Here is a 115,266-nt window from a genome sequence, read left to right on the forward strand (position 1 = left end):
CAGGATCAGGGCAGCGCTGTTCTGCTGCAAGTGAAGTCATGGATGCAGCTTAAATTCTGGCAAACGCTGTCTTGACGGATGGGTCCACTTTACCCCACTTTAGTACTCAACTAGTTCAGCGCACGGATTTGTCAGAAGAAATGCACAGAAGGCAAATCCTTGCGCTCTACCTGCATGAGTGCGCTCATCGTATTTGCGGTGGAGAGTTCGGCCATGGGGAGATCTTTTCAGCCATGGTCCTTATTCTCTACATCAGAGCAGGTTCATTCTGCGGCAGACCTCTATACCACTCTTTCGCGCTCTACGATATTGACGAAGGACACGATGACCTGCAGGGCGTCCCAAAGGCTATCACCTGGTCAATCAACCAAGCTAATGAGCTTGCGAAATCTTCGCTCTCTGCTGAGGAGTGCGCAGTAAGCCTGGTCATCCGGCATGCTGAATGGCTGGAGGAATTACGGCGAAGAGATAGTGAAAAGGCCGCCCTTGAATCTCGCCGAAAGCAAAATATGATGAGGTGGAATCAGCTTAAATCTGATGTTCGTCGCTGGAAATTTTTAGCTATCACTGCGGGGATCGCATTTCTCACGCTGTTCGTTACTGTGACGTCGCATGCAGACGAAATAGATCAGAAAACCCAAGCGGAATTTGAAGCATATAAACGATCAACGATGATATGGGTGTGCGAGTGTGTCGCAGGAAGGGAAGTATGGTCGTGGAAATCGGTAAAACAGTGGGAAGATGAAGGTTCAATTCGCCGAAAAGAGCTGGACATGTGGGTAGCGCAGAAACGGCCGGGCATATCCCTCTCAGAAGTAGCGCGCTACGCCCTTCAGTCAAGATGCAACTAGGCTAAGAAATTCAGCTCCACAACACAAAATTGAACCGCGCCCTAATCAGCCTTGCGGGCCACTAATTTCCTGAGCTGCGGAGTAAAAATCACGAGGAAGCAATTTTGGAAAAACATATCCAATAAAAAACCAGGCAAACGGGCTTTTTAGATACCGCCGACTCCCGAACCAAAAGCCTCCTGAGATTCGAGGCCACTAAAATCTAACGACGTCTGTTTTTGCTTTAAAGGGATGTCCTTGCTCTGGACGGTCAAGATGCCTAGCCGGGATGCTTCTAGGATCATATTCTCGTCATCGGTATAAATAGTCGAAACTTGATTTTGCCGAGCAATGGCCAATATCTGGCGGTCAATTTTAACTTGCTGCCAAGGGGCCTTTGCCGCTCCCTTTTTTTTCCCTATGGCCATAGCGCCCCGATGGATAAATGCAGCTTCAAATGCAGCAACTTCATCGAATGGGAGAATTCTAATTGCACTCTTTTTTCGCAATCCCATAACAACCGGAGACGTTGCTATATCTGTACCACATAGGAACTCCGCCCATGCAGGCGCTGGCACGCCAATTACGGTTTTACTCGCGATCAGATCCTGAAGAAGGCCCATCAAACGGTCATACGTAAGCTCGCTCTCCTCCATCGTCGCAAGGGAAATTAATATGTTCGCGTCGAAAATAATCATTCAAGACCTCGCAACTTACGCCACGTAGCGATCGGGTCATCAACTGACTTCCAGCCCCCTTTCGGCTGCACAAAAATAGTTTGAACTATCTCATCGAGCGGAGTGGTATCTAGCTCCTCCCACGACTGGATATGAAGCGTATCGATCTCCCAGGTACCAGCAGCATCACGGCACCACTTCCCAACCCCATGAACTCTAATAGGCGCTTCCAAATAGTGATGCGATAACGCTTTGGCGTTCGCCGCACCCCGTATCTGGCAGTTAATTATTTTCCCCTCTTGGTCACGAAGGGTAACGGGAATAGTGTCATCCCGTCCTCCAATTTTAATTACCGTTCCATCGACCGTGGTAGGCTGCATGACAACATAAGTCTCTACAACTGGTGCTTTTCGGCCGGGAAAATCCAATACTTTCCCCCCCCGCTCACGGCTTATTGACCCCACGGCGTTATCAGATCGCAGAAGCGTGTCCAATGCTTTATAGGCTTTCTGCGCTTCAGGATCTGGATCACCCGTTTTGACACTTTGGAGGCGACTATATACCTTGGCGAATGCAGGCTCTTCAACAAAGACCTGCACAATCGCACTACCTTTTTTTAGCTTATCGAAATGAACTCGCTCCTCACTGCCATATAACGCAGCGAGCTCCGCCAGATAACTAGCCAATCTAGCCATTGGCAAAGTCTCCGGAGTAAAGCTATCAATTCGAAATGTTAATTTTTCTCGAGTATCCAAAGCGATCCCAGGGCCAGTATGCTCATTCGCTTAAGTCCAACTTTTTGACACTATTCAGTGGATAGCGCTTTTAGATTCGGTATCCCAACGCAAATCTTTTAGACGAGCCCATGCTTTGTGTAAATGATCGCGCTTTAACGTCGATTTTTTTCTCGCATTCCATTTATGAACTGCTGCAATCGCTTCCTCAACTGAATCGCGCGCCAATGGATCCGCACACATTACCCAATGCATAGAACTAAGGAGCTCTAAACCGTACGGATCTTCAAAACCAGAAATCAGATCGCTAACTCGACTTATACGATCCAATGTCTGCGTGCTGTTCTCTATCCATTGCGATGCTTTTTCAACGGCATCATCAATCAATTCTAAAGGCTTTGTGGGATTATCCTGACCATCCCCGTAGCCTGAAATATAGTGCCCATCAAGCCTAATTAGGACTTGGCGTAAATTCTGAGCATAGGGACCATATGTCTTAGCTTCATACTTCAGGCGCAAGGGCTCTCCAGCCTCTTGAAGAAAATACATGAGCTTATGGACCTCCAACAAACTGACAAATGGATCCATCAAACCTTCGAGATAACGCTCCATCATTACGATCAACGCAGCGCGCCCATCGGTCATTGGAGGAGTCTCTGTATGGTTAGGCATACTTTTAGGTTCGGGGGCCCCGTTAGGCGGATAAAGCTTAACGGCGACCTCCGGCACATCATTGAAGGCTTCTTCAATCAATGGACGAACATCGTCCCAGCTTAGACCGCCATAGCCACAACCAAGAGGGGGCACTGCAATTGAATGAATTCCCAGTTTTTGAACTTGATAAACAAGATCTTGAAGACCGCTTTTTACATCGGCTAATTTACTACGGGATTTCCAGTGAGCCTTCGTTGGAAAATTAACGATCCAACGTGGTCCCCCGACAAGACCACCGAGATCGTAAATATGGACCCGGCCGAGTTGAACCTCACCAGCCCTGCAAGCTGCCTCGTATGCTTTAAACATATTGGGAAATGCCTGCTTGAACTGCAAAGCAATTCCCTTCCCCATCACACCTTCAGTGTTGACGGTGTTAACGAGCGCCTCAGCATCAGCGGTAAGTAAATTGCCGGTTGTGATCTCAATCATTTCAATAGTACCAATTGGGTTCGACTCGGACCCGAGGTTGATGCTGCGAACCCTGAAGAATCGCTTGGACCTTGTTCAGCGCAGCTTGGTTATAACAGCCGATTTTTACGAAAGATGTCCAGGGAAAAAAATCTGCAACTAAGAACTCGGACTGCTTCTTGTGCAACCGTTCGCCCCCCCAGCTATTGGATTCAATGATTTCCCAATCCAACGCCTCAAAGTGAGCAAGCGTATTTCCAAAAGATGCATATGCCGCACCCGCGTTACCATCACTAACAGCCCAAGGCCGTCCTAATTGAATTCCGCTGGCAACTGTGCTGACAAGATGCACGATGTCCTTCTGGCAGCCTTGCGGCCGCCCCGATCTTCCCCCGTTTACTACACAAAGCATTGGGGAACGAGGACATAGATAAAAGGGCACAAACTCCCCCACAAAACGATTTCCACAGCATGTAACGCGAATAGTATCTAAACGGCGCTGCTTAATGTGAGTATATCCAATAGCGGTGGTCGGAACATTCGCCCGAATCATCGCGGCATCCGAGTGCAGACCACGAGCGGCGATGATAGATGCCAGATTATTCACATCCGTTATGTGATAGATATCGATAGTTCGAGGATCAATTGGCATTGTTTCACCCGTGTTCTTGATCCCAACATGATATCAAAGTTTCCTTTTTTGCCACACCGGAATATTTTTGGATCAAAGCAGCTGAGCAGCATAATCGGCCACATGCGCCAATGGAAAATCACCATATCGACGCACTATTTCTGCGTATTTTCCTCATCCAATTATTGCAAATAAAACAATGCCATTCCCGACAGAAAACACCGGCTAGCCAGTGTATGACGGAAGTCATGAGACCTCCTCGGATTACATTGAGTAGCGGATTGTGGTTACACCAGTCGGCCATTTCGCTCAAACCACATAGCTTGGATCTTGGCCTGCCACTCCTCAGCTTGGCGGGCAGATGTGCAGCGTACCTTTACGAGCGGGCAATTAACGTTGTTCAGACGGAAATCAAGATCATTGTTTTCTCTCCTGCCCCCTTTTTCAAGCCAGGACCATCGAATCTCGGCCATCTCTGTAAAAAGGAATAGCTGCGCGCCTCGGCGTGACGCAAACGCAAGCTGTTGTGAATCTGTGTCAAATGCCACGTAATGAGAAGCCCCTATCAACATGTATTGGGGATTGAAGTTCTTGTCTTTGAGAGCCTCCAAGTGTGCTCGTCGGGCACGATCTTCTCGACGATAAAGTGCCCAAATTGCTAAAACACATGCTGAGGCCAAAATAATCATAGCTGTCTGCATAACCATGCTCCGATTTAGGCGCCATTTCTGGTATGTCGGTGCCCCAGAATCCATGGCAAAAGCCCGGCAATATTCTCAGCGTCATCCAGGCCTCGATGGTGCTGGCCGATTAATGGACGACCTACAAGTTCACAGGCCTTCGTCATCCCGACCTGCTTTCCAATCTTCTGAACCTTGGCAAAGGTCTTCTTGGCGTTCTCGTGCGGAAGAGCGATTGGATGCGCCACGTTATGAAATGAGGACTCGCGAATTAACTGCTTGAGGTCATAACTCCCCCAGCTCATCCAAATAGAACCGGGTGCACGGTTTGCTTCAACAAAATCCTTCAATCGCTCAGCTACGACAGAATAAAACGGCGCACCATCCACGTCTGTTTGGGTAATACCAGTAAGTGAAGTACAAAAAGGTGTCAGCAGCGGATTAACCAGCGGCTTAACAAAGTGCTGAAATCGATGAAGTACTTGGCCGGACGAGGTAGCCCAGCAAGCCCCAATTTCGATGATTTCCATGTCATCGGATGCGATTGATCCGTCATCCGAACAAGTTGCCTCTAAGTCGATAATTAGATATTTCACTGATAAATCCAAAGTGAGGTTATTTGGTGGCGCCTTGGCTCCTCATGGGAGTAGGAGCAGTCTGGACTGCTCCTACTCCCATGGGCGATTATTTCCGAATGGTGCGCCGTCAAGGAGCTTTCGCGGCATAAACGCGGTACCCGCATTTATTCCACGGTCTCCTTGACAGAGTTACATAACGGCGTCGTACATATGCCGGCAATGCAAAATTCCCGCGAGATAGCCACTTAGGATACCCAGCTGAGCTTCGGTCTCAGTCAGGCCAATTAGCGCTTGTAACCGATCAAGCGCCATGATGAACGGATCCTCATCCTCCAAAACAACCAAAATCTCATTCATTTTTTGGGAAACCGATTCCTGACTTTCATCAAATGCCGCTTCGATTAACGGCCGAAGAATACTGTCCAATTCGATCATAGAATTCATCATTATTAGCCCAGTTTTTTTGCAAGGTCGCTTGCTCTCAAGTGCGTATAGCGCTTCAACATTTGCAACGTTTTATGGCCCGTAACCGATGCCACTTCCATCAAGTCCAATCCCCGTTCAAAAAATCTACTGGTTGCCTCTCGACGGAGGTCATGGAATCGTAGTCCCGTGATATAGCCAGGGCTCGACGCAATTTCTTTCTCAGCGCATTCTTTTTCGTATTCCTTGCGAGCCCTTCGCTTTGCGGCTTCCCACGCGTCCCGCAGCTGTTTTTCATTCACAGCAAATACATTTTCAGAGGAGGGGTCGGGCAGCTCTTTAATGATTCCAACCGCTCTTCCGCTGAGCGGGATCACTCTGTCTTCACCATTTTTTGTGTCTCGTAGAACCGCAGTATGCGAGAGAATATTCACGTCTTTTCGACGGAGGTTAAGAATCTCTCCCCTACGCGCCCCCGTCTCCACTGCAAATTCAAACAGAGAGGCGACATAGGGATTTCGAGCCTGCTTCAGTTGCACGTAGATTCGCTCATATTCTCCGGCCTCCAGTCTGCGATCACGAGCCTTACCGTTGGCCGGAACCTGAACCGTTCGCACAGGATTTTCCAGACTCATACCCCAACGCCGAATTGCGGCTTGAAAGACGCTCGACAGCAGCATCAAATATTTGCGCAAATTATTTTCCGACCAACCTTCATTTCTGGCAGTGGCCATGAATCGAGAGACAGCGTCGCGACCGACCAAGGAAATCGGCAATCTAGAAATTGGATATCTCTTTAGCTTGCCAATCTTCGTTCGCTCGACTGCAGCCCCTTTCTTAGTAGGAGTTATCTCTCGCTCGTACCGATCAAGCAAGGCACCAAGCGTCATCTGAGCAGCCTCCTGCTTCCGCTGTTTCGCCTCAAGTACAAGTCTGTGCGTGGGATCGATCGTTGCATCCGATTTCATTCGATCCCTGTAGGCACGCGCATCTTGTAGAGAATCGAAGGTTTCATCAACGCGTAGACCTTGGATTGTCAGGCGTACACGGAAGGAATAGCCGTCGCATCTGACGGTAATGTTCTTATCGATGGTTCGTTCTGAGAGTTTTTTGGGAGGTGGCATACAGAGTTAGTTTTGACCAAATTTGACCTAGAAATACGATAAACCGCATCTCTCCCTCTGTCTAAGCCCGTGATATACTCGTTTTTACCGAATTAGTGTCGCTAGCCTCAAAATCCCGCGCCGCAAGGCGTGCCGGTTCGATTCCGGCTCCCGCACCACACAGTATGATTTGAAAATGCACCCTTAAGGGTGCATTTTTATTTTCTGGCTCCGGATCAAGTTCTCGCTCTTGAACAGCACCGAACACTACCTTGCAAGCGCCAGCCGGCATTGAGCAAACAGATCAGCATCACGCCGCTGCGGCCAAGCTCAACAATTGATACGCCCGATAGCTGTTTCCTTGCAGGCGACCGCCGGCCTCCTGCCCGCGTGCCAACATTCTCTCCGCCCCTGAGAACTTTCCGCCTGATTGCCTGTCCTTAAGGCGCTGGCGCCAACACGGCGCACAGCGATTGCAACATTTGTCCTGGCGCCGAGACTGCGCAAACCACCCATCGCCAGCCGATGAAGAAAATGACAACGACAATGGGGCCAAGCACATGATTTCCTCATCCCTCACCTTTCCGGGCCAAGGGCGGTTGCCATGAGCCTGCCCGTTTCCGATGCACTCCAGGGTCATCTCGACCGTGTTCGGCGCCGGTCTGTCACAGCACGCGCGCCTCATCACCCTGCACTCGGCGCAATCTGGCGATTTGCCGGAGTCGCTGGTAGTAGAACGCTTCCACGGCCAGGAAAGCATCAACGACAACTTCCATTTCGATATCGATGCCCTGTCCGTGTCCACTGACCTGGACCTGAAGCAATTCATCGGCAGCGAGATCACCCTGCGCCTGCTGCAAGCCGACGGCAGCAGCCGCGCATGGCACGGCTACTGCACCCAGGCGTGCTGGCTGGGAGCCGACGGCGGGCTGGCACGCTATCGCTTGCGCATGGAATCGTTCCTGTCCTTGCTCGACTTGCGCCGCGACAGCTACCTGTTCCAGGACATGACGGTGACCGAGATCGCCGCCGAACTGTTCAAGCAATACCCGCAAGCCAACTTCTCACTCGACGTGAGCCGCTCGCTGGCCAGGCGTGAGATCTGCACCCAATACCGCGAAAGCGACCTGGCCTTCCTGCGCCGCATCCTGGCTTCGGAAGGCCTGAGTTTTCGTTTCGAGCACGAACAGGATCAGCACGAACGCCCCCGCGATGAAGGACAGGCGCGGGCGCGCCACAAGTTGATCATCTTCGACCCCGATGCCGCGGCGCCTGCCATGCCGGGCGGCTATGACAGCATCCGCTTCCACCGCGTCGCCGCCATGGAGGACAGCGACGCCATCACGGACTTCAGCGCCGTGCGCAGCGTGCAGCCCAATGGCGTGGCCTTGGCGAGCTGGCATCCCGAAAAAATCTCCTCCCCGTCCGCCGAAGACAGCTCCGCACTGGAGGCCGGCGAGCTGCCCTCCTTGCCCGTCTATGACGGCACCGGGCAGCAGGACTTCGCCGACCAGGACGCTGCCTCGACCCACGCACGGCTGATGCTGCAGGCCCTGGAGATGCAGAACAAGCGCTTCGAAGGCGCAGGTTCGGTGCGTCAGCTGGCAGCTGGAGCCCAGTTCTCGCTGCTCCGGCACGAACGCTATCCGGATGGCCAAAACAGCTTCAAGGTCATCAGCGTCAGTCACGCCGCCCGCAACAATTTCGACAGCAATATTGCCCGCCTCCTCGACGACATGGCGGCCCCGGCCGCGAGCGGGTTGTCCGGCAGCGCCACCGCAGACGAACTCAAGTCCGGCACCTATCGCAACCGCTTCGTGGCCGTGCGCGCGGCGGTGCCGGTGGTCCCGCTGGCCATCACCCAGCGACTCAAGCCGACCGCACGCGGTACGCAAACTGCGCTGGTGACGGGCTTGCCCGACGCCGCCGTCACTACGGACCGCAATCACCGGGTCAAGGTGCAATTCCACTGGCAGCGCGGCCAGGTCCCCAATCCCGGCAGCCTGCGCGAGACCGGCAACCTGGAGGACCAGAACGGCAACGCCCCCGGCAATGACGCTTCCGGCACCTGGGTGCGCGTGGCCGAGGCGCAGTCCGGTCCCAACTGGGGCAGCCAGTTCGTCCCGCGTGTGGGTAGTGAAGTCCTGATCGATTTCATCGAGGGCGATATCGATCGTCCGGTCGTGGTCGCCGAGCTCTACAACGGCCAGGATGCACCACCCTTCCCGGCCGGTACCGATTCCGACGCCAATCATGCCGGCGCGATTTCCGGCTGGCACAGCACCGCGCACGACGGTAGCGGATTCAATCAATGGGTGGTCGATGATACGCAGTCACAACTGCGCATGCGGCTGGCCTCCAGTCATGCCAAATCACAGCTCAACCTGGGCCATCTGGTCGAGCAGGCCGATACGGGCGCCCAGCGCGGCAGCTACCGTGGCCAGGGTTTCGAGATGCGCAGCGATGCCTGGGGCGTGGTGCGCGGCGGCGAAGGCCTGCTGCTGTCGTCCACCGCACGGCCGGCCAGCGGGGCCAGCGTGAGCGGCACGCAGATGGACGCCAGGGAAGCAGTCGCGCAATTGAAGGGCGCACGCCAGTTGGTGCAGGCCATGAGCGAGGCCGCCGCCCGGCAGCAGGTACTGCACAGCGCCGCTGCCTTGCAGGCCAAATCCGATTTCATCTCGGTCATCGACCCGGCCGACCTGGGCAAGCATCCGGCCAGCGTCAACGGCCAGGACGCCCTTAAGAGCGATGGCAGTTCCCGCCAGACCGATCCATCGCAAGCGGTCGAAAAATTCGCCAAGCCGGCGGTACTGATGGAGTCCCCTTCCAACATCAACTGGGCCAGCAGCGCATCCACCGTGCTGTATGCAGGTGAAAACCTGCAGTGGACCAGCCAGGGCGACACGCATTGGACGGCCTCCGACACCATCAGCGCGGCCGCAGGCAAGGCCGCCAGTCTCTTCGCGCATGATGGCGGGATCCAGGCCTTCGCCGGCAACGGGCCGGTGTCGCTGCAGGCGCACACCGATGCGCTGGAGGTGCTGGCCGACAAGGATGTCGTGGTCACCAGCGTCAACGACAGCATCGAGATCAAGGCCCGCAACAAGATCGTGCTGCAGGCTGGCCAGTCCTCGGTGACCCTGGAGGGCGGCAACATCACCTTCGCCTGCCCGGGGACGTTTTCGGTCAAGGGGGCAAGCCATGCGTTTGCGGGCGGGGCCGCAGCGTCACCCGATCTGCCAGCCTTGCCAGACACCCGATACAAACTTTATGACGAAGCCTTTGTCGTCAGGGACCCCAATGGTGAACCTCTGCCTGACGTTCCCTATCGCATCAAGAGCTCAGCGGGTGAGCAGATTGCCGCTACGGGCGCTGATGGCATGAGCCAACGGCTGTCCACAGAAGCCAGCGAGAACGTGGAATTTGCCATGGAGTGGTTCAAGGTCATTCCGGCCAAGAACTGATTGTCAAATCGATCAATCAACAGGACATACCTGATGGGTTCGCCAGATACAGCACAGTCACAAACCAATACAACGCTGAAATCCTGCAAGGAACTGAAGTGTGACTGCAACCTGATGTGGTCGATGGTTCAGCAGATGAGCACCAAGCGGCTTTGTACCCTGCATGGACGCAATGAAGGCTCCATCATCCCTGTTTTCAGCGATCGCGCCCGTCGCATCTCGGCCACCTACGCGCGCTTTTATCTGGAGACCGAAGACTATGGCGACCCATCCAAAAAGGGTCGCTTCTACTGGATGGCGCTGGGGGCGTTCGCCAGCAAAACGGTAGCCTGCTCGCTGGACGATCTGCGTGTACCGATCATTGATCCCGTATTCAAGGGGCTGGCAAAGGGCAATTTATGGTTGTTCTATGACATCAGCGGATGGCACTGGTATTACACGCGCTTTCGCAACAGCTTCGACCAATGCGTATCGCGCCGGGATGCCTCTGCCTATATCAAGCCGGTCAGGGATCAGGTCGCCAACTATCCCTGGAAGGATGAAGCACTACCCAAGATCGCCAACATGCATCGGCATGACTACATCGTCGAGGCATTCGACCTGGTCGGGCAGATTGAATCGACCAGGCCCGGAGACGACCAGGAAAGACTCAAGGATCAGCATCTCATGGCCATCGCCAATCATGAGCAAGGTGTGATTCTGCAACCACTGATCTACGATGACGCCTGTTTTGCCGGCTGGGTGTGGGTGCAGCGCTTGCGGGGCATACGCATGCTATCGCCCAAGCTGCAGATGGCCTTCACCAGCGCCTGTGACATCGGCGACAAGAAATTGAAATCGGAGGCGCCCGCCGACACCGTACTGGAAGACTTCCAGAGCCGCATGCAATGGATTGCCAGCGTGGCAGATCTCTTCCACGACTTGATGCAAAGGCAGCGGCCGTACATGGAAAGCCAGTTGAAACCAATGGCCGGCTGGGTCAACATGGACCAGATGCAAAACTATCCTTCAGCCTACATGCTGGGCAGACCGCGCTGAAAGCCACCATTTCGATGATCGTGAACCACCTAACACGCCTTGGCGCAATCTTGTCTGCGGCACTGTTCGTCGCACTCGTGAGCGCCTGCTCCCCCGACCACCCAGACCACGGCCAGAAAATGCCTGAAGCCATCGAGATCACTCCCAACCAGCCCGGCAAGGCACTGCTTGCGCGCTACCCGCACCAGATCAAATCGCTCAACCGCCCGCCCAACGTCAACTTCTATTCGGTGGACTGGCCGCGCAATGCGCTGGGGACGGTTCAGATCAAGACCGGGGAACACGTCATCACAATCCACGACGTGCTCGGCATTTCGGGAAGTGATGATCCCAACTTTGCCAGCGAAGAGATTGTCGAGTGGCATCTGTATGCGGGCCTGGGGAGCGAAGAGGAGATTGCACACGACGTGGCGCGCCAGCGCTTCCTGTCGCTGTTGCAGGCCATCCGCAACGCTGGCTGGCAGCGTTATCAGGGACGTGGCCATCCGCGACTCAAGGGCAGTGCTGCCCTGCGCTACGCATTGAATTCCCGTGTCTATGCGTTGGATCCTGACTATCCGCTCTCGCTGCAAGAGTGGATGAGCATGCCGGACGACAGCCTGTGGCGTTTCCATCTGGAGAACGCCTATCTCACGTTGACCTTGACCCGCGACGCACGGCGCAAGGATGTCAGCAAGAAGGGAGCGTATTTCATCAAACTCTCCCTGGTCGACGCCAACGAGGAGGCCCGCAGGATCGTGGGCCCCGAAAGGCGAGCTGACTGGCAAGCCGCCTTGCCCGAAGAACTGAAGTTGCTCAAACAGGATCGGGAGCACACCGAGCAACTGCTGAAACAGCAAGGGGTGGCGATCGACGAGAGCTACCAGGACCCCAAGCTGCGATAACTGGCTCACTCTACCCGGCCGAACTGCGGTGACGACTCCCTGCAGCATTCGACCGGGCAGGCGGCTCTGCGCGAACCACCCGGGACGCCACCAGGACCTGCCCCTATGCCGTTCCCGCAGCTTCCCGATTCACAGGATCGTCAACGACTGTTTCACCTGCTCAAGAAACTCAGTTCCCTTACCGCCTGGCAGCGCATCTTCCACTTCTACCAGCAATGGGCCGACATGGCCGAGGCCAGCGTGAGGGATGCCGTGAACCAGGGCTGGGACAAACTGACGGGCCTGCCCGAGCGTGACCATGCCCTGATCCTCAAGGGTCTGGCGCATTGCGAGGAAGGCGTGAACCGGCTGCGCCAGGGCAACAAGCTCGTCTTCCGTTACGATGCCAACGGCGAATTCGTGATGGCACGTCGGCCGCTGACTTACTTCCATGAATTCGTCCATCGGGTGCAGACCGGAGACAGCGACATTGACCTGGCGCATACCCCGCGCTGGGATGCATTCTGCGCCATGACCTCCATGCTCGACAGCGCCTGGTCTGAATGCGCCGCCCTGATCCTGGAGAGTCAATACCTGGATCAACCCGCTCCGCTGGTTTTCAATCAAACCTGGCGTGACAAGCTCAACAAGCTGCCTTTTCCGGACAGCCTGTCCCCCGTGCCCGAGCCCTTGCGCAATACCGTAGTGGCCAGTGGCAAGGCACTGCCGTGCTCGGGAATATGGGAACCGGTCGAACTCCCCATGCGCAAATGCGCACCCAGTCTTTTTTCGCGGTCAGCCGAGGCGCCTGACGGCCCCCTGCCGCCAGCCGGGTGCATGAACTACCTGCACGGCGGCTCCGACGCTCCCACCATCGAAGTATTCGACGCCGACGATGAGATCGAGGAGGTTGCTACCCAATGGCGGCTGATCTGGAAGGATGATCGCTATCTCGACGGCTCCATTCCCGACGAAGAGTCTGCTTACACGTTCCCCTAGCCAACCAGAAATGCTGCAGCGCTTGCCGGTGAGCACGGACCGAAAATAATTTTCTGAAAACAAGCAGTATCATTTTTCCGCCGACGGCTATATAATCGCCCCCTCTTCGAAAAAAGACCCCGCAAAAGCACCCCTCAGCGCATGCCGTAAATGGTTTTTTGGACAAGATGCGAAGGCCGGCCAGAGCAACAAGTTGCCCCCGGACTGCAAAAAAATTCACAAAAAGGCCCTCGCAAGCGAGGGCCTTTTTTATGGCCAACGGATTTGCAAATAATTTGCGCAACCCCGTCCGAAACCGCGCCAGCACTGGAAACTTATCCCCGTTTTATGTGCATAAACCTGTGGATAATGCATGAGCGCCCCACGCAAAAGCCGTCCCCGCCTGCCCTCCCAATAAACCGCACAAAATTTAGGCAGCAAGCGTTGCAAGAAAATCATTTACGCGGCTTGCTGGCCATGGCCTCCCGCAGGGCTTGCGCCAGCGTCGCGGCAGCCGGTTTCAACACCCGTCCCTTCAAGGTGATCAAGCCCATGGCCCGGCTCAAGACGGGGCTCGTGACCGGCCGCGCCACAATGCCCTTGTAGGGGGCATTGCGAATGGCCAGCTCCGGCAGCAGCGCCACCCCCAGCCCGGCCGCGACCAGGCTGATGGCGCCGGCCACGTGATTGGTTTCATACTGGATCACCGGCCGCTGCGGCACCCGCGAGAAGGCATTGTCGATCAGGCTGCGGTTGCCGCTGCTGGAGGACACCGACACCAGCTTCTCCCCCGCCAATGATTTCCAGTGCAAGGTGCTCTGCGCGGCCAGCGGATGATGGGACGGCATCACGGCCAGGTAGCGCTCGCGCGTCAATTCCTCGAAATCGATCTCGGCTTCCTGCGCGCCGATGAAATTCACGCCGAAATCAGCCTCCCCCTTGCGCACGCTTTCCAGCACGTCCGCTGCACTCTCGTCGATGATGCGCACCCGCACATTGGCATGGGTGCGTGCATAGGGCTTCAACACCAGCGGCAGCAGGTTGTTGGCCACCGAGGGCACGCAGGCCACCGTCACATGTTCGCGCCGGTGCGCCATGCCCTGCTCGACACTCTTGACGGCCAGCTCCAGTTCCTCCATCACCGCCTGGGCATGCACCAGGAACAATTCGCCCGCCGGGGTGAGCGAGACGCGCCGGGTCGTGCGATCAAAGAGCCTTTCCTGCAAGGCCCGCTCCAGGTTCTCGATACGGCGGCTCAGCGCCGGGGCGGTAATGAACAGGCCTTCGGCGGCCGCACGAAAGCTCGACTGGCGTGCCACGGCGATGAAGGCCTGCAATTCGGCGGTCTCGATATTGATGCGCATTTTTTATCAATCCCCAGATTAATTGCAATTAACTTTTCAACCGATTCTACGCAAACTGCCGGGTCTCATCCCCAAAACATCGAAATAACACGCCAACAGGAGATCCGCATGATCCGTTCCGCTCCCACTGCGCGCACCCTGCGCACTTCCCTTTTCCAACGCAGCGTCCTGGCCCTGGCCCTGGGCGCAATGAGTTCCCTGGCCGCTGCCGCCGACCTCCATGTGGTCAGCTCGGGTGGCTTTGCTGCCGCCTACAAGGCATTGGCCCCTGTCTTCGAACAGAAGACCGGCCACAAACTCATCTCCGGCTGGGGCCCCTCGATGGGCGAAACGCCGCAAGCCATTCCCAACCGCATCAAGCGCGGTGAGCAGATCGACGTGGTCATCATGGTCGGCGACTCACTGGACAAGCTGGTGGCCGAAGGCAAGGTCTCCAAGTCCGAGCACAAGCTGCTGGCCCTCTCGCGCATCGGCCTGGCCGTCAAGGCGGGCGCACCCAAGCCGGACATCTCCACGATCGATGCCTTCAAACGCACCCTGCTGACGGCCCATTCGGTGGTCTACTCCGACAGCGCCAGCGGCGTCTTCCTCTCCACCAAACTGTTCAAGCGCCTGGGCATCGACCAGCAGATGGCCTACAAGGGCCGCATGATCCCGGCCGAGCCGGTGGGCGAAGTGATCGCCCGTGGCGAGGCCGAAGTGGGCCTGCAGCAGATCTCCGAATTGAAGCCGGTCAAGGGCATCGACATCATCGGCCCGATCCCCGAAAGTGCCCAGCAGCTCACGCCCTTCTCCGCCGGTGTGGTAGTCGGCACCCACGAGCCGGAAGCGGCCAAGCAATTGCTGGACTTCCTCTCTTCCCCGGAAGCTGAGGCGGCCATCAAGGCATCCGGCCTGGATCCGGCACGCCGCTGAACCATGTGAAGCAAGGCGCCGAAATACGGCGCCAAAGAGAGAACGAGAGAGACCGACATGAACACAACAACCACAACGAGCAGCACCGCCAAACACTCCAAGCTGTCCACCGTCCTGCGCGTGACCAGCGGCAACTTCCTGGAGATGTTCGACTTCTTCCTGTATGGCTTCTATGCCAGCTACATCTCCAGGACCTTCTTCCCGTCGGACAACGAGTTCGTTTCGCTGATCCTGACCTTCGGCACCTTCGGTGCGGGCTTCCTGATGCGCCCGCTCGGCGCCATCATCCTGGGCAGCTACATCGATCGCGTGGGCCGTCGCCAGGGACTCATCGTGACCCAGGCCATCATGGCCATCGGCACCCTGTTGATTGCCTTCGTGCCCGGCTATGCCACCATCGGCATGGCCGCACCGATCCTGGTGCTCACAGGGCGATTGCTGCAGGGGTTTTCGGCGGGGGTGGAACTGGGCGGCGTGTCGGTCTATCTGGCCGAGATGGCCACGCCCGGCAACAAGGGCTTTTACGTGAGCTGGCAGTCGGCCAGCCAGCAGGCGGCCATCATGGCGTCCGCCTTGATCGGCTACCTGGTCAGCCAGTGGCTCTCGCCGGTGCAGATCAGCGAATGGGGCTGGCGCATTCCCTTCTTCATCGGCTGCATGATCGTGCCGGCCATCTTCATCATCCGTCGCTCGCTGCAGGAAACGGAAGAATTCCTGGCCCGCAAGCGTCATCCTAGTTTTGGTGAAATCATGGGCTCCATCGCCCAGAACTGGAAGATCGTGGTGGCCGGCATGATGATGGTGGTGATGACGACCGTCTCGTTCTATCTCATCACGGTCTATACGCCGACCTTCGGCAAGAACGTGCTCAAGCTGTCGGCTTCCGACAGTCTCATCGTGACCTTCTGCGTGGGCTTGTCCAACTTCTGCTGGCTGCCCATCATGGGCGCATTGTCGGACCGCGTGGGACGCCGTCCGGTACTGGTGGCCTTCACGCTCTTGACCTTGCTGACGGCCTATCCGGTGATGTCATGGCTGGTGTCGGACATCAGCTTCAAGAACCTGCTGATCACCGAACTGTGGCTGTCCTTCCTCTACGCCAGCTACAACGGCGCCGCCGTGGTGGCGCTGACCGAAGTGATGCCGGCGCACGTGCGCACGGTGGGCTTCTCGCTGGCCTACAGCCTGGCCACTGCCATCTTCGGCGGCTTCACGCCGCTGGTCTCGACCTGGCTGATCGAAACCTCGGGTGACAAGGCCGCACCGGGTTACTGGATGAGCTTTGCAGCGGTGTGCGGGCTGGTAGCGACGCTGGTGCTGTATCGCGGCAAGAGCGTAGCGGCCACCGCCAGTTCGACTGCCTGAACCTCGCGCCGCCAGTCCTGTCAGTGCAGGCTGCGGCCCCGGTGCTCCAGCCGCGACAGCCAGCGCACCAAGGGCAGCAGCAGCACCAGATAGAGCAAGGCTGCCAGTACGATGGGCGAAGGGTTGTAGACCAGCGACTGCGCATCGCGTGCTACCCGCAGCAGTTCAGGCAAGGCCACCACGCTGGCAATGGTAGTCAGCTTGATGACCTCGATGCCATTGCCGACCAGGTCCGGCAAGGCGTTGCGCACGGCCTGCGGCACGATCACCCAGGCCAGCGCCTGGGTGCGCGACAGGCCGGTCGAACGCGCGGCTTCCATCTGGCCGCTGGGCACGCTTTCTATGCCGGCGCGCAGCACCTCGGCAAAATAGCTGGAGTTGTTGAACATGAAGCCCAGCGCCACGGCCAGCAGCTTGGGCAGCTCCAGCCCGAGGAAGGGTGCGCCGAAATAGATCAGGATCAACAGCACCAGCGGCGGAAAGGAGCGGAAGAAATCCACGTACACTGCCACCGCAATGCGCACCGTGCGCGAACGGCTCTGGGTGGCCAGCAAGGCCAGCAGCAAGCCCGATACCACGCCGATGGGGATCACCAGCAGCGACAGCCACACCGTGGTCCACAAGCCGCCCAGCAGGAAGGGCAGGACCTGGCGATAGACCTCCAGGTTGAAGAAATTCTGCAGCAAGGCGTCCATGACGGCGCTCTCCTATCGTTTCCAGCGCCAGCGGGTTTCCAGCCAGCGCGCCAACAAGACCACCGGAATGAAGATCACCAGGTAAGCCGCCGCCCCCAGCATCAGTGGCGTGGGATTGCCGGCATTGCTGCTGGCGGCCTGGGCGGTGTTGAGGATCTCCGACAAGGCCACCACCGATCCCAGTGCGGTGTTCTTGGTAATGGAGATGACCCGGTTGGTCAGCGGCGGCACCGCCATGCGCAAGGCCTGCGGCAGGATCACGGCGGCCATGGTCTGCCCCCATGACAGGCCGGTCGAACGCGCTGCCTCGCTCTGGCCGCGCGGCAAGGCGGCGATGCCGGCCCAGATGCTTTCCTCGGCGTAGGCGGCCAGCACCAGGGTCAGCGCCAGCCAGGTCGCGGTGAAGGACGACATGGCCAGGTCGATATACGGAAACGCAAAGAAAAGCACGATGATCAGGATCAGCGGCGGCAAGGCCCGCATGACATCGGCAAAGGCGACCACCAGCCACACCAGGCCGCGCTTGCCGGTGGCGCGCAGCACCGCCAGCAACAGCCCCAGCAGCAGGCCGGAGGCAATCACCGCCAGGCTCAGCAGGACGGTCACGCCCATGCCGCGCAGGATGTCCGGCCAGTAGCGCGCCGCGATCTCGGCATTGAAGAAGGTAAAAAGAAATTGCTCCATGGCTCAGCCGTGCTGTGCGAAGCGCGCCACGAAGGCCTTGGTGCGTGCCTGCTGCGGATCGCCGAAGATCTGTTCGGGCGGTCCCTCCTCGACGATCACGCCACCGTCCATGAAGACCACACGGTCAGCTGCCGCACGGGCAAAGGCCATTTCGTGCGTGACGACCAGCATGGTCATGCCGGCCTCGCGCAACTGCCGCATCACCTGCAGCACGCTGCCGACCAGTTCGGGGTCGAGGGCGCTGGTAGGTTCATCGAAGAGCATCACCTTGGGCTCCAGCGCGATGCCGCGTGCAATGCCCACGCGCTGCTGCTGGCCGCCGGAGAGCTGGCCGGGAAAGGCGCCTGCCTTCTCCAGCATGCCCACCTGTTCCAGGGCCCGGCGCGCGCGCCGTTCGGCCTCGGCATGCGGATGCTTCTGGACCTTCTTCAGGGCCAGCATCACGTTGCCCAGCACGCTCATGTGCGGATAGAGGTTGAACTGCTGGAACACCATGCCGATTTTCTGGCGCACGGCATTGAGGTCGGTGCGGGCATGCATGATGTCCTGCCCATCCACCACGATCTGGCCGGCGCTGGGTTCTTCGAGCCGGTTGCAGCAACGCAGCATGGTGCTCTTGCCCGAACCGGACGGGCCGATCACGCAGATCAGCTGGCCCGGCCGCACGCGCAGGTCGATCCCGCGCAGGACGGTATTGCCTTCATAGGACTTGTGCAGGCCGACGATTTCTAGGATGGGAGCGGCAAGGTTCATGGAGGCTTCTGTCTCGGTTCAGGCGGTCGGCATCAAGTTCTTCTCAGTGGGCTCAGTGCGCTCAGTTGCACTTGAGCGTCACCGGGGTCGGATCGTAACCATCCAGGCCCGGCACGCCCTGCCCCACCCCCACCTTGACCACGGTGGCATCCGGTGCCGGGGTATAGCCGAACCACTTCTGCGCGATCTTGCCCAGCGTGCCGTCTTGCTTCATGCACTTGAGCGCCATGCCGGCCGCGTCGCGCCCGGCCTTGTCATCCAGGCGGAAGGCCAGCGCCCAGACCAGGCCAGTCTTGACGGTGTAGGTGGTCTGCACGGCCGGATTCTGCTTGGCGGCCCAGGCGGCCACGGTGCTGCCGGCCAGGTTGGCATCGGCGCGGCCGGATTGCACTGCCTGCACCGCATCGGCATTGTTGCCATAGACGTCGTACTTGAAACCATACTTGGGGGCGTTGTCACGCGCCCAGAGTTCATAGGCCGAGCCCTTGTTGACCGAGATGGTCTTGCCCTTCAGGTCGTCCAGCGCATTGATGGGCGCAGCGCCCTTCTTGATGACGAAGGTGTAGTCGGTATCCAGGTAGCCTTCAGTGAAAAGCATGGCCTTGGCGCGCTCTGGGGTGGCCGTCACGGGCGCCAGCACGAAGTCATATTTCTTGGCGTTCAGGCCCGGCACCAGGCCGGAAAATTCGGTCCCTTCGATCTCGATCTTGCGCCCCAGGCGGCGGGCCAGTTCTTCGCCCAGGTCGATGTTGAAGCCTTGCAGACCGCCACCCAGCTTGACCATCGCATGCGGCGCAAAGGTGGCATCCACCCCGGTGCGCAGCGGGCCGCCCTGGGCCATGGCACCGGCCGACAGCAATGCACTGGCCGACAGCACGGCCAGCAGGGAGGACTTCAGGGAAGACTTGGAAGGCAGGACCAGGAACGGAAACATCGCAACACTCCTCGATTGGGTGGAAGGTGGACAGTGATTCAGGTAGACAGCTCGGACGGGGCCAGCGGCGCGCCGGCCCCGGTGCGCTCGACGATGAGACGGTAATGCTCCGGACGGCGGTGCTTGGCGAAATTGAAGACGTGCTGCAGGAAGGTTTCACCCAGTTGCAGGTCGCAACTGGCGAAGATCACCTCATCCTCCTCACCCTGCGCCTGCGCCACGATCTCGCCGGAAGGTGCCACGATGGCCGAACCGCCGATCATGTGGAAACCATCCTCGAAGCCGCACTTGGCGGCGGCCGCCACCCACAATCCGTTCTGGTAGGCGTTGGCCTGCAGCGACAGCAGGTGGTGGAACATGCGCAAATGGGGCGGTTCGTTCCAGTGGATGTTCCAGGACGGCGTGTTGTAGCCCAGCGTGACGATGCGTGCGCTCTGCAGGCTCATGACGCGATAGGTCTCGGGCCAGCGGCGGTCATTGCACAGGCACTGGCCGATGCGCGTGCCCAGCATGTCAGTGACACCAAAGCCGTCGTTGCCGACCTCGAAGTATTTCTTCTCCAGATGCTGGAAGGGTGCATCAGGTTTGTGGTCGCTGTGCCCGGGCAGGTGGATCTTGCGATAGCGCGCCACGATCCGGGCTGTTTCATCCACCAGGATGGCGGTGTTGTAGTGGTGGCCATCGGGCGTCAATTCACCATAGCCCAGGTAGAAGCCGATCCTGAGCCGCGCGGCCAGTTCGAACAAGGGCCGGGTCTGCGGGCCGGGCATCTCGGCCTCGAAGAAGCGCGCATCGACCTCGGCCTGGTCTTCCATCCAGTAACGCGGGAAGAAGGTCGTCAGTGCCAATTCCGGAAACACCACCATCTTCGCACCACGGGCGGCGGCCTCGCGCATCATCTCCAGCAGGCGGCGCACCACCGTGGTCCGGTCTTCGGCCAGTTGCACCGGCCCCATCTGGGCCACGGCCAGGCCGAAACGATTGTCCTTGTTGCTCATTGCGATTCCCATGCCTTTCCCTTGAGGCCGAGCAAGCCCGGCAGATGGCTGCGTGTCGGCCGCTGCGCAATGCTGGCTGGCGCCGGACACTGGCGTGCGATGAAGCGGCCCGAACCGCGCGCCACTTTCAGTTCACCCTCGCTGACCACCACGCGGCCGCGGCTGGCGACCACTTCCGGCCAGCCCCGGATCTGCCGCCCTTCATAGGGCGTATAGCCGACGTTGTCGTGCAGCAGTGCCGCCGTGATGGTGGTCTCGCGTTCCGGGTTCCAGATCACCAGATCGGCATCGAGCCCCTCGGCGATGTTGCCCTTGCAGTGCGACAGCCCATACATGTGGGCGTGATTGGTCGCCGTCAGGCGCACGAATTCGTGGATGTCGAGACGGCCCTTCAGCACGCCTTCGGAAAACAGCAGCGGCAGGCGCAGCTCGATGCCCGGCACGCCATTGGCCATTTCCTTGAAGGTGGTGTCTTCGCCGCGCGGCAGCTTGCCGCTCTCGTCGAAGCGATACGGGGCATGGTCGGAGGAGTACATGCCCAGCGTGCCGTCCTTGAGCCCGGCCCAGACCGCCTCCTGGGCGTTGGCATCGCGCGGCGGCGGGCTGCAGCAATACTTGGCCCCTTCCACGCCGGGCAGGTCGATATCCTCCGCCGTGAGGAACAGGTATTGCGGGCAGCTCTCGGCGTAGATCTGCGCACCCAGCAGCCTGGCATTGCGAATGGTCTGCACCGTCTCGGCCCCGGCCACGTGCACGATCAACACCGGCACGCCGATCAGGCGCGACAAGGCAATGGCGCGATGGCTGGCCTCAGCCTCGGCCAGCGGATCGTGCGCCACCGCGTGGAACTTGGGGGCGGTATGTCCCTGGTCCAGCAGGCGCGAGGCGAGCCAGCGGATCATGTCGTGGTTCTCCGCATGGATCATCACCAGCGCCCCTTCGCGGCCGGCCAGCGCCATCACGTCCAGCAGCTGGTAATCATCGAGCTTGAGGGCGTTGTAGGTCATGTAGACCTTCAGCGAGGTGATGCCTTCGCGGATGGCCTGCGGCAAGTCGTGCTGCAGGGCCTGCTCGTCGGGATCGGCCAGGATCAGGTGGAAGCCATAGTCGATCACCGCCTTCTCGCGGGCGCGTTGCGCATAATCGGCGATCACGTCGGGGATGCGATTGCCGCGATGCTGGGCCGCGAACGGGATGATGGTGGTGGTGCCGCCGAAAGCCGCCGAGACCGAACCCGAATAGAAATCATCGGCACACATCATGCCCATGCCGGAGAGCTGCTCGATGTGGCAATGGCTGTCGATGCCGCCAGGCAGGACCCAGCGTCCGGCGGCGTCGATGTCCTCGCGTCCCGGCGGCAGGCCCGGCGCGATGCGCGCGATCACGCCGTCCTTGACGCCGATATCGGCAAAGAAGGTCTCACGGTCGGTAGAGATGCGGCCGTTGCGGATGGTGAGGTCGAAGTCCATGCAGGAGTCTTGAGGTCAGAAGGTTCCGGGATAGGCGCCGCCATCCATGAGCAGGTTTTGTCCGGTGACAAAACCTGCCTGGGCGCTGCACAGCCAGGCACAGGCGTCGCCGAATTCGGCCGGCTGGCCGAAGCGGCGGGCCGGGTTGGCCGCACGGCGGGCAGCCAGCACGTCCTCTGCCGACTTGCCGCTGCCGCGTGCGCTGGCTGCAGCCGTCGCCAGCAGCCGCTCAGTCTCGAAAGGACCCGGCAGCAGGTTGTTGATGGTCACGTTGCGGGCCACGGTCGTCCTGGCCAGGCCGGCGACGAAGCCGGTCAGGCCGGAACGTGCGCCATTGGACAAACCGAGGATGTCGATGGGCGCCTTCACCGCACCGGAGGTGATGTTGACGATACGGCCGAAGCCGCGCTGCATCATGCCATCCACGGTGGCCTTGATCAGTGCTATGGGGGTGAGCATGTTGGCATCGATGGCGGCGATCCAGTCCTCGCGCGACCATTCGCGAAAATCGCCCGGCTTGGGGCCGCCGGCGTTGGTGACCAGGATGTCCGGCGCGGGACAGGCCGCCAGCGCCAGCGCGCGGCCCTCGGGCGTGGTGATGTCGCCCGCGACCGTCGTGACGGTGGCCCCGGTGGCTGCACGCACCTGCTGTGCTGCCGCTTCGAGGACTTCCGCCCCGCGTGCGGTCATGGTCACGGCCACCCCCTCGCGTGCCAGCGAGATGGCACAGGCCAGGCCCAGGCCTTTGCTGGAGGCGCATACCAGGGCGCGTCGCCCGCTGATTCCCAGATCCATCGGCGGCTCCTCAAGCGATGACCAGCGCGCCGCGCTGATCCAGGTCCAGGCCGACGCGGGCGATCACGGCTTCCAGTTCACGCTCGGTCTCGGGATCGATGCGCATGCCCGGCGAACGGATGGCATCGCTGCTGATGACGCCCCGCTTGCGATAGACATACTTGCGCAGCGACAGTCCGATCTTGGGCTGGAACTCATAACGGATCAGCGGGCAATACTTGTCGAAGGTGGCCGCCGCTCCCGCCAGGTCACCGGCGGCGAACTGGTCGTAGATGCGCACCAGGATCTCCGGGAAGGCAAAGCCGGTCATGGTGCCGACCGCACCACGCTGCAGCTCTTCGAGGAAATACACGCCGCCCAGGCCGCCGAAGATGCGCATCGATTCACCGGCCAGGTCGCGGATGCGGCTGATCTTCTGGCCCACCGGCGGCTCTTCCATCTTGATGAAATTGACGCCGCCTTCCTGTCCCAGGCGGGCAATCACCTCGGCCTTGATTTCGGTCCCGAAGGAATCGGGGAAATCATGGATCACCACGGGGATGGAAAGCGCTGCGGCCAGCGACTTGTAATAGTCGAATTGCACTGCATCGGACGCCATGTCCAGCGGTGCTGCAAAGACGGCAGCCGCGCCCGCCTCGGCCGCTTCCGTAGCTTGCTCGATGGCACCGGCCAGGCCCAGGGCGCGCACGCCGACCCAGACCGGCACCCGTCCTGCCGCACACTTGACGAAAGTTGACGTCACCGCGCGGCGCTCGGCGTTGGAGAGCTTGTGCGCTTCGCCCAGGAAACCGAGGATGGCCAGGCCCGATACGCCGGCTTCGATCTGGAACTCCACCAGGGTGGCGATGCTGCCCAGGTCCAGTGCGCCATCGGCGTGGAAAGGCGTGGGGCAGATGGTATAGACACCGCGCGCAGTGGCCAGCGCGGAAGCAGGGGCGAGAGTTGAAGACATGCGCGACGTTCCATGAAAAAAGAGTGGGCACGGCGGCCAACCTGGCGGCGGACCGGAGAAGTTGCAAACGATTGTCGTGGAGTCATCTGCGCTTGTCGCTTGCCTTTTTGTGTGCTTGCCTTAACGTCGTGTTAATCGCCGGTTCCAGCCGATATGTTCGTTTCTTCATCAGGCAGGCCATATCCCTGCGTGCGCACCAGCTGCTGCAGTTCGGCGATGAAGGCCTGGGTCAATTGCGAGAGCGGCTCGGTACGTACATGCACCAGGTTGGCCCGCAGGATGGGGGCACGGGCCACCGGCCGCACCACCATCTGGCTGGTACCGGCCCAGCTGCGCACCGAGAATTCATCGACCAGCGCCACCCCCGCCCCCATCTGCACCAGCGAACAAGCATTCTGGGGCGAGCCCACTTCCATGATGGGGCGCAAGGGCTCTTCCTCGGTCTGGTAGAAGCGCCCGACGATGCCGCCGAAGGGGGAATCGCGGTTGTAGGAGATCAGCGGGAAGGGCTGCAGGTCAGCCAGGGTCAGGGTGCCGCGGCGGGTCAGCTCATGGTTGTAGGGCAGCACGCACACCAGGCGGTTGCTGCACAAGGGGGTGACCTGCAGGCTGGGATGCTCCATCGGCAGGATGATGATGCCCAGGTCCGCCTGGCGCGACAGCAGGCGGTCCTTGAGATAACCATAGTTGAGGCAGTGGAAGGTCAGCTTGACCTCCGGATGGCGGTTGCGGAACAGCGCGATGGCCTGCGGGATCAGCATCTGCCCGATGCTCGGGCTGGAGACGATGTTGAGGATGCCGCTGCGGTTTTCCGACAGGTCGGTGGCCAGCTCGTTGACGCGCTGCACGGCCTGGTACACGTGCTCCACTTCATGGAACAGCTTCTTGGCCTCGGGTGTGGCATACAGCCTGCCCTTGATGCGTTCGAACAGGGCGAAGCCGACCCGTTGCTCGGTGTGGGACAGCAGGCGGCTCACCGCCGGCTGCGAAACGAACAGCAATTGCGAGGCGCCGCTGATGGAGCCGGTCGTCATGACCGCCCGAAACACCTCGATCTGGCGCAGGTTCAGTGCCATGGATCCTCATCGCGCATAACAGCATGTTAAGGGGAACCAACAAATGAGCAAGGAGCATGCCCGTCGGCCTGGGGTAGAGTCGTTGCCTGTGCTGACTCCTGTTTTGCGAGAAACCATCATGTCCCTTGTCCCGGCCGACGGCCCTGCCCTGTTCGTCATCAACCCCAATAGTACGGCCGTCGTCACGCGCGGCATCGATGCCGCGATGGCGCCGCTGCGCATGGCCGGAGGACCGGCCATCGAATGCCTGTCGCTGCCCTCGGGCCCGCCCGGCATCCAGACCCAGCAGGACGTGGACAGCGTGGCCCCTCAGCTGGTGGCGCTGGCGCGCTCCTTGCGTGCCCGCGCAGGGGCCTTCGTGATTGCCTGCTATTCCGATCCCGGATTGCATGCGGTGCGCGAGGCGGTGGATGTGCCGGTGCTGGGCATCATGGAAAGTGGCGTGCTCACGGCCCTGACACTGGGCCAGCGCTTCGGCGTCATCGCCATCCTGCCGGGTTCCATTCCGCGCCATCTGCGCGCCTATGGTGCGATGGGCGTGCAGTCCCGGCTGGCGGGCGAGCTGGCCATCGGCCTGAACGTGACCGAACTGGCCGACTACGACCGCACGCTGGCGCGCATGCGCGAGGTGGGCTTGCGCTTGCGCGATACGCAGGGAGCCGATGTCATCGTCATGGGCTGCGCCGGCATGGCAGTCTATCGGGACGCCTTGCAGGAAGCGCTGGGCATACCCGTGGTGGAACCCAGCCAGGCGGCAGCGGCGATGGCCATCGGCCGCATCAAGATGAACTGGCATGGCGCCTGAGGACCGATATGAATGAAAATACCCAGCAACTGATAGCGCAACTGCGCAGCATCGTGGGTGACGCGGGACTGGTCACGGCGGCCGAGGAGCAGGCTTCGTATGTGAAGGATTGGCTCAACAAGTGGCATGGCCGGGTCGCCGTCGTGGTGCGCCCCGCCGACACCGCACAAACCGCCGAGGTGGTGCGCCTGTGCCACCGGACCCACACCCCCATCGTCACCCAGGGCGGCAACACCGGCATGAGTGGGGGCGCTACGCCCGACGACAGCGGTGCCCAGGTGATTCTCTCGACCACGCGCATGAACCGCATCCGCGCGGTGGACCCCATCAACAACACCATGACGGTGGATGCCGGCGTGATCCTGGCCCATGCGCAGGACGCGGCGCGCGCCGCAGGGCGCTACTTTCCGCTCAGCCTGGGTGCCGAAGGCAGCTGCACGATCGGCGGCAACCTGGCCACCAATGCCGGCGGCATTGCGGTACTGCGCTTTGGCAACATGCGCGAGCTGGCGCTGGGGCTGGAGGTGGTCCTGCCCGATGGCCGCATCTGGAATGGCTTGCGCGGCCTGCGCAAGGACAACACCGGTTATGACCTGCGCGACCTGTTCATTGGCTCCGAAGGCAGCCTGGGCGTGATCACTGGTGCAGTGCTGAAACTGTTTTCGCAACCGCATGCGCGCGCTACCGCCTGGGTCGGCTGCGACAGCCTGGCGCAGCTGGCAGAGTTGCTCGCGCGCACGCGGGCACGCTGCGGCGACCGGCTGGTGGCTTTCGAGATGATGTCGGCCGCCTCCTTGGCGCTGGTGCTGCAGCACGTCACCGATACCCGCGCACCACTGGCCCAGCCGGCGCGCTACAACGCCCTCATCGAACTGGCCGATACCGAAGACCTGGGCTTGCAGGCCATGCTGGAAGAACTGCTCGGGCAAGCGATGGAAGATGTCCTGGTCAATGACGCCATGCTCTGCACCAACGGCACGCAGGCTGCCGCCCTGTGGAAAATCCGCGAGGGCATTTCGCAGGCCCAGGTGCGGGCGGGCAAGCTCATCAAGCACGACATCGCACTACCGATCTCGGCCATCGCCGAGTTCGTGGAGCAGGCCGAGCGCATGATTGCCGCTTGCGAGCTGCAGGCGGAGATCATCAATTTCGGCCACCTGGGCGATGGCAACCTGCATTTCAATGTGATGATTCCGTTGTCCTCCTCGTATGAAGAGGTCCAGCAGGCCACGTTGCAGTTGAACCGGCTGGTGCACGACCTGGTGACGGAGAAACAAGGCAGCATCAGTGCCGAACACGGCGTGGGCCAATTGCGACGCGATGAACTGCGACACTACAAATCGCCGCTGGAGATGGAACTGATGCTGCGCATCAAGCAGGCGTTTGATCCCAACCTGATCATGAATCCGGGCAAGTTGCTCTAGCCGACCAATCAAGCAGGCGTGAACCGTGAACCCATGAAAAAAATGGCGGACCCGAAGGTCCGCCATTTTTTTCATGCACGACGCTGCGCTTACTTCTTGCGCTGCGGCGGCAAGTCGGTGCAATGCCCTTCTGCCACTTCCGCCGCCATGCCCAGGGACTCGCCCAGGGTCGGGTGCGGGTGGATGGTCTTGCCGATATCGACGGCGTCCGCACCCATCTCGATGGCCAGCGCCACTTCGCCGATCATGTCGCCTGCGTGCGTGCCGACGATGCCGCCACCGATGATGCGATGGGTTTCAGCATCAAAGAGCAGCTTGGTGAAGCCTTCCGAACGGCCATTGGCCACGGCGCGGCCGGAAGCGGCCCACGGGAAGTGGCCCTTCTCGATCTTGATACCCTTGGCCTTGGCTTCGTCTTCGGTCACGCCGACCCATGCCACTTCCGGATCGGTATAAGCCACCGAAGGAATGACGCTGGCGTCGAAGAAGCTCTTCTCGCCGGCAATCGCTTCGGCGGCCACGTGGCCTTCGTGCACCGCCTTGTGCGCCAGCATGGGCTGGCCCACCAGGTCGCCGATGGCGAAGATGTGCGGCACGTTGGTACGCATCTGCTTGTCGACAGCGATGAAGCCGCGATCCGAGACGATCACGCCAGCCTTGTCAGCCGACAGCTTCTTGCCGTTCGGGCTGCGGCCCACGGCCACCAGCACCAGGTCGTACAGTTGCGGCTCGGGTGCGGTGGCACCGGCTTCAGCGGCTTCGAACGTGACCTTGATGCCCTCGGGCAGGGCTTCCACGGCCACGGTCTTGGTCTTGACCATGACGTTGTCGAAGCGCTTCTCGTTGAACTTCTGCCAGACCTTGACCATGTCGCGGTCCGCACCTTGCATCAGGCCGTCCATCATCTCGACCACATCGATGCGCGCGCCCAGGGTGGAATAGACGGTCGCCATTTCCAGGCCGATGATGCCGCCACCGATGACCAGCATGCGCTTGGGCACCTGGCGCAGTTCCAGCGCGCCGGTCGAGTCGACGATGCGCGGATCCTGCGGCACGAACGGCAGGTTCACCACCGAGGAACCGGCGGCGATGATGGCGTGCTTGAACTGCACCACCTTCTTGCTGCCGTCCGCTGCAGTGACTTCGATGTGGTTGGGCCCGGCGAACTGGCCGTCGCCATTGACCACCTGTACCTTGCGGGCCTTGGCCATGCCGGCCAGGCCACCGGTCATGGTGCCGATGACCTTGTCCTTGTAGGCGCGCAGCTTGTCGATGTCGATTTCGGGCTTGCCGAAGGTGATACCGTGCGAGGCCATGGCGGCAGTCTCGTCGATCACGGCGGCCACGTGCAGCAGCGCCTTGGACGGGATGCAACCGACGTTGAGGCAGACGCCACCGAGCGTGGCTTCGCGTTCGACGATGACGGTGTTCAGGCCCAGGTCGGCGGCGCGGAAGGCGGCCGAGTAACCACCAGGACCACCACCCAGCACCATCACGTCGCACTGCACATCAGCGCTGCCGCCGAAGCTGGCAGCGGCAGGCGCAGCAGCGGGAGCGGCTGCCGCAGCAGGCGCTGCAGCCGGTGCAGGCGCTGCAGCAGGAGCCGGTGCGGCCGCAGCTTCACCAGCGGCTTCCACCAGCAACAGCAGCGAGCCTTCGGCGACCTTGTCGCCGACCTTGACCTTCACTTCCTTGACCACGCCGGCCTGGCTGGACGGGATTTCCATGCTGGCCTTGTCGGATTCGACCGTGATCAGCGACTGGTCCACCTTGATGGTATCGCCGGCCTTGACCATCACCTCGATGACTTCGACTTCCTTGAAATCCCCGATATCGGGGACCTTGACTTCAGAGAGACTCATTGTCCTGACTCCGTAATGTTCGGTGGTGGCTTAGAGAAGCGACTTGCGCAGGTCGCCCAGCACGTCGGCCAGATAAGCCGAGAAGCGCGCGCCCATGGCGCCGTCGATGACGCGGTGGTCATAGGACAGCGAGGTCGGCAGCATCAGGCGCGGCACGAACTGCTTGCCATCCCACACCGGCTTGGTGATCGACTTGGACAGGCCCAGGATGGCCACTTCCGGCGCATTGATGATGGGCGTGAAGGCAGTACCGCCAATGCCACCCAGCGAGGAGATGGTGAAGGTCGCGCCTTGCATGTCGGCCGGCTTCAACTTGCCGTCGCGGGCTTGTGCGGACAGTTCGCCCATTTCGGTAGCGATCTGGCCGATGCTCTTCTGGTCGGCGTTCTTGATGACCGGAACCACCAGGCCATTCGGGGTATCGGCGGCGAAGCCGATGTTGTAGTACTTCTTCAGGATCAGGTTCTCGCCCTTCTCGTCCAGGGACGCATTGAAGGCCGGGAATTTCTTCAGGGCCGAGACGCTGGCCTTGATGACGAAGGCCAGCATGGTCAGCTTGACCGGCGACTTGGCCTTGGCGAAGGCGTCGTTGGAGGTCTTGCGGAATTCTTCCAGCTCGGTCACGTCGGCTTCGTCGAACTGCGTCACGTGGGGGATCATCACCCAGTTGCGATGCAGGTTGGGGCCGCTGATCTTCTTGATGCGCGACAGCGGTTGCAGTTCGGTTTCACCGAACTTGCTGAAATCCAGCGACGGCCACGGCAGCAGGTTCATGCCCGTGCCGCTGCCATTGGTCGCCGGTGCGGAAGCGGCCACCGAGGTGGAACCGGCCATGACGCCCTTGACGAAGTTCTGCACGTCCAATTGCAGGATGCGGCCCTTGGGACCGGTGGCCGGCACGCGCGAGAGGTCCACACCCAGTTCGCGGGCGAACTTGCGCACGGAAGGCGAAGCGTGGGCCTTGCCGCCGGTACTGGTGGCCGAAGCGGTAGCGATGGCAGGCACGGCGGCGGCAGCCGGTGCGGGGGCTGCGGCGGGAGCCGGTGCAGCAGCAGGGGCCGGAGCGGCTGCAGGCGCAGCAGCGGCGGCAGGAGCAGCTGCTGCCGGTGCACCACCTGCGGCTTCGATGGTGGCGATGATGCTGCCCTTGGCAACCTTGTCACCCAGCTTGATCTTCAATTCCTTGATGACGCCGGCGTGGCTGGACGGAATCTCCATGCTGGCCTTGTCGGATTCGACGGTCAACAGGGATTGCTCGGCCTTGACGGTGTCACCCACCTTGACCATGACTTCGATGACTTCCACTTCCTTGAAGTCGCCGATGTCGGGCACTTCGATCTCGACGGTGCCGCCGCCAGCGGCGGCAGGAGCCGCAGCCGGAGCGGGGGCCAGGGCCGAAGCCTGCGCAGCTGCCGGAGCAGCAGCGGCCGCTTGCGGTGCGGCCGCAGGAGCAGCTGCAGCGCCCTCGCCTTCGACGATCACCAGCAGCGAACCTTCGGCGACCTTGTCACCGACCTTGACCTTGATTTCCTTGACCACGCCCGCCTGGCTGGACGGGATTTCCATGCTGGCCTTGTCGGATTCAACCGTGATCAGCGACTGGTCGACCTTGATCGTGTCACCGACCTTGACCATCACCTCAATGACTTCGACTTCCTTGAAATCGCCGATGTCCGGGACTTTTACTTCGACTTGACTCATCTGATGCGCTCCGTTGTTCTGTTCCCCGGCATTGGGCCGGGAGAAGTATTCGCAGGTGGGAAGGTACTGGATGTGCCGCACGACGCTGGCTTCTTGAGCCATCACATCATCGGGTGGCAGACCTTCCCCTTGGGTGGCAGTTCCAGACACGACACATCCCCGCGATCAGCAGGCTGAGGCGGGGATGGTCGGTCAGGCAGTCCTTACAGGGTCACCGGGTTCGGCTTGTTCGGATCGATGCCGTACTTGGCGATGGCTTGCGCCACCACTTCCGGCTTGATCTTGCCTTCATCGGCCAGCGACTTCAGGGCGGCCACGGTCACGAAGTAGCGGTTCACTTCGAAGAACTCACGCAGCTTGGCGCGGGTATCCGAACGGCCATAGCCGTCGGTGCCCAGCACCTTGTACGAACGGCCCTTCGGCACGAAGGCACGGACCTGCTCGGCATAGGTGCGCATGTAGTCGGTGGAGACCACGATCGGGCCTTCGCTGCCTTCCAGCGATTGCTCGAAGTAGCTCTTCTTCGGGGCCTCGGCCGGGTGCAGCATGTTCCAGCGTTCCACGTCCTGGCCATCGCGCGCCAGCAAGGTGAAGGACGGAGCGGACCAGACGTCGGCGTCGACCTTCCAGTCATCACGCAGCAGGTCGGCCGCGGCGATGACTTCGCGCAGGATGGTGCCCGAACCCAGCAGCTGCACGCGCAGCTTGTTTTCCTTGCCGCCTTCGTTCAACAGGTACAGGCCCTTGATGATGCCCTCTTCCTGGCCCGGCTTGATGCCAGGGTGGCCGTAGTTCTCGTTCATCACGGTGATGTAGTAGAACACGTCTTCCTGGTTGGCCACCATGCGGCGCAGGCCGTCATGGATGATCACGGCGACTTCGTGGGCGAAGGTCGGGTCGTAGGGGATGCAGTTCGGGATGGCCGAAGCGAACACGTGGCTGTGGCCGTCTTCGTGCTGCAGGCCTTCACCGTTCAGGGTGGTACGGCCGGCGGTGCCGCCGATCAGGAAGCCGCGTGCGCGCATGTCACCCGCTGCCCAGGCCAGGTCGCCGATACGCTGCAGACCGAACATGGAGTAGTAGGTGTAGAACGGAATCATCACGCGGTTGTTGGTCGAGTACGAGGTCGCCGCAGCGATCCACGAGCTCATGCCGCCCGCTTCGTTGATGCCTTCCTGCAGGATCTGGCCGGCCTTGTCTTCGCGGTAGTACATCACCTGGTCCTTGTCGACCGGTTCGTACAGCTGGCCGACCTGGCTGAAGATGCCGATCTGGCGGAACAGGCCTTCCATACCGAAGGTACGGGACTCGTCGACCATGATGGGCACCACGCGCGGGCCCAGGTTGGGGTCGCGCAGCAGTGCGGTCAGCACGCGCGAGTAGGCGGCGGTGGTGGAGATCTCACGGCCTTCGGCGGTGGGCTCCAGCATGGCCTGGAAGGCCGACAGTTCCGGCACTGGCAGCTTTTCGTCAGCGTGGACGCGGCGCTGCGGCAGGTAGCCGCCCAGGGCCTTGCGGCGCTCGTGCAGGTACTGCATTTCCGGCGCGTCGTCAGACGGCTTGAAGAACGGGATGCTGGGCAGGTCCGCGTCCGAGATCGGCAGCTGGAAGCGGTCGCGCATGGCGCGGATGGCTTCGTCGTCCAGTTTCTTGGTGTTGTGCGCGGTGTTGCGCGCTTCGCCGGCCTTGCCGAAACCATAGCCCTTGATGGACTTGGCCAGGATCACGGTCGGCTGGTCCTTGGATTCCTGGGCGACCTTGAAGGCAGCGTAGATCTTGTGCGGGTCGTGGCCGCCACGGGTCAGGCGCCAGATGTCGTCGTCGGACATCTTGGAGACCATTTCCAGCAGCTTCGGATGCTTGCCGAAGAAGTGCTTGCGCACGAAGGCGCCGTCCTTGGCCTTGTAGTTCTGGTACTCGCCGTCGACGGTTTCCATCATGACCTTCTGCAGGATGCCGTCCTTGTCCTTGGCCAGCAGCTCGTCCCAGCCGCTGCCCCAGATGACCTTGACGACGTTCCAGCCGGCGCCGCGGAAGTCCGACTCCAGTTCCTGGATGATCTTGCCGTTGCCGCGCACCGGGCCGTCCAGGCGTTGCAGGTTGCAGTTGACCACGATGACCAGGTTGTTCAGCTTTTCACGGCCGGCCATGCCGATGGCGCCCATCGATTCCGGTTCGTCCATTTCGCCGTCGCCACAGAAGGCCCAGACCTTGCGGTTGTCGGTCTTGGCGATGCCACGGGCGTGCAGGTACTTCAGGAAACGCGCCTGGTAGATCGCCATCAAGGGACCCAGGCCCATCGAGACGGTCGGGAACTGCCAGAATTCCGGCATCAGCTTGGGGTGCGGGTAGGACGACAGGCCATGGCCATCGGCTTCGCGGCGGAAGTGGATCAGCTGGTCTTCGCTCAGGCGGCCTTCCAGGAAGGCGCGGGCGTAGATACCGGGCGAGGAGTGGCCCTGGATGTACAGCAGGTCGCCACCGTGGTCTTCGGTGGGGGCGTGCCAGAAGTGGTTGAAGCCGATGCCCAGCATGTTGGCAAGCGACGCGAAGGAGGACAGGTGGCCACCCAGGTCGCCATCGACGCGGTTGGCCTTGACCACCATGGCCATGGCGTTCCAGCGCATCCAGGAGCGCAGGCGCTCTTCATATTCCAGGTTGCCCGGGCAGTGCTCGCCCTGGTCGGCCGGAATGGTGTTGACGTAGGCAGTGTTGCTGGAGAAGGGGATGTGGGCACCACGGCGGCGCGCCAGATCGACCATGCGTTCCATCAGGTAGTGGGCGCGGTCCGGGCCTTCCTTTTCGATCACGGCTTCGAGGGCGTCAAGCCACTCCTGGGTTTCCATCACATCGGGATCGTTGGCGGCCTGCGCCAGAACTTGATCGATTTGGGCTGACATGTCATGTCTCCTGGTTGTTGAGAGATCCGTCCGGTCGGGTGGACCAGGCGGGTCGGTCGGTTCATTCGGTACGCAATGCCGCCGGCAGGTGTTGCAGGAAAAGCGCCATGTGTTGCCTGTGCTGCAATCCTTCCCGGCCCGTGGGGCAAGGCGTTGGAGGCGAAACAGGCTTAAATGTACGGTCTTCCAGCCGTGTGGACGACGAATTTTATCAGGGAATTTTTGATTTTCAAATTACGATAATCAATTTCATAATGTGAAAATATGCTGCAAAGCGGCATGAACAGGGGCTTCCAAGGCCTCGTATTTTTACTATATTCCCCTGTAAACAGGGGTTCCTTGCCCTGTTTGCAATGCCGCAATGGCTGCCGGGACTGCCTGAAAAGGCAGTTTTCGCACCATAAAAGTGAATGAAAAGAATTGCCAAGGCAGCAATGACCTGCCTTTCCGACCGACAAGCAAAAACGCCTCGTCGAGGGACGAGGCGTAGCGGTTTGGCTGATCTTCAGGAATTGCCCACTATAAATGAAGGGCAATGTCCTGAATCAGATGGCGATATTGCCCAGGGTACTGGCCCGATAGGCTGCCACGAAGGTATCGAAGTCGCCGACCTGGGTGCGCTCGATGTCGCGCTGGGCATCCAGCGAAGCCTGGGCGATGGCCACGAAGTCGGCCGTCCTGGAGGGCGACAGCGGCCGGGCAATCAGTTCATCGGCCTGGCGCTGGCTGTTGGCCAGGGTATAGGCCGGGAAGGAATTGCCGGCTTGGCGGATCTCACGCAGTACGCGCGCCGAGGGGGTGCTGTCGGGATCGGCCAGCTTGGCGCGTTGCACGGCCAGGCTGTCGCGGTGCTGGCTACCGCCGAGATGGCGATCCAGCAGTTCTGCGACGGGCTCCATGCGATCCAGCAGTTGCTGGCCCCAGTCGGTCAGCAGCAGGCTTTCGCCCTTGAACTGCAGCTGCAGGCCGGGGCGGCGCCCTTCCTTGACGGTGGCCAGGAAGTTGGCGCGGTTTTCCACGCCCTCCTCGTCCGAGGTCAGGCAGCTCGATTCCAGCGCCAGGAAGTGCAGGAAAACATCCAGGAAACGCGCCGCTTCCAGGCCAATGCCCAGCGGATTGAAGGGATCGATGTCCATGCAGCGCACTTCCACATACTGCACGCCGCGCGCCGACAGCGCCTGCACCGGGCGCTCGCCGCTGTTGATGACGCGCTTGGGGCGGATCGACGAGTAGAACTCGTTTTCGATCTGCAGGATGTTGGTATTGATCTGCACCCATTCACCATCCCGCTTGGTGCCGATGGCTTCATATGGCGGATACGGCTCACTGACCGCGTGCGCCAGGCTGCGGATGTAAGCCGGCAGGTTGTTGTAGTGCGGGGTGATGTTGGCCTGGGCGTGGTTCTGGTAGCCCAGATCGCTCATGCGCAGGCTGGTGCCGTAGGGCAGGAAAAGCGTATCGTCGGACAGCGTCTCCAGCTGGTGCGGCCGGCCGCGCAGGAAATTGGTCGCCACCGCTGGCGAAGCACCGAACAGGTACATCAGCAGCCAGCTGTAGCGGCGGAAGTTGCGGATCAGGGCAATGTAGCGCTCGGACTGGTAATCGCGGCGCGACAGGGAGGGATCGACGGTGTCGTCGCCGTCCCGCAGGACTTCCCACAGGTCTTCACTTAAAGAGAAGTTGTAGTGAATACCGGCGATGCACTGCATGGTACGGCCATAGCGCAGCGCCAAGCCGCGGCGGTAGACGTGCTTCAGCATGCCGATGTGCGAGCTGCCGTACCAGGCCAGGGGAATCTCGTCTTCCGGCGGCAGCACGCAGGGCATCGAGGCATTCCACAGGAATTCGCCATCCAGCTTGGCATAGGCAAAGCGGTGGATCTCGTCCAGGCGCTGCAGGGCATCGGCGATGTCGGGCATGGCCGGGGTGATGAATTCCAGCAGCGACTCGGAATAATCCGTGGTGATCAGGTCATTGGTCAGGGCCGAACCCAGCGCCGGCGGATGCGGCGTGCGGGCCAGATGGCCCTGGGCATCCACGCGCAGCGTCTCCCGTTCCACGCCGCGCAGGCCCTGCCCCAGCAGCGCAAGATGGTGCGGCTGGGAAAGCTGTTGCAGGCGGCGGGTGAGGAGATCGGTCATGCGGTAGTCCTTGGTTCTTGTCGCTATGTAGTAACTATTAGCAGCTGGGGCTTCAGGATGCGGGAGCATAACCGAAATTGCAAATCCCCGTCGTGCGCCACCCCAAATGCCAATATGAAGGAAATTGACGCAAAAGTATTTGCAATCCAGCAACATGCCGTCGTGCGCCAGCATTTCGTCCCGCTCACCGCCTGGCTTTATAATCACGGGTTCCGGTGCTTTGCGCCTTGAGTTCGAGTGGTCCCGGCCTGACCGGGCGCCTTCTTTCCAGCCCTGCCCTTCACTTTCTAAAGCCTTATCTGCCATGTCTGCCCAACTGATCGACGGAAACCTGCTCTCCCAACAACTGCGCGCCGAAGTGGCCAAGCGCGCCGCCGCCCTCACCGCCCAAGGCAAGCAACCCGGCCTGGCCGTGATCCTGGTGGGCGACAGCCCGGCTTCCCAGGTCTACGTGCGCAACAAGGTCAAGGCCTGCCAGGACAACGGCCTGCACTCCGTGCTGGAAAAATATGAAGCCTCGATGACGGAAGCCGAGCTCCTGGCCCGCATCGACGCCCTCAACGGCGATCCCAAGATCAACGGCATCCTGGTGCAGCTGCCGCTGCCGGCCCATATCGATGCCCACAAGGTGATCGAAGCCATCGCCCCGGAAAAGGACGTGGACGGCTTCCACGTCAGCAATGCCGGCCTGCTAATGACCGGCCAGCCGCTGTTCCGCCCCTGCACCCCCTATGGCGTCATGAAGATGCTGGAATCGATCGACTACCCGGTGCGTGGCGCCAATGCGGTGGTGGTCGGTGCATCGAACATCGTCGGCAAGCCGCAGGCCATGTTGCTCTTGCAAGCCGGTGCCACCGTCACTATCTGTAACTCCAAGACCCGTGACCTCGGCCACCACACCCGCCAGGCCGACATCCTGGTAGTGGCCACCGGCAAGCGCAACATCGTCACCGCCGACATGGTCAAGCCTGGCGCCGTCGTCATCGATGTCGGCATGAACCGCGACGACAACGGCAAGCTGTGCGGCGACGTCGATTTCGCCAATGCGAAGGAAGTTGCCGGCTGGATCACCCCGGTGCCGGGTGGCGTGGGTCCGATGACCATCACCATGCTGCTGGTCAACACCATCGAAGCGGCCGAACGCAGCTGATCGGCACACCCTTAGCGCATTACCCTCCGGCAGCCCGGCTGCCGGATGTTTTCAGAGAAACGAGAGCCCATGACCACCACTGACATCGCCGCCAATCCCCTGCTCGATTTCTCGGGCTATGCCCAGTTCGATGCCATCCAGCCCGAGCACGTCACGCCGGCCCTGGACAAGCTGCTGGCCGACGCCAGCCGCCTGGTCACCGAACTGGAAGCACCGATGGCCGAAGTCACCTGGGACAATTTCGTCGAACCGCTGGAGTCCGCCACCGAAAAGCTGGGCCGCGCCTGGAGCGTGGTTGGTCACCTGAATTCGGTGATGGACACCCCGGCCCTGCGCGCCACCTACAACGAGAACCAGCCGCGCCTGGTGGAATTCTGGACCTCGCTGGGCCAGAACCTGGCGCTGTTCGAGAAGTACAAGGCCCTGCAGGCCAGCCCGGCCTTCGCCTCCTTGTCGGCCGCGCGCCGCAAGGTGGTCGACAATGCCGTGCGCGATTTCCGCCTGTCCGGTGCCGAACTGGCCGACGACAAGAAGGAACGCTTCGCCGAGATCCAGGAAAAGCAGGCCATGCTGACCACCCGTTTCTCCGAAAACGTGCTGGATGCGACCAATGATTTCGCCCTCTTCGTGGAGGACGAGGCCGAATTGTCGGGGCTGCCGGCCGATGTGAAGCAAGCTGCACGTGCCGCCGCAGAGAAGGATGGCAAGCCCGGCTACAAGTTCACGCTGCACTTCCCCTCGTATTTCCCGGTACTGCAATATGCAGACAATCGCGCGCTGCGCGAGAAGATCTACCGCGCCAACGCCACCAAGGCGTCCGAGCTGGGCGTCAAGCCGGAATGGGACAACAGCGGCAACATCGACCAGATCCTGCAACTGCGCAAGGAAGAAGCGCAATTGCTGGGCTACGCCAACTTCGCCGAAGTGTCGCTGGTGGCCAAGATGGCCAAGTCGCCCAGCGAAGTGATCGCCTTCCTGGAAGACCTGGGCCAGCGCGCCCGCCCATTCGGCCAGAAGGATTATGAAGAACTGAAGACCTTCGCCCGTGAAAAGCTGGGCCTGGACGAACTGAAGGCCTGGGACAGCACCTACGCTTCCGAAAAGCTGCGCGAGCAGCGCTACGCCTTCTCGGAACAGGAAGTGAAGCAATACTTCCCCGAGCCCAAGGTGGTCGGCGGCCTGTTCCAGGTGGCGCAGCAGCTCTTCGGCGTGCAGATCAAGCCCGATAATGCCCCGGTCTGGCACAAGGATGTGAAGTTCTTCCGCATTGAACGTGACGGCCAGCTGGTCGGCCAGTTCTACCTGGACCTGTATGCCCGCGCCGGCAAGCGTGGCGGCGCCTGGATGGATGACGCCCGCGCCCGCCGCCTGACCGCGCAAGGCGTACAGACACCGATCGCTTACCTGGTCTGCAATTTCACCGAACCTGCGGTGGTCGATGGCGTGGCCAAGCCGGCCCTGTTCACGCATGATGAAGTGATCACCCTCTTCCACGAATTCGGCCATGGCCTGCATCACATGCTCACGCAAGTAGATGAGGTGGGCGTGTCCGGCATTTCCGGCGTGGAGTGGGATGCGGTGGAACTGCCCTCGCAGTTCATGGAAAACTTCTGCTGGGAATGGGATGTGCTGCAGCAGCTGACCGCACATGCCGAGACCGGCGAGCCGCTGCCGCGCGCGCTGTATGACAAGATGATCGCCGCCAAGAACTTCCAGTCCGGCCTGCAGATGCTGCGCCAGGTGGAGTTTTCGCTGTTCGACATGCTGATCCACCATGAATATGAAGTCGGTGGCCAGCAGACCGTACAGCAGTTGCTCGACAGCGTGCGCGACCGCATCGCCGTGATCCGCCCGCCGGAATTCAACCGCTTCCAGCATTCCTTCTCGCATATCTTCGCGGGCGGATATGCAGCGGGCTACTACAGCTACAAGTGGGCTGAAGTACTGTCGGCGGATGCGTACAGCGCGTTTGAGGAAGCGGCGGCCAGCAGCGGCAACGTGATTTCGCTGGAAACCGGTCGCCGCTTCCAGCAGGAAATCCTGGCCGTGGGCGGTTCACGTCCGGCCATCGAGTCCTTCAAGGCGTTCCGGGGACGGGAGCCGAGCATTGATGCCTTGCTGCGGCATAGCGGGATGGCGGCTTAAGCCTGCTTGCGCCCCGCAACACGGCTCTTGATGACGGCCCGCCTCCAAGGCGGGCCGTTTTTGTTTGCCCCATCCCGATGGCATGCAGCACCGCGACCCACTATACTGGCGGGATGACCCGAATCGACTTTCACAGCAACGTCCCGCAAAAGATCGCCTACGTGTGCCGTCTGGTGCGCAAAGCGCGCGCTTCCGGCGCCAACCTGGTGCTGCGCACCCCCGACCGCGCCGAGTTGCAGCAGCTCGACCAGGCGCTCTGGAGCTTCTCCGAGCAGGATTTCCTGCCCCACGTGATGGCCGGCGACCCGCTGGCCGCGCAGACGCCCATCATCCTGACTGCCGACGACAGCACCGACCTGCCGCACCACCAGATCCTCATCAACCTGGGCAGCGACACGCCCGCGCATTTCGCGCGCTTCGAACGCCTGCTGGAAATCATTTCCGCCGACGACGCCGACAAGGCGGCCGGCCGTGACCGCTACCGCTTCTACAAGGAACGCGGCTACCCCCTCTCGCACCATGTGGCCGCCTGAGCCCGCCCCGCCCGCTCACGCCATGAATCACGACGACAACAGCATTCCCCTGCTCACCGAGGTCATCCCGCTGGCCCCGGCCCCGGATTACGCCGCCCCCATGCAACCGGGCGCCTTCCACACCCAGCCCGCCAACACCCATTACCAGGCACCGGCAGCGGCCGCCCCGGTGATGACGCCCATGTCCCCGGTCACCCCGGTCACCCCGGCCGCCGAGCAATACCGCCAATGGGAACAGGAAATCCGCGAAAACGTCCTGCAAAGCCTGCTGGAGCGCGTCGATACCGTGCTGCACCAACACCTGCAAGACCAGATGGCGCTGGCGCTGGACCATCTTTCCGATATCGTGATGCAGCGCGTCAGGGAAGGCCTGCGCGACGCCCTCACCGAAACGGTCGAGCGCGCCGTGGCGGAAGAGATGGCCCGCTTCACATCTTCAAAAATGTAAATCTGGCTGGATTTTTCTTTTATTTTTGAATAAAAATATCGCAACAGCCTTTTTATTCATAAAAATTCAAGCCAGTATTGATCACATCGGAAATCACGCTTTTCTTACAATGCTTGCATTGTTCGCATGCGAGCTCATGCATGCGAACGTCCGAACAACCACAGCAAGTTCATGCAAAACCGGGAGAGTGAGATGAAAGTGATCGTATTGGGCGCAGGCATTATCGGAACCGCTTCCGCCTGGTTCCTGAAGAAGCAGGGCTACGACGTCACCGTCATCGACCGCCAGCCCGGCGCGGCGCAGGAAACCAGCTTCGCCAACGGCTGCCAGATCTCGGTCTCGCACGCAGAACCCTGGGCCAATCCGGCCGCCCCGATGAAGGTCCTGAAGTGGCTGGGCAAGGAAGACGCCCCGCTGCTCTATCGCTTCCGTCCCGAATGGCTGCAATGGAAGTGGGCCGTGGCCTTCCTGCGTGAGTGCACCGCCGCCCGCACCGACGAGAACATCCGCAACATCGTCGCCCTGTGCGAATACAGCCGCCAGACCTTGCAGGCCGTGCGTGCCGAAACCGGCATCCAGTACGACCACCTGACCCGCGGCATCCTGCACTTCTACACCGAGGAAAAGGAATTCGAGGACTCGCTGCCCGCCGCCAAGCTCATGCGCGACCTGGGCTGCCCGCGCGAATCCATCGGCGCCGATGAAGTGGTGCGCATCGAACCGGCCCTGGCCTCGATCCGCAACAAGATCGTCGGCGGCGACTTCACCGCCACCGATGAATCGGGCGACGTCTTCAAGCTCACCACGGGCCTGGCCAAGAAGAGCGAAGAAGCCGGCGTCGAATTCCGCTATTCCACCAGCATCACCCGCTTGATCACCGAAGGTGCCGGCGCTGCCGCCCGCGTGACCGGCGTGGAAGTGATCAACCCGGACGGCCGCCATGAAGTCCTGAAGGCCGACACCTTCGTGGTCGCCATGGGCAGCTTCTCCCAGCAACTGGTCAAGCCGCTGGGCATCGACCTGCTGCTCTACCCAGGCAAGGGCTATTCGGCCACCTACCAGATCACCAATCCGGACGCCGCCCCCACCGTCTCGCTTACCGACGACGGTTACAAGCTGGTGGTCTCGCGCCTGGGCGACCGCCTGCGCGTAGCTGGCACCTGCGAACTGAACGGCTACACCCGTGAACTCAACACCACCCGCTGCGAAGCCATCACCCGCCGCACCCGTGAACTGTTCCCGGATGGCTGCGACTACGACAACCCGACCTACTGGACCGGCCTGCGCCCGCTGACCCCATCCAACGTCCCCTACGTGGGCAAGACCAAGTTCGCCAACCTGTACTTGAACACCGGTCATGGCACCCTGGGATGGACCATGGGCTGCGGATCCGGCCGCGCGATCGCCGAGATCGTCTCCGGCCACGTGCCGGAAATCGATTTTGCCTTCACGGGCCTGCCCCGCTGGAACCGCGCACGCCAGGTGGTGACCCAGGCCGCTTGAGCGTTCTAGGGCCTGTTCACGCCCGCCAAAGGACCGGATTGCCCGGTCCTTTTTTTTGCCCGCTTGATCTGGGTCAGCGCATGCGTTTGTTGCAGAAATCTTCACATGTGGCAATCAGCGCCCTTACAAACACCGGCCTCCCCTTGGTGTAGAATCCTCGCTTGCCTTGCGTTGCCGGCATCTTGCCGCGCCTGCGCAGCCACCGGGATTTCAGCTCATCATCGCTCTTCTTGCGGCATCATGACTCCTTTGAGCTCATATTGCTGCATACCGGCCCGCCATTGACGGACCGCTGTCGTTGATCTTCCCGGCCCTGACCCCATATGGACGGATATCCGTCACAGCCTTTTCTTTCATTTGAAAAGGCCGGCACCATCAAAGGACCCTGCAATGAAGTGGGCAATTGTCTTCATCTATCTGTTTTCCATCCTGTTCATCCATTTCCGTGGACGCGTGCGCCTGCCCTTCCTGCGGCAGTTCTTCGACCACTCCTCGATCATGTCGCCGATCAACCTGTTCATGTACGCGTTTTCGCGCGTGCCGGCCGTGCCCTACCCGGCCGTGAAGCAGTTCGACGACCTGGCCCTCATCGACCAGAACTGGGAAGTGATCCGCGACGAAGCCGTGGCCCTGCGCGAGATGGCCAAGATCAAGGCAGCCGAAAAGAATGACGATGCCGGTTTCAACTCCTTCTTCAAGGCCGGCTGGAAGCGTTTCTACCTGAAGTGGTACAACGCCAGCCATCCTTCGGCAGAGAAGTTCTGCCCCAAGACCGTGGAAATCCTCAAGCGCATCCCCTCCGTGAAGGCCGCCATGTTCGCCGAACTGGCCCCGGGCGGCACGCTCAATCCGCACCGCGACCCCTTCGCCGGTTCGTTGCGCTATCACCTGGGCCTGGTCACGCCCAACGACGACCGCTGCTTCATTGAAGTGGACGGCCAGCGCTACAGCTGGCGCGACGGCCAGAGCGTGGTCTTCGATGAGACCTTCATCCACTGGGCACAGAACGGCTCCGAGACGAACCGTATCATCCTCTTCTGCGACGTCGAGCGTCCGCTGCGCTATCGTTGGGCAGAAGCCATCAATGGTTTCCTCGGCCGCACCATGATGACCGCCGCTGCCTCACCCAATGAGACCGGCGACCAGACCGGGCGCGTCAACAAACTGTTCCGCTTCGTCTGGCTGGCAGGCCAGTATCGCCGCCGCTTCAAGAACTGGAACAAGACCGTCTACAAGATCACCAAGTTCGGCCTGATCATCGCAGTAGCCCTGCTGATCATCTACGCTTGAGCCGCACGATGCTGCACTGACAATCGGAAATCACGAACACAGTGCGAAATGATATAAACAAATGATCGCCGGTCCTGCACCGGCGATTTTTGTAAGTTTTTTCCATAAACGGCTCGTCCATTTCCGGTACATGGGAACGCAGGCGAGTCCTTGGCAGAAAATGACCTGCTGGCCTCCAGACCACGACCAGCCTGCCTTGCGGGCCTGCGCGGGAGTTTGTGTGGAAGCGACTTGCAGAAAAACTCACCAAGCTGCACGTAATTGAAAGTCACGCCAGACTTAAAGTTTCCATGCGGAAATGAAAGTGCAAATTTTCTGCATTGAAATGCAGAAACCGCTTCTTTCCCATGCTTGCCCCCTGTAAAATCGCTGGGCTTCCGTGCTAGCTTGATGGTGTGAAACTTGCATCGGGATTGTCTCCGTTCCGCTGCGACGCGCCTTGCTGCAACTGCGTGCCGGCCACTGGCCCGGTACTTGCTGGTGGCATGCAGGCCTGCCCGGTGCGGAGGATGCCGGGCAAGCACAGCCGAGTACCGACCATACATAGAACAATGGGCTCATGCAGGACATCGACGACGAGATGAAACAACCGCTGCTCAAGCATCTGGTAGAAATCACGGCCCACCGGGAGCATTCCCGCCTGGCCATCTCGGTCATCTCCGCGCTGTACCAGCTCACCGAAGTGCAGGCCATTCGCATGCTGGATATCTTCACCCTGCGCGATGAATACTTCGTGCAGGAAAAGATGGTCATCCGCGATGGCGCCGTGCACACCATCGCTGAACTGACCAGCGATGATCCCAAGGAACCGCTGTCGGCCTATCCGGCCATGCAGGCCTGTATCCGCAATCACCTCAACGAATTCCACGAGACCACGTCCGCCGGCGAGCATGTGCTATGGCTGCCGGTCTGGCTGCACGGCAAGATGAACTCCTGCCTGGAGATCCGCAGCCAGAAGCCCTTTGCGCCGACCATGCTGGATGTGATCCACGGCATCTTCCACGTCTACTGCAACTACCAGAGCCTGCTGGACTACAGCGAGCGCGATGCGCTCACGGGCCTGTTCAACCGCAAGACCTTCGATGAGCAGTTCACCCGCTATGCCTTCGCCATCGCTCCGCATGAAGCGCATTCGCTGGACCATGACGAGCGTCGTCACGAGAGCAATGACGAACCCAAGGGCCACTGGCTGGGCGTGGTCGACATCGATCACTTCAAGCAGGTCAACGACCGCTACGGCCACCTCTATGGCGATGAAGTGCTGATCCTGGTGGCCAACATCCTGCGCGCTTCGTTCCGTGCGCATGACCGCATCTTCCGTTTTGGCGGAGAGGAATTCGTGATCCTGCTACGCTCGACCACGCTCACCGATGCGCGCAAGATCTTCGATCGCTTCCGCCAGAACGTGCAGGAATACGATTTCCCGCAGGTCGGCAAGGTGACGGTAAGCCTGGGCTTCGTCAACATCGCGCGCGAGACGCCGGTGGTGATCCTGGGGCACGCGGACCAGGCGCTGTATCACGCCAAGAAGAGCGGCCGCAACCGCATCTGCTATTACCAGGAACTGGTCAATTCGGGCGTGCTGCGCTCGGACATCACGACCAACGATACGGTGGAATTCTTTTAGCTGACCCGTCGGCTTTCATCTGCCAAGGACCGCGCGAGCGGTCTTTTTTTTCACCTGCGTTTTTTGGCACTCTCCTGCAAGGCCCACGGGGAGCGGCTCTCCTCATGCATGCCATGCATTCGTTCATGTTTTAAAAGCATGAGACATCGCCGCGCCGCTTTCGTATGATCGCCAACGTTCGACGCCCCATGCGCGAACCCGCCCGCACGATCCGCCCGCACAGAGACTGAGAAAAATTGCGCGATCGCCCGCGGCCTCACCGTGTCAACCAGGAGACTTATAACAATGCAGCAGGCACACTTCAAGAAAATCGGTTCGATCATGATCCTCTCCCTGGCCTGCGCCTTCGCGGCGCACGCCCAGGACAAGAAGCCCAATGTCGTCGTCATCGGCACCGGCGGCACCATCGCCGGCGCCGGCGCCTCCAGCGTCAATACCGCCGCCTATCAATCGGCCGTGGTGCCGGTGGACAAGATCATCGCCGCTGTCCCCGAGATTTCCAAGATCGCCAACGTGCGCGGCGAACAGATCTTCCAGATCGGCAGCGAGAGCTTCAATGACGAGCGCCTGATCAAGCTGGGCAAGCGCGTCTCGGAGCTGTTGAAGCAAGGCGACGTGGATGGCATCGTCATCACCCACGGCACCGACACCATCGAAGAGACGGCCTATTTCCTGAACCTGGTGTTGAAGAGCGAGAAGCCGGTGGTGGTGGTGGGCTCCATGCGTCCCGGCACTGCGCTGGGTGCCGACGGCGCACTGAACCTGTATGACGCGGTGCTGGTGGCCGGCAGCAAGGAAGCGGCCGGCAAGGGCACGCTGGTGGTGATGAACGACGAAATCCATTCCGGCCGTGACGTCACCAAGAGCAACACCTTCAAGGTCGAAACCTTCCGTTCGCCCTATGGCCCGCTGGGCTATGTGGTGGAGAACAAGCTGAGCTTCTATCGCCTGCCGGCACGTCCGCATACCACGCAGACCGAATTCGACATCGACAAGATCAGCAGCCTGCCGCGCGTGGACATCGTCTACAACTACGGCAACGTCAGCCGCACCGCGTATGACGCCTTCGTGGCAGCGGGCGCCAAGGCCATCATCCATGACGGCACCGGCAATGGCAGCGTGGCCGAGCAGATCGTGCCGGTACTGCAGGAAGTACGCAGCAAGGGCGTGCAGGTGATCCGCGCCTCGCGCACCGGCAGCGGCGTGGTGATCCGCAATGGCGAGCAGCCTGACGACAAGTACGACTGGGTGGTGACCGATGACCAGAACGCCCAGAAGGCGCGCATCCTGGCCGAGCTGGCCTTGACCCGTACCAATGATCCCAAGGAACTGCAGAAGATCATGTGGAAGTATTGATCGGTGCATTCCCCGTTGATCGATTGCCGATGACTTATAAACGATATAAATCGTTTATCAGGCACTGGGCAATGAACAGCAGTACGCAATGTGTTTTTGTGTTGTAACCCTGAGGTTTCCTCAGTTCCCTCTTGGCCCCGCTTTGGCGGGGCCTTTTTTTCGTGTGGTGGGTTGCGTCAGAAATCGAGCTGTTCGACGCTCAGGCCAAGCGCCGCGGCAATTCTTTCGAGGGACATTGGACGCAAGCGTTTGCTGCTTTCCTGCTGCGCATAGGCAGACTGCGAGATACCAATGCGCGCAGCGACTTCTTGCTGGGTCAGATCCAGGTGTTCGCGCCAGCTGCGTATGGCGGTCCATTGGTGATGGATCATCAAACAGACGACCTCATTGGGTACGTACGTAAGATAACGTGATGGCTGATGCATGGCAGGCTCCTCAAGAATGCCGGAGCTTGCCAAGCTCATGATCACAGCGCAAGTCGACGCGTTCTGTTTCCATCAATTTCCGAGATAGTTCGATGAACACGCGCGCACAACGAATCAGGACAACACCGGCTCCCCAATCTCAGGAATCAACCGGATCGGAATCGACTTCGCCGCCGGCACCTTGCTGCCGCGTGCATGGTGGAACAGCGGGATGAGCCGGTTGAGCTCAGGGAAATAGCCCATCACGCAGCCCACCGGAATATCGAAGGGCTCCACGCGCAGATGTTCCACGCGGCGCTCTACACCATCGTCCGACACGGTCTCGGCAGTGACGAAATCACCCGCGCCCAATCCTTGCTGCTGCAAGTCCCGCAGGTTCATCAGCAGCACGCGGCGCGTCCCCCACACGCCACGGAAGCGGTCATCCAGCGAATAGACGGTCGTGTTGAATTGACTGTCACCGCGCGTGGTCATCAGGCGCAATACGCCCGGTGCATCGCCGGGCATGTCAGGATCGGGATCGAATCCGTCCGGCGTCTTGAAGTTGGCACGGCCGTTGGGGGTCTTCCATTGCCGCTCGCGCGCCGCCAGCGGGCGCGCGAACCCGCCCGGGGTCCACATGCGCGCATTGAAGTCGCGGAAGATGTCGGGATAGGTCGCTTCGATGGCGTCGCGGATGAGCGCATAGTCACCGACCCAGGCATCCCAGTCCACGTGCGGGTTCAAAGGCAGCAGGCGCTTGGCCAGTTCGGCCACGATCGCCGGCTCCGACATCAGGTGCGGCGAGGCCGGGTTGACGCGGCCGCGCGAGCCATGCATGCAGCCGGTGCTGTCCTCCACCGATACCGCCTGCTCGCCGCCGCGCTGGCGGTCGATCTCGATGCGGCCCAGGCAAGGCAGCACATAAGAGGTCTTGCCATGGATCACGCAGGAACGATTGAAGTGCGTGACCACCTGCACCGTCAGCGGCAGTTCGCGCCAGGCCGGCTCGATGACGCCATGATCCGGAATGGCCCGCACGAAATTGCCGCCCAGCATGAAGAAGGCAGAGAGCTCACCATCGCGGATCTTCTCGCAGGCCTCCACCGTATTGAGCCCCTTCTCCATCGGCGGTTCGAAATGATAGAGCGCACGCAGCTTGTCGTTGGGCACCATCTCCGGTTTTTCGGTGATGCCCACCGTGCGCTGGCCCTGCACGTTGGAATGGCCACGGATGGGACAGATACCGGCGCCGGGCTTGCCGATATTGCCGCGCATGAGCAGCAGGTTGGTCAGCATGTGGATGGCACGCACCGCTTCACGGTGCTGGGTGATGCCCATGCCATACATGAGCATGGCGCGGCTGGCGCCGGCATAAGTGTCGGCTGCCAGTTCCAGCTCGCTGCGCGGCACGCCGGCGTGATGCTCGATCTCGGCCCACTCTGCAGCGCGCGCAGCGGCCGCGAACTCCTCGAAACCGCTCGTGTGTTCATCAATGAAGGCCTGGTCCAGCAGGCGCGGCAAGCCTTCGGCACGAGCGCGGTCGTCGCGCTCCAGGATGCGCTTGGCCATGCCGATGGCGGCTGCCGTGTCGCCGCCGATCTTGATCTGCACATATTGCGAACTGATGTCGGTATGCGCCGGGGTGATCATCTCCTTGGGCGACTGCGGGTTGACGAAGCGTTCCAGGCCGCGCTCGCGCAAGGGATTGAAGGTGATCACCGGCACCCCGCGCTTGCGGGCATCTTCCAGCGGATGCAGCATGCGCGGTGCATTGGTACCGGTATTGTGGCCGAAGAAGAGGATGCAATCGGTCTGTTCGAAGTCTTCCAGCCTGACCGTCCCCACCGGTACCCCAATGGTCTCGAGCAGGGCCACCGAAGTGGATTCGTGGCACATGTTGGAACTGTCGGGCAGGTTGTTGGTGCCGTACATGCGGGCCATCAGCTGATACATGTACGAGGTTTCCAACGACGCCCGGCCGGAAGCATAGAAGACGACCTTCTTCGGATCCATGGCACGCAACTGTGCCGCGATGTCATCAAAGGCTTCGCTCCAGGAGACCGGCAGGTAGCGGTCGCTGGCGGCATCGTATTTCAACGGTTCCGTGATGCGTCCGGTGGATTCGAGTTCGAGGTCGTTCCAGCTTTCCATCTCGGTGACGGTGTGCTGCGCGAACAATTCCGGTGTGGCGCGCTTGGCGGTGATTTCCCAGGCGGTGGCCTTGGCGCCGTTCTCGCAGAATTCGAACAGGTGGGGGTCGGCCGGTTTGGCCCAGGAACAGCTGACGCAGGCAAAACCGTCGGGCTTGTTCTGCTTCATGAGGATGCGCGTTCCGGTGGCGATGACGTGCTCCTGCTGCAGGATGGCGCCCAGTGCCTTGACCGAGCCCCAGCCGCCGGCCGCATTGTTGTATTCGTCGAAATGGCCTTCTTCGGGGATGTCCTTGGTTTTCATGTCGCTTCTCCGAGCGTGATGCATTCGTGGGGAGGGGCGCCCTGCATGGTCACGTGGTCGCCCTTTGGCGCGGCGCAAGAAACTCATTGCGTCCAGCCTGCAATCATGGAAGAGGCGCATGCATTTGGCTGTAGGCGCCACACGGATTTACTGCGCGCCGGACTCCTACAGCATCGCAAGGCAGCCGCAGCGCGGCCGTAATGACCGAGCACAAGGCTTAATGAAATCCTACGGCGAACACAGCAGCACGCCGACATCTTGCAGGCGTGAAGGCGCGCATACTTCCCATCATTGCGCAGCCTGCGCGTCCCTCTTCGCCCTGGTTACCGGCTTCCCATCATGATGAGCAGCACCGCCCGCCGCTACGCCCCACCCTGCCCCTCGCTGCCTGCAGCGCTGGAAGAATTCATCGGGCCTGCGCTGCAGGAAGCCCCGCATGCACAACTGTCCGTCGTCGCCGCGCGCCTGCTGCGCCAGCTGGTAGTGGCGGGACTGGACCGCCTGCCCTTGCCGGGCCATGGCGAGACGCTGTCGCGCTGGCAGGCGCTGGCGGCGGTGGCCGCGCAGGACCTGTCGCTGGCCAAACTCTACGAAGCGCATACCGATGCGCTCGCCATCCTGGCCGAAGCCAATGTGGCGGTGCCACCGCATTCCATCTGGGGCGTCTGGTGCGCACAGGGTAGGCCGGGCAGCCTGCGCATGCGCGAGCAAGGGGATCGCATCCTTCTCGATGGTGAAAAATCCTGGTGCTCGGGCGCCGCCGCCCTTACCCATGCCCTGCTTGGCCATCGCGACGAGCAAGACCAATACTGGCTGCTCGCCATCGAGCTGGGCCAGCCGGGCGTGACCTTCATCGAGGACGACTGGGCCGCGGTCGGCATGGCCGCCACCCGCACTGCGCGCCTGCAACTGCACGGTGTCACCGCGCAAGTGATCGGCGGTCCCGGCTTTTACCTGGAACGTCCCGGTTTCTGGCAGGGCGGCATCGGCATTGCCGCCTGCTGGTACGGCGCTGCTGACGCGTTGGTATCCGTAATGCGCGAAGGCCTGGCGCAGCGGGCTGACAGCCATGCGCTGGCCCGACTGGGCAACGCCCTGTGCCTGCAACATTCAGCAGCGGCCTGCCTGCGCGAAAGTGCCGCACGCATCGATTCCCACCCGGGGGCCAAGCTCATGCAGGAAGCGCTGCGCACCCGTCTCATCGTGGAACGCGCCTGCCTGCAAATCATCGAGGACCTGGGCGCAGCGCTCGGTCCGCATCCCTATTGCGGCAGCCGGCGCAGTGCGCGCCTGCTGGCCGACCTGCCGGTGTGGCTGCGCCAGAGCCACGCCGAACGCGACCTGGCGGCACTGGCCCAGGCCAGTCTTGAAGAGGAGTCGTCCCCATGCTCATTGTGAACCCCACGCCGCCCGCCAATGCGGCGGTCCATGCCCGCCATATCGATATCACGCACGGCACGGCCGAAGAGGTATGGCAATCCTGCCAGCGCCTGCACGCCCTGCCCGAACTGGAGCTGTGCCACCTGGTACCGGCGCGCTCGCGTGCCGTCATCCTGGCTCCGCATCCGGATGACGAGACCCTGGGCTGCGGCGGACTGATCGCCCAGCTCGCCGGGATGATGCGGGAGATCGCCGTGGTCGCCGTCAGCGATGGCGAGCGCAGCCACCCGGAGTCCTCTGCACTGGCCTCACGCCTGCCGCTGTTGCGCCCTGCCGAGAGCATGGCCGCCCTCGAATGCCTGGGTGCAGGCCAGGCGCAGATCCTGCGGGCACGCATTCCCGACGGCCAGATCCGCCAGCACCGCCTGGAACTGAAGGCCTGGCTGATCGCGCAATTGCGCCATACCGACATCGTCTTCGCCCCCTGGCGCCTGGACGGCCATCCCGACCATGAAACCGTGGGCGAAGTGGCTGCCGAACTTGAGCATGAACTGGGCTGCAAGCTGGTGGAAGTGCCGATCTGGGGCTGGCACTGGGCGCAGCCGCTGGGCGGGGAATTCCCCTGGGGCCGCGCGCGCAAGCTGGCCTTCGACGCCGAGACCGGCATGATGAAGCGACGCGCCCTGCGCTGCTACCACAGCCAGATCGGTCGGGACGGTGAGCGTGATCCGGTACTGCCGGCCGGTGTGCTGGCGCATTTCGTGCGACCTTACGAAGTGTTCTTCCTATGAAGGCAGCGCAACTGAGAAACACCCGCCATTTCGACCGGCTTTATGCCGGCAGCGAGGATCCCTGGAAGACCCGGGACAGCTGGTATGAACAACGCAAGCGCGCCCTGGTCGAGGCGATCCTGCCCCACCAGCACTGCACCGCGATCTTCGAGCCCGGATGTGGCAGCGGTGAACTGACCCTGCAACTGGCACAGCGCTGCCAGTGGCTGATGGCCTCCGATTTCTGCGCGGAGGCCGTGCGCATCACGCGCGAGAAGACGGCCCACCTGCCGCACGTACAAGTGCGCAGGCAGTCGCTGCCCGAACAATGGCCCGCCGGTGGACACGACATGCCGCAGGTCGACCTGATCCTCTTCTCGGAGCTCTGCTACTACTTCGATGCGCCCAACGTGGCCGAGATGGTGGCCCTGGCCACCACCGCGCTGGCACCCGCCGGCCACCTGCTGGCCTGCCACTGGAAGAAGGATTTCGATGACCGGCTGCTGGCCACGCGTCCCATGCACCAGCTCATCGATGCACACGCGCGCCTGAAGCGCCAGGCCTGTTATGAAGACGAGGACATCCTCATCGATCTCTGGCGCAAGATCTGATCCGCTTCACACCATCACCCTCGAGGAGAGAGCATGATCGGCATCGTCATCCCCGCCCACGACGAAGAAGCCACCCTGCACGCTTGCCTGCGCGCGGCCCGGGAGGCGGCGTCGCATCCTCTGCTGCAGGGGGAAGCGGTACGCATTGCAGTGGTGCTCGACAGTTGCAGCGATGCCTCCGAGAGAATTGCCCGGGGCCATCCTGTGACGGTGCTGCCATTGCAGGTGCGCAATGTCGGGCTGGCCCGTCATCACGGCGCCCAGGCGCTCATCGCCGAGGGCGCGCGCTGGCTGGCCTTTACCGATGCCGATACGCTGGTGGCGCCCGACTGGCTGGCGTCGCAACTGCAGCTGCAGGCCGATGCCGTCTGCGGCACCGTCACGCCTGACAGCTGGCGCGATCATCCTTTGGAAGTGCAGCAGCGCTTCGCGCGCGACTATCACGACCGCGACGGCCATCGCCATATCCACGGCGCCAATTTCGGGGTGTGCGCGCAAGCGTATGCGCGTGCGGGAGGATTTCCGCCGCTGGCCTGCCACGAGGATGTAGGGCTGGTGCAAGCCCTGCAGGCCATCGGCGCGCACATCGCCTGGAGTGCCCGCGTGCGCGTGGTCACCAGCACCCGCAGCGCGAGCAAGGCGCGCGGCGGCTTTGGCGACACCCTGCGCCAGTGGGCCGCGGAAGAATGCGCGGCCATGCTGCCGGTTCAGCGCGCGCTGTCTCCGGCACGTACCACCTGCTGAGCCTGCTGGATGCTCACATGATGGTCCTGCACCGTATTGACCAGCCGCTGGCGTTTTGCGCGTGAGCCGAAGTTGTTGGCGTAGATCCAGGTGAACTCCGCGCCCAGCAGGAAGATCTGCGCCGAGTAGTAAATCCACAGCAGCAGCAGCGCAAACGAGCCGGCCGCACCGAAGCCCGAGGTCATGCCGGTGCTGCCCAGGTAGAGGCCGATGAGGTACTTGCCGATGATGAAGAGCACCGTGGTGGCGACCGCACCGATCCAGACGTCATGCCAGGACAGCGTCACGCGCGGCATGAACTTGTAGATCATCGAGAAGAGCGTGGAAAACACCACGAAGGAGAGCACGAAGTTGAGCATCTGCAGCAGCAGTTGCCAGCCCTCGAACCAGCCGCCCCACCAGCGCCCAAGGGCGGCCAGCGCCGCACTGACCACCAGCGAGATGATCAGCAGGAAACCCAGGCCGATGATGAGCCCGAAGGACAGCAGCCGCGTGCGCGCCAGTTGCCATACGCCGCTCTTGCGCTTGACGGCGGGAATGCGCCAGATGCGGTCCAGCGCGCTCTGCAGTTCGGAGAACACGGCGGTGGCACCGATGACCAGCGTCACCACGGAAATGGCTGCGGCAATCAAGCCCTCGCGCGGCTGGCTCACCGATTTCAGCAAACCCTGGATGGCGAAGGCGCCTTCGGTACCGACGATGTCGCGGATCTGGTTGACGATCTCGCCCTGTGCCGCGTCGTGGCCGAAGAGCATGCCGGCCACCGCAATGGCGATCACCAGCATGGGCGCAATCGAGAAGATGGTGTAGTAGGCGATGGCCGCGCCCATGCTGGGCGCGAAGTCATCAATCCAGGCATTGATGGCCGCCACCGTCATCTGCCAGGCCTGCTGGGCGCGGGTACCGCCCTTGAGCATCTTGACCTCGGCGGCCGGGTCCAGGTAATCCGACGGTGCCGGTTCCAGCTTGGCCTTGACGATGTCGATGCGCGCGGGCGCGTCCGCCGGTGGCACAACGTCGTTGCGGGCTTTCTCGGCGGCCGCCTTGGCCCGCTCGGAACCCTTGCGCCAGGCGGCAATGAGCGGCATGGCCAGCGTGACCACGCGCAGGGCGCGCTCGAGCCCGGGCGGCACCGCTTCACGCCCGCCATGCCCGGCGTGGCTGTCATGAGCGGCCACCGCAGGCCGTGCGCGCGGCGCTGCCGCGCGTTTCTGGCGGCGCTTTCTTCCCAGCCACAGACCCACTCCCGCACTGAGCAGCGCACCGGCAACCAGGCCCCCCGTGGAGGGAGCGGCACGCTCGGCGGGATCACGGGTGGTCGCAGCAGTCTGGCGAGACGATGGGGAAGGGTCGTAAGAGCTGCTCATGGGGTCCTCGGCTTGGCATCTTGTTGTGGCAGTGTGACCGACACGCATGAACGATTGTTCCTGCGGCCCGCAAGCGCTTCCAGCCTTGTAGGAAGCCACTGTCAGCGTTCCGGACGGGCGACGGGAAAGCGCCGCACATGGTATAAAGTGAATCTTCGCGCAAGTAGCCACGGCTTGCAAAAAAGCCTGGATTTCGCACTGCGCATGAACCAGGCCGGCGCGAGCCGGTCTGTCTGAATTCTCCCCAGGCCATAGCGCCTGCCCTGCGTTTGCGCAACCTCATTGCGCGACGCGTCCGGGCGGCGCCGGCCCTTCCCCAACCTGACGAACGAGGATTGCCCATGTATAAGGACGTACAGCTTTTCATCAACGGCGAATGGACCGCCAGCGCCTCCGGCCGCACCATCGATGTCGTCAATCCGGCGACCGAAGAAGTGATCGGCAAGATCGCCCACGCCGACCGCAGCGACCTGGATCGCGCCCTGGAAGCCGCCAAAAAGGGTTTCGAGACCTGGCGCAACATGTCCGCCTTCGAGCGTTCCAAGATCATGCGCCGCGCGGCTGACCTGCTGCGTGAACGCGCCGACGATATCGCGCGCCTGATGACCATGGAACAAGGCAAGCCGCTGGGCGAATCCAAAATGGAAACCCTGGGTGCCGCCGACACCATCGACTGGTTCGCCGAAGAAGCCCGCCGCACCTACGGCCGCCTGGTACCGGCCCGCGTGCCGGGTGCCTACCAGATGGTGATCAAGGAGCCGGTCGGTCCGGTGGCCGCCTTCACGCCCTGGAATTTCCCGATCAACCAGGTGGTGCGCAAGCTCTCGGCGGCCCTGGCCGCAGGCTGCTCCATCATCGTCAAGGCGCCGGAAGAAACCCCGGCCTCCCCGGCTGAACTGATCCGCGCCTACGCCGATGCGGGCGTGCCGGCCGGTGTCATCAACCTGGTCTACGGCGTGCCGGCCGAGATCTCGGAATACCTGATCCCGCATCCGGTGATCAAGAAGATTTCCTTCACCGGCTCCACCCCGGTGGGCAAGCAGCTCGCGGCCCTGGCCGGCCAGCACATGAAGCGTGCCACCATGGAACTGGGCGGCCACGCTCCGGCCATGGTGTTCGATGACGTGGATGTGGAACTGGCCGCCAAGACCCTGGCCACCTCCAAGTTCCGCAATGCCGGCCAGGTGTGCGTCTCGCCGACCCGCTTCCTGGTGCAGAAGGGTGTCTTCAATGCCTTCGTCGACAAGTTCGTCACCTATGCCGAACAGCTGAAGGTGGGCAATGGCCTGGAGGCTGGCGTGGGCATGGGCCCGGTGGCCAACAAGCGCCGCATCCCGGCGCTGGAAGCCTTGATCGACGATGCCGTCTCGCAAGGCGCGCAGCTGCGCACTGGTGGCAAGCGCATTGGTAACAAGGGTTACTTCTTCCAGCCGACCGTGCTGACCAATGTGCCGCTGGACGCCCGCGTGATGAACGAGGAGCCCTTCGGTCCTCTGGCCATCATCAATTCCTTCGAGACCCTGGATGAGGTGATCACCGAAGCCAACCGCCTGCCCTTCGGCCTGGCCGCCTATGCCTTTGCCAAGTCGGCCAAGACCAAGCACGCCCTGGCCGCGCGCGTGGAAAGCGGCATGCTGACCATCAACCACCTGGGCCTGGCGCTGCCGGAACTGCCTTTCGGCGGCATCAAGGACAGCGGCTACGGTTCCGAAGGCGGTACCGAGGCCATCGAGGCTTACATCAACACCAAGCTGGTGACGCAGCTGGATGTCTGATGCCGCGCAGGTCGCATGACCTGCTGCAATGATCGCCCTGCGTGATCAAAAAAAATCGGCGGACCTGCAAGGGTCCGCCGATTTTCTTTTGGGGCTGTGCTGTTCATTCTTCGCCGCCACCCCCCGAGGGCGGCACCAAAATATCGCGGCTGCCATTGCGCGACATGGCCGAAAGCACGCCCGCCGTTTCCATCTGCTCCACCAGCCGCGCGGCGCGGTTGTAGCCGATGCGCAATTGCCGCTGCACCGAGGAGATGGAAGCGCGGCGCGTCTTGAGCACGAAGGCCACCGCTTCGTCGTAGAGCGGATCGGATTCGGCATCGCCCCCCTCGCCGCCGGCGAACATGTCGGCCTGGGTCGTGTCTTCGGAGATCGGCGGGGCCAGGATTTCTTCGATGTAGCGCGGTTCGCCGAAGGACTTCAGGTATTCCACCACGCGATGCACTTCTTCATCAGAGACGAAGGCACCATGCACCCGCTGCGGATAACCCGAGCCCGGCGGCAGGAACAGCATGTCGCCATGGCCCAGCAGCGATTCGGCCCCCATCTGGTCCAGCACGGTGCGCGAGTCGATCTTGGAAGACACCTGGAAGGCCACGCGGGTCGGGATGTTGGCCTTGATGAGGCCGGTGATCACGTCCACCGAGGGCCGCTGCGTGGCCAGGATCAGGTGGATGCCGGCCGCGCGCGCCTTCTGGGCCAGGCGCGCAATCAGTTCTTCCACCTTCTTGCCGACCACCATCATGAGGTCGGCCAGTTCGTCGATGACGATGACAATCGTCGGCAATTTTTCCAGCGGCTCGGGCGCGTCCGGCGTCAAGCTGAAGGGATTGGGGATCTTCTCGCCACGGGCGGCGGCATCGTCGAGCTTCTGGTTGTAGCCGGCCAGGTTGCGCACGCCCAGCTTGGACATCTTCTTGTAGCGGCGCTCCATTTCTTCCACCGCCCAGTTCAGCGCATGGGCTGCTTCGCGCATGTCGGTCACCACCGGTGCCAGCAGGTGCGGAATGCCTTCATAGATCGACAGCTCCAGCATCTTGGGGTCGATCATGATCAGGCGCACTTCCTCGGGGGTCGCCTTGTAGAGCAGCGAGAGGATCATGGCATTGATGGCCACCGACTTGCCCGACCCGGTGGTACCGGCCACCAGCATGTGCGGGGCGCGCGCCAGGTCGGTCACCACGGGCGTGCCGGTGATGTCCTTGCCCATGGCAATGGTCAGGTGCGAAGCGGATTTGCGATACGCCTGAGAATGCACGATCTCGGAGAGCTTGATCATCTGCCGGCGCGCATTGGGCAGCTCCAGGCCCATGCAGGTCTTGCCGGGAATGGTCTCGACCACGCGGATGGAGGTCAGGCCCAGGGCACGTGAAAGATCCTTCACCAGGTTCACCACCTGCGCGCCACGCACGCCTTGTGCCGGCTCCACTTCGAAACGGGTGATCACCGGACCGGCCTCGGCACCGAGCACCGTCACCGGCACCTTGAATTCGCGCAGCCGCTGTTCGATCAGGCGGCCGGTTTCCTGCAGTTGCTCGGGGTCGACCTCGATGCGGGATTCGGGGACTTCATCGAGCAGATCCAATGACGGCAGGGGGATGTCCACGCGCGGCTCGTCAACGTAGCCCTCGGGGGCCATGGCCGCCGGCTGTACGTAGCCCGGAACGGCGTCGGGCATGCGGACGGTGAAGGCCGCAGGGGGCTGGAGCGGCGGCGCTTCAGGCACGGGGTCCGGCAGCATGTCGAACCAGGGCGCATTGAAGGTGCCGAGGTCGATCGGTTCCGGTTGCGGCTCGGGCAGCGGTGTTGCCGGCTCGGGAGCGGCCATCGGGGCCATCGGTGCGGTGAAGGGCGGCACCACAGGGGCGACGGCCGCTGGCGGCAAGGGGATGGGCGCGGGCACTGGCCCCAGGGATTGCGGCAACGGCTGTCCCTGCGAGTTTAGCGGCACGATAGGCTGCACCTGCGGCGGCAAGGGTGCGGCCGGTGGCGCTTCCTGCTCGCCGTCGGCCTGCTGCAGGGAACGCATCAGGCGCGTCGGTACGACATCGGCACGCTCGGCCGGTTTGCCGGGCGCGCTCCCCGGTTCCGGGGTACGGCCCACGCTGCTGATGCGGATGCTGCGGGTAGGCTGGGCCGGTGCCGGATTACCGCGGGCAATGGAAGGCGGGATCGGCCGAATCGGCGGCGACGGCGTGGCCGCGCGCGACAGGCTGGCATCAGCTGCCGCACTGGCCGCCGAAATGGCTCGGCTGGCGGCGGCACGGGCCAGCATGGCTTCGGTCGGACGCAGGCTTTCAAAGGCAGCCCATTCGGATTCCGGACGCGGCTTGGCTGCCGGGTCGGTCTGGCGCGGATTGATGGCAGGCCACTTGCCGCCCTGCGTGCTGCCGGCAGGTGCGGCCTGGCTGTTGCGGCTGCCACCGGTGAGGGCCGACAGCGGCACTTTCCAGTCGTCACGCGGCGCATTGTCTGCCGGGCGTTCCGGCGCCGGGGCCGGTGTCAGGCGCGCCGGCCGCGGACGCGGTGCGAAGGGCGACGCCGGCGGCATGCGCTTGGCCGATGCGGAACCAGGGGAAGGCGCGCGCGGCATCGAGCTACGGCGTTCGGTGCTGGCAGGAAAACTGCTGCGGGCAGGTCCGGCACTGCCGTGCAGGCTGTTCATGCGCAATCGTTCACTTTCGGCGCTGCCGCGGCGCGGCGGGCCCAGGTCTAGTTCGGGATGCTCATCGCGGCCAGCCGGTGCGCCTCGGCCAAACATGGCGCCCAGCAGCCATTTCAGGCCCAGTGCCAGCAAACCCAGCATCAGGATGGCGGCAATGCCACGGCTGATCTTGCCGCCCACGGCATCCATCAGGGCGGCACCGAACAGGGCGCTGCCCGGCCCCTCTTCGCCCGTGACCAGTTGCGAACGTACCAGCGACTCGACCGCGCTGCTGGCAGCCAGCAGCAGCAGGCTGCCGCACCACAGGCGAATGGCGCCGCGCCCGCCGAAGATGGACTTGCGGCCGAGCGCGCGCGCTACCGTGCGCAGCAGCAGCGGCAGCAGCCAGAGGACCGACCAGCCAAACCATTTGACGAAAATCATGCTACTCCCAAACTTCACCGGCCTGGCAGCGCGCCAGCCGGCCTCGTGAATCCGAGCGATGCAAGCCGATGCTGCATCGCAGGCTGCGAGTGTAAACCAAACCGCTACCCTGCCGCCGCACATCGGGCGGCCTTTTGGTGCAGAGCACGCCCGGCCTCAACGGCCGTGACAATGGCAATCCAGCACGTGGTCGTTGATCACGCCCACGCCTTGCAGGTAGGCATAGATGATGGTGGAACCGACAAACTTGAAGCCGCGCTTGGCCAGCTCCTTGGAAATCGCATCCGACAGCGGCGTCTTGGCCGGGCAGTCTGCCAGCGAAGCCCAGCGGTTGACGATGGGCTGGCCATCGACCTTGCCCCACAGATAGGCATCGAGTCCGCCGACTTCTTCGCGCAGCTGCAGGTAGGCACGCGCATTGCCGATGGTGGCAGCCACCTTCAGGCGATTGCGCACGATGCCGGGATTGTTCAGCAACTGCGCGACCTTGCGCTCGTCATAACGGGCGATCTTCTCGGCATCCCAGTCGTCGAAGGCTTCCCGGTAGCTGTCGCGCTTGTTGAGCACGGTTTCCCAGGAGAGTCCGGCCTGGGCGCCTTCGAGGTTCAGCATCTCGAAAAGACGCCTTTCATCGTGGCAGGGCACGCCCCACTCGTGGTCGTGATACTGCACATAGCGGGGATTGGCCAGGTTGACCCAGCCGCAGCGGACAAGTGTTTGCGTCATGATGGTGTTGTTTTCGTTCATTTCGCCGGATTCACACCGGCCACAAGGGAGGTTCATCCATCAGCGCGATCTGTTCGCGCAGTTCCAGGATGCGGTCCTGCCAGTAACGTTGGGTGTTAAACCAGGGGAAGGCCACCGGGAAAGCCGGGTCATCCCAGCGCCGTGCCAGCCAGGCGGAATAATGGATCAGGCGCAGCGTGCGCAGGGCTTCGATGAGGTACAGCTCGCGCGGCTCGAATTCGCAGAAACTTTCATATCCTGCCAACAGGTCGGCAAATTGCCCCACCATCTCGCGCCGTTCGCCCGAGAGCAGCATCCACAGGTCCTGTACGGCCGGGCCGCTGCGGCTGTCGTCGAAATCGACGAAGTGCGGGCCGGCATCGGTCCACAGGACGTTGCCGACATGGCAATCGCCATGCAGGCGCAGGGTGCGAATCTCCCCTGCCCGCTCGTAGCAGCGCCGCACGCCCTCCAGCGCCTGCTCGACCGTAGTGCGCCAGGCGGTGGCCACGTCCATGGGGATGAAATCGTTCGCCAGCAGCCAGTCACGCGGTTCCTCGCCGAAGCTGGCGATGTCCAGCGCCGGGCGGGACTGGAAGGGGCTGCGCAGGCCGACCGCATGGATACGGCCGATGAAGCGGCCAAGACGTTCCAGCGTGTCGGCATCGTCCAGTTCGGGGGCACGGCCACCGTGGCGGCGGAATACGGCAAAGCGAAAACCGGCGTGGCGATGCAGGGAGGCGCCATTGTCCAGACGCATGGCGGGCACGACGGGCACCTCTTCGTCGGCCAACTTCTGCGAAAAAGCATGTTCTTCGAGGATTTGTTCGTCAGTCCAGCGCAAGGGGCGATAAAACTTGGCCACCAGCGGCGGGCCGTCTTCCATGCCGACCTGGTAGACGCGGTTTTCGTAGCTGTTCAGGGCCAGCAGGCGGCCGTCGCCGTACAGGCCCAGCCCGTCGAGGGCATCGAGGACCGTATCGGGCGAGAGCGTGGCGAAGGAAGTGGCGTCGGGAAGGTCAGCAGATTGGGCGGGGGAATTCATGCGCCTATTGTACTGTCCACCAGCCTGCCCGCCCCATCAGATTGCACGATCCGGGCCAGCAACCGGGCCGCAACACTCGCGCCCCCGGCCCAATGCCTTTACACTCCTGCCTTTAGCATCAGTCATTGGAACCATCATGCATCTCGACCAGCCCCTTTCCGACGCCGAATTCGACGAACTCGACGATTTTCTCCTCTCCGATCGCTGCGCCGATGACGTGATGACCATGGACACCCTGCACGGCTACCTGACGGCCCTGGCCATCGGTCCGCAGGAAGTGCTGATGGCCGAATGGCTGCCGGGCGTCTGGGGCAGCCGTCCGGAAGACACCCCCAAGTTCAAGAATGGCAAGGAAGCCGAGCGCATCACCAGCCTGATCGCGCGCAGCATGAACGAAATCGCCATCACCTTCGAGGTCGCTCCCAAGGAATATGAACCGCTCTTCTGCGAGCGCGAGCACGAAGGCAAGCCGCTGCTCGATGCCGAAGCCTGGGCCTGGGGCTTCTGGGAAGGCATTCAATTGCGCGCGGCGCAGTGGGACGAAATCTTCCACTCCAACCTGGCCCCGCTGATGCGCCCCATCTACCTGCTCGGCTCGGAAGAGCTGGAAGAGGAAGAAACCAAGCTCATCGACGACCCGATCAAGACCCACAAGCTGGCCATCGAGATCGAATCGGCCATTCCGCACATCTACCGCTACTGGGCGCCCAAACGCAAGTCGGCGGTCGAGCAGGTCCAGCGCGATGCGCCCAAGACCGGCCGCAACGATCCCTGCCCCTGCGGCAGTGGCAAGAAATACAAGAAGTGCTGCGGGGCGGACTCGGAAGAATGATTCACCAGGCCCCATGAAAAAGGCGCGCCAGATGTGGGCGCGCCTTTTTGCTTCATACAGGACGGTTTTTGCTGCCAACCGCCCACTCCGCGGGGATCACTCCTTGATGAAGTGCTCGCGGTAGTACTTCAGTTCTTCGATCGATTCCAGGATGTCGGCCAGGGCGGTGTGCATCTGGCGCTTCTTGAAACCGGTGGCGATTTCGGGCTTCCAGCGCTTGCACAGTTCCTTCAGGGTCGACACATCGAGATTGCGATAGTGGAAGAATTCTTCCAGCTTGGGCATGCCGCGCACCATGAAACGGCGGTCCTGGCAGATGGAATTGCCGCACATGGGCGACTTGCCGGCCGGGACGTATTGCTTCAGGAAGGCGATGATCTGCTGTTCGGCGTCGGCTTCGGTGACGGTGGAGGCCTTGACGCGGTCGATCAGGCCGGAGCGGCCGTGGGTGCCCTTGTTCCAGGCGTCCATGCCGTCCAGCAGCTCGTCGGACTGGTGGATGGCCAGCACCGGGCCTTCGCCCAGCACGTTCAGTTCGGCATCGGTAACCACCACGGCCACTTCGATGATGCGATCCTTGTCCGGATCCAGACCGGTCATTTCCATATCGACCCAGACCAGGTTCATTTCATTGGGCCGGACAGGCGCGGCGGGGGCTTGTGACATAATTCTTCCTTATTGACGGGATGGGGCCTGGCCCCATCTACTGCAGGGTTCATTGCTGGGTTCGCTCGCCCGGATCGCACCGGACGGCACGGCCAACAGGCCTGCCACCGCTGCCGGCTGGGGCAGGGAGCGGGCCTGTGCCTCGAACTTCCGCCATTTTCGCACAGGGAAAGCATGTCTTCACTTTCGTTTTCAGTTTTGTTCGTCGTATTCCTGGCCATCAGCCTGGGCGTGCGTTTCTGGCTGGCTTCGCGCCAACTCCGCCATGTGATCGCCCACCGCGCGGCGGTGCCGCCCGAGTTCGCGGAAAAGATCCCGCTGTCGGCCCACCAGAAAGCGGCCGACTACACCGTTGCGCGCACCAAGTTCGGCCTGGTGACGCTCATCGTCAACGCTGCGGTGCTGATCGGCTTCACCCTGCTGGGCGGGCTGCAGTGGCTCTCCAGCCTGCTGCTGGGCTGGACGGGCGAGCCGGGCATGGTGTACCAGATCGCGCTGGTGGCGGGCTTCGGGCTCATTTCGGGCGCGGTCGACCTGCCCTTCGACTACTACCGCCAGTTCAGGCTGGAAGCCGGCTTCGGTTTCAACAAGATGACGCGTGGCCTGTTCTTCAGCGACATGATCAAGCAAACCCTGCTGGGTGCCGTGATCGGCCTGCCGCTGCTGTGGGTGGTGCTGGTGCTGATGGAAAAGGCCGGCGCACTCTGGTGGTTCTATACCTGGATCGTGCTGTGCGCCTTCCAGCTGCTGATGCTGGTGATCTATCCCAGCTTCATCGCGCCGCTGTTCAACAAATTCACCGCGCTGGAAGACGACAGCCTGCGCAGCCGCATCGAAGGATTGATGCAGCGCGTCGGTTTCGCCTCCAAGGGCCTGTTCGTGATGGATGGATCCAAGCGCAGCGCGCATGGCAACGCCTACTTCTCGGGCTTCGGCTCGGGCAAGCGCATCGTCTTCTTCGACACCCTGCTGGCGCGCCTGGCCCCGCATGAGATCGAAGCCGTGCTGGCCCACGAGCTGGGCCACTTCAAGCTCAAGCACATCGTCAAGCGCGTGGTCGTCATGTTCGGCTTGTCACTGGCCTTCCTGGCCTTGCTGGGCTACCTGAAGGGCCAGGCCTGGTTCTATACCGGCCTGGGCGTGGAGCCGCTGCTGCTGGGCAGCAACGATGCGATGGCATTGATCCTGTTCATGCTGGTGCTGCCGATCTTCACTTTCCTGTTCTCGCCGCTGTCCTCGCTCTCCTCGCGCAAGCACGAGTTCGAGGCCGATGCCTTCGCCGCCCAGCATACCGATGCGCAGGACCTGGTCTCGGCACTGGTCAAGCTGTACGAGGACAACGCCTCCACCCTCACCCCCGATCCGCTGCACTCGGCCTTCTACGATTCGCACCCGCCGGCGTCGCTGCGCATCCAGCACCTGCACGCTGCCATCGCCGCCCATCGTGCAACGCCCGGCACGGCCGCCGCAGCGGGCAGCCACTGAATTTTTTGATCATCTAAAAGGCGGGCTGCATGAATGAAACAGCCCGCCGCAGGAGAACCCCATGAGCATCACCGCAAGCACCCTCGCCGCCTCCCGCAGCGTCCAGCCCATCGCCGCGCTGGATGACGCTGCCATCGCCGCCCACCTGGCCGCCCTGCCCGACTGGAAGATCGACGGCGGCAAGCTGGCGCGCAGCTTCGCCTTCGGCAACTATTACGAGACCCTGGCCTTCGTCAACGCGATAGCCTGGATCATCCATGCCGAAGACCATCACCCGGAACTGACCGTCACCTACAACCGCTGCAGCGTGAAGTTCGACACCCACAGCGTCAACGAAGGCCGTGGCGGATTGTCTGCCAATGACTTCATTTGCGCGGCCAAGGTCGACGCCATTTTCGCCCAGCGCGCCCCGGCCTGATGGGAGTCCGCAAGCAAGGCGCACGCAGCGCCAGGGCAGGATCGGCCGCCAACCAGGCCGCGCTGGAACAGGGGCTGGTCATTGCCGCCCACGGCCGTCACTACCTGGTGCAGGCCGGTGAACAAAAACTCAATTGCGTCACCCGTGGCAAGAAGAGCGACGTGGCCGTGGGCGACCACATCCGCCTGGCCCGTACCTCGGCGGACCAGGGCGTGGTGGAGAGCATCGACGAGCGCCGCACCCTGCTCTATCGCTCCGACCAGTACAAGTCCAAGCTGCTGGCGGCCAATGTGGATCAACTCTTCATCGTGGTGGCCACTGAACCGAGCTTTTCGGATGACCTGGTCTCGCGTTCGCTGGTGGCAGCCGAGTCGGCCGGCGTCTCGGCGCACCTGATCCTGAACAAGACCGACATCACCGAAGCCCTGCCCAAGACCCGCGAGCGCCTGCAGGTGTATGCGCGCCTGGGTTATCCGGTGCACGAGGTCTCGGCCAAGGCCCAGCCGGATGAAACGCGCGCGGCCTTCATGCCGCTGTTGGCCGGCAAGAGCACCATCCTGATCGGGCAGTCGGGGATGGGCAAGTCTTCCATCATCAACCTGATCGTGCCGGACGCCGACATCGCCACCCGCGAGATTTCGGCCGCGCTCGATACCGGCAAGCACACCACCACCTTCACCCGGCTGTACCAGATGGAGCAGGAGGCCAGCATCATCGATTCGCCGGGCTTCCAGGAGTTCGGCCTGTACCAGCTCTCCGAAGGCATGCTGGAACGCGCCTTCCGCGACTTCACGCCCTACCTGGGCAAGTGCCGCTTCTACAACTGCCATCACCTCAACGAGCCGGGCTGCGCGGTGCTGGAGGCAGTACAGGCCGGCGCGATTGCGGGGATGCGGCACCAGCTGTATGCGCAGCTGGTGCATGAGTCTTCGCAGACCTTGTACTGATCCCGCTCGCGCCCAGTCAGAACTTGTAGGCCGCCGTGAGCACCAGCGCACGCGGCGCGCCCGGCACGATCTGCGAGACACCGGTGGCGCTGGCATGGTAACGGCGGTTGGCCAGGTTGGTGGCCGCCAGCGTGTATTCGGCGCGCGCCAGGCGATAGCCCAGCAAGGCGTCCCAGCGGGCATAGGCGGGCAGTTCGAGCAGGTTCTCGCGATCGGCAAAGCGTGCGCCTTCATAGACCACGCCGGTCTCGCCAAACCAGCCTAGCGGTGGCGCATAAGAAATGAACAAGCTGCCGTTGCGCGCCGAAACTCCCGACGGGCGCTTGCCCGCCAGTTGCGCCTCGGCCTGGACAACGCGGGAATTCTGCTGGGTCCAGCCACCGCGCAAAAACCAATCGCGCGCCAATTCCCCTGCAACGCTGAACTCAATACCACGATTGCGCTCCAGCCCGGTCTGGGTGAATTGCTCAGGCTGCACCGGATCGCGCACGAGGCGGTTGTAGAGTTCCAGTTCGAACCAGGCCAGGGTGGTACTGATGCGGCGCTGGAACCAGTCGCTCTTGACCCCGGCTTCCAGCTGGCGGCTGAACTGCGGTCTCAGGTCGTTGACGTTGCCCTTTGCCCCTGGCGTGATGCCGATCACGTCGCCGCCGACCGGCGCGTAATTCTTGCTCCATGACGCATAGACGTGATGATCCGGCAGCGCCTCCCACACTGCGCCGATGCGCGGGCTCAGGGCATGGGTGGAGCGCTCGGTGCGCAGCTTCTGCAGCTGGTTGCGGGAATCCACCTCGAAGTGGTCCCAGCGCAAGCCCACCAGCCCTTTTATACGTGCACCCATGTCGATCTGGTCTTGCGCATAGAAACCGGCCGTCTTGACCTTGTGGTAGTTCATCTGCCAGGGCTCGGGCCGGGAGCCCTCATTGTCGTGCTGGTCAGGCTCAGTCAGGGACACCGGGCGCGCCGAGCCCATCCACAGGCGCGGCTCGCGCTTCTGCCAGCCGTACTCGGCGCCCGCCAACAACTGGTGCCGCATTGCGCCCGTAGCGAGATTGCCCAGCACTTCCAGGTTGGCTTGCACGTTGCGCTGCTGCAGGTTCTGCTGGAAGCGGCTGCGCTGCACCCTGCGCAGATCGCGCCCAGCGCTCACGAAAGGCTGGCTGACGAAGGTATTGTCGAAGTCGCTGTTGAGGTCGAACACGCTGACCATCTGGCGCAGGCTCCAATCGGGCGCAATGGCGCGCGTGAGCGTGGAGCGCAGGCTGAGGCTGGTGTCGCGGATGAAATCGCGCCCCGCCGCGCCGAAGAAGGTGCGATCCGACGCCTGCGGCAGGGCATAGCCGCTGGCCGTCCCGTTATGGGAGAGTGCCGTTACCCGCGCAGGCAGGCCGCGGTCGGGGATGCGGTCGAATTCATCGTAATCGGCTTGCAGCAACCAGCTGTCGCGGCCGGACTCCCACTTCAGCGCGGGGGCAACATGTTGACGCGTGCCGCGTACCTCTTCACGGAAGTGGGGTTCATGTTCACGCCCGGCATTGATGCGCAGGGCCCATTGCTCGCCCAGCGGCCGGTTCCAATCCAACGCCGCGCCCTGTTGGCCCCGGCTACCCCAGGTGGCCGAGGCCTGGCCGTAGGCCTCGCGCGTGGGCTGCTTGCTGATGCGGTTGATCACGCCACCGCCACTACCGCGTCCATAGAGCACGGCGGCTGGCCCTTTGAGGATCTCGATGCGCTCGATGTTGCCCAGGCTGCGCACGTATTGTGCATCGTCGCGCATACCGTCGAGCAGCGTATCGCCCGCATTGGAAAAACCGCGCAGCCGGAATGCATCGAAGCGCGTATCCGAGACATTGGAAATGCCCGGCACACCGACCAGCGCCGCCGCCAGCCCGCGCCCGCCGTAGGCTTTGACCTGCGCGGCATCGACCGCCTGTACCGTCTGCGGCACATCACGTACATCGGTGGCGGTACGGGTGGCGCTGCTCAACGGGCCAGGACGGGGATCGTGCAGGTTGCGATGACTACGGACTTCGACGGCAGGCAGGCCTGCGGAAGCGCCCTCCTCGCGCTCGGCGGTCGTCCCGGCAGCGGCAGCGCACACAGGAAACGCGAACAAGGCCGCCACCAGCGCCGCCGGCAAGCTGCGCATCTTCGACGGGCAGCCAGGCGATGGGGAAGAGGAGCGGTGCAACACCCGCAACGGGTGCGGACGAGAAGAAGAGGCATGCGACATGACAGCTGTTCCTTTCAGGCAAGGGAAAGCTGCGGATTCTAGCCACATGAATGACAATAATTCTCATTTACGGTATTACATTGGGCTATCTCTCGCACTTAATGAGCATTCCTCGAAAAAGCTGGATATGCATTTCGAAAAGTTTCTTCATGCGTATCGAAGGAATTCGAAGCGCACGCACGGTGGCGTGCGCAAGACTTCATCTATCACTCCAATTCGCCAAACCGGAGGGGTTTCCCCGGAGCAAGTACCACGGGTATCTTTTTAAGCCGAATCCCTTATAATCTAAGGAGTTAACGACTATCGGCGGCAGGCGCCACACTGGCCGCCGTTTTTATTTATGGCAATCAAACACTACCTTCAGTTTTCCGACTTTACGCTTGATGAATACGAGTACGTGATCGAACGTTCCCGTGTGATCAAACGTAAGTTCAAGAATTACGAGCCCCATCACACGCTGGCCGATCGTACCCTGGTGATGGTGTTCGAAAAGAACTCGACCCGCACCCGCCTCTCCTTCGAGGCCGGCATGCACCAGATGGGCGGCGCGGCGATCTACCTCAACACCCGCGACAGCCAGCTTGGCCGTGGCGAACCGGTGGAAGATGCGGCACAAGTGATGTCGCGCATGTGCGACGTCATCATGATCCGTACCTATGGCCAGGAAATCATCGAGCGCTTTGCCAAGCATTCGCGCGTGCCCGTCATCAACGGCCTGACCAACGAGCAGCATCCCTGCCAGGTGCTGGCCGACGTGTTCACCTACATCGAGCATCGCGGCAGCATCCAAGGCAAGATCGTGGCCTGGGTGGGTGATGCCAACAACATGCTCTATTCGTGGCTGCAGGCAGCCGAGGTGTTTGGCTTCCATGTCAACGTCTCCACCCCCAAGGGCTACGACATCGATCCGGCCCAGGTCTCGCCGGGCAACAAGAACTACACCTTCTTCGCCGATCCGGCCGATGCCTGCCAGGACGCCGACCTGGTCACCACCGACGTGTGGACCAGCATGGGCTTCGAGGCCGAAAACAATGCCCGCCTGAAGGCCTTCGATGGCTGGATCGTGGACCAGGCCAAGATGTCGCGCGCCAAGAAGGATGCGGTCTTCATGCACTGCCTGCCCGCGCACCGTGGCGAGGAAGTGGCCGCCGAAGTGATCGACGGCCCGCAATCGGTGGTCTGGGACGAGGCGGAAAACCGCCTGCACGTGCAGAAGGCCCTGCTCGAATACCTGGTGCACGGCCGCTTCGATTAAGCCGCCTGCCACCCTACTGCAAGAATCACGCTCAACACTTCAATCATCGCAACGTCAAGATCATGTCCAACATCCTGCAATCCGTCCCGGTCAATCAAAAAGTCGGCATCGCCTTCTCCGGCGGCCTCGATACCAGCGCCGCACTGACCTGGATGCGCCAGAAGGGCGCCATCCCCTACGCCTACACCGCCAACCTGGGCCAGCCGGATGAGCCGGACTATGACGCCATCCCCAAGAAGGCCATGCAATACGGTGCCGAACTGGCGCGCCTGATCGACTGCCGCGAACAGCTGGCCAATGAAGGTATCGCCGCCCTGCAAAGCGGCGCCTTCCACATCTCCACCGCCGGCATCACCTACTTCAACACCACCCCGCTGGGCCGTGCCGTGACCGGCACCATGCTGGTGTCGGCGATGCGTGAAGACAACGTCGACATCTGGGGCGACGGCAGCACCTACAAGGGCAACGACATCGAGCGCTTCTATCGCTACGGCCTGCTGGTGAACCCCAACCTGAAGATCTACAAGCCCTGGCTGGACAGCACCTTCATCGACGAACTGGGCGGCCGCAAGGAGATGTCCGAGTTCATGATCAAGTCCGGCTTCGACTACAAGATGTCGGTGGAAAAGGCCTACTCGACCGACTCCAACATGCTGGGCGCGACCCACGAAGCCAAGGACCTGGAATTCCTCAACAGCGGCATCAAGATCGTGCAGCCCATCATGGGCGTGGCGTTCTGGCGCGATGACGTGGAAGTCAAGGCAGAGACGGTCACCGTGCGCTTCGAAGAAGGCCGTCCGGTGGCGTTGAACGGCAAGACCTTCGCCAGCATGACCGAGCTGATCCTGGAAGCCAACCGCATCGGTGGCCGCCATGGCCTGGGCATGAGCGACCAGATCGAGAACCGCATCATCGAAGCCAAGAGCCGCGGCATCTACGAAGCCCCGGGCCTGGCCCTGCTGTTCATCGCCTACGAGCGCCTGGTCACCGGCATCCACAACGAAGACACCATCGAACAGTACCGCGACAACGGCCGCAAGCTGGGCCGCCTGCTGTATCAAGGCCGCTGGTTCGATTCGCAAGCCATCATGCTGCGCGAAACCGCCCAGCGCTGGGTGGCGCGCGCCATCACCGGCGAAGTGACGGTGGAACTGCGTCGCGGCAATGACTACTCGATCCTCAACACCGAGTCGCCCAACCTGACCTACCACCCGGAACGCCTGACCATGGAAAAGGGCGAAGGCAGCTTCTCGGCCATCGACCGCATCGGCCAGCTGACCATGCGCAACCTGGACATCGCCGACACCCGCCAGAAGCTGTCGATCTACCAGAACACCGGTCTGCTCGATTCCAGCACTGCCGTGTCGCTGCCGCTGCTGGGCAAGGACGAAAAGTAATTCCCGCTGGATTCACCTTTACCGTTTAATGGAAGCGATTCGATGAGTACTCAATTCGACAACGTCACCGTCCTGAAAAAGGGCAACGTCTACTTCGACGGCAAGTGTGTCTCGCACACCGTGCTGCTGGCCGATGGCAGCAAGAAGACCCTGGGCGTGATCCTGCCCTCGACGCTGAACTTCAGCACCGGCGCACCGGAAATCATGGAAATCAACGGCGGCAGCTGCCGCGTGCGTCTGAAGGGCGAGGAAGCCTGGATCACCTACGCTGCAGGCACTACCTTCAGCGTGCCGGGCAACTCCAGCTTCGATATCGAAGTCACCGAGACCCTGGATTACGTCTGCCACTTCGGCTGATACATCCCGAGCCTGAATGAAAAAGCCGTCCGGTAGCGATACCGGACGGCTTTTTTTCGTCTTCACACAGGAGTGCGCTCAGATGAAGACCGGTTCCGGCTCCAGCTGGACGCCGAACTTTTCCTTCACATCATCCTGGATCGCCTTGGCCAGCCTGGCCACTTCCGCCCCCGTGGCACCGCCCCGGTTGACCAGCACCAGGGCCTGTTGTTCATACACGCCTGCACGCCCCATGGTCTTGCCCTTCCAGCCGCAGCGGTCGATCAGCCAGCCGGCGGCCAGCTTGTAGTGAGCATCATCGACGCGATAGCTGACCAGGTTGCTGTATTGCGCCAGCAAGGTATCGCGCAGGCGGGCCGGTACGATGGGGTTCTTGAAGAAGCTGCCGGCGTTGCCGATCCGGGCGGGGTCCGGCAGCTTGCGCGTACGGATGGCGATGACGGCCTCGGCAATGTCACGTGGACCGGGCTCGGTGATGCCGCGCTCCTGCAGGGCCTGGGCCACGTCGGCATAGTTGGCGTTGGCTTCCCAGCGCTTCGGGAGGGCGAAGGTCACCTCCAGGACCACGGCACGGTCGCGCAGCGCATGCTTGAAGATGCTGTCGCGGTAGCCGAAGCGGCAGGCCTCGCGGTCCAGCGTCAGCAATTCGCCGCTGATCAGGTCGAAGGCTTGCAGGCTGTGGAAGCGGTCCTTGATCTCGATGCCATAGGCGCCGATGTTCTGGATGGGTGCAGCACCGACGCTGCCGGGGATGAGTGAAAGATTCTCCAGCCCACCCAGGCCCTGCTGCAGGGTCCACTGGACAAAGGAATGCCAGTTCTCCCCGGCAGCAGCGCGCACGTAGATGAAGTTGTCGTCTTCGCCGGAGAGGGTTATGCCCCGGTTCTGCATATGCAGCACCAGCCCGCTGAAGTCTTGCGTCAAGAGCAGGTTGCTGCCGCCACCCAGGACCAGGCGCGGCAAGGCCATGAGGCCAGCATCCTCGCACAGGGTCCGTAGCTGCTGGAGGTCGTCGACAGGCAGGTAAGCATGGGCACTGGCCTCGATGCCGAAGGTATTGAGGGCGCGCAGCGAAACGTCGTGCCGGACGGGAAGTGAAGAAGTGCTCATAGGGGTGGGATTATATCGTCCGCGCGCGGCAAAACCGCTGTCAGAGGCCAGGCGATGGCGGCGGGCGCGCCACTCCGTTAAAATCACGGCTCAGACGCCGGCCTTCGCCGGCTGCAAGAACATAAGGAACAAGCCATGCCCTCATTCGATACCGTCTGCGAAGCCAACCTGGTGGAAGTCAAGAACGCCGTGGACCAGGCCAACAAGGAAATCTCCACCCGTTTCGACTTCAAGGGCACTGACGCCCGCGTCGAGCAAAAGGAGCGCGAGCTGACCGCCTTTGCCGACTCCGACTTCCAGCTGAGCCAGGTGCGCGATGTGCTGACCAACAAGATGACCAAGCGCAACGTCGATGTGCGCTTCCTGGACGAAGGCAAGATCGAGAAGATCGGCGGCGACAAGGTCAAGCAGGTCATCAAGGTGAAGAACGGCATCGAAAGCGACGACGCCAAGAAGATCGTGCGTGTCATCAAGGACAGCAAGATGAAGGTGCAAGCCAGCATCCAGGGCGACGCCGTGCGCATCACCGGCGCCAAGCGCGACGACCTGCAGGCGGCCATGGCGCTGCTGCGCAAGGAGATCAAGGAGATTCCGCTGGAGTTCAACAACTTCCGCGACTGATCCCCTGCATCGCATTCCACAAAAAACGCCGGCTATTGCCGGCGTTTTTCATGGTCGTACGTGAGCTGCTGAACTTCAGGCGGCGTCGCGTTCGTCGCCCACCAAACGGCGCTGCTTGACCGAATCCGCCAGGCCCTGCAGCACCTGCAGGCTTTCTTCCCAGTTGATGCAGCCATCGGTGATGGATTGGCCGTAGGTCAGTTCCTTGCCCGGCACCAGGTCCTGGCGGCCGGCGACCAGGTGCGATTCCACCATCACGCCGACGATGCGGGTGTCGCCCGCTGCCACTTGGCGTCCGATGTCGGCGCAGACCGGGATCTGGTTTTCCGGCTTCTTGGAGCTGTTCGCATGCGACGCATCGATCATCAGGCGCGCCGCCAGGCCGCTCTTGGCGATGTCCTGGCAGGCGGCTTCCACGCTGGCCGCATCATAGTTGGGCTGCTTGCCGCCGCGCAGGATGATGTGGCAATCCTCGTTGCCTGCGGTGGAGACGATGGCCGAGTGGCCGCCCTTGGTCACCGACAGGAAATGGTGCGGCTGCGACGCGGCCTTGATGGCATCCACGGCAATCTTGACGTTGCCATCGGTACCGTTCTTGAAGCCCACCGGGCAGGACAGGCCCGACGCCAGCTCGCGGTGCACCTGCGACTCGGTGGTACGGGCACCGATGGCACCCCAGCTGATCAGGTCGGCGATGTATTGCGGGCTGATCACGTCCAGGAACTCGGTACCAGCCGGCAGGCCCAGGTCGTTGATGTTCAAGAGCAGCTCACGGGCCGCGCGCAGGCCGTCGTTGATGCGGAAGCTGTTGTCCATGTACGGGTCGTTGATCAGCCCCTTCCAGCCCACCGTGGTACGCGGCTTCTCGAAGTAGACGCGCATGACGATTTCCAGCTCGTTCTTGTGGCGCTCGCGCTCCACCACCAGGCGGCGCGCGTATTCCATGGCGGCCTTGGTGTCGTGGATGGAGCAGGGGCCGATGACGACCATCAGGCGGTCGTCCTGGCCGTGCAGGATGCGATGCAGCGCAGTGCGGGCTTCAGCGGTAGTGCGCTCGACCTTTTCGGTGCAGGCGAATTCGCGGATGAGATGCGAGGGGGGGACCAGTTCTTTCATTTCTCGGATGCGAAGATCGTCAGTGCGCGGCATTTTTTTCTCCTGGTGTACTGCAAAGATTCAGCTGGAATATTGACCAAAAAAAAACCGCCATCACTGGCGGTTTTTTAGGAAATCGGTTTTGTCTTTTTACGAACGCTTACCGCTTTTCACCGCCGTGGGGCTGGAATAGCTAAAGTAAAAATAAAAGTAAGCGCGGGCGAAAGACATGTCTGGCGTCATGGGTTAAGTGAAGCAGGCATTCATAGTGCTACAAATCACGGGCTTTGGCAAGCAACAAGACGAAATCGGCATGCTGCGCTGCAAATGCAAATTTTATTCATTTAGATGGTTTTTAATGAATATTTATTTCTTAGTATGCCGATTAATAACGCTCAAACACAATAAAAAATCTGCCCTCGTGCAAGCCTTGCCCGACCTGCTGCGCCCTGCCACCTGTGGCATTCCTGCAAAAAAAGTGAATATTTGATCTGGCCACGCCGTTTCACACTGCCTACGCAAGTCATATTCGCGGCGTATAAATGAAAAAAACCGCTGGTGAGTGACACCGGCGGTTTTCACAAGGAACGATGCAGCGATGAACGATCAGGCAGTACCGCCCACCGTCACGCCATCCAGGCGCAAGGTCGGCTGCCCCACTCCGACGGGGACGCTCTGGCCTTCCTTGCCACACACGCCGACACCCGAATCCAGGCGCATGTCATTGCCGATCATGGAGACGCGGTTGAGCACATCCGGACCATTGCCGATCAAGGTTGCGCCCTTGACCGGATAGGTGATCTTGCCATCCTCGATCATATAGGCCTCGCTGGCCGAGAAGACGAACTTGCCGTTGGTGATATCGACCTGGCCGCCGCCGAAGTTGACGGCATACAGGCCATTCTTGACCGAGGCCAGGATCTCGCCCGGGTCCTTGTCGCCGCCCAGCATGTAGGTATTGGTCATGCGCGGCATGGGCAGGTGCGCAAAGGATTCGCGGCGGGCATTGCCGGTGACGTCCATCTTCATCAGGCGGGCATTCATGGTGTCCTGGATGTAGCCCTTCAGGATGCCGTCTTCGATCAGCGTGGTGCACTGGGTCGGATTGCCTTCATCATCGATGTTGAGCGAACCGCGGCGATCGGCAATGGTGCCGTCATCGACCACCGTCACGCCCTTGGCAGCGACGCGCTCGCCGATGCGGCCGGAGAAGGTGGATGAGCCCTTGCGGTTGAAATCGCCTTCCAGGCCGTGACCGATGGCTTCGTGCAGCAGGATGCCGGGCCAGCCGGGGCCGAGCACCACGGTCATCGGGCCTGCCGGAGCCGGGCGCGAATCCAGGTTGACCAGTGCGGTGGCCACCGCTTCGGAAGCATACTTCTCCAGCAGGGTGTCGGAGAAATAGCCATAGTCATAACGTCCGCCACCACCGCTGCTGCCCATCTCGCGACGGCCGTTCTGCTCGGCGATGACAGTGACCGACACCCGCACCAGCGGACGGATATCAGCGGCCAGCACACCATCGGCGCGCGCCACCAGCACCACGTCGTATTCCCCGGAGAGGCTGGCCATGACCTGCTTGACGCGCGGGTCCTTGGCACGGGCGATGCGTTCGATGCGCTCCAGCAGTTGCACCTTGGCCGTGGCGTCCAGCGAAGTCAGCGGATCATGCGGCAGGTACAGCGCACGGCCACCGGCCGGGGTCATGGCGCCGGCCACCTTGATCTTGCCGCTGCCCTGGCGGGCAATGGTGCGGGTGGCTGCGGCGGCATCCAGCAGGGCCGATTCGGAAATCTCGTCGGAATAGGAGAAGGCGGTCTTGTCGCCCGACACGGCGCGCACGCCCACCCCCTGGTCGATGGAGAAGCTGCCGGTCTTGACGATGCCCTCTTCCAGGCTCCAGCCCTCGCTCTTGGTGAACTGGAAGTAAAGGTCGGCGTAATCCACCTTGTGCGTGAACATGCTACCCAAGGCCTTGAGCAGCTTGGATTCGTCCAGGCCGAAGGGAGTCAGCAGCACGTCGCGCGCCACTTGCAGGGCGCCCATGTTGGGTTCAAATAATTTCATAGCGTCTTGTCGGAAGGCAAAAAGGTCAAAGCTTGCGATGGCGCAGCGCCGGCAAACTTTCTCGAACGTATTGTAGACGATGGGGATCAATGTCGCCGATCACAAGCCCTTCCCCCTCGGGGAGAACCGAGACGATCTCGCCCCAGGGATCGACCAGCATGCTGTGGCCCCAGGTGCGGCGGCCATTGACGTGCTCGCCGCCCTGCGCCGACGCCAGCACGTAGCACTGGTTCTCGACGGCGCGGGCGCGCAGCAGCAGCTCCCAGTGCGCGCGGCCGGTGGTATAGGTGAAGGCGGCAGGCATGACGATCAGGGCGCACTCGCCCATGGCACGGTACAGCTCTGGGAAGCGCAGGTCGTAGCACACCGACAAGCCGACCCGGCCGAAGGGCGCCTCGAAGCTGCGTACCTCGCTGCCGTATTCGATGGTGCGGGCTTCGTCGTAGTTTTCTTCACCCCGCACGAAATTGAACAAGTGGATCTTGTCGTAACGCGCCACCCGCTGGCCATCCGGTCCATAGACCAGTGAAGTATTGAGCACCTTGCCGGAAACCGCCGATTGCAGCGGCAGCGTGCCGCCCACCAGCCACAGCCGGTGCTCGCGCGCCAGTGCACCCATGTGTTCCTGGATCGGGCCGCTGCCATCGGCTTCGGCATGGGACAGCTTGTCACGTTCGTGGCGGCCCATGATGGGCCAGTACTCGGGCAGCAGTACCAATTGCGCGCCCTGCCCTGCCGCTTGTGCGACCAGGCGCGCGGCGGCGTCGAAGTTCTGCTGCAGTTCGGGGGTGGAGACCATCTGGATCGCCGCCACCTTGAAGGAATCGCTCATGTCTGCCTCTTTGCCTGCGTGGGGGAGTTGAAAACAATGCCGCCAGTATGGCCCATCCGCGCCAGCCGCGTCGGGCCAGCGCCGGATCTTCAGGCGCCGGAATTGATGACCGGCCCCGGCTCCGGCGTGCGGCGCCGCTGTACCGGTGCTGCGGTCGGCGCAGGGGCCAGCTCATCGCCCTGCTTGCCGTTGCCCTGGCCATCCCCGCCCTTCTTCATCAGCTCCCGCGCGCGCTCGCCATCGACCGGCGAGACTTGCCCCTGCTTGACCACGACGGGGTCGCTCCAGGGACCGGTCACCTTGTATTCGAAACTGAGCGACCTCATCACCGGATTGCGCAGGAACAGCTGCGCCAGCAAGGTACCAACGCCCACCACCGGATTGACCGCCATGGCCACCACCGAGGCCGTGCCAAGGTTGATCTCGGGGATGACCACTACCTGCAGGTCCTGGGTTTCGCGGGCGATGTCGGCCGAGCCGCTCATCAAGACGGAAGCCGTCACACCCGTCATCTTGAGGTTGTCCGTACTGGCGATGCCCTTGGCGATGCTGGCCGTCCCGGCCACGGTATCGAAGGCGAAGCCCTCGGAGAACACGTCACGGAAGTCCAGCGTCAGCCGGCGTGGCAAGGCCTGCAGGTTGAGCACGCCCAAGAGCTTGGCCGCGCCCGGATCCACCTTCAGGAACTGGCCCGAATGCACATCCATGTGGACCTGTCCGGCCAGGGTCGCCATGTCCATTGCATAGGGCGGCGCCTTCCAGCTGAGGTCGCCGTCGAGCTTGCCGCGTCCGCCACGGATGGTGCCAGGATAACCGAAGCGCTCCAGCAGCTTGCCCGCATCCTCGATGTCGAGTGCGTAAGTGAAATTGGAGGTGTGATTGCTGCCGAAGGTGAGCCAGTTGCCCGCTGCCCGGAATTGCGCATCCGGATTGGCCAGCAGCAGCCGGCTGATGCGCCACTCGCGGCCAACCGAGGTGAGGATGTTGCTGGCATCGAGCTCCAGCCGGCCCAGCTTCTTGCCGGCCAGCTCGAACTGCTCGGCGCGGATGTCCAGGGCAGGCATCTGCACGTTGTCGTCGGTCTTGGCTGTGCCGGCGGGCTGGGCGCTGTCGGCCGCCGGACCGGACTTGGGAATGACCAGCGAAGACAGGCGCGCCGTGACCTTGCCGGCACCACGTGCGCTGCCGGGTTCGTCCCAGGTCACCGTGCCGGCGGCTTGCTGGGACTCCAGGTTGATCTGCCAGGCATTGCGGCGATGCGCGGCTTCCAGGATCAGCTTGGTGAGCTTCTTGCCCATCAGGTTCAGTTCGCCGACACGGGCCGAGACGCTGTCCGGCTCAAGGTATTGACTCACATCGGCACTACCCAGGCGTTGGCCGGCTGCGGCGCCGCCGGCCTCCTTGCCGGCCAGGTCATTCTTCAGGGCCAGCCACGCATCGGCATCCAGGCTATCGGTGGCCAAGGCCAGCTTGAGGCCAGACGCGGGGGTTGGTGCAGGCTGGTTCCAACCGATGCCGCCACTGGTGACACGCCACTCGTTACCCGTGCCGGCCACGCGCTCGCGCACATAGCGCGAAGCCACGTTCGGTCCCAACGCCACGCGCATTTCTTCACGTTCGATCAGCGGGTCCGAAGAGCCCAGCGGCAGCAGGTCGAATCGCATCGACAGGGTGTCCTGGACGCCTTTGCGCAGGGGCACCGGCAGGTCCACGCCAAGACCGGCCAGGTTGGACTCCACCGTCACCTCGGGCTGGCGCTGGCGCACTGCCACCGTGGCGGTGTAGCGGGTGCCGCCCGAGAAGCGCGCCAGCAGGCGCTGCAGCGAAGCGTCGGGATATTGCTTGCGCAGGTTGTCGATGTTGACGGCGCCTTCCAGTCGCACCTGGCTGCTGCCATCCTTCTGGGTGCCGCCGCTGATGGCCAGGCTGTCGCCCAGGAACTGGCCGCGCACGCCATTGAGCGTGAAGCCATGTTCGTTGAATTCGACCTTGCCGCTGGTCCGATAGATGGGCGGCAGTTCCGGCATCAGGTCCACATCATTGTTGGCAAAAAGGAAGGCTCCCTGGGCGCGGGTGTCGATGGCATGGTGCAGCGGCATCTGGAATTTCAGCTCCAGGCGGCCCTCGCCGGTGGCCGTACTGTGCTCCATGAAATTGCCGGTCCAGCGCGCCACCGGGCTCTGGTTCACGTATTGCAGGAAGACCGGCATGGTGCCATTGGCGACGCCATCGATTTCCAGCACGGCATCATGTGAATCGACATCGGCCACGCGCGCACTCACCGGCCCCAGGCGTGCGCCCAGCGTGCGGGCGCTGTCGGCCTTGATTTCCAGGCGCGTGCGGTCGAAGCTGATGCGCCCGCGCCCCTCTTCCAGCAGCGGCCATTCCGGCTCCTTGCCGTCACGGCCCACATGGCCAGGGGTGTAATTCAGTTTCAGGCCTTCAAAGTCGCCTGAGAGCTGGAACACGCCCTTGGGCTGTTCACCCGGCTTCGCGGTATGGAAGGGGAAATCGGCCAGCGCCCCCTTGAGCTTGAACTGCACATCCTTCAGGTGACCGGCCAGCAAACCCTCGGTGAGCCAGCGGTGCAGCGGCTCGCTCATGCGCTGCGGCAGGTAGCGGCGGATCGCCTGCACATCAAAACTGGTCAGCTCGCCGTGCAGGTCGACGCTGCCGGAGGAGCGGCCCTGCAGCGGCATCAGGTGCTGGCCGCTGAGGCTGCCCACCACGCCAGGCTGGGCAAACTGCATCTGGTCCAGATCCACCTGCAGGGTCTGGTCCTTCAGGTATTGCCAGCGCGCCTGGAGCTTGAGGCTGTCAAAAGGCAGGCTGGGCTCGCGGAAAAGATCGGCCGGCAGCTCGACCACCATCTGCCGGGCATCGACCTTGACCGATCCGCCCTTCTCGCTGGCATCGATCTCACCGGAAAGGTTGCTGAAACCGGGGAAGGCCGCCCATTGCGCGCGCGCCTGCTGGGTGCCGTTCTTGCGCGGCTCGACATGGGCCGGCAAGCCCTTCAGGCCCAGCCCCTGGAACTTGCCGCTGACGCGATAGGAACTCAGTTCAGGATAGGTGCCCTGCCATTGCACGGTGAAATCGTGCAATTCGCCGCGCGGTGCCAGGTCGTCCAGCAGCTTGCGCTGGGACGGTGCCAGCGGCAGGCGCGTGGCCAGTTGCGACAGGGTCTGCAGGTTCAGGTAAGTGGCCTTGACGCTGGTGCGCTCGGCCTTGAGCGGACTGGCCGGTTCATAGCTCTCGGCAATCGAGGTCGGTGGCAGGACGAAACCGTCCGGGGTTTCGATGGAAAAATCGGTCAGCGTCACCTGGTGGCCATTGGCGCCGAAGGTCGGCACGCCGTCCTCGGGATTGTTGCCCAGGGTTTCACTGGCGGAAATGCGGCCATTGACGCGCTTCAGGGACAACGGTTCCAGCTGGCGCGACAGGCGCGCATTGAAGTCGGTCAAGCCCAGGTCGGCGGTGAAGTTGGCGATCTTGGCGTGGTCCAGCGTGAGCCAGGCCCGCACCGAACCACGGCCGCTGTTGATGGCAATGGGATAGTCCAGCCAGGCGCGCCAGACCGACAGGTCGGTATTGCGCAGGTCGGCATAGAGCAGGCCCTTCCAGCGGGCGATGTCGGAACTGCGCGCAAAGGCCGGGTGGCTGAAGTCGGCCCGCACATCCAGGGGCGCCGCCATGTCCTGCGGCGGGATGGCGCGCAGCGAGAGGCGATGGCGCAGCCAGCGGTTGTGCAGCACCAGGTTGACGTCTTCCAGCACCAGTTCGGGCGCGCGGCGCAATTCGTCATCCCAGCGCAGCTTGCTGTGACGAATCACGATTTCGCGCTGCGACAGCAGCCAGTCCAGGCTGCTGCCGTCGCCCCCCGCCGGCACCGGGATGCCGGCCACGTAGAGCTTGCCGGCAGGATCGCGCCGGATGGCCAGGTCGGCGCCCTCGATGCTGAGGTTTTCCAGCCGCAGGGAGGCCACCAGGACGCTGCTCCACGAGAGTGTGGTCGACACGCGCGGCAGGCTCAGGGCGGCTTCGCCCTCCTGGTCGTGGACGGTGAGGTTGGTCAGCGAGAGTTGCGGACGCAGGCCGCTCCAGGAGGCCTCGATGGATTCGATGCTGACCGCGCGGCCGATCTGGTGCGACACCAGGGCTTCGATGCGCGGCTTGTAGTGGCCGATCTCGGGCAGCACCGCATAGCGCAACACCAGGAACACGGCACAAAAGACAAAGTAAGCCGCCAGCAGCAGCTTGAGGGTGAAACCCAGGACGTGGTGGGTGGCCCGGTTCAGGCGCCGATAGCTGCCCCGTGCAAATCGCCAGCACAGCGCCCAGCGGCCGGGCTTGGGTGTGGCGTTATGTTGTTCTTGGGACATCAGGTTGCAAGGCGGCTCGGCAAAAATGGGAATCGGGCAGGCAGCATGATCGCATGGAAAACAAGCCCATGCCATCTTGGCAAAGGGGCTATGAGGGCCAAAAACGGCGATAAGTTTAAAAAGGGAGGCTAGAATCGCCTGATTCGCCGTTTTGGACGCCCTTCGTCAGCGCGGAGTCAGTCCGGCTTCAGCCAACATTCAGCTTTGCCTGCTTTGTCGGCGACGGTCGGGCGGGACTTGAGCCGGGAAGCGCGGGTTTTCTTCCTTTTACACCTTGTTGTGGAGCTTTGCGGTCACTTATGCCTGTTCATCATCCTTCCCTGGTCGACGCCTCCGCTTCGCGCTATTACACCCGCTGGACCCAGGCCGATCCCGCCCGCCCGGCCCTGGTCGCCGCCGCTGCTGCGGCCCCCATGGACCGCAGCGCCATGCAGCATCACCTGGCGCAGGACCTGCAAGCCGGCCTGAGCCTGCCGGCGGCCATGCGCAGGCTGCGCAATCTCATCATCTGCAGTCTCATCACCCGCGACCTCGACGGCCGCGCCGACCTGGCCGAGGTGGTGGCCACCATGACCGGCTTTGCCGATTTCGCCGTGCAAACCCATCTGGCCGCCCTGATGCAGGAACAGACCGCGCTCTACGGCACACCCTTGGGTGAAGAATCGGGCCGGGCACAGGAAATGATCGTGCTGGGGATGGGCAAGCTGGGCGGGGGCGAACTGAATGTTTCTTCCGACATCGATCTCATCTTCGTCTATCCGGAAGATGGCGACACCCGGGCCGAGGCCGGCCAGAAATCGCTGTCGAACCATGAATTCTTCGTGCGCCTGGGCAAGAAGCTCATCGGCGCGCTGGCCGAGATCACCGAGGATGGCTTCACCTTCCGCGTCGACATGGCGCTGCGTCCCAATGGCAACTCCGGTCCGCTGGTGGCCAGCTTCAACATGGTCGAGGAATACCTGGTGCGCCAGGGCCGCGAATGGGAGCGCTACGCCTGGACCAAGGCGCGGGCACTGACCGGCACCGAGGAAGACATCGCTGCACTGGAGGCAATCAGCCGGCCCTTCATCTTCCGCCGCTACCTGGACTTCGGCTCCATCGACGCGCTGCGCTCCATGCACGGCCAGATCCGCGCCGAGGTCAAGCGCCAGGAAGCCCTGCACCCCGACCGCAGCAACAACGTCAAGCTGGGGCGGGGCGGCATCCGCGAGATCGAATTCACCAGCCAGGTGTTCCAGCTGATCCGCGGCGGACGCGATCCCGAGCTGCGCGACCGCTCCACCCGCACTACCCTGCGCACCCTGGCGGCCAAGGAACTGCTGGCGCCTGACGTGGTGGAGCAACTCCTGGACGCCTATACCTTCCTGCGCGACCTGGAACACCGCCTGCAATACCTGGAAGATGCGCAGACCCACACCCTGCCCGTCAATCCCGACGACTTGCTGCTGGTGGCCAACATGATGGGCTACGCCGACAGTACGGTGCTGCTGCAGGCGCTGGAACGCCAGCGCGCCATCGTGGCAGCGCAGTTCGATGCCATCTTCGCCGACAAGCAATCCGAAGGCGACAACGAAGGTCCCGCCTGCGCCGTGAGCGAGAACGACAACCTGGAAGGCCTCACCGATGCCCTGCGCCTGGTCGGCTTCCCCGAGGAAGACATCGAGGATGGAGCACGCCGCCTGCACCTGACCTGGCAGTCGCCGCGCATGCAAAGCCTGCCCGAGGCCAGCCGCAACCGGCTCAATACCGTCATCAACAACGGCCTGCCGCTGTTGGCCGCGCTGCATTACGACCAGTTGCCGGCGCTCGGGCGGCTGCTCGATTTCCTGGAAGCGATCGCCCGGCGCGCGGCCTACCTGGCCCTGCTCACCGAGTATCCCTATGCGCTGCAGCGCCTGGTGCGCATGATCGGTGCCAGCGGCTGGGCCGCCACCTACCTGACGCGCCATCCGCTGCTGCTCGATGAACTGCTGGACGACCGCAACCTCAAGCTTGCCTCCGACTGGAACGCCTTTGCCGACACCTGCCGCCGCCAGCTGGCCACGGCCGAGGGCGATACCGAGCGCCAGCTCGACATCCTGCGCGAATTGCACCACGCCGAGCTGTTCCGCCTGCTGGCCCAGGACCTGGAGGGCGACCTGTCGGTGGAAAAACTGGCCGACGAACTCTCGGCCCTGGCTGACGTGCTGGTCCAGGTCACCATCGAGGCAGTCTGGCAGACCATTGCCCAGCGCCACCGCGAGGTGCCGCGCTTTGCCGTGATCGCCTACGGCAAGCTGGGCGGCAAGGAACTGGGCTATGCCTCGGACCTGGATGTAGTCTTCCTCTACGATGACGACGACCAGGACGCCCCGGGACTCTACGCCAAGCTGGCCCAGCGCTTCATCACCTGGATGACCAGCCACACCCCGGCCGGCACGCTCTTCGACATCGACATCGCGCTGCGTCCGGATGGCGCCAGCGGGCTGCTGGTGTCACCGGTGTCGTCCTTCGAGAAATACCAGTTGAATGCCGCCTGGATCTGGGAACACCAGGCCCTGACGCGGGCCCGCTTCTGCGCCGGGGATGCGGCCATCGGCGAGCGCTTCGAGGCGCTGCGCGAACGGGTGCTGCGCCAGCCGCGCGATGTGAACAAGCTGGAAGAGGAAGTCATGTCCATGCGCCGCCGCATGCGCGACGCCCATCCCAACCGCAGCATGATGTTCGACCTGAAGCACGACGAAGGCGGCATGATCGACATCGAGTTCATGGTGCAGTACCTGGTGCTGCGCCATGCCTGCGACCATCCGCAGCTCACCGGCGACATCGGCAACATCGCCCTGCTCAAGCTGGCCGGCCAGCTCGGGCTGATTGACGCGCTGCTGGCGGTCGAAGCGGCCAATGCCTACCGCCTCTTCCGCAAGCTGCAGCACCAGATCCGCCTGCAGGGCTCGGACCGCGCCCACATCGATGCGATCCGGGTGGAACATGAACGGGCTTGCGTGATCCGGCTGTGGCAGCAGGTCTTCGGCTGACCTACCTGCCGGAGCATGAATGAAAAAGAAAAAGCGGGATGGACCTCATTCGGTCCATCCCGCTTTCATTTGCCTGCTTGCGTAAGTGCTTGCGTACTGAAAGCGAGCGCAATGCTTGTGCCTTGGGTCCCGGCTCAATACTTGGGCGGCGTCTTCTCTTCGCGGCTGGCACGGCGATCGCTACTGCTGTCGCGCGAGGACGAAGAGCTCTCGCGGTCGCGCGAACGGCCGCTGTCGCGGTTGGCGTCACGCTCGCGGGCGCGGCTGCGGTCGCTGTCCTTGGCATCCTTGTCCTTGCCATCCTTGCCCTTGGCGTCGTCCTTGGCAGGTTCGGCCGCAGGTGCGGGCGGGGTCACGGTCTGGATACCCTTGGCGGCCATGTATTCGTGCATGTCCTTCCAGCCGGTGAAGATGCCGGCCTTCAGGGCGTCGGGATTGCGCTGGTAGCAGTCTTCCAGGCTCTGGCCGGCCTGGCGGCAGCCGGCGCCCAGGGCAATGCCTTCGGCCTTGGCTTCTTCCGGGGTCTGCTTGGGCTTGGAAAAGCTGCTGATGTAGTCGCACGCGGACAGCGAGAAGCTGACGGCGGAAATCAGGGCCAGGTTGGCCAACAGGCGGCGGGCCTGGGAGGAGCTTGCTGACATGCGTTCCCTCATTGGGTCGGTTGCTCTTGTTGTGGACAGGCAATGCGCAAATGGACAAAAGGCCATTGCAAGCGGTGCTTGCAACAGCCTTTGAGTCCTTTTGCAGGCTGATACGTCTATTTTCACCTTGGCAAGCAAGCTTGCATACGAGGAAAAGAAGCCGAAACAGCCCTGAAATTGACGCTCCCGGCCAGGGAACCCCGGCCGGTGCGGCAGAACACGCGTCTTACTTGGCGTTGGCCAGGGCGACGGTGGTGTCGAGCATGCGGTTGGAGAAACCCCACTCGTTGTCGTACCAGGACGACACCTTCACCAGGCGGCCGGAGACCTTGGTCAGGGTGGCGTCGAAGTTGGACGATGCCGGGTTGTGGTTGAAGTCCACCGAAACCAGCGGGTCGGTGTTGTAGGTCAGGATGCCCTTCAGGGGACCGTTTTCGGAAGCGGCCTTGAGGATGGCGTTGACTTCATCCACGGTGGTGTCGCGCGAAGCCACGAAGGACAGGTCGACGATGGACACGTTGATCGTCGGCACGCGGATGGCGTAGCCGTCCAGCTTGCCGTTCAGTTCCGGCAGCACCAGGCCGACGGCGGCGGCAGCACCGGTCTTGGTCGGGATCATGGACTGGGTGGCCGAACGGGCGCGGCGCAGGTCTTCGTGGTAGACGTCGGTCAGCACCTGGTCGTTGGTGTAGGCGTGGACGGTGGTCATCAGGCCGTTTTCCAGACCGATCTTGTCATGCAGCGGCTGCACCAGCGGGGCCAGGCAGTTGGTGGTGCACGATGCGTTGGAGATGACGGTGTCGGAAGCCTTGAGCACGCCGTGGTTGACACCGAAGACGACGGTCGCATCCACATCCTTGCCGCCGGGAGCGGAGATGATCACCTTCTTGGCACCACCCTTGATGTGGGCGCTGGCCTTTTCCTTGGTGGTGAAGAAGCCGGTGCATTCCAGCACCACGTCCACACCCAGCTCGCCCCAGGGCAGCTCGGCGGGGTTGCGCTGGGCCAGCACCTTGATGCGGTCACCGTTGACGACGATGGAGTCGCCATCCACGGTCACGGTGCCCGGGAACTTGCCGTGGGCGGTGTCGTACTGGGTCAGGTGGGCATTGGTCTTCGGATCGCCCAGGTCGTTGATGGCGACGATCTCGATGTCGTGCTTCTTGCCGCCTTCGTAGTGAGCGCGCAGGATATTGCGGCCGATGCGGCCATAACCGTTGATTGCTACGCGAATTGCCATGCTCTTCTCCTCAAGTAGTAAAAATCAATGCAAACCGGTAGTCGGGAAAGCGACCAGGCCAACAGCTTGCCCCTCTTCGGAGCCGCCGATCAGACATGGATCCTTCTTTTCCGGCCTTTTTGTTCAGTTGTTCTTGCCGTCCCTCTTTGCCCTGCTGGTCCCGCCGATCAATCTGGTGCCGCCCTCACCCGCTCAGGAGTGAAGCTTGCGCCAGACGAAACCGATCTCGTCGAGTTCACTGCCATCGTCCCAGGTGAACGTTTGTTCATAAAGCCTTTCGGCCCCGAGCGACTCGAAAAATTCCCCGGCGCCTTCGTTCTTGCTCAGCACCCAGGCCATGAGGCCGGTCGCACCGGCACTGATGAGGGTGGCCGCCACATTGGCCAGCAGCCGCTTGCCCAGTCCCTTGCGCTGCTCATCGGGCAGCACGCAGATGGCGGTCAGCTCGGCATCGCAGCCGAAACGCGATTCGGCCAGGGTCATGCCCGAAGCGAAGCCGATGATCTCGCCGCCGCTTTCGGCCACGAAGGTGCAGGCCGCGTCCGAAGACGCTTCCAGCACCTGCTCCCACAGCTTGACGCTTTCCTCGGGCTTGAGGTGATCCAGGTAGCTGTCGGGCACCAGGCCGCGATAGGCAGCCCGCCAGGCATCGATGCGCACTCCGGCGATGGAGGCCGCATCGCCCTTCCTGGCGCGGCGGAACAGGACTTCTTCAGTCATGGACACCAGACTGCTCAAGCCAGTACTGCCTTGGCCTTGGCCACCACGTTCTCGACGGTGAAGCCGAAGTGCTTGAACAGCACGCCGGCCGGGGCCGACTCGCCGAAGGTATCGATACCGACCACGGCGCCTTCCAGGCCCACGTACTTGTGCCAGAAGGCGGTCACACCGGCTTCGATGGCCACGCGCGGCACGCCGCGGGTCAGCACGGAGGCCTTGTAGGCCGCGTCCTGGCGGTCGAACACGTCGGTCGACGGCATCGAGACCACACGCACGGCGATGCCTTCAGCGGTCAGGGCATCAGCGGCCTTGGTGGCCAGTTCGATTTCGGAGCCGGTCGCCATCAGGATGACCTTGGCGTTGGGCGCATCGCGCAGCACGTAGCCGCCACGGGCGATGTCCTTGACCTGGGCGTCGGTGCGCTCCTGGAACGGCAGGTTCTGGCGCGAGAAGATCAGGGTGCTCGGACCATCGTGACGCTTGATCGCTTCAGCCCAGGCCACGGCGGTTTCGGTGGTGTCGCACGGACGCCAGTTGTCCAGGTTGGGGATCAGGCGCAGGCTGGAGACGTGTTCCACCGACTGGTGCGTCGGGCCGTCTTCGCCCAGGCCGATGGAGTCGTGGGTGAACACGAACAGCGCGCGGGTCTTCATCAGGGCTGCCATGCGCAGGGCATTGCGGCTGTAGTCGGAGAAGGTCAGGAAGGTCGCGCCGAAGGGCAGGTAGCCGCCATGCAGGGCGATGCCGTTCATGATGGCGCTCATGCCGAATTCACGCACACCGTAGTTGATGTGGTTGCCGCGCTGGTCGGCGCGCACGGCCACCGATTCCTTCCAGTTGGTCAGGTTCGAGCCGGTCAGGTCGGCCGAGCCGCCCAGGAATTCCGGCAGCGCCTGTGCGTAAGCCTGGATGGCGTTCTGGCTGGCCTTGCGGGTGGCGATGGTTTCCTTCTTTTCCAGCGTGGAATTGATGTAGGCGGTCACGGTCGATTCGAACGCGGCCGGCAGCTCGCCCTTTAGGCGACGCAGCAGTTCGGCGGCCTCGGCCGGGTATTGGGCGGCGTAGCTGTCGAAGGTCTGCTTCCAGCTGGCTTCGAAGTCGGCGCCGGTGGCCTTGGCGTCCCAGGCGGAGTAGACATCGGCCGGGATCTCGAAGGGGGCGGAAGTCCAGCCCAGCGCTTCGCGCACGGCGGCGATTTCCTTGTCGCCCAGGGCAGCGCCGTGGACCTTGTCGGTACCGGCCAGGTTGGGCGAACCCTTGCCGATGACGGTACGGCAGCAGATCAGGGTCGGCTTGTCGGCCAGCTTGGCCTGGTGGATCGCGGCGCTCACCGCCTCGACGTTGTGGCCGTCCACGGCCGGGATGACGTTCCAGCCGTAGGCTTCGAAGCGCTTCGGGGTGTCGTCCTTGAACCAGCCTTCGACGTGGCCGTCGATGGAGATGCCATTGTCGTCATACAGCACGATCAGCTTGGACAGGTTCAAGACGCCCGCCAGCGAGCAGGCTTCATGCGAGATGCCTTCCATCAGGCAGCCGTCGCCGACGAAGGCGTAGGTGTAGTGATCGACCACGGCCAGGCCGGGCTTGTTGAATTCGGCGGCCAGCAGCTTTTCAGCCAGCGCCATGCCCACTGCATTGGTGATGCCCTGGCCCAGCGGGCCGGTGGTGGTTTCCACGCCCGGGGTGATGTGCACTTCCGGGTGGCCGGCGGTCTTGGAATGCAGCTGGCGGAAGGACTTGATGTCGTCCATCGACAGGTCGTAGCCGGTCAGGTGCAGCAGGGCGTACTGCAGCATCGAGCCGTGGCCGTTGGAGAGCACGAAACGGTCACGGTTGGCCCAATGCGGGTTGGACGGATTGTGGCGATAGTGCTTGGCCCACAGGGCCACTGCGATTTCGGCCATCCCCATCGGCATGCCCGGGTGTCCGGAATTGGCTTTTTGTACTGCGTCCATCGCCAGCGCGCGGATCGCGTTGGCCATCTTGTCGGTGGGGAGAGTGGAAATCATGTCGAGGTCAGAGTTTGCTGTGCTGGGGGGCGCCGCAGGCGCACAAATCGGATGTTCAAGCCAATGCGCCGGCCCGGAAGACCGGGTAACGGCGCGGGCCCGTATTTTACCAGAGTGCGCCGGGGGGATTAAAATTCGGGACCAGCCCCTGACCGGACTGACAACTTTTTTCATGTCTTTTTGATCTTCTTCGCCCAGGACCCAGCCCCATGCCCCGCTTTTACTTCCCGCACCCCCTCGGCATCGGCTCGACCCTGGTCCTGCCCGAGCAGATAGCCCATCACATCCAGGTACTGCGCCTGCAGCCGGGCGACACCGTCACCCTGTTCAATGGCGAAGGCGGCGAATACACCGCCAGCCTGAGCACCCTCGAAAAGAAGCGCGCCCACGCCGAAGTGAAGACTTTTTCACCCCGCGAGGCCGAGCTGCCCTATGCGCTGACCCTGGCCCAGGCCCTGCCTGAAGGTTCGAAGATGGACTGGATCGTCGAGAAAGCCGTGGAGCTGGGCGCCACCGCCCTCCAGCCGCTGGCCGCGCAGCGCTGCGTGGTGCGGCTCTCGGGCGAACGGGCCGAGAAGAAGCAGGCCCACTGGCAAGGCACCGTCCATGCGGCCGCCGAGCAATGCGGCCGCAATCGCCTGCCGCACTTGGGCGAAGTCACCGACTTCAAGCGCTGGATCGCCCAGAGCGACCTGCATCGGCGCATCCTGCTCTCCCCGCGCGGCACCGAGCCGCTGTCGGGCTGGGCGCGGCACCATCCGCCGCAGGCCGTGACCGTCATGGTCGGCCCCGAAGGCGGCTTCAGCGAGGAAGAAGAAGACCTGGCCTGCGCCCAGGGTGCGCTGATGCTGTCCATGGGCAGCCGCGTGCTGCGTACCGAGACCGCCGGGCTGGCGGCATTGGCGGCCTTGAATGCGGTGTGGGGAGAGCTTTGAAGAAAGCTTCATCCGGGTGATTTTCCGGCGGCCCGGCCGATTTCCCAGATTTCCCTCTTGGTGAACCAATGATTAGGCGACCCCGTTGCGGGAATATATAAAAAATTGTATATTGCCGCATGTCCGATCCCAAACCCGTCGAGTTCCGAGGCAGCGCCCTCGATGACCTTCGAGCCTTTCCTCTTGAGGCAAGGCGGGAAGCTGGTCATCAGCTGGACCAAGTACAAAACGGCCAGGAGCCGGACGATTGGAAGCCCATGATCACCGTGGGCCAAGGCGTGAAGGAGATTCGGATCCGGGACGCCTCCGGCGCGTTCCGTGTCATTTATGTTGCCAAGTTCGCCGATGCCGTCTATGTACTTCACTGCTTCCAGAAGAAGACAGAGAAGACCAGCAAGACCGATCTGAACCTGGCCGCAAAGCGTTACCGCGATTTGTTGAAGGAGTTAGGGCAATGAGCAAGCAACGATTTTCCAGTATCTGGGATGCGATCGAGGACACCCCGGAAGAAGCGGAGAACATGAAGCTGCGTTCCGTCCTCATGACGGCACTCAAGAACCACCTCACCCGCACGGAAATGAGCCAGGCACAAGCCGCCAAGCTCTTCGGAGTGACTCAGCCGCGTGTCTCCGACCTGATGCGAGGCAAGATCAATCTGTTCGGACTCGATGCGCTGGTGAACATGGCCACGGCCGCCGGCCTGCACATTGAAATGCGTGTGATCGAATCTGCCTGAGTATCCCGAAGCTCGTCGTTTCACGAGCGGTACGCCGCCGTCCGGGTTTCAGCCTTGTTGGCAAGATGGACATAGTGGATATTGACCAGAAACTTGCTTGATTCCCGTGCAGCCGTCCTGGCCGACGTCCAAATTCGGCGCACGCCTCCCCATTTTGTCTCGCTGACAAAACTCTTCATTTCCCCTCGCGCAACTTTCCCTCCAGCACTTCACCTCGCAAACCCGCGTGGTGAACCGTTTTCCCGTTTTTCAGCCGCGTGACGGGGGAGCTGGCACGCCTCCTGCTTAAAGATATTCAATCTTGTATTCAAGTTTGAATATCCACCATGACCGCTACCCACGCCCTGCAGCAAGCCGCCCCCGAGGCCGCTCCCACCACCATCGCCGCCACCCTGGCGGCCTATCGCGAAGGCCGCAGCACGCCCGGCAAGGTGGTGGCCGAACTGCTGGCCCGCATCGAGAGCGCCGGACGCGACGAAGTCTGGATCAGCCGGGTGCCGCCCAAACAACTGAAACAACAGGCCGCGGCGCTGGACCTGATGCTGCAGATCAAGGGCGAAGCCGTGCTGGAGAGCATGCCCCTGTTCGGCATCCCCTTCGCCGTGAAGGACAATATCGACGTCGCCGACATGTCCACCACCGGGGCCTGTCCCGAATTCGGCCGACTGGCCAGCGAGAGCGCCACCGTGGTGCAACGCCTGCAGGCCGCTGGCGCGCTGCTGGTGGGCAAGACCAACCTGGACCAGTTCGCCACCGGCCTGGTCGGCGTGCGCTCCCCCTACGGCGCGGTACGCAACGCCATCAAGCCGGAATACGTCTCCGGCGGCTCCAGTTCGGGTTCGGCGGTGGCCGTGGCACTGGGGCAGGTCATGTTTTCCCTGGGCACCGACACCGCAGGCTCGGGCCGCGTCCCCGCAGCCTTCAACCACCTGGTGGGCCTGAAACCCACCAAGGGCCTCATCAGCGCGCGCGGCCTGGTGCCGGCCTGCCGCACCCTGGATTGCATCTCCATCTTCGCCCACGACGTGGCCGATGCCTGGCGCGTGCTGCACAGCGCTTCCGGTTTCGATGCCGAGGATGGCTATTCGCGCCGCCCCACCATGCTGGGCGTGAAGCGCCGCGGTTATCGCATCGCCATTCCCGAACAATGTGAATTCTTTGGCGACAGCGTCGCCCAGGAAGCCTGGGAACGCAGCCTGGCGCAGATCGCCGCCCTGCCCGGCGTGAGCCTGGCGAAGATTCCCTTCGCCCCCTTCAGCGCCGCCGCGCAGCTGCTGTACCAGGGCCCGTGGGTGGCCGAGCGCCGCGCCGCGCTGGGCGACTTCTTCCTGGAGAACCCGGAAACCATCCACCCGGTGGTGCGCCAGATCACTGCCCAGGCCGAGGACTACGACGCCGTGGACAGCTTCAACGCCCAATATCGCCTGGCCGACCTGCGCCGCCAGGCCGAAAACCTGCTCGAAGGCAGCGACCTGATGCTGGTGCCCACCACCACCACCTTCCCCACCATTGCGGAAGTGGAAGCCGATCCGGTGGTGCGCAATGCGCAGCTGGGCCATTACACCAACTTCGTCAACCTGATGGACATGTCGGCCCTGGCCATCCCCGCCGTGTGGCGCCGCGATGGCTTGCCCGCCGGGGTGACCCTGATCGGCCCCGCCGGTGCCGACCACCTGCTGGCCGAAGCCGGCGCGCGCCTGCAGCAGCAACTGGGCGGCGCGGCGCAAGCCGATGCGATTGCGGCCACACCGCTGCCTTTCAACGAAAGCACCATCAAGGTCTGCGTGGTCGGCGCCCACCTGGCCGGCCAGCCCCTGAACTGGCAATTGCTGGAAGCCGGTGCGCGCCGCGTGGCCGTCACCCGTACCGCTGCCCACTATCGTCTCTACGCCCTGGCGGGTACCACGCCACCCAAGCCGGGCCTGGCCCGTACCGAAGGCGACGGCGCCGCCATCGCAGTGGAAGTGTGGGAAATGCCGCTGCGCCAGTTTGGCGGCTTCGTCGCCGCCATCCCGGCACCGCTGGGCATCGGCACGGTGGAGCTGGCCGATGGCAGCAGCGTCAAGGGCTTCATCTGCGAGCCGGCCGGCATTGCCGGGGCCACCGACATCACCCACCACGGCGGCTGGGTCAACTACCTCAATTCGCTGCACTGACCTGAACACCCTCACCACGGAGCTGCTCATGAAAAAGAACAACCCAACCGCTGTCCACGATGCCAACCGTCGCAGTTTCATCGCCAAGGCGGGCGCCGTCGCCGCTACCGCAGCCATCGCGGGCGCCCCGGCCATCTTGCGTGCGCAGACGGTCCCGATCCGCATCGGCTACTGGCCGGTGGCCGCTGGCCTGCCGTTCTACGCCGCTGTAGAAGCGGGTTACTTCAAGCAGGCCGGGCTGGAAGTGCAGGCCCTCAAATTCGCCGGGGCCCAGCAGGTGATGGAGGCCATGCTGGCAGGCCGCGCCGACGGCTCGGCCAATGGCACCGGGGCCGGCAACCTGGCCATCGGCGAGATCGCCCAGCCGGGCCTGTTCAAGATCTTTGCTACCAATCCCAGCAATGCCAAGTACGTACTGGATGAGTTCCTGGTGCCCAAGGACAGCGCGGTCAAATCGATCGCCGACCTCAAGGGCAAGAAGGTCGCCTCCGGGCCCGGCATCCAGAACGTCACCCTGGCCAAGACGGTACTCGAACGCGCCGGTGCCACTGGCGCGACCGTAGTCGAACTGCCCATCGGTCAGCATGTCGCTTCGCTGGCCGCCGGCCAGGTCGATGCCGCCTACACGCTGGAACCGACCGGCACCGTGGGCCGCATGAACAACACCACCCGCGTGCTGGAAGCCGGCGTGATCGCCAAGTACATCCTGGGTGACCCGATGGCCCCCTGGCACGGCGGCGCTGCCGCGCTGACCACCGAGTTCATCAAGAAGAATCCGGAACTGGCGCGCAAGTACATCGCCGCCTATGCGCGTGGCATCGAGCTGGTGCGCAACAATCCGGACCAGGCCCGCACCTACCTGAAGGGCTATACCGCCATCGAAGGTTCGCTCACCAATGAAGTGCCGCTGGCGGCCTACATGCTCTACAACGAGTTCAAGCCCAGCGACCTGGCCTACTTCCAGAAGTTCTACGACCTGTTCGTCGAGAAGGGCGTGTTCTCGCAACGCATCGTGGTCGACAACCTGATCTACAAGGGCTGAGGCCATCATGAACGAGACCATCGCCCCTTCCGTGACCGTGGCGCCCAAACCGGCGGCCTCGGCGCCGCCTGCCGCGCCTGCGCCCAAGGCACCGCGCAAGGCCCCTGCCCTGGGCCGCCTGCTGCCCATCGTCGGGCCCATCGCGCTGTTCGTGATCTGGGACCTGGTGGTGCGCGCCGGCTGGATCAAGGCCATCCTGCTGCCTCCGCCCGAAGCCACGCTCATGGCCATGTTCAAGGGCCTGGCGGGAGGACCGCTGCTGCTGGATTTCACGGTGACCGTGATCCGCACGCTGGAAGCCTTCGCCATCGCCGCCGTGCTGGGCCTGCCCATCGGCGTGCTCCTGGGCAGCAACGAGCGCGCCTATCGCAGCGTGGAATTCCTGATCGATTTCTTCCGTTCCACGCCCTCCTCCGCGCTGATCCCGCTGTTCCTGCTGATCTTCGGTGTCTCCGACATCAACAAGGTGGCCATCGCCGCTTTCGGTGCCTTCCTGATCGTGCTCTTCAACAGCGCCTATGGCGTGCTCAATGCGCGCAAGCAGCGGGTGATGGCGGCCAAGGTGATGGGCGCTTCGCGCTGGCGCATCTTCTGCGACGTGCTGATCTGGGAAAGCCTGCAAGCCAGCTTCGTGGGCCTGCGCAGCGCAGTCTCGATGGCGCTGGTGATCGTGATCGTGGCGGAGATGTTCATCGGCTCCGAAAACGGCCTGGGCCACCGCATCATCGATACCCAGCAAGTCCTGAACGTGCGCGAGATGTATGCCGCCATCCTCTCGGCGGGCGCGCTGGGCTATGCCCTCAACGTGGTCTTCATCGTCATTGAAAAACGCATCGTGCACTGGAGTGGAAGATGAGCGTCGTGATCAGCCCCAAAATCGACCTGCCACCGGAAACACCCTTCGTTCCCGGTCCCCCGGGCACCCACATCACCATTCGCGGCCTGACCAAGTATTTCGCCGGCTGGCCGCTGTATGAAAACTTCGACCTGGACATCCCCAAGCAGCAGATCGTCTCGGTCTTCGGCCCCAATGGCTGCGGCAAGTCCACGCTGATCAACATGATTGCCGGCCTGATCCCGATTGACGCCGGACAGATCCTGTTCGACGGAAAATCGCTGGCCCAGACCAAGATCGGCTACGTCTTCCAGAACTACCGGGACGCCATGTTCCCGTGGCTGCGCACCATCGACAACATCGCCTATCCCCTGAAGCTGGAAGGCAAGTCCAAGGCCGAGATCAAGCGCCGGGTCGACGAACTGGTGGCGTCCTTCGACGTGAAGTTCGACCTGATGCGCTATCCCTATGAACTCTCGGGCGGCCAGCAGCAGACCGCCTCCATCATGCGTGCCCTGGCGCCGGGGCCGGAGGTGCTGTTCCTCGATGAACCCTTCTCGGCGCTGGATTTAGAGATGACGCTCTTCATCCGCGAGAAGCTGCAGCAGGTCTTCTTGCAGACCGGCACCACCATGGTGCTGGTGTCGCATGACCTGGAAGAAGCGGTCTACCTGGCCGACCAGATCCTGCTCTTGACCAAGCGCCCGACGGCGGTGGCAGACATCTTGCATTACCAGGATCCACGGCCGCGCACGGTAGAGACGCTGTCGCAGCCCGGCTTCATCGCGGCCAAGAAACTGTCCATGGAAATCTTCCAGCGCGAAGTGCGCAAACCGGCGCGCATGCAGGCGCCCGGTTCGCTGACGCTGTCCTGATTGCCTTGCAGGATCCTGTGCAGGCTGAGGTACAGGATCCTGTCCCGAAAGAAGTACCGAATTTGTCTTGCCCCACCCCAACCATCCACGATCACACTGGAGCAACAACATGCAAAACCGCCGCGATTTTCTGAAACTGTCCGGAGCTGCCGCACTGGGCGCTGCCTTCCCGCTGGAACTGCTGGCTGCCGGCCCGCTGACCGTGGGCTTCATCTACGTCGGCGCGCGCGACGACTTCGGCTACAACCAGTCGCATGCGCAAGCCGCCGCCATCATCAAGAAGATGCCCGGCGTGAAGGTGATCGAGGAAGAAAAAGTGCCCGAGACCGTGGCCGTGCAAAAGACCATGGAAGCCATGATCCAGCAGGACGGCGCGACCCTGCTCTTCCCGACCTCCTTCGGCTACTTCGATCCGCACGTCCTCAAGATCGCCGAAAAATATCCCAAGGTGCGCATCGCCCACTGTGGCGGCCTGTGGACGGCGGGCAAGCATCCCATGAACGTGGGCAGCTTCTTCGGCTACATCGAAGAGTGCGAATACCTCTCGGGCGTGGTGGCCGGCCACATGAGCAAGAGCAAGAAACTGGCCTTCATCGCCGCCAAGCCGATTCCACAAGTGCTGCGCAACATCAACGCCTTCACCCTCGGCGCGCAGTCGGTCGATCCGTCCATCACCTGCCACGTCATCTTCACCGGTGACTGGTCGCTGCCGGTCAAGGAAGCCGAAGCCGCCAACAGCCTCATCGACCAGGGTTGCGATGTCATCACCTGCCACGTCGATGGCCCCAAGGTGATCGTGGAGACGGCTGAGAAGCGCGGCATCATGACCACCGGCTACCACGCCAGCCAAGCTTCGCTGGCCCCCAAGGGCTACCTCACCGGTGCCGAGTGGAACTGGGCCACGCCTTATACCGAGATCGTCAAGGCCACGCTGGAGGGCAAGCCGATGATCAACTTCCTGCGCGGTGGCCTGAAGGATGACTTCGTCAAGATGTCGCCCTATGGCGCGGCAGTGAGCGCGCCGGCCAAGAAGAAGGCCGACGAGATCAAGGCGCAGATGCTGGCCGGCAAGTTCCAGATCTTCAAGGGACCGATCAAGGACAACAAGGGCAATACCGTGATCCCGGCCGGCACCACCCAGGTCCAGACCGATGTGGCGCTGGAGAAGATGAATTACCTGGTGGCCGGCGTGGTCGGCCAGGTCTGATTGCTGATCCTTGATGCAGGACGGTCTCATGACATCCCTCCCCGCTCCCGGGGTGGCGGCTGCCGCCACCTCGCCCTGGCACCGCTTGCGCTCGGCGCTGCTCAACGGCAGCGCACCGGCCCTGCCCACGCTGTGCGCGCTGGCCGGGACGCTGCTGCTGTTCGTGCTGTTCCTGCTGGTGCAGGGCAAGCCGGCGGGCGAGGCTTGCCTGCTGATCTTCCAGGGCGCCTTCGGCACCCTGTTCGCTTGGCAGAACACCCTGCAGCGCGCCGCGCCCCTGCTGTTGACGGCGCTGTGCGTGGCCTTGCCGGCGCGCGTGGGGCTCATCGTCATCGGCGGGGAAGGTGCGCTGGCGCTGGGCGGACTGGCGGCGGCAGTGATGCCGCAACTGCTGCCGGCCCTGCCCTCGCTGGTGATGCTGGCCGCCATGGCGCTGGCGGCGATGCTGGCCGGCGGGCTGTGGATCGCGCTGTGCGGCGGCCTGCGCCAGTGGCGCGGGGTCAATGAGACCATCTCCAGCCAGCTGCTGTCCTATCTGGCCGTGGCCGTCTTCAAGCATCTGGTGGAAGGGCCGCTGCGTGATCCGGCCAGCCTGAACAAACCCTCGACCCTGCCGCTGCCCGATCCTTACCTGGTGGGCTCGCTGCCGGGACTGGAAGTGCATTGGGGCCTGGCCTGGGGGGCGCTGGCCTGTGTGGCTGCCTGGGTGTTCCTGCGCCATAGCGTCCCGGGTTTCGCCATGGGCGTGGTCGGCGGCAACGTCCGTACGGCGCGGCTGGTGGGCTTGCCGGTCAATCGCCTCATCCTGACGGCCTGCGCGCTCGGCGGTGCCGCAGCGGGACTGGCAGGCATGTTCGAGGTCAGTGCCGTGCAGGGCAGCGCCACCAGTGCGCTGCTGGCCGGCTATGGTTTCTCCGGCATCCTGGTGGCCTTTGCGGCGCGCCAGAATCCGCTGGCCATCATCGTCTGCGCGCTGGTCATCGGCGGCGTGGAAGCCAGCGGCAGCCTGCTGCAGCGGCGCCTGGACCTGCCCGACGCCACCACGCTGGTCCTGCAGGGCCTGCTGTTCTGCAACCTGCTGGCCTGGGAAGCCATTACCGGGCGCCTGTCCGCACTCAAGCTGCGCTGGCAGCAACAGGCACAAGTCATCCCCGCCAAGGAGGCCGGCCATGCATGACATCGATCTCACCACCCTGCTGCTGGCGCTCTTCGCGGGCGCGATCCGGGTGGGTACACCGTTTCTCTTCGTGAGCCTGGGCGAATGCCTGACCGAAAAAGGCGGACGCGTGAACCTGGGCCTGGAAGGCATCCTGGTCTGCGGTGCCATGACCGGTTACGCGGCCTCCTTCTACAGCGGCTCGGCCTGGCTGGGTGTGCTGGCGGCGGGCTGTGCGGGACTCTTGCTGGGGGTGTTGCATGGCGTGGTGTGTTCGCTGCCGCGCGTCAACGACATCGCCTTCGGCATCGCGCTTATGCTGCTGGGGACGGGGCTGGCTTTCTTCCTCGGCAAACCCTTCATCCAGCCGCAGGCGCCGATGTTGCCCTCCATCGACCTGGGTGCCTGGAGCAGCAATGACCGCCTGCACCATGCGCTGCAGATCAATGCGCTGTTCTTCATCGGCGTAGTGCTCGCACTGGTGCTGCAGTGGGGCTTGTCGGCTACGCGCTGGGGACTGGCCTTGCGGCTGGTGGGCGACCATGCCGAGACCGCACGCGCGCTTGGTTACCGCCTCACCGGCACGCGCATTGCGGCCACGGCCGCAGGCGGATTCCTGGCCGCCGTCGGCGGTGCCTACCTGTCGCTCTATTACCCCGGTAGCTGGAACGAGGGACTCTCCAGCGGCCAGGGTCTCATGGCGGTCGCGCTGGTGATCTTCGCGCGCTGGCAGCCGTGGCGCTGCCTGCTGGCCGCGCTCCTGTTCGGTGCCGCCGGTGCACTGGGCCCGGCCTTGCAGGCGGTGGGCGTCACCTCCGGCTACTACCTTTTCAACGCGGCGCCGTATGCGCTCACGCTGTTCATCATGATCCTCACCTGCCGCCCCGATCGCACGCTGTCGAGTGCACCGGGCGAGCTGAGCCTGACCCGATAAATCCACTTGCCCCAAGGAGAAACCATGTCCGAACGCTACATCCAGGCCGAACCCTATCCCTGGCCCTATGACGGTGCCCTGACCCCGGCCAATACCGCGCTCATCGTCATCGACATGCAGACCGACTTCTGCGGCATCGGCGGCTACGTGGACAAGATGGGCTATGACCTGTCGCTCACGCGCGCGCCCATCGAGCCGATCAAGAAAGTGCTGGCCGCCATGCGCGCCGGGGGCTACACCATCATCCATACCCGCGAAGGCCATCGCCCTGACCTGTCCGACCTGCCGGCCAACAAGCGCTGGCGCTCTCGCCAGATCGGCACAAACGGCGTGGGCATCGGCGACGCCGGCCCCTGCGGCCGCATCCTGGTGCGCGGCGAGCCGGGCTGGGAAATCATTCCCGAACTGGCCCCCATCGCCGGCGAGATCATCATCGACAAGCCGGGCAAGGGCTCCTTCTGTGCCACCGACCTGGAAATGATCCTGCACACGCGTGGCATCCGCAACATCGTGCTCACCGGCATCACCACCGATGTCTGCGTGCATACCACCATGCGCGAAGCCAATGACCGTGGCTTCGAATGCGTGATGCTCGCGGACTGCTGTGGCGCGACCGACCACAACAACCACCTGGCGGCGTTGTCCATGATCAAGATGCAGGGCGGCGTGTTCGGCGCGGTCTCCGATGCGGCCGCACTGATCGATGTGATCGGGGCCTGACATGCACGCCCTGGAGCTGGAGATCATCAATGCCGGCAAATCCTTCGGCAGCTTTCGTGCGCTCGATGAGGTGTCGCTGAAGATCCGCGCCGGTACCATCCACGCACTGCTGGGCGAGAACGGTGCGGGCAAGAGCACGCTGGTCAAGGGCCTGGTCGGCTACAGCCCGCTGGACCAGGGCAGCATCGTGGCCGACCGCCGCGAGGTGGAGATCCGCAGTGCGCGCGTACCCAACCAGCTCGGCATCGGCATGGTCTACCAGCACTTCACGCTGGCCCCCAGCCTGACCGTGGCCGAGAACCTGCTGCTGGCGCGCGGCGACCTGCCCTGGCGCATCCGCTGGCGCAGCGAGCGCGCCGTGCTGGAAGAATTCATGGCGCGCATGCCCTTCAAGCTGGGGCTGGAGCGCGCGGTGAGCAGCCTCTCCGCAGGCGAAAAACAGAAGCTGGAAATCTTGAAGCAGCTTTATCTGCGTCGCCGTTTCCTGATCCTTGATGAACCGACCTCGGTGCTGACCCCGCAGGAAGCCGACGAGGTGCTGGGACTCATGCATGCCCTCACGCGCCAGCAGGAACTCACGGTGCTGATGATCACCCACAAGTTCCACGAAGTGACTGCCTATGCCGACGATGTGACGGTGCTGCGCAAGGGCCGCCTGGTCGGCAGTGCCCGGGTTTCCGACACCACGCCGGATGCCCTGGCGCACTGGATGATGGGCCACGCGCGCGCCGAGAAAAAACAGGTGGAGCGGCCAGCCGTGCCAGCGCAGGCCCGCTTCGGGCTTGAAGTGAAGGAACTGACCGTCAACAACGATCGCGGCGTGGCTGCGGTGCGGGCCCTCTCGCTACAAGTGAAGCGCGGTGAAATCGTGGGCCTGGCCGGTATCTCCGGCAATGGCCAGAAGGAACTGGTGGAAGCCCTGCTGGGCCAGCGCCGCCACCTGCTGGGCGAGATCCGCATCGAGGATGCGCCCTATGCGGCCACGCGCGAGGAGATGCGACGGCTGCGTGTCTTCGCGCTACCGGAAGAACCGCTGCGCAACGCCTGCATCGCCGGCATGAGCGTGGCCGAGAACATGGCATTGCGCAATTTCGATGTCGCGCCCTTCAAGCGCAGCGGCTGGCGCGTGGACCGCAGCGCCATGAAGCGCCAGGCGCAGTCCCTGATCGCCGCCTTCAACGTCAAGCCGCCTGCACCGGAACGCCCCATCGGCACGCTCTCCGGCGGCAACGTGCAGCGTGCCGTACTGGCGCGTGAGCTGGGCGAAGAGGGCAATGCAGGCGCGGCCAACGTGCTCATCGTCGCCAATCCGGTCTTCGGGCTGGACTTCGCCTCGGTGGCCGACATCCATGCCCGCCTGCTGCAAGCGCGCGCACGCGGCGCGGCGGTGCTGCTGTTGAGCGAAGACCTGGACGAACTGCTGGAACTGTCCGACCGCATCCTGGTGATGACCGAGGGCCGCATCGTGCACGTGGCCCAGGACGTAGCCACGCAAGGTGCGGACCGCGCCGCCCTGGGCCGCTGGATGGCGGGCCACTCCGAACAATCTACCCACGCCGAGGCCGCATGATCCGTATCGACGCCTTCCCCTATCCCTATCAGTTCCATCCGCGCAGCACCGCGCTGGTGGTCATCGACATGCAGCGCGACTTCGTCGAAGAAGGCGGCTTCGGCAGTGCGCTGGGCAATGATGTGCGGCCCCTGGGCGCGATCGTGCCGACCGTGGCGGCGCTGCTCGCGCTGGCACGCCAGGCGCAGATGCTGGTGGTCCATACCCGAGAATCGCATTTGCCCGACCTGTCGGACTGCCCGCGCGCCAAGCGCCTGCGCGGCAACCCGACGCTGGGCATCGGCGATGTCGGCCCGATGGGCCGCATCCTGGTGCGTGGCGAGCCCGGCAACCAGATCCTGCCGCAACTGGCGCCCCTCGACGGCGAGATCGTCATCGACAAACCCGGCAAGGGCGCCTTCTACGCCACCGACCTGCACGCGCAGCTGCAGGAGCGCGGCATCACCCACCTGCTGGTGGCGGGCGTCACCACGGAAGTGTGCGTGCAGACGTCGATGCGCGAGGCCAATGACCGGGGCTATGAATGCCTGGTGGTGGAAGATGCCTGCGCCAGTTATTTCCCTGAATTCCATCGCGCCACGCTGGAGATGCTGACCGCCCAAGGTGGCATCGTCGGCTGGCGTGCGCCGCTGGCGCAGCTGCACAGCGCCGTAGCCGCCTATACCGGAGAAACGCCATGATGCAAGTGAACCTGCCCCATGTGGTGGCCGAGGTCGAACAAGCTTTTACGGATTACGAATACGCCCTGCTCATCAACGACATCCCGGCCCTGGACCGCTGGTTCTGGTATGCCCCCGAAACCGTGCGCTATGGTGTGGGCGAAGTGCTGCTGGGCGGCGAGGCGATCCGCCAGTACCGCAAGACCTGCACCCCGGTGCCGGCCTCGCGCAAGCTGCATCGCACCGTTGTCACCACCTTCGGCAGCGACTATGCTACGGTCTCCACTGAATTCACCGACCATACGTCCGATCGCATCGGCCGCCAGATGCAAACCTGGGTGCGCATGGACGAAGGCTGGCGCATCGTCGCCGCCCATGTCAGCCTGATGGCATGAGTCCGCAGCCACCCAGAACCAGAATGCCCGCACCATGACCGTCACCGTCGCCAACCCGCTCGCCGAACAGGTCTATCACCGGATCAAGGACGACATCTTCAGTTTCCGGCTGCTGCCGGGAGACAATTTCACCGAGACCGAAATGGCCCAGCGCCAGGGCGTCTCGCGCACGCCCTTGCGGGATGCACTGTTCAGGCTGCAACGCGAGGGCTATCTGGAAGTGGGATTCCGGCGCGGCTGGAAGGTCTGCCCGATCGACTTCGACCGCCTCGACAATCTCTACGACCTGCGTATCGTGCTGGAAATGGCCGCGCTGGAGAAACTCTGCAGCCAGCAGGAGCCGACGGCCGAACTGGACCAGTTGAACGCCATCTGGCTGGCCGAACCGGAAGCGCGCCATACCGATGCCGTCAAGGTGGCCGAGCTGGACGAAGCCTTCCATACCAACCTGGTGGCCGCAGCCGGCAATGTGGAGATGACCCGGGTGCATACCGAGGTGACGGAAAAGATCCGCATCGTGCGCCGGCTGGACTTCCTCAAGAAGAAGCGCATCGACGCCACCTACGAGGAACACGGCAAGATCCTGCAACTGATCGCCAAGCGCAAGGCTACCGAAGCCCAGATCCTGCTGCGTGCCCATATCACCCAGAGCAAGCTGGAAGTCAGGAAGATCACCATCTGGATGCTGGCCGAGGCACGCCAGCTCCAGGAGCCCGAAGCGGCGCTGGCCCGCTGACCCTGCCGGGAAGAAGCTTTCATATGAAAGTTTGTCAATATTTCCCTGGTGAAATATGAAAAATTGCGCTGCCTGTCGGCTTCAGGCGGCTTGATCCGTGCCAAGCCGCCACCAAATCAAGGAAAGCCTCCGAAACCATTTATAATGGAAGGCTTTTGCAACAGCGCATCTTTCCAGCGGCTCAATGAAGGTATTTCGCGGACTTCCCACAGCCGAATCGCGCGCCCCGTGCGCGCTGACCATCGGCAATTTCGACGGCGTGCATCTGGGCCACCAGGCCCTCTTGGCGCGCGTGCGCGAGGCCGCCGGCACCCTGGGGCTGGACGCGGCGGTGATGACTTTCGAACCGCATCCGCGTGAATTCTTCGCCCAGCTGGCCGGCACTCCCGAACGCGCCCCGGCGCGCATCGCCAACCTGCGCGACAAGCTCGAAGCGCTCTCCCATTCCGGCATCGACCGGGTGGTGGTGGAGCATTTCGGCAGCCATTTCGCCGCCCTCTCCCCACAGGACTTCATCGAGAAGATCCTGGTGCAGGGCCTGCACGTGCGCTGGCTCATGGTCGGTGACGACTTCTGCTTCGGCGCGCGCCGCGCCGGCACGCTCGATACCCTGATCGCGGCCGGCAAGCAGCACGGCTTCGAGGTCCATGCCCTGCCCACGGTGACCAATGCCGGTGTGCGCATCTCGTCGTCGGCCGTGCGCGCGGCGCTGGCCGAGGGCGATTTCACCCTGTCGCAACAGTTGCTGGGACATCCCTACGCCATCAGCGGCCGGGTCGTGCACGGCAAGAAACTGGGCCGCACCATCGGTTTCCCGACGCTGAACATGCGCGTGGGCCACAAGCGTCCTGCGCTCTCGGGCATCTTCGTGGTGCAGGTGCACGGTTTGGCCGAACAGCCCTTGCCGGCCGTGGCCAGCCTGGGCGTGCGTCCGACGGTGGACAACAGCGGCCGGGTGCTGCTGGAAACCCACCTGCTGGACTTCAAGGGCGATTGCTACGGCAAGCTGGTGCGGGTGGAATTCCTCAAGAAGCTGCGCGACGAAGAAAAGTATGTCGACCTGCCCACGCTGACCACGGCCATTGCCCGTGACGTGGACAATGCCCGCGCCTGGTTCCGTGAAAACGCCGGCTTCGCCGTCTCGGCCACCGACCGAATTTGAACGCTGGGCGGTTGCCGGAGCCCTGCTCCCGCAGCTGTCCAGCCGCCCCATCCTGCATCCTGCCTGCCGCAGCGCGCCCTGCTTGTGACGCCCTGCCTGGCCCCGGAATCAACCTGCATTCAACGAAAGCTCTGTCATGTCCAACAACGAATCTTCCGCCAAGCCCGGCAAACCGGAAAAAGCCGGCAAGGCGCCCTCCAAATACCCGGTCAACATGACCGAAACCGGCTTCCCCATGCGCGGCGACCTCGCCAAGCGCGAGCCGCAGTGGGTCAAGGAATGGCAGGAAAAGAAGGTCTACGAGCGCATCCGCAAGGCCTCGGCCGGCCGCCCGAAGTTCATCCTGCACGACGGCCCCCCGTATGCCAACGGCGACATCCACATCGGCCACGCCGTCAACAAGATCTTGAAGGACATGATCGTCAAGGCCCGCAACATGGCCGGCTTCGACGCCCAATACGTGCCGGGCTGGGATTGCCACGGCATGCCCATCGAGATCCAGATCGAAAAGCAGTTCGGCAAGAACCTGCCGGTGGCCGAAGTGCAGGCCAAGGCGCGCGCCTACGCAGGCGAGCAAATCGAACGCCAGAAGGCTGACTTCATCCGCCTGGGCGTGCTCGGCGAATGGGACAACCCCTACAAGACCATGAACTTCTCCAACGAAGCCGACGAGCTGCGCGCACTCGGCACGATCCTGGAGAAGGGTTACGTCTATCGCGGCCTCAAGCCCGTGAACTGGTGCTTCGACTGCGGCTCGGCGCTGGCTGAGGCTGAAGTGGAATACCAGGACAAGCGCGACCCGGCCATCGATGTCGGCTTCCCGTTTGCCGAACACGACAAGGTCGCCACCGCTTTCGGCCTGGCCGACCTGCCGACCCGCAACGGCTACATCGTCATCTGGACCACCACGCCCTGGACCATCCCGTCCAACCAGGCGTTGAACGTCCATCCGGAATTCGAATACGCGCTGGTCGAGACCAGCCGCAACGGCGAAGCCACCCTGCTGATCCTGGCCAAGGACCTGGTGGAATCCTGCCTGCAGCGCTTCGGCCTGGAAGGCAAGATCATCGCCACCACCACCGGCGAGAAGCTGTCCCTGATCCGCTTCCATCATCCGCTGGCCAAGGCCGATGCCGGCTACGACCGCCTGTCGCCGATCTACCTGGGTGAATACGTGACCGCCGACAGCGGTACCGGCATCGTGCACTCGGCACCGGCCTACGGTATCGAAGACTTCATCTCCTGCAAGGCGCACGGGATGAAGGATGACGACATCCTCAATCCGGTCATGGGCGATGGCCGTTACGCCTCCTGGCTGCCGCTGTTTGCCGGCCTGACCATCTGGGAAGCCTCCAAGCCCATCTGCGCCAAGCTGGAAGAAGTGGGTTCGCTGTTCAAGCTGGTCATGTTCGACCACAGCTACATGCACTGCTGGCGCCACAAGACCCCCATCGTCTATCGCGCCACCTCGCAGTGGTTCGCCAGCATGGACAACACGCCCAAGGATGGCGGCCCCAGCCTGCGCCAGACCGCGCTGCAAGGCATCGAGGACACCGCTTTCTTCCCCGGCTGGGGCAAGGCGCGCCTGCACGGCATGATCGCCAACCGTCCGGACTGGACGCTGTCGCGCCAGCGACAGTGGGGCGTGCCCATGGCCTTCTTCGTGCACAAGGAAACCGGTGAACTGCATCCGCGTACGCCCGAGCTGATCGAGCAGGTCGCCCAACGCATCGAGAAAAGCGGCATCGAGGCCTGGCAGGCGCTGGATCCCAAGGAATTGCTCGGCGACGATGCCGAACACTACGTCAAGAACCGTGACACGCTGGACGTCTGGTTCGATTCCGGCACCACCCACCAGACCGTTCTGCGCGGCTCGCACGCACAGCAGTCGCAGTTCCCGGCCGACCTCTACCTGGAAGGCTCGGACCAGCATCGCGGCTGGTTCCACTCGTCGCTGCTGACATCGTCGATGCTGAATGGCCGCGCGCCTTACAAGGCCCTGCTCACGCACGGCTTCGTGGTCGATGGCGAGGGCAAGAAGATGTCCAAGTCCAAGGGCAACGTGGTGGCCCCGCAGAAGGTCTCGGACTCGCTGGGCGCGGAAATCCTGCGCCTGTGGGTGGCCTCGACCGACTACTCGGGCGAGCTGTCGATCTCGGATGAAATCTTGAAACGGGTGGTGGAAGCCTATCGCCGCATCCGCAACACCCTGCGCTTCCTGCTGGCCAACACCTCCGATTTCGATCCGGCGCAACACGCCGTGCCGGTGGCGCAGATGCTGGAAATCGACCGCTATGCGATCGCCAACATGGCGCGCCTCCAAGGCGAGGTGCTGGCGCACTTCGAGACCTATGAATTCCACCCGGTGGTGGCCAAGCTGCAGATGTACTGCTCGGAAGACCTGGGCGGCTTCTACCTGGACATCCTGAAAGACCGCCTCTACACCAGCGGCGTGGAGTCGGCTGCTCGCCGCTCGGCCCAGACCGCGGTGTGGCACATCACCCAGTCGCTGTTGCGCCTGATGGCACCGATCCTGTCCTTCACGGCCGAAGAAGCCTGGCGCTTCTTCGCCGGCAAGGAGGCCTTCGAGGCCAGCGGCGAAACCATCTTCTCGCAGGTCTATTACGCCCTGCCGGAAGTGGCTGATGCCCAGGCCCTGCTGGACAAGTTCGCCGTGCTGCACGAAGTGCGCGCAGCAGTCACCAAGCAGCTGGAAGAAGTGCGTATCGCCGGCAGCATCGGCTCTTCCCTGCAGGCCGAAGTGGAACTGAAGGTCGCCGGCGACAAGGCCGCCCTGCTGGAAAGCCTGGGCGATGACCTCAAGTTCGTCCTCATCACCTCCGCTGCCCGCGTCACCGCGGTGGCCACGGTGGAAGAGGAAGCGGTGGTGGTGACGCCTTCGGCGCATCAGAAATGTGAACGTTGCTGGCACTATCGCGCTGATGTCGGGTCTCATGCCGATCATCCGGGCCTGTGCGGTCGCTGCTACAGCAACCTGTTCGGCCAGGGCGAACAGCGTCGCTTCGCCTGATCCGGGCGGGACGGCCTTGCTAGCGGCCCGCTGCACCTGAATGCAGCGGGCCGTCCACTCCAACAAGAACATCCATGGCAACCAAAAAGCGCTCCTCCTCTTCCGGCTCTTCGTCCACCACCCAAGGGCTGCTGCCCTGGCTGGGCATCGCCACCATCGTGCTGCTGCTGGACCAGCTCACCAAGATCACCATACTGAAACTGTTCCACTACGGCGAATCGCTGCCGGTGACCGGTTTCTTCAACCTGGTCCTGGTCTACAACAAGGGCGCGGCCTTCAGCTTCCTGGCCGCCAGCGGTGGCTGGCAGCGCTATCTCTTCACCGCCATCGGCATCGGTGCGGCGGTGTTCATCATCCACCTGCTGCGCAAGCATCCCGGCCAGCGCATGTTCTGCTGGGCCCTGGCCCTCATCCTGGGCGGTGCGATCGGCAACGTCATCGATCGCGTGGTGTATGGACATGTGATCGACTTCCTCGACGTCTACGTCGGCAACTGGCACTGGCCGGCCTTCAACCTGGCCGATAGTGCGATCTGCGTGGGTGCGGTATTGTTCGTCGTGGACGAACTGCGCCGCGTCTCCAAGAAGTAAGGCAAGTCCGCACGTCTGCAAGTCTGAACACGCCTGCGGTACGCCGCATTCCGGGAGCAAACAATGGATCTGGCTGGCAAGAAAATCGTATTGGGCCTGACCGGCGGCGTGGCCTGCTACAAGGCCGCCATGCTGGCGCGTGAACTGGGCCGCGCCGGTGCCACCGTGCACGTGGTGATGACCGAGGCGGCCACGCACTTCATGACCGCCGTCACCATGCAGGCCCTCACCGGCAACCCGGTCTACACCGACCAATGGGATGCGCGCATGGACAACAACATGCCGCACATCAATCTCACCCGCGATGCCGATGCAGTCGTCATCGTGCCCTGCTCCACCGATTTCATCGCCAAGCTGGCGCACGGGCAGTGCGACGACCTGCTCTCGACCTTGTGCGTGGCGCGTCCGGCACGGGTACCGCTGATGGTGGCCCCGGCCATGAACGTGGAGATGTGGCAGAACCCCGCCACCCAGCGCAACGTGCGCCAGATCCGCGAGGACGGCATCCTGCTGCTGGGCCCGGACGCGGGCGCGCAAGCCTGTGGCGAGGTCGGCGAGGGCCGCATGCTGGAGCCGGCGCAATTGCTGGAGGAGATCGTCGCGGCCTTCCAGCCCAAGCTGCTGGCGGGCCGCCGCGTGCTGCTCACGGCCGGGCCGACCTTCGAGCCCATCGATCCGGTGCGCGGCATCACCAATCTGTCTTCCGGCAAGATGGGCTATGCGATCGCGCGTGCGGCGCGTGAAGCCGGTGCGGAAGTCACCCTGGTGTCCGGCCCGACGGCGCTGGACACCCCTTACGGCGTGCTGCGCGTGGACGTGCAGACGGCCCTGCAGATGCATGAGGCGGTATTAGCCCATGTGAAGGAAAAAGACCTGTTCGTCGCCGTTGCCGCCGTCGCTGACTGGCGCGTGGCCAATGCCAGCGAGCAGAAACTGAAGAAACAGGACGAACACGATACCCCGCAGCTGGAGTTCGTCCAAAACCCCGACATCCTGGCCACCGTCGCCGCCCTGCCCCAGCGCCCCTATTGCGTGGGCTTTGCGGCCGAATCGGAGAACCTGGAGCAATATGGCGCGGCCAAGCGCATCCGCAAGAACATTCCGCTCTTGGTCGGCAATATCGGCCACCAGACCTTTGGCCGGGATGACAACGCTCTCATGCTGTTCGACGCCCAGGGCCACAGCGCCCTGCCCCGCGCGGACAAGCAGACCCTGGCCCGCCAGCTGGTGCGCGAGATCGCGCGCCGCATGGCGGCCTGACGGTGCACGGCCCGCGTCTTGCGGGCCGTGTCTTTTGTACGCTTGCGTACGTTTTGTTTTTTGAATCCGATTACGCATCATGAAGACCATCGACATCAAGATCCTCGACCCCCGCATGAAAGACCAGCTGCCCGCCTACGCCACTCCCGGCAGCGCCGGCCTGGACCTGCGGGCCTGCATCGATGCGCCGCTGACCCTGGCACCGGGTGCCACGCACCTGATCCCGACGGGCCTGGCGATCCACCTGGCCGATCCCAATTACGCGGCCGTGATCCTGCCGCGCAGCGGCATGGGCCACAAGCATGGCATCGTGCTGGGCAACCTGGTCGGGCTGATCGATTCGGATTACCAGGGCCAGTTGATGATCTCGACGTGGAACCGCGGCAGCACCGAGTTTGTCCTAAACCCCATGGAACGCCTGGCGCAGCTGGTGATCGTGCCGGTACTGCAGGTCGGCTTCAATGTGGTGGATGAATTCGACAGCAGCGATCGCGGCGCCGGTGGTTTCGGCAGCACAGGCAAACACTGATGGAGAACCGCATGCTCGTATCCCCCCTGCCCCGGTGGCAGAAACTGAAAACCCTCGCCGTCCTGGCGCCGCTGGCCGTCCTGGCCGCCTGCGCCACCCAGGAACCCGGTCCGGTCACCGCCACGCCGTCCAAACCGGTGGCCACCCCCACCCAGGCGCCGCGCCCGGTGGCCGACAACCCCCAGCAGGCACAATTGCGCGAACTGATCGCGCAGCAGGACCGGCTCTACCGCGTCGCTGCGCCGCTGTTGACCAGCAATGCCCAGCTCTGCCGCGGCAATGCCCGCAACTTGCTGGGCTTTACCGCCAAGAACCGCTACTCCTTCCCCATCGAATATGCAGAGACGGCGCGTAGCCTGGGCTATGACGACCGCCTGCAGGTCACCGGCGTACTGCCGGGCAGCGGCGCTGCCCAGGCTGGCATCCAGCGTGGCGACTTCCTGATCTCGGTGGCAGGCAAGCCGATGCCACAAGGCACCGATGCCGAACGCCAGGCCGCCGTGCTGCTGAGCCCGCTGGTGGTCAAGAAGTCCCCCATTGCGCTGGGCGTGCAGCGCAACGGCCAGAACACCACCGTCAATGTCCCGCTGACCTTCGCCTGCGCCTTCAGCATCGAGCTGGGCAATGCCGACAACGTCAACACCTATGCCGATGGCCGCCGCGTGCTCATTACCCGCGGCATGCTCAAGTTCACCCAGTCCGATGATGAACTGGCCTACCTGATCGCCAAGGACATGGCGCACAACATCCTCGGCCACGCCATCCGCCAGCGCATGGTCTCGACGATTGCCGAAGTGATCGACAACCTGCTGCTGCCGCATCCGGACCCGACCACCACGGCCGGTACCGCCGGCATCCGGGTCTATCCGCAAGACCTGGATGCGGCTGCCGATACGCTCTCGCTGTACCTGCTCGCGCGCGCCGGCTACAGCATCGACAACGTTCCGGCATTCTGGAAGCGCCTGGCCGACCAGTATCCGGCCAGTGTGCCCAACGGCTACACGGCGCTGCATCCCGCCACCGCCTATCGCCTCTCGATGATCGACAAGGTCACGCAGATCGTGAAGGCCAAGCAGGAAGCGGGCAAGCCGCTGGTGCCGTAAATGCGGTGAGTTGAAGTAGTTGAAGTGAAGACGGCGCGGTGAAGACCGCGCCGTTTTTGTTTGCGTGGTGAAAGTGAAGCCAGCTGCAAACAAAAAGGCCACGCCGGTTTCCCGACGTGGCCTTGGTGGCTAGCCTGATGCGCTTATTCGACTTCGAGCTTTTCTTGCGGCTCTTCCGGCGGGGACGAATCGTCGCCCTCGGGGAATTCCAGCTTGATCTGCTCCTTGTCGTCCATCTCCACCGTCACGCGGCCGCCGCTGACCAGTTTGCCGAACAGCAGTTCGTCGGCCAGCGCCTTGCGGATCAGGTCCTGGATCAGGCGCGACATCGGACGTGCACCCATCAGCGGATCGAAGCCCTTCTTGCCCAGGAACTTGCGCAGGTTGTCGGAGAAGACGGCTTCCACCTTCTTCTCGTGCAACTGCTCTTCCAGCTGCATCAGGAACTTGTCGACCACGCGCAGGATGATTTCCTCGTCCAGCGGGCGGAAGCTGATGATGGCATCCAGACGGTTGCGGAACTCCGGGGTGAACATGCGCTTGATGTCCGCCATTTCGTCGCCGGCTTCCTTCTTTTCGGTGAAGCCGATGGTGCGCTTCTGCAGGCTCTCGGCCCCCGCGTTGGTGGTCATGATGATGATCACGTTGCGGAAGTCGGTCTTGCGGCCGTTGTTGTCGGTCAGCGTGCCATGGTCCATCACCTGCAACAGGATGTTGAAGATGTCGGGGTGCGCCTTCTCGATTTCATCCAGCAGCAGCACGGCATGCGGCTTCTTGTTGACGGCTTCGGTCAAGAGGCCGCCCTGGTCGAAACCGACATAGCCCGGGGGCGCGCCGATGAGGCGGCTCACGGCGTGGCGCTCCATGTATTCGGACATGTCGAACCGTACCAGCTCGATGCCCAGGATGAAGGCCAGCTGCTTGGCCACTTCGGTCTTGCCCACGCCGGTCGGGCCGGAGAACAGGAAGGAGCCGATCGGCTTGTCAGTCTTGCCCAGGCCGGCACGTGCCATCTTGATGGCCGAGGCCAACGCTTCGATGGCCGGATCCTGGCCGAACACGACGTTCTTCAGGTCGCGGTCAATGGTCTGCAGCTTGGCGCGATCATCCTGGTTCACGGACTGCGGCGGAATGCGGGCGATCTTGGAAATGATTTCCTCGATCTCCGGCTTGCCGATGGTCTTCTTCTGCTTGGACTTGGGCAGGATGCGCTGGGCAGCACCGGCTTCGTCGATCACGTCGATGGCCTTGTCGGGCAGGTGACGATCATTGATGAAACGCGCCGCCAGTTCGGCTGCCGAAGTCAGGGCCGAAGCGGAATACTTCACACCATGGTGTTCCTCGAACTTGGACTTCAGGCCACGCAGGATCTGCACGGTCTGCTCCACGGTCGGTTCGTTCACATCAATCTTCTGGAAGCGACGCGACAGCGCGTGATCCTTCTCGAAGACGCCACGGAATTCGGTATAGGTGGTCGCCCCGATGCACTTCAACTGGCCGCTCGAGAGCGCCGGCTTCAACAGGTTGGACGCGTCCAGCGTGCCGCCCGACGCCGAGCCCGCACCGATGATGGTGTGGATTTCATCGATGAAGAGGATGCCATTGGGGCTGTCCTTCAATTGCTTCAACACGGCCTTGAGGCGCTGCTCGAAGTCGCCACGGTACTTGGTACCGGCCAGCAGCGCGCCCATGTCCAGCGAATACACGACGGCATTCTTCAGGATCTCGGGCACGTCGCCTTGCGTCACGCGCCAGGCCAGGCCTTCGGCGATGGCGGTCTTGCCGACACCGGCTTCGCCCACCAGCAGCGGGTTGTTCTTGCGGCGGCGGCACAGGGTCTGGATGACGCGCTCGACCTCGGAATCGCGGCCGATCAGCGGATCAATCTTGCCTTCGGCCGCAGCCTTGTTCAGGTTCTGGGTGAACTGGTCCAGCGGGCTTTCCTTCTGCTGGCCTTCGGCTTGCACGTCTTCGGCGCCTTCCGGAGCCTTCTGCGGATCAGCCTGCTGGTCCTTGCGCACGCCGTGCGAGATGAAGTTGACCACGTCCAGGCGGGTCACGCCCTGCTGGTGCAGGTAGTACACCGCGTGCGAATCCTTCTCGCCGAAGATGGCCACCAGCACGTTGGCACCGGTGACTTCCTTCTTGCCGTTGGAGGCCGACTGCACGTGCATGATGGCGCGCTGGATCACGCGCTGGAAGCCCAGCGTGGGCTGGGTGTCCACCTCATTGGTGCCGGGGACCGTGGGCGTGTTGTCGGTGATGAAATTGGTCAGCGTCTTGCGCAGATCATCAATGTTCACCGAGCAGGCGCGCAGCACTTCGGCCGCCGAAGGATTGTCCAGCAGCGCGAGCAGCAAGTGTTCCACGGTAATGAATTCATGGCGCGATTGTCTGGCTTCGACAAAGGCCATGTGCAAACTGACTTCGAGTTCCTGCGCAATCATGCTTCCTCCATCACGCATTGCAGGGGGTGCCCTGCTTTTCGAGCGTGGGTTAAAACGAGTTCCACTTTTGTGGATGCGATATCTTTGGGATACACACCACACATTCCCTTCCCATCGCGGTGAACCTTGAGCATGATCTGCGTCGCGGTTTCACGGTCCTTGTTGAAGTACTGCTGGATGACTGCGACGACGAATTCCATCGGCGTATAGTCATCGTTCAACAATAAAACCTGGTACATCGGGGGCGGCTTGAGTTTTGCCTCCTGCCGTTCCAGGACTGTACCGCCATCATTTTCGTGCTTGGTTGCCATGCGTTTATTCGACCATCAAAGCTGTGCAACGCACAATGATCACGTAACCTCTAGATGAGATAGATATTACTTGTTTTCCGGACCTTGCGCAGATGACGATGATTTATCCTAAATCAAGGGTTTCTTTCCCCATCGCTCAAACAGGGCCACAAAGCGGAACGTGAAAACTGCTTGACTTTTGGATTTCGACCGAGAACAATGGAATTCATTGATTAGTAGTTACTAAATGTAACAGCTCATCGATACGATAGGGGGCAGGTTTAAGGGGGGCTGCGTGACGCGCGATGCTTCTTGCTTTGACGGCTCGTGTGAATAGTTAATTTTGAAAGATGCTTTTATGGCAACAGGTACTGTCAAGTGGTTCAATGATTCCAAAGGCTTTGGCTTTATCACTCCGGATGACGGCGGCGAAGATCTGTTCGCTCACTTCTCCGCAATCCAGATGAACGGCTTCAAGACCCTGAAAGAAGGTCAAAAAGTCCAGTTTGACGTTACGCAAGGCCCCAAAGGCAAGCAAGCTTCGAACATCCAGAACGCCGCTTAAACCCCGGTTTCTCTAAAAGCCCCGCTCTTGCGGGGCTTTTTTCATTGGGGCGACACTTTTGCTCGGCGCTGCCGTCCGTGCATCCCTGCCTGCCAACAACTTGCGCCCAAAACAAAAACAGCCGGCAAATGCCGGCTGTCTGTTGTTTTTTCGTCATCACGTCAGCAGAACAAGCTGCTGAAGCAGTATGGCGGCTTTACATGTTTTCGATCATCGCTTCACCGAAGCCCGAGCACGATACCTGCGTCGCCCCCTCCAGCAAACGCGCAAAATCATAGGTCACGCGCTTGGCCGAAACCGACTTCTGCATGGCCGTGATGATGAGGTCTGCCGCCTCGATCCAGCCCATGTGGCGCAGCATCATTTCTGCGGAAAGAATGCTGGAACCGGGGTTCACGTAATCCTTGCCGGCATACTTCGGCGCGGTGCCATGGGTGGCTTCGAACACGGCGACCGAATCGGACATGTTGGCACCCGGAGCAATCCCGATACCGCCAACCTGCGCCGCCACGGCGTCGGAAATGTAGTCGCCGTTCAGGTTCATGGTGGCGATGACGCTGTATTCGGCCGGTCGCATCAGTACCTGCTGGAAGAAGGCATCGGTGATGGCATCCTTGATGACGATCTGGCGGCCGGTCTTGGGGTTCTTCAGGCGCATCCACGGGCCGTCGTCGATCAGCTCGGCGCCGAACTCGCGGCCGGCCAGCGCATAGCCCCAGTCACGGAAAGCGCCTTCGGTGTACTTCATGATGTTGCCCTTGTGGACCAGCGTCACGGAGGGCTTGTCATGGTCGATGGCGTACTGGATGGCCTTGCGCACCAGACGCTCGGTGCCTTCGCGCGAGACCGGCTTGATGCCCAGCGCCGAGGTCTCCGGGAAGCGCAGCTTCTTGACGCCCATCTCGCGCGTGAGCAATTCGATCAATTTCTTCACTTCCGGCGTACCCGCCTGCCATTCGATGCCGGCGTAGATGTCTTCGGAGTTTTCGCGGAAGATCACCATGTCGGTCTTCTCAGGCTCCTTCAGCGGCGAGGGCACGCCCTTGAAATAGCGCACAGGTCGCAGGCAGACGTAGAGGTCCAGCTGCTGGCGCATGGTCACGTTCAGGGAACGGATGCCACCACCGACCGGCGTGGACAGCGGCCCCTTGATCGAGACCAGGTACTCCTTGAGCACATCCAGCGTTTCCTCCGGCAGCCAGGTATCGGCGCCATAGAGCTTGGTCGACTTCTCGCCCGCGTAGATTTCCATCCAGTGGATCTTGCGCGCACCGCCGTAGGCCTTCTCCACCGCAGCATCGACCACCTTGAGCATCACCGGCGTGACATCCACGCCCACGCCATCACCCATGATGAAGGGAATGATGGGATTGTTCGGGACATTGAGGGTGTCATCGGCATTGGCGGTGATCTTGCGCCCTTCTGCAGGCACTTGGATATGTTGGTACGACATCGTGGTCTCCGACGGTTGAGGCGGTAGCGTTAGGAAGCATCAGCGGCAAAGCCCATACAGATCGCAAAGGACCTTGCATGATTTGCCATACAAGCGGGGAATTTTAAGAGATTTCCGGATTTTCAGCCGGGAAAATTCCGGATTGCAATCACCAAGTCTTATATAAGACATAGGACATATCCAATCGATTATGCATCAGGATTTTACGCAAGGCCATCTTTTTGCGACACTAGCGCATGCCTTTGATCCTCTTCAACAAACCCTTCGGCGTGATGAGCCAGTTCTCCGCCCATCCCGAGCGCCAGACGCTGGCCGATTACCTCGACATCCCCAACATCTATCCTGCCGGCCGGCTCGATGCCGACAGTGAAGGCCTGCTGCTGCTCACCGATGACGGCAAGCTGCAGCACGCCATCGCCCATCCGCGCCGCAAGCAGCCCAAGACCTACCTGGCGCAGGTGGAAGGCCTGGCCACGCCAGAAGCGCTGCAACGCCTGCGCAATCCGCTGGACCTGGGCGACTTCGTCACCCAGCCCGGGGAGGCGCGATTGATCCAGGAACCTGCCTGGATCTGGCCGCGCACGCCGCCCATCCGCCAGCGTGCCAACCAGCCCACCAGCTGGATCGCCCTGACCATCAGCGAAGGCAAGAACCGTCAGGTGCGCCGCATGACGGCGGCAGTGGGGCTGCCCACGCTGCGCCTGGTGCGCATCGCCATCGGCCCGTTCTCGCTGGCGACCCATCCGGTGATGCCCGGGGAATGGCGCGAAGTCGATCTGCAGGAGCTGGATGCCTGAGCGCCGCATGAACAATCTGACAAGATTCGAAGCATCCAGGACTGCCCACTTCTTCCCGAAACCTCATAAAAAAGATCAGAAGTGATGTCAACCTTCATACGCGCGCGCCGTTATTGGCAGTGATTCGCACGAATCATCGTTTGCCTCACATCCCTAACATGTTGAATTGAAGGACGCAAAATGAAAAAATTGATCGCCGCTCTGATCGCTGGTCTGTTCGCAACTGCTGCTTTCGCACAAGCTCCGGCCGCGCCTGAAGCGCCGAAGGCTGAAGCCGCTGCTCCGAAGGCAAAGAAGGCCAAGAAGGCAAAGAAGGCCAAGAAGGCAAAGAAGGCAGCTGAAGCTAAGTAATTAGCGTCCGCACCAAGAAAAGGCAGGCTAGT

Annotated in this window: 98 protein-coding genes; 56 read left to right on the forward strand and 42 right to left on the reverse strand. The window is 62.5% G+C overall.

Features of this window, described 5'->3' with window-relative positions; all coding sequences use genetic code 11:
• Positions 1-140 precede the first annotated feature (140 nt).
• Positions 141-851 carry a hypothetical protein gene (locus CEJ45_RS15115; RefSeq protein WP_088755908.1) on the forward strand — a complete coding sequence of 237 codons (711 nt, stop codon included), beginning with the start codon at positions 141-143 and terminating at the stop codon, positions 849-851.
• A 146-nt stretch (positions 852-997) separates the two neighbouring features.
• Here the strand turns inward: CEJ45_RS15115 and CEJ45_RS15120 are convergent, their stop codons facing one another.
• From CEJ45_RS15120 to CEJ45_RS15150, 8 genes are all read right to left on the reverse strand, one after another.
• A complete protein-coding gene (locus tag CEJ45_RS15120; RefSeq protein WP_088755909.1) occupies positions 998-1,528 on the reverse strand; it encodes a PIN domain-containing protein in 531 nt (176 codons plus the stop codon).
• Complete coding sequence (locus tag CEJ45_RS15125) at positions 1,525-2,262, reverse strand: hypothetical protein (RefSeq protein ID WP_088755910.1); 738 nt, start codon at positions 2,260-2,262, stop codon at positions 1,525-1,527. Before CEJ45_RS15125 ends, CEJ45_RS15120 begins: the two co-directional genes overlap by 4 nt.
• Before the next feature lie 54 nt (positions 2,263-2,316).
• A complete protein-coding gene (gene darG / locus CEJ45_RS15130) occupies positions 2,317-3,387 on the reverse strand; it encodes a type II toxin-antitoxin system antitoxin DNA ADP-ribosyl glycohydrolase DarG (RefSeq protein WP_088755911.1) in 1,071 nt (356 codons plus the stop codon).
• A 1-nt stretch (position 3,388) separates the two neighbouring features.
• Positions 3,389-4,018 carry a type II toxin-antitoxin system toxin DNA ADP-ribosyl transferase DarT gene (darT, locus tag CEJ45_RS15135; RefSeq protein WP_088755912.1) on the reverse strand — a complete coding sequence of 210 codons (630 nt, stop codon included), beginning with the start codon at positions 4,016-4,018 and terminating at the stop codon, positions 3,389-3,391.
• A 266-nt stretch (positions 4,019-4,284) separates the two neighbouring features.
• Positions 4,285-4,608, reverse strand: coding sequence for a hypothetical protein (locus tag CEJ45_RS24585; protein ID WP_141107007.1), 324 nt, complete (start codon positions 4,606-4,608; stop codon positions 4,285-4,287).
• Between the two features lie 104 nt (positions 4,609-4,712).
• The gene (locus tag CEJ45_RS15140; protein WP_338152871.1) at positions 4,713-5,273 is read right to left on the reverse strand and encodes a 3'-5' exonuclease; all 561 of its coding nucleotides are present in this window, start codon (positions 5,271-5,273) and stop codon (positions 4,713-4,715) included.
• A 171-nt stretch (positions 5,274-5,444) separates the two neighbouring features.
• Positions 5,445-5,690, reverse strand: coding sequence for a glycosyltransferase family protein (locus tag CEJ45_RS15145; RefSeq protein WP_141107008.1), 246 nt, complete (start codon positions 5,688-5,690; stop codon positions 5,445-5,447).
• Positions 5,691-5,704: 14 nt separating this feature from the next.
• Complete coding sequence (locus CEJ45_RS15150) at positions 5,705-6,802, reverse strand: site-specific integrase (protein ID WP_088755915.1); 1,098 nt, start codon at positions 6,800-6,802, stop codon at positions 5,705-5,707.
• Positions 6,803-7,404: 602 nt separating this feature from the next.
• Between CEJ45_RS15150 and CEJ45_RS15155 the strand changes: the two genes are divergently transcribed.
• From CEJ45_RS15155 to CEJ45_RS15170, 4 genes are all read left to right on the forward strand, one after another.
• Positions 7,405-10,248: a type VI secretion system Vgr family protein gene (locus CEJ45_RS15155; protein ID WP_241517352.1), complete on the forward strand. Its 2,844-nt coding sequence runs from the start codon at positions 7,405-7,407 to the stop codon at positions 10,246-10,248.
• 33 nt (positions 10,249-10,281) lie between these two features.
• Positions 10,282-11,286 carry a DUF2515 family protein gene (locus tag CEJ45_RS15160; protein WP_088755916.1) on the forward strand — a complete coding sequence of 335 codons (1,005 nt, stop codon included), beginning with the start codon at positions 10,282-10,284 and terminating at the stop codon, positions 11,284-11,286.
• A 14-nt stretch (positions 11,287-11,300) separates the two neighbouring features.
• Positions 11,301-12,170, forward strand: coding sequence for a hypothetical protein (locus CEJ45_RS15165; protein WP_241517353.1), 870 nt, complete (start codon positions 11,301-11,303; stop codon positions 12,168-12,170).
• Between the two features lie 105 nt (positions 12,171-12,275).
• Entirely contained in the window at positions 12,276-13,148 is an 873-nt protein-coding gene (locus CEJ45_RS15170; RefSeq protein ID WP_088755918.1) for an Imm71 family immunity protein, read from the forward strand.
• A gap of 434 nt (positions 13,149-13,582) precedes the next feature.
• Here the strand turns inward: CEJ45_RS15170 and CEJ45_RS15175 are convergent, their stop codons facing one another.
• Entirely contained in the window at positions 13,583-14,491 is a 909-nt protein-coding gene (locus CEJ45_RS15175) for a LysR family transcriptional regulator (RefSeq protein WP_088755919.1), read from the reverse strand.
• 108 nt (positions 14,492-14,599) lie between these two features.
• On the opposite strand from CEJ45_RS15175, the gene CEJ45_RS15180 reads away from it, so the two are divergent.
• Together CEJ45_RS15180 and tcuC are read left to right on the forward strand one after the other, a co-directional pair.
• Positions 14,600-15,406 carry a substrate-binding domain-containing protein gene (locus CEJ45_RS15180; RefSeq protein ID WP_088755920.1) on the forward strand — a complete coding sequence of 269 codons (807 nt, stop codon included), beginning with the start codon at positions 14,600-14,602 and terminating at the stop codon, positions 15,404-15,406.
• Between the two features lie 57 nt (positions 15,407-15,463).
• Positions 15,464-16,771: an MFS transporter gene (gene tcuC, locus CEJ45_RS15185; protein ID WP_088755921.1), complete on the forward strand. Its 1,308-nt coding sequence runs from the start codon at positions 15,464-15,466 to the stop codon at positions 16,769-16,771.
• A 20-nt stretch (positions 16,772-16,791) separates the two neighbouring features.
• Here the strand turns inward: tcuC and CEJ45_RS15190 are convergent, their stop codons facing one another.
• From CEJ45_RS15190 to CEJ45_RS15230, 9 genes are all read right to left on the reverse strand, one after another.
• Positions 16,792-17,466, reverse strand: a complete 675-nt coding sequence (locus CEJ45_RS15190) for an amino acid ABC transporter permease (protein ID WP_088755922.1) — start codon at positions 17,464-17,466, stop codon at positions 16,792-16,794.
• A gap of 12 nt (positions 17,467-17,478) precedes the next feature.
• Entirely contained in the window at positions 17,479-18,150 is a 672-nt protein-coding gene (locus tag CEJ45_RS15195) for an amino acid ABC transporter permease (RefSeq protein WP_088755923.1), read from the reverse strand.
• 3 nt (positions 18,151-18,153) lie between these two features.
• Positions 18,154-18,903: an amino acid ABC transporter ATP-binding protein gene (locus CEJ45_RS15200; protein ID WP_088755924.1), complete on the reverse strand. Its 750-nt coding sequence runs from the start codon at positions 18,901-18,903 to the stop codon at positions 18,154-18,156.
• Between the two features lie 61 nt (positions 18,904-18,964).
• Positions 18,965-19,837 carry a transporter substrate-binding domain-containing protein gene (locus CEJ45_RS15205; protein WP_088755925.1) on the reverse strand — a complete coding sequence of 291 codons (873 nt, stop codon included), beginning with the start codon at positions 19,835-19,837 and terminating at the stop codon, positions 18,965-18,967.
• Between the two features lie 38 nt (positions 19,838-19,875).
• Complete coding sequence (locus CEJ45_RS15210) at positions 19,876-20,835, reverse strand: N-carbamoyl-D-amino-acid hydrolase (protein ID WP_088755926.1); 960 nt, start codon at positions 20,833-20,835, stop codon at positions 19,876-19,878.
• Positions 20,832-22,304: a dihydropyrimidinase gene (gene hydA, locus CEJ45_RS15215; protein WP_088755927.1), complete on the reverse strand. Its 1,473-nt coding sequence runs from the start codon at positions 22,302-22,304 to the stop codon at positions 20,832-20,834. Before hydA ends, CEJ45_RS15210 begins: the two co-directional genes overlap by 4 nt.
• Positions 22,305-22,319: 15 nt before the next feature.
• Positions 22,320-23,099, reverse strand: a complete 780-nt coding sequence (locus CEJ45_RS15220) for an SDR family oxidoreductase (RefSeq protein ID WP_088755928.1) — start codon at positions 23,097-23,099, stop codon at positions 22,320-22,322.
• Between the two features lie 10 nt (positions 23,100-23,109).
• The gene (locus CEJ45_RS15225) at positions 23,110-24,051 is read right to left on the reverse strand and encodes a dihydrodipicolinate synthase family protein (RefSeq protein ID WP_088755929.1); all 942 of its coding nucleotides are present in this window, start codon (positions 24,049-24,051) and stop codon (positions 23,110-23,112) included.
• Between the two features lie 131 nt (positions 24,052-24,182).
• Complete coding sequence (locus tag CEJ45_RS15230; RefSeq protein WP_088755930.1) at positions 24,183-25,127, reverse strand: LysR substrate-binding domain-containing protein; 945 nt, start codon at positions 25,125-25,127, stop codon at positions 24,183-24,185.
• A gap of 118 nt (positions 25,128-25,245) precedes the next feature.
• On the opposite strand from CEJ45_RS15230, the gene CEJ45_RS15235 reads away from it, so the two are divergent.
• A complete protein-coding gene (locus CEJ45_RS15235) occupies positions 25,246-25,932 on the forward strand; it encodes an aspartate/glutamate racemase family protein (RefSeq protein ID WP_088755931.1) in 687 nt (228 codons plus the stop codon).
• Positions 25,933-25,940: 8 nt separating this feature from the next.
• Entirely contained in the window at positions 25,941-27,356 is a 1,416-nt protein-coding gene (locus CEJ45_RS15240) for an FAD-binding oxidoreductase (protein WP_088755932.1), read from the forward strand.
• An 89-nt stretch (positions 27,357-27,445) separates the two neighbouring features.
• Here CEJ45_RS15240 and lpdA read toward each other — a convergent pair whose 3' ends face one another.
• The 4 genes from lpdA to gshA form a co-directional block, all read right to left on the reverse strand.
• Positions 27,446-29,218, reverse strand: a complete 1,773-nt coding sequence (lpdA, locus tag CEJ45_RS15245) for a dihydrolipoyl dehydrogenase (protein WP_088755933.1) — start codon at positions 29,216-29,218, stop codon at positions 27,446-27,448.
• A gap of 30 nt (positions 29,219-29,248) precedes the next feature.
• Positions 29,249-30,919: a dihydrolipoyllysine-residue acetyltransferase gene (gene aceF / locus CEJ45_RS15250; RefSeq protein ID WP_088755989.1), complete on the reverse strand. Its 1,671-nt coding sequence runs from the start codon at positions 30,917-30,919 to the stop codon at positions 29,249-29,251.
• Positions 30,920-31,122: 203 nt separating this feature from the next.
• Positions 31,123-33,819, reverse strand: a complete 2,697-nt coding sequence (gene aceE, locus CEJ45_RS15255; RefSeq protein WP_088755934.1) for a pyruvate dehydrogenase (acetyl-transferring), homodimeric type — start codon at positions 33,817-33,819, stop codon at positions 31,123-31,125.
• A gap of 545 nt (positions 33,820-34,364) precedes the next feature.
• A complete protein-coding gene (gene gshA, locus CEJ45_RS15260) occupies positions 34,365-35,960 on the reverse strand; it encodes a glutamate--cysteine ligase (protein ID WP_088755935.1) in 1,596 nt (531 codons plus the stop codon).
• A gap of 304 nt (positions 35,961-36,264) precedes the next feature.
• Here gshA and folD point away from each other — a divergent pair, with 304 nt between their 5' ends.
• From folD to CEJ45_RS15300, 8 genes are all read left to right on the forward strand, one after another.
• Positions 36,265-37,110 carry a bifunctional methylenetetrahydrofolate dehydrogenase/methenyltetrahydrofolate cyclohydrolase FolD gene (folD, locus tag CEJ45_RS15265; RefSeq protein ID WP_088755936.1) on the forward strand — a complete coding sequence of 282 codons (846 nt, stop codon included), beginning with the start codon at positions 36,265-36,267 and terminating at the stop codon, positions 37,108-37,110.
• Positions 37,111-37,179: 69 nt separating this feature from the next.
• Entirely contained in the window at positions 37,180-39,255 is a 2,076-nt protein-coding gene (locus CEJ45_RS15270; RefSeq protein WP_088755937.1) for a M3 family metallopeptidase, read from the forward strand.
• Positions 39,256-39,368: 113 nt separating this feature from the next.
• Positions 39,369-39,788 carry a DNA polymerase III subunit chi gene (locus CEJ45_RS15275; RefSeq protein ID WP_088755938.1) on the forward strand — a complete coding sequence of 140 codons (420 nt, stop codon included), beginning with the start codon at positions 39,369-39,371 and terminating at the stop codon, positions 39,786-39,788.
• 22 nt (positions 39,789-39,810) lie between these two features.
• A complete protein-coding gene (locus CEJ45_RS15280) occupies positions 39,811-40,236 on the forward strand; it encodes a hypothetical protein (RefSeq protein WP_088755939.1) in 426 nt (141 codons plus the stop codon).
• 192 nt (positions 40,237-40,428) lie between these two features.
• Entirely contained in the window at positions 40,429-41,739 is a 1,311-nt protein-coding gene (locus CEJ45_RS15285; RefSeq protein ID WP_088755940.1) for a D-amino acid dehydrogenase, read from the forward strand.
• Between the two features lie 390 nt (positions 41,740-42,129).
• Positions 42,130-43,029 (forward strand): lipid A hydroxylase LpxO, encoded by a 900-nt coding sequence (gene lpxO / locus CEJ45_RS15290; RefSeq protein ID WP_039785901.1) that lies wholly within the window; start codon positions 42,130-42,132, stop codon positions 43,027-43,029.
• A gap of 559 nt (positions 43,030-43,588) precedes the next feature.
• Positions 43,589-44,656, forward strand: coding sequence for a GGDEF domain-containing protein (locus CEJ45_RS15295; protein WP_187697689.1), 1,068 nt, complete (start codon positions 43,589-43,591; stop codon positions 44,654-44,656).
• 285 nt (positions 44,657-44,941) lie between these two features.
• Positions 44,942-46,012, forward strand: a complete 1,071-nt coding sequence (locus CEJ45_RS15300) for an asparaginase (RefSeq protein WP_088755941.1) — start codon at positions 44,942-44,944, stop codon at positions 46,010-46,012.
• A gap of 176 nt (positions 46,013-46,188) precedes the next feature.
• Here CEJ45_RS15300 and CEJ45_RS15305 read toward each other — a convergent pair whose 3' ends face one another.
• Both CEJ45_RS15305 and CEJ45_RS15310 read right to left on the reverse strand, forming a co-directional pair.
• Positions 46,189-46,476, reverse strand: a complete 288-nt coding sequence (locus CEJ45_RS15305) for a helix-turn-helix domain-containing protein (protein ID WP_088755942.1) — start codon at positions 46,474-46,476, stop codon at positions 46,189-46,191.
• 75 nt (positions 46,477-46,551) lie between these two features.
• Positions 46,552-48,873, reverse strand: coding sequence for an FdhF/YdeP family oxidoreductase (locus CEJ45_RS15310; RefSeq protein ID WP_187697690.1), 2,322 nt, complete (start codon positions 48,871-48,873; stop codon positions 46,552-46,554).
• Between the two features lie 339 nt (positions 48,874-49,212).
• Here CEJ45_RS15310 and CEJ45_RS15315 point away from each other — a divergent pair, with 339 nt between their 5' ends.
• The 4 genes from CEJ45_RS15315 to CEJ45_RS15330 are packed head-to-tail and all read left to right on the forward strand — an operon-like array spanning position 49,213 to position 52,378.
• Positions 49,213-50,271 carry an acyl-CoA dehydrogenase family protein gene (locus CEJ45_RS15315; protein WP_088755944.1) on the forward strand — a complete coding sequence of 353 codons (1,059 nt, stop codon included), beginning with the start codon at positions 49,213-49,215 and terminating at the stop codon, positions 50,269-50,271.
• Positions 50,259-51,044: a PIG-L deacetylase family protein gene (locus tag CEJ45_RS15320; RefSeq protein WP_088755945.1), complete on the forward strand. Its 786-nt coding sequence runs from the start codon at positions 50,259-50,261 to the stop codon at positions 51,042-51,044. Before CEJ45_RS15315 ends, CEJ45_RS15320 begins: the two co-directional genes overlap by 13 nt.
• Entirely contained in the window at positions 51,041-51,634 is a 594-nt protein-coding gene (locus CEJ45_RS15325; protein WP_088755946.1) for an SAM-dependent methyltransferase, read from the forward strand. The genes CEJ45_RS15320 and CEJ45_RS15325 overlap by 4 nt, the downstream gene beginning before the upstream one ends.
• 33 nt (positions 51,635-51,667) lie before the next feature.
• The gene (locus tag CEJ45_RS15330) at positions 51,668-52,378 is read left to right on the forward strand and encodes a glycosyltransferase family 2 protein (RefSeq protein WP_088755947.1); all 711 of its coding nucleotides are present in this window, start codon (positions 51,668-51,670) and stop codon (positions 52,376-52,378) included.
• Here the strand turns inward: CEJ45_RS15330 and CEJ45_RS15335 are convergent.
• A complete protein-coding gene (locus tag CEJ45_RS15335) occupies positions 52,342-53,745 on the reverse strand; it encodes a YihY/virulence factor BrkB family protein (RefSeq protein WP_241517354.1) in 1,404 nt (467 codons plus the stop codon). The two genes, CEJ45_RS15330 and CEJ45_RS15335, sit on opposite strands and share 37 nt — an antisense overlap.
• 341 nt (positions 53,746-54,086) lie before the next feature.
• Here CEJ45_RS15335 and CEJ45_RS15340 point away from each other — a divergent pair, with 341 nt between their 5' ends.
• The gene (locus tag CEJ45_RS15340) at positions 54,087-55,520 is read left to right on the forward strand and encodes an NAD-dependent succinate-semialdehyde dehydrogenase (RefSeq protein ID WP_088755948.1); all 1,434 of its coding nucleotides are present in this window, start codon (positions 54,087-54,089) and stop codon (positions 55,518-55,520) included.
• Positions 55,521-55,623: 103 nt separating this feature from the next.
• Here the strand turns inward: CEJ45_RS15340 and CEJ45_RS15345 are convergent, their stop codons facing one another.
• The 3 genes from CEJ45_RS15345 to CEJ45_RS15355 form a co-directional block, all read right to left on the reverse strand.
• Positions 55,624-58,608, reverse strand: a complete 2,985-nt coding sequence (locus CEJ45_RS15345; protein ID WP_088755949.1) for a DNA translocase FtsK — start codon at positions 58,606-58,608, stop codon at positions 55,624-55,626.
• Positions 58,609-58,764: 156 nt separating this feature from the next.
• Positions 58,765-59,334: a DNA-3-methyladenine glycosylase I gene (locus tag CEJ45_RS15350; RefSeq protein WP_088755992.1), complete on the reverse strand. Its 570-nt coding sequence runs from the start codon at positions 59,332-59,334 to the stop codon at positions 58,765-58,767.
• A 31-nt stretch (positions 59,335-59,365) separates the two neighbouring features.
• Positions 59,366-60,379 (reverse strand): serine/threonine protein kinase, encoded by a 1,014-nt coding sequence (locus CEJ45_RS15355; RefSeq protein ID WP_088755950.1) that lies wholly within the window; start codon positions 60,377-60,379, stop codon positions 59,366-59,368.
• A 136-nt stretch (positions 60,380-60,515) separates the two neighbouring features.
• Between CEJ45_RS15355 and CEJ45_RS15360 the strand changes: the two genes are divergently transcribed.
• Positions 60,516-61,211, forward strand: coding sequence for a UPF0149 family protein (locus CEJ45_RS15360; RefSeq protein WP_088755951.1), 696 nt, complete (start codon positions 60,516-60,518; stop codon positions 61,209-61,211).
• A 96-nt stretch (positions 61,212-61,307) separates the two neighbouring features.
• Here the strand turns inward: CEJ45_RS15360 and orn are convergent, their stop codons facing one another.
• The gene (gene orn, locus CEJ45_RS15365) at positions 61,308-61,877 is read right to left on the reverse strand and encodes an oligoribonuclease (protein ID WP_008326970.1); all 570 of its coding nucleotides are present in this window, start codon (positions 61,875-61,877) and stop codon (positions 61,308-61,310) included.
• Positions 61,878-62,051: 174 nt separating this feature from the next.
• On the opposite strand from orn, the gene CEJ45_RS15370 reads away from it, so the two are divergent.
• The 3 genes from CEJ45_RS15370 to rsgA all read left to right on the forward strand — a co-directional run bounded on the left by CEJ45_RS15370 (position 62,052) and on the right by rsgA (position 64,727).
• Positions 62,052-63,362 carry a M48 family metallopeptidase gene (locus tag CEJ45_RS15370; RefSeq protein WP_088755952.1) on the forward strand — a complete coding sequence of 437 codons (1,311 nt, stop codon included), beginning with the start codon at positions 62,052-62,054 and terminating at the stop codon, positions 63,360-63,362.
• Positions 63,363-63,423: 61 nt separating this feature from the next.
• Positions 63,424-63,780: a 4a-hydroxytetrahydrobiopterin dehydratase gene (locus tag CEJ45_RS15375; protein ID WP_088755953.1), complete on the forward strand. Its 357-nt coding sequence runs from the start codon at positions 63,424-63,426 to the stop codon at positions 63,778-63,780.
• Positions 63,780-64,727, forward strand: coding sequence for a ribosome small subunit-dependent GTPase A (gene rsgA, locus CEJ45_RS15380; RefSeq protein ID WP_088755954.1), 948 nt, complete (start codon positions 63,780-63,782; stop codon positions 64,725-64,727). Before CEJ45_RS15375 ends, rsgA begins: the two co-directional genes overlap by 1 nt.
• Positions 64,728-64,743: 16 nt before the next feature.
• Here the strand turns inward: rsgA and CEJ45_RS15385 are convergent, their stop codons facing one another.
• Positions 64,744-66,960, reverse strand: coding sequence for a TonB-dependent receptor (locus CEJ45_RS15385; protein WP_420913300.1), 2,217 nt, complete (start codon positions 66,958-66,960; stop codon positions 64,744-64,746).
• A gap of 340 nt (positions 66,961-67,300) precedes the next feature.
• Here CEJ45_RS15385 and argF point away from each other — a divergent pair, with 340 nt between their 5' ends.
• The 3 genes from argF to ppnP all read left to right on the forward strand — a co-directional run bounded on the left by argF (position 67,301) and on the right by ppnP (position 69,969).
• Positions 67,301-68,215, forward strand: coding sequence for an ornithine carbamoyltransferase (gene argF / locus CEJ45_RS15390; protein ID WP_088755956.1), 915 nt, complete (start codon positions 67,301-67,303; stop codon positions 68,213-68,215).
• A gap of 62 nt (positions 68,216-68,277) precedes the next feature.
• Complete coding sequence (gene argG, locus CEJ45_RS15395; RefSeq protein WP_008326964.1) at positions 68,278-69,612, forward strand: argininosuccinate synthase; 1,335 nt, start codon at positions 68,278-68,280, stop codon at positions 69,610-69,612.
• Between the two features lie 42 nt (positions 69,613-69,654).
• Complete coding sequence (gene ppnP / locus CEJ45_RS15400; RefSeq protein ID WP_088755957.1) at positions 69,655-69,969, forward strand: pyrimidine/purine nucleoside phosphorylase; 315 nt, start codon at positions 69,655-69,657, stop codon at positions 69,967-69,969.
• A 78-nt stretch (positions 69,970-70,047) separates the two neighbouring features.
• Here ppnP and murB read toward each other — a convergent pair whose 3' ends face one another.
• Positions 70,048-71,079, reverse strand: a complete 1,032-nt coding sequence (gene murB / locus CEJ45_RS15405) for a UDP-N-acetylmuramate dehydrogenase (RefSeq protein WP_088755958.1) — start codon at positions 71,077-71,079, stop codon at positions 70,048-70,050.
• A gap of 135 nt (positions 71,080-71,214) precedes the next feature.
• Here murB and CEJ45_RS15410 point away from each other — a divergent pair, with 135 nt between their 5' ends.
• A complete protein-coding gene (locus CEJ45_RS15410; RefSeq protein ID WP_034333613.1) occupies positions 71,215-71,700 on the forward strand; it encodes a YajQ family cyclic di-GMP-binding protein in 486 nt (161 codons plus the stop codon).
• A 75-nt stretch (positions 71,701-71,775) separates the two neighbouring features.
• On the opposite strand, the gene aroG is transcribed toward CEJ45_RS15410, so the two are convergent.
• The gene (gene aroG / locus CEJ45_RS15415) at positions 71,776-72,849 is read right to left on the reverse strand and encodes a 3-deoxy-7-phosphoheptulonate synthase AroG (protein WP_088755959.1); all 1,074 of its coding nucleotides are present in this window, start codon (positions 72,847-72,849) and stop codon (positions 71,776-71,778) included.
• Between the two features lie 196 nt (positions 72,850-73,045).
• Here aroG and CEJ45_RS24590 point away from each other — a divergent pair, with 196 nt between their 5' ends.
• The gene (locus CEJ45_RS24590; protein ID WP_141107009.1) at positions 73,046-73,285 is read left to right on the forward strand and encodes a hypothetical protein; all 240 of its coding nucleotides are present in this window, start codon (positions 73,046-73,048) and stop codon (positions 73,283-73,285) included.
• Between the two features lie 116 nt (positions 73,286-73,401).
• Here CEJ45_RS24590 and tldD read toward each other — a convergent pair whose 3' ends face one another.
• The 3 genes from tldD to CEJ45_RS15430 all read right to left on the reverse strand — a co-directional run bounded on the left by tldD (position 73,402) and on the right by CEJ45_RS15430 (position 80,076).
• Positions 73,402-74,862 (reverse strand): metalloprotease TldD, encoded by a 1,461-nt coding sequence (tldD, locus tag CEJ45_RS15420; protein WP_088755960.1) that lies wholly within the window; start codon positions 74,860-74,862, stop codon positions 73,402-73,404.
• A 25-nt stretch (positions 74,863-74,887) separates the two neighbouring features.
• On the reverse strand, positions 74,888-75,694 hold the full coding sequence (locus tag CEJ45_RS15425; RefSeq protein ID WP_088755961.1) for a carbon-nitrogen hydrolase family protein: 807 nt from the start codon (positions 75,692-75,694) through the stop codon (positions 74,888-74,890).
• Positions 75,695-75,783: 89 nt separating this feature from the next.
• A complete protein-coding gene (locus tag CEJ45_RS15430; protein ID WP_088755962.1) occupies positions 75,784-80,076 on the reverse strand; it encodes a YhdP family protein in 4,293 nt (1,430 codons plus the stop codon).
• Positions 80,077-80,375: 299 nt separating this feature from the next.
• Between CEJ45_RS15430 and glnE the strand changes: the two genes are divergently transcribed.
• Positions 80,376-83,090: a bifunctional [glutamate--ammonia ligase]-adenylyl-L-tyrosine phosphorylase/[glutamate--ammonia-ligase] adenylyltransferase gene (gene glnE, locus CEJ45_RS15435; RefSeq protein ID WP_088755963.1), complete on the forward strand. Its 2,715-nt coding sequence runs from the start codon at positions 80,376-80,378 to the stop codon at positions 83,088-83,090.
• Positions 83,091-83,224: 134 nt separating this feature from the next.
• Here glnE and CEJ45_RS15440 read toward each other — a convergent pair whose 3' ends face one another.
• From CEJ45_RS15440 to tkt, 4 genes are all read right to left on the reverse strand, one after another.
• Positions 83,225-83,731: a hypothetical protein gene (locus tag CEJ45_RS15440; RefSeq protein WP_088755964.1), complete on the reverse strand. Its 507-nt coding sequence runs from the start codon at positions 83,729-83,731 to the stop codon at positions 83,225-83,227.
• 226 nt (positions 83,732-83,957) lie between these two features.
• Entirely contained in the window at positions 83,958-84,971 is a 1,014-nt protein-coding gene (gene gap, locus CEJ45_RS15445) for a type I glyceraldehyde-3-phosphate dehydrogenase (protein WP_034329725.1), read from the reverse strand.
• A 192-nt stretch (positions 84,972-85,163) separates the two neighbouring features.
• Positions 85,164-85,691: a GNAT family N-acetyltransferase gene (locus CEJ45_RS15450; RefSeq protein ID WP_175343114.1), complete on the reverse strand. Its 528-nt coding sequence runs from the start codon at positions 85,689-85,691 to the stop codon at positions 85,164-85,166.
• Positions 85,692-85,705: 14 nt separating this feature from the next.
• Positions 85,706-87,748 (reverse strand): transketolase, encoded by a 2,043-nt coding sequence (gene tkt / locus CEJ45_RS15455; protein WP_277622426.1) that lies wholly within the window; start codon positions 87,746-87,748, stop codon positions 85,706-85,708.
• Between the two features lie 161 nt (positions 87,749-87,909).
• Here tkt and CEJ45_RS15460 point away from each other — a divergent pair, with 161 nt between their 5' ends.
• The 21 genes from CEJ45_RS15460 to CEJ45_RS15560 all read left to right on the forward strand — a co-directional run bounded on the left by CEJ45_RS15460 (position 87,910) and on the right by CEJ45_RS15560 (position 109,331).
• Complete coding sequence (locus tag CEJ45_RS15460) at positions 87,910-88,635, forward strand: 16S rRNA (uracil(1498)-N(3))-methyltransferase (RefSeq protein WP_088755966.1); 726 nt, start codon at positions 87,910-87,912, stop codon at positions 88,633-88,635.
• Positions 88,636-88,754: 119 nt separating this feature from the next.
• Complete coding sequence (locus CEJ45_RS15465) at positions 88,755-89,093, forward strand: type II toxin-antitoxin system RelE/ParE family toxin (RefSeq protein ID WP_088755967.1); 339 nt, start codon at positions 88,755-88,757, stop codon at positions 89,091-89,093.
• The gene (locus CEJ45_RS15470; RefSeq protein ID WP_088755968.1) at positions 89,090-89,371 is read left to right on the forward strand and encodes a helix-turn-helix domain-containing protein; all 282 of its coding nucleotides are present in this window, start codon (positions 89,090-89,092) and stop codon (positions 89,369-89,371) included. The genes CEJ45_RS15465 and CEJ45_RS15470 overlap by 4 nt, the downstream gene beginning before the upstream one ends.
• A 326-nt stretch (positions 89,372-89,697) precedes the next feature.
• Entirely contained in the window at positions 89,698-91,527 is a 1,830-nt protein-coding gene (atzF, locus tag CEJ45_RS15475; RefSeq protein WP_088755969.1) for an allophanate hydrolase, read from the forward strand.
• A 28-nt stretch (positions 91,528-91,555) separates the two neighbouring features.
• A complete protein-coding gene (locus tag CEJ45_RS15480; RefSeq protein WP_088755970.1) occupies positions 91,556-92,569 on the forward strand; it encodes an ABC transporter substrate-binding protein in 1,014 nt (337 codons plus the stop codon).
• Positions 92,570-92,576: 7 nt separating this feature from the next.
• Positions 92,577-93,425 carry an ABC transporter permease gene (locus CEJ45_RS15485; RefSeq protein WP_088755971.1) on the forward strand — a complete coding sequence of 283 codons (849 nt, stop codon included), beginning with the start codon at positions 92,577-92,579 and terminating at the stop codon, positions 93,423-93,425.
• Positions 93,422-94,279: an ABC transporter ATP-binding protein gene (locus CEJ45_RS15490; protein WP_088755972.1), complete on the forward strand. Its 858-nt coding sequence runs from the start codon at positions 93,422-93,424 to the stop codon at positions 94,277-94,279. The genes CEJ45_RS15485 and CEJ45_RS15490 overlap by 4 nt, the downstream gene beginning before the upstream one ends.
• 109 nt (positions 94,280-94,388) lie before the next feature.
• Positions 94,389-95,486, forward strand: coding sequence for a BMP family ABC transporter substrate-binding protein (locus CEJ45_RS15495; RefSeq protein ID WP_034330116.1), 1,098 nt, complete (start codon positions 94,389-94,391; stop codon positions 95,484-95,486).
• Positions 95,487-95,514: 28 nt separating this feature from the next.
• On the forward strand, positions 95,515-96,663 hold the full coding sequence (locus tag CEJ45_RS15500; protein ID WP_241517355.1) for an ABC transporter permease: 1,149 nt from the start codon (positions 95,515-95,517) through the stop codon (positions 96,661-96,663).
• Positions 96,656-97,576: an ABC transporter permease gene (locus CEJ45_RS15505; RefSeq protein WP_088755974.1), complete on the forward strand. Its 921-nt coding sequence runs from the start codon at positions 96,656-96,658 to the stop codon at positions 97,574-97,576. Before CEJ45_RS15500 ends, CEJ45_RS15505 begins: the two co-directional genes overlap by 8 nt.
• Before the next feature lie 24 nt (positions 97,577-97,600).
• Positions 97,601-98,296: a biuret amidohydrolase gene (biuH, locus tag CEJ45_RS15510; protein ID WP_088755975.1), complete on the forward strand. Its 696-nt coding sequence runs from the start codon at positions 97,601-97,603 to the stop codon at positions 98,294-98,296.
• Between the two features lies 1 nt (position 98,297).
• Positions 98,298-99,866: an ABC transporter ATP-binding protein gene (locus CEJ45_RS15515; protein WP_088755976.1), complete on the forward strand. Its 1,569-nt coding sequence runs from the start codon at positions 98,298-98,300 to the stop codon at positions 99,864-99,866.
• The gene (locus tag CEJ45_RS15520) at positions 99,863-100,546 is read left to right on the forward strand and encodes a cysteine hydrolase family protein (protein ID WP_088755977.1); all 684 of its coding nucleotides are present in this window, start codon (positions 99,863-99,865) and stop codon (positions 100,544-100,546) included. Before CEJ45_RS15515 ends, CEJ45_RS15520 begins: the two co-directional genes overlap by 4 nt.
• Complete coding sequence (gene hpxZ, locus CEJ45_RS15525) at positions 100,543-100,920, forward strand: oxalurate catabolism protein HpxZ (RefSeq protein WP_088755978.1); 378 nt, start codon at positions 100,543-100,545, stop codon at positions 100,918-100,920. The genes CEJ45_RS15520 and hpxZ overlap by 4 nt, the downstream gene beginning before the upstream one ends.
• 34 nt (positions 100,921-100,954) lie before the next feature.
• Positions 100,955-101,656 (forward strand): GntR family transcriptional regulator, encoded by a 702-nt coding sequence (locus CEJ45_RS15530; protein ID WP_088755979.1) that lies wholly within the window; start codon positions 100,955-100,957, stop codon positions 101,654-101,656.
• Positions 101,657-101,840: 184 nt separating this feature from the next.
• Complete coding sequence (locus tag CEJ45_RS15535) at positions 101,841-102,818, forward strand: bifunctional riboflavin kinase/FAD synthetase (RefSeq protein ID WP_088755980.1); 978 nt, start codon at positions 101,841-101,843, stop codon at positions 102,816-102,818.
• A 136-nt stretch (positions 102,819-102,954) separates the two neighbouring features.
• Entirely contained in the window at positions 102,955-105,849 is a 2,895-nt protein-coding gene (gene ileS, locus CEJ45_RS15540; RefSeq protein ID WP_088755981.1) for an isoleucine--tRNA ligase, read from the forward strand.
• Between the two features lie 74 nt (positions 105,850-105,923).
• Entirely contained in the window at positions 105,924-106,439 is a 516-nt protein-coding gene (gene lspA, locus CEJ45_RS15545; RefSeq protein ID WP_088755982.1) for a signal peptidase II, read from the forward strand.
• A gap of 63 nt (positions 106,440-106,502) precedes the next feature.
• Entirely contained in the window at positions 106,503-107,699 is a 1,197-nt protein-coding gene (gene coaBC, locus CEJ45_RS15550) for a bifunctional phosphopantothenoylcysteine decarboxylase/phosphopantothenate--cysteine ligase CoaBC (protein WP_088755983.1), read from the forward strand.
• A gap of 79 nt (positions 107,700-107,778) precedes the next feature.
• The gene (gene dut, locus CEJ45_RS15555; protein WP_088755984.1) at positions 107,779-108,228 is read left to right on the forward strand and encodes a dUTP diphosphatase; all 450 of its coding nucleotides are present in this window, start codon (positions 107,779-107,781) and stop codon (positions 108,226-108,228) included.
• 11 nt (positions 108,229-108,239) lie between these two features.
• Positions 108,240-109,331, forward strand: coding sequence for a M48 family metallopeptidase (locus CEJ45_RS15560; protein ID WP_187697691.1), 1,092 nt, complete (start codon positions 108,240-108,242; stop codon positions 109,329-109,331).
• Positions 109,332-109,474: 143 nt separating this feature from the next.
• On the opposite strand, the gene clpA is transcribed toward CEJ45_RS15560, so the two are convergent.
• Entirely contained in the window at positions 109,475-111,778 is a 2,304-nt protein-coding gene (gene clpA, locus CEJ45_RS15565; protein WP_088755986.1) for an ATP-dependent Clp protease ATP-binding subunit ClpA, read from the reverse strand.
• A complete protein-coding gene (clpS, locus tag CEJ45_RS15570) occupies positions 111,775-112,089 on the reverse strand; it encodes an ATP-dependent Clp protease adapter ClpS (RefSeq protein WP_034330154.1) in 315 nt (104 codons plus the stop codon). Before clpS ends, clpA begins: the two co-directional genes overlap by 4 nt.
• 337 nt (positions 112,090-112,426) lie before the next feature.
• Between clpS and cspE the strand changes: the two genes are divergently transcribed.
• Positions 112,427-112,633, forward strand: a complete 207-nt coding sequence (gene cspE, locus CEJ45_RS15575; RefSeq protein WP_006463169.1) for a transcription antiterminator/RNA stability regulator CspE — start codon at positions 112,427-112,429, stop codon at positions 112,631-112,633.
• 196 nt (positions 112,634-112,829) lie between these two features.
• Here the strand turns inward: cspE and icd are convergent, their stop codons facing one another.
• A complete protein-coding gene (icd, locus tag CEJ45_RS15580) occupies positions 112,830-114,086 on the reverse strand; it encodes an NADP-dependent isocitrate dehydrogenase (RefSeq protein ID WP_088755987.1) in 1,257 nt (418 codons plus the stop codon).
• 236 nt (positions 114,087-114,322) lie between these two features.
• Between icd and CEJ45_RS15585 the strand changes: the two genes are divergently transcribed.
• Both CEJ45_RS15585 and CEJ45_RS24930 read left to right on the forward strand, forming a co-directional pair.
• Entirely contained in the window at positions 114,323-114,883 is a 561-nt protein-coding gene (locus CEJ45_RS15585; RefSeq protein WP_088755988.1) for a pseudouridine synthase, read from the forward strand.
• A 180-nt stretch (positions 114,884-115,063) separates the two neighbouring features.
• Positions 115,064-115,234, forward strand: a complete 171-nt coding sequence (locus CEJ45_RS24930; RefSeq protein ID WP_006463172.1) for a hypothetical protein — start codon at positions 115,064-115,066, stop codon at positions 115,232-115,234.
• Positions 115,235-115,266 lie beyond the last annotated feature (32 nt).

The sequence above is a fragment of the Herbaspirillum aquaticum genome (assembly GCF_002213425.1).
Lineage (GTDB): Bacteria > Pseudomonadota > Gammaproteobacteria > Burkholderiales > Burkholderiaceae_D > Herbaspirillum > Herbaspirillum aquaticum.

Excerpts from the sequence above, each read along its gene's own strand:
- CEJ45_RS15115 (WP_088755908.1), top strand. The coding sequence starts at position 141 with ATGCACAGAAGGCAAATCCTTGCGCTCTACCTGCATGAGTGCGCTCAT.
- CEJ45_RS15120 (WP_088755909.1), bottom strand. The coding sequence starts at position 1,528 with ATGATTATTTTCGACGCGAACATATTAATTTCCCTTGCGACGATGGAG.
- darG (WP_088755911.1), bottom strand. The coding sequence starts at position 3,387 with ATGATTGAGATCACAACCGGCAATTTACTTACCGCTGATGCTGAGGCG.
- darT (WP_088755912.1), bottom strand. The coding sequence starts at position 4,018 with ATGCCAATTGATCCTCGAACTATCGATATCTATCACATAACGGATGTG.
- CEJ45_RS15145 (WP_141107008.1), bottom strand. The coding sequence starts at position 5,690 with ATGATCGAATTGGACAGTATTCTTCGGCCGTTAATCGAAGCGGCATTT.
- CEJ45_RS15150 (WP_088755915.1), bottom strand. The coding sequence starts at position 6,802 with ATGCCACCTCCCAAAAAACTCTCAGAACGAACCATCGATAAGAACATT.
- CEJ45_RS15155 (WP_241517352.1), top strand. The coding sequence starts at position 7,405 with ATGCACTCCAGGGTCATCTCGACCGTGTTCGGCGCCGGTCTGTCACAG.
- CEJ45_RS15160 (WP_088755916.1), top strand. The coding sequence starts at position 10,282 with ATGGGTTCGCCAGATACAGCACAGTCACAAACCAATACAACGCTGAAA.
- CEJ45_RS15165 (WP_241517353.1), top strand. The coding sequence starts at position 11,301 with ATGATCGTGAACCACCTAACACGCCTTGGCGCAATCTTGTCTGCGGCA.
- CEJ45_RS15170 (WP_088755918.1), top strand. The coding sequence starts at position 12,276 with ATGCCGTTCCCGCAGCTTCCCGATTCACAGGATCGTCAACGACTGTTT.
- CEJ45_RS15175 (WP_088755919.1), bottom strand. The coding sequence starts at position 14,491 with ATGCGCATCAATATCGAGACCGCCGAATTGCAGGCCTTCATCGCCGTG.
- CEJ45_RS15180 (WP_088755920.1), top strand. The coding sequence starts at position 14,600 with ATGATCCGTTCCGCTCCCACTGCGCGCACCCTGCGCACTTCCCTTTTC.
- tcuC (WP_088755921.1), top strand. The coding sequence starts at position 15,464 with ATGAACACAACAACCACAACGAGCAGCACCGCCAAACACTCCAAGCTG.
- CEJ45_RS15190 (WP_088755922.1), bottom strand. The coding sequence starts at position 17,466 with ATGGACGCCTTGCTGCAGAATTTCTTCAACCTGGAGGTCTATCGCCAG.
- CEJ45_RS15195 (WP_088755923.1), bottom strand. The coding sequence starts at position 18,150 with ATGGAGCAATTTCTTTTTACCTTCTTCAATGCCGAGATCGCGGCGCGC.
- CEJ45_RS15200 (WP_088755924.1), bottom strand. The coding sequence starts at position 18,903 with ATGAACCTTGCCGCTCCCATCCTAGAAATCGTCGGCCTGCACAAGTCC.
- CEJ45_RS15205 (WP_088755925.1), bottom strand. The coding sequence starts at position 19,837 with ATGTTTCCGTTCCTGGTCCTGCCTTCCAAGTCTTCCCTGAAGTCCTCC.
- CEJ45_RS15210 (WP_088755926.1), bottom strand. The coding sequence starts at position 20,835 with ATGAGCAACAAGGACAATCGTTTCGGCCTGGCCGTGGCCCAGATGGGG.
- hydA (WP_088755927.1), bottom strand. The coding sequence starts at position 22,304 with ATGGACTTCGACCTCACCATCCGCAACGGCCGCATCTCTACCGACCGT.
- CEJ45_RS15220 (WP_088755928.1), bottom strand. The coding sequence starts at position 23,099 with ATGGATCTGGGAATCAGCGGGCGACGCGCCCTGGTATGCGCCTCCAGC.
- CEJ45_RS15225 (WP_088755929.1), bottom strand. The coding sequence starts at position 24,051 with ATGTCTTCAACTCTCGCCCCTGCTTCCGCGCTGGCCACTGCGCGCGGT.
- CEJ45_RS15230 (WP_088755930.1), bottom strand. The coding sequence starts at position 25,127 with ATGGCACTGAACCTGCGCCAGATCGAGGTGTTTCGGGCGGTCATGACG.
- CEJ45_RS15235 (WP_088755931.1), top strand. The coding sequence starts at position 25,246 with ATGTCCCTTGTCCCGGCCGACGGCCCTGCCCTGTTCGTCATCAACCCC.
- CEJ45_RS15240 (WP_088755932.1), top strand. The coding sequence starts at position 25,941 with ATGAATGAAAATACCCAGCAACTGATAGCGCAACTGCGCAGCATCGTG.
- lpdA (WP_088755933.1), bottom strand. The coding sequence starts at position 29,218 with ATGAGTCTCTCTGAAGTCAAGGTCCCCGATATCGGGGATTTCAAGGAA.
- aceF (WP_088755989.1), bottom strand. The coding sequence starts at position 30,919 with ATGAGTCAAGTCGAAGTAAAAGTCCCGGACATCGGCGATTTCAAGGAA.
- aceE (WP_088755934.1), bottom strand. The coding sequence starts at position 33,819 with ATGTCAGCCCAAATCGATCAAGTTCTGGCGCAGGCCGCCAACGATCCC.
- gshA (WP_088755935.1), bottom strand. The coding sequence starts at position 35,960 with ATGACCGATCTCCTCACCCGCCGCCTGCAACAGCTTTCCCAGCCGCAC.
- folD (WP_088755936.1), top strand. The coding sequence starts at position 36,265 with ATGTCTGCCCAACTGATCGACGGAAACCTGCTCTCCCAACAACTGCGC.
- CEJ45_RS15270 (WP_088755937.1), top strand. The coding sequence starts at position 37,180 with ATGACCACCACTGACATCGCCGCCAATCCCCTGCTCGATTTCTCGGGC.
- CEJ45_RS15275 (WP_088755938.1), top strand. The coding sequence starts at position 39,369 with ATGACCCGAATCGACTTTCACAGCAACGTCCCGCAAAAGATCGCCTAC.
- CEJ45_RS15280 (WP_088755939.1), top strand. The coding sequence starts at position 39,811 with ATGAATCACGACGACAACAGCATTCCCCTGCTCACCGAGGTCATCCCG.
- CEJ45_RS15285 (WP_088755940.1), top strand. The coding sequence starts at position 40,429 with ATGAAAGTGATCGTATTGGGCGCAGGCATTATCGGAACCGCTTCCGCC.
- lpxO (WP_039785901.1), top strand. The coding sequence starts at position 42,130 with ATGAAGTGGGCAATTGTCTTCATCTATCTGTTTTCCATCCTGTTCATC.
- CEJ45_RS15295 (WP_187697689.1), top strand. The coding sequence starts at position 43,589 with ATGCAGGACATCGACGACGAGATGAAACAACCGCTGCTCAAGCATCTG.
- CEJ45_RS15300 (WP_088755941.1), top strand. The coding sequence starts at position 44,942 with ATGCAGCAGGCACACTTCAAGAAAATCGGTTCGATCATGATCCTCTCC.
- CEJ45_RS15305 (WP_088755942.1), bottom strand. The coding sequence starts at position 46,476 with ATGAGCTTGGCAAGCTCCGGCATTCTTGAGGAGCCTGCCATGCATCAG.
- CEJ45_RS15310 (WP_187697690.1), bottom strand. The coding sequence starts at position 48,873 with ATGAAAACCAAGGACATCCCCGAAGAAGGCCATTTCGACGAATACAAC.
- CEJ45_RS15315 (WP_088755944.1), top strand. The coding sequence starts at position 49,213 with ATGATGAGCAGCACCGCCCGCCGCTACGCCCCACCCTGCCCCTCGCTG.
- CEJ45_RS15320 (WP_088755945.1), top strand. The coding sequence starts at position 50,259 with ATGCTCATTGTGAACCCCACGCCGCCCGCCAATGCGGCGGTCCATGCC.
- CEJ45_RS15325 (WP_088755946.1), top strand. The coding sequence starts at position 51,041 with ATGAAGGCAGCGCAACTGAGAAACACCCGCCATTTCGACCGGCTTTAT.
- CEJ45_RS15330 (WP_088755947.1), top strand. The coding sequence starts at position 51,668 with ATGATCGGCATCGTCATCCCCGCCCACGACGAAGAAGCCACCCTGCAC.
- CEJ45_RS15335 (WP_241517354.1), bottom strand. The coding sequence starts at position 53,745 with ATGAGCAGCTCTTACGACCCTTCCCCATCGTCTCGCCAGACTGCTGCG.
- CEJ45_RS15340 (WP_088755948.1), top strand. The coding sequence starts at position 54,087 with ATGTATAAGGACGTACAGCTTTTCATCAACGGCGAATGGACCGCCAGC.
- CEJ45_RS15345 (WP_088755949.1), bottom strand. The coding sequence starts at position 58,608 with ATGATTTTCGTCAAATGGTTTGGCTGGTCGGTCCTCTGGCTGCTGCCG.
- CEJ45_RS15350 (WP_088755992.1), bottom strand. The coding sequence starts at position 59,334 with ATGACGCAAACACTTGTCCGCTGCGGCTGGGTCAACCTGGCCAATCCC.
- CEJ45_RS15355 (WP_088755950.1), bottom strand. The coding sequence starts at position 60,379 with ATGAATTCCCCCGCCCAATCTGCTGACCTTCCCGACGCCACTTCCTTC.
- CEJ45_RS15360 (WP_088755951.1), top strand. The coding sequence starts at position 60,516 with ATGCATCTCGACCAGCCCCTTTCCGACGCCGAATTCGACGAACTCGAC.
- orn (WP_008326970.1), bottom strand. The coding sequence starts at position 61,877 with ATGTCACAAGCCCCCGCCGCGCCTGTCCGGCCCAATGAAATGAACCTG.
- CEJ45_RS15370 (WP_088755952.1), top strand. The coding sequence starts at position 62,052 with ATGTCTTCACTTTCGTTTTCAGTTTTGTTCGTCGTATTCCTGGCCATC.
- CEJ45_RS15375 (WP_088755953.1), top strand. The coding sequence starts at position 63,424 with ATGAGCATCACCGCAAGCACCCTCGCCGCCTCCCGCAGCGTCCAGCCC.
- rsgA (WP_088755954.1), top strand. The coding sequence starts at position 63,780 with ATGGGAGTCCGCAAGCAAGGCGCACGCAGCGCCAGGGCAGGATCGGCC.
- CEJ45_RS15385 (WP_420913300.1), bottom strand. The coding sequence starts at position 66,960 with ATGTCGCATGCCTCTTCTTCTCGTCCGCACCCGTTGCGGGTGTTGCAC.
- argF (WP_088755956.1), top strand. The coding sequence starts at position 67,301 with ATGGCAATCAAACACTACCTTCAGTTTTCCGACTTTACGCTTGATGAA.
- argG (WP_008326964.1), top strand. The coding sequence starts at position 68,278 with ATGTCCAACATCCTGCAATCCGTCCCGGTCAATCAAAAAGTCGGCATC.
- ppnP (WP_088755957.1), top strand. The coding sequence starts at position 69,655 with ATGAGTACTCAATTCGACAACGTCACCGTCCTGAAAAAGGGCAACGTC.
- murB (WP_088755958.1), bottom strand. The coding sequence starts at position 71,079 with ATGAGCACTTCTTCACTTCCCGTCCGGCACGACGTTTCGCTGCGCGCC.
- CEJ45_RS15410 (WP_034333613.1), top strand. The coding sequence starts at position 71,215 with ATGCCCTCATTCGATACCGTCTGCGAAGCCAACCTGGTGGAAGTCAAG.
- aroG (WP_088755959.1), bottom strand. The coding sequence starts at position 72,849 with ATGCCGCGCACTGACGATCTTCGCATCCGAGAAATGAAAGAACTGGTC.
- tldD (WP_088755960.1), bottom strand. The coding sequence starts at position 74,862 with ATGAAATTATTTGAACCCAACATGGGCGCCCTGCAAGTGGCGCGCGAC.
- CEJ45_RS15425 (WP_088755961.1), bottom strand. The coding sequence starts at position 75,694 with ATGAGCGATTCCTTCAAGGTGGCGGCGATCCAGATGGTCTCCACCCCC.
- CEJ45_RS15430 (WP_088755962.1), bottom strand. The coding sequence starts at position 80,076 with ATGTCCCAAGAACAACATAACGCCACACCCAAGCCCGGCCGCTGGGCG.
- glnE (WP_088755963.1), top strand. The coding sequence starts at position 80,376 with ATGCCTGTTCATCATCCTTCCCTGGTCGACGCCTCCGCTTCGCGCTAT.
- CEJ45_RS15440 (WP_088755964.1), bottom strand. The coding sequence starts at position 83,731 with ATGTCAGCAAGCTCCTCCCAGGCCCGCCGCCTGTTGGCCAACCTGGCC.
- gap (WP_034329725.1), bottom strand. The coding sequence starts at position 84,971 with ATGGCAATTCGCGTAGCAATCAACGGTTATGGCCGCATCGGCCGCAAT.
- CEJ45_RS15450 (WP_175343114.1), bottom strand. The coding sequence starts at position 85,691 with ATGACTGAAGAAGTCCTGTTCCGCCGCGCCAGGAAGGGCGATGCGGCC.
- CEJ45_RS15460 (WP_088755966.1), top strand. The coding sequence starts at position 87,910 with ATGCCCCGCTTTTACTTCCCGCACCCCCTCGGCATCGGCTCGACCCTG.
- CEJ45_RS15465 (WP_088755967.1), top strand. The coding sequence starts at position 88,755 with ATGTCCGATCCCAAACCCGTCGAGTTCCGAGGCAGCGCCCTCGATGAC.
- CEJ45_RS15470 (WP_088755968.1), top strand. The coding sequence starts at position 89,090 with ATGAGCAAGCAACGATTTTCCAGTATCTGGGATGCGATCGAGGACACC.
- atzF (WP_088755969.1), top strand. The coding sequence starts at position 89,698 with ATGACCGCTACCCACGCCCTGCAGCAAGCCGCCCCCGAGGCCGCTCCC.
- CEJ45_RS15480 (WP_088755970.1), top strand. The coding sequence starts at position 91,556 with ATGAAAAAGAACAACCCAACCGCTGTCCACGATGCCAACCGTCGCAGT.
- CEJ45_RS15485 (WP_088755971.1), top strand. The coding sequence starts at position 92,577 with ATGAACGAGACCATCGCCCCTTCCGTGACCGTGGCGCCCAAACCGGCG.
- CEJ45_RS15490 (WP_088755972.1), top strand. The coding sequence starts at position 93,422 with ATGAGCGTCGTGATCAGCCCCAAAATCGACCTGCCACCGGAAACACCC.
- CEJ45_RS15495 (WP_034330116.1), top strand. The coding sequence starts at position 94,389 with ATGCAAAACCGCCGCGATTTTCTGAAACTGTCCGGAGCTGCCGCACTG.
- CEJ45_RS15500 (WP_241517355.1), top strand. The coding sequence starts at position 95,515 with ATGACATCCCTCCCCGCTCCCGGGGTGGCGGCTGCCGCCACCTCGCCC.
- CEJ45_RS15505 (WP_088755974.1), top strand. The coding sequence starts at position 96,656 with ATGCATGACATCGATCTCACCACCCTGCTGCTGGCGCTCTTCGCGGGC.
- biuH (WP_088755975.1), top strand. The coding sequence starts at position 97,601 with ATGTCCGAACGCTACATCCAGGCCGAACCCTATCCCTGGCCCTATGAC.
- CEJ45_RS15515 (WP_088755976.1), top strand. The coding sequence starts at position 98,298 with ATGCACGCCCTGGAGCTGGAGATCATCAATGCCGGCAAATCCTTCGGC.
- CEJ45_RS15520 (WP_088755977.1), top strand. The coding sequence starts at position 99,863 with ATGATCCGTATCGACGCCTTCCCCTATCCCTATCAGTTCCATCCGCGC.
- hpxZ (WP_088755978.1), top strand. The coding sequence starts at position 100,543 with ATGATGCAAGTGAACCTGCCCCATGTGGTGGCCGAGGTCGAACAAGCT.
- CEJ45_RS15530 (WP_088755979.1), top strand. The coding sequence starts at position 100,955 with ATGACCGTCACCGTCGCCAACCCGCTCGCCGAACAGGTCTATCACCGG.
- CEJ45_RS15535 (WP_088755980.1), top strand. The coding sequence starts at position 101,841 with ATGAAGGTATTTCGCGGACTTCCCACAGCCGAATCGCGCGCCCCGTGC.
- ileS (WP_088755981.1), top strand. The coding sequence starts at position 102,955 with ATGTCCAACAACGAATCTTCCGCCAAGCCCGGCAAACCGGAAAAAGCC.
- lspA (WP_088755982.1), top strand. The coding sequence starts at position 105,924 with ATGGCAACCAAAAAGCGCTCCTCCTCTTCCGGCTCTTCGTCCACCACC.
- coaBC (WP_088755983.1), top strand. The coding sequence starts at position 106,503 with ATGGATCTGGCTGGCAAGAAAATCGTATTGGGCCTGACCGGCGGCGTG.
- dut (WP_088755984.1), top strand. The coding sequence starts at position 107,779 with ATGAAGACCATCGACATCAAGATCCTCGACCCCCGCATGAAAGACCAG.
- CEJ45_RS15560 (WP_187697691.1), top strand. The coding sequence starts at position 108,240 with ATGCTCGTATCCCCCCTGCCCCGGTGGCAGAAACTGAAAACCCTCGCC.
- clpA (WP_088755986.1), bottom strand. The coding sequence starts at position 111,778 with ATGATTGCGCAGGAACTCGAAGTCAGTTTGCACATGGCCTTTGTCGAA.
- clpS (WP_034330154.1), bottom strand. The coding sequence starts at position 112,089 with ATGGCAACCAAGCACGAAAATGATGGCGGTACAGTCCTGGAACGGCAG.
- cspE (WP_006463169.1), top strand. The coding sequence starts at position 112,427 with ATGGCAACAGGTACTGTCAAGTGGTTCAATGATTCCAAAGGCTTTGGC.
- icd (WP_088755987.1), bottom strand. The coding sequence starts at position 114,086 with ATGTCGTACCAACATATCCAAGTGCCTGCAGAAGGGCGCAAGATCACC.
- CEJ45_RS15585 (WP_088755988.1), top strand. The coding sequence starts at position 114,323 with ATGCCTTTGATCCTCTTCAACAAACCCTTCGGCGTGATGAGCCAGTTC.
- CEJ45_RS24930 (WP_006463172.1), top strand. The coding sequence starts at position 115,064 with ATGAAAAAATTGATCGCCGCTCTGATCGCTGGTCTGTTCGCAACTGCT.